This window comes from Nocardia puris (assembly GCF_003315035.1).
Taxonomy (GTDB): domain Bacteria; phylum Actinomycetota; class Actinomycetes; order Mycobacteriales; family Mycobacteriaceae; genus Nocardia; species Nocardia puris.
The window spans coordinates 167,273-282,615 of sequence record NZ_QNRE01000002.1 but is presented as its reverse complement, the minus strand read 5'-3'; the positions used below and the strand labels follow the sequence as shown (position 1 = coordinate 282,615).

Annotated in this window: 97 protein-coding genes, 1 pseudogene and 1 riboswitch (2 of these 99 running past the window's edge); of the genes and pseudogenes, 58 read left to right on the top strand and 40 right to left on the bottom strand. The window is 71.1% G+C overall.

Annotated features, from left to right (window positions below; genetic code table 11):
- Positions 1 to 891, top strand: the 3' portion of a protein-coding gene (locus DFR74_RS06840; RefSeq protein WP_067502017.1) for an SDR family oxidoreductase. It extends 540 nt beyond the left edge of the window; 891 of the gene's 1,431 nt are visible here — the last part of the coding sequence; its start codon lies off the left edge, out of view; the stop codon is at positions 889 to 891.
- Between the two features lie 238 nt (positions 892 to 1,129).
- Here DFR74_RS06840 and DFR74_RS06835 read toward each other — a convergent pair whose 3' ends face one another.
- Positions 1,130 to 1,906, bottom strand: coding sequence for a thioesterase II family protein (locus DFR74_RS06835; RefSeq protein WP_067502188.1), 777 nt, complete (start codon positions 1,904 to 1,906; stop codon positions 1,130 to 1,132).
- A 40-nt stretch (positions 1,907 to 1,946) separates the two neighbouring features.
- Here DFR74_RS06835 and DFR74_RS06830 point away from each other — a divergent pair, with 40 nt between their 5' ends.
- Entirely contained in the window at positions 1,947 to 3,293 is a 1,347-nt protein-coding gene (locus DFR74_RS06830) for a CoA transferase (RefSeq protein ID WP_084537233.1), read from the top strand.
- A 366-nt stretch (positions 3,294 to 3,659) separates the two neighbouring features.
- On the opposite strand, the gene DFR74_RS06825 is transcribed toward DFR74_RS06830, so the two are convergent.
- Both DFR74_RS06825 and DFR74_RS06820 read right to left on the bottom strand, forming a co-directional pair.
- Positions 3,660 to 4,628 (bottom strand): arsenic resistance protein, encoded by a 969-nt coding sequence (locus DFR74_RS06825; RefSeq protein ID WP_067502020.1) that lies wholly within the window; start codon positions 4,626 to 4,628, stop codon positions 3,660 to 3,662.
- A 374-nt stretch (positions 4,629 to 5,002) separates the two neighbouring features.
- Positions 5,003 to 6,592, bottom strand: coding sequence for a TROVE domain-containing protein (locus tag DFR74_RS06820; protein ID WP_067502023.1), 1,590 nt, complete (start codon positions 6,590 to 6,592; stop codon positions 5,003 to 5,005).
- A 598-nt stretch (positions 6,593 to 7,190) separates the two neighbouring features.
- Between DFR74_RS06820 and DFR74_RS06810 the strand changes: the two genes are divergently transcribed.
- The 4 genes from DFR74_RS06810 (at position 7,191) to DFR74_RS06795 (ending at position 11,582) form a co-directional block, all read left to right on the top strand.
- Positions 7,191 to 8,768, top strand: coding sequence for an MFS transporter (locus DFR74_RS06810; protein WP_067502192.1), 1,578 nt, complete (start codon positions 7,191 to 7,193; stop codon positions 8,766 to 8,768).
- Positions 8,769 to 9,276: 508 nt separating this feature from the next.
- Complete coding sequence (locus tag DFR74_RS06805; protein ID WP_067502194.1) at positions 9,277 to 10,314, top strand: nucleoside hydrolase; 1,038 nt, start codon at positions 9,277 to 9,279, stop codon at positions 10,312 to 10,314.
- Positions 10,315 to 10,336: 22 nt separating this feature from the next.
- Complete coding sequence (locus DFR74_RS06800) at positions 10,337 to 11,218, top strand: amidohydrolase family protein (RefSeq protein WP_067502024.1); 882 nt, start codon at positions 10,337 to 10,339, stop codon at positions 11,216 to 11,218.
- 142 nt (positions 11,219 to 11,360) lie between these two features.
- The gene (locus DFR74_RS06795; protein WP_067502026.1) at positions 11,361 to 11,582 is read left to right on the top strand and encodes a hypothetical protein; all 222 of its coding nucleotides are present in this window, start codon (positions 11,361 to 11,363) and stop codon (positions 11,580 to 11,582) included.
- A 3-nt stretch (positions 11,583 to 11,585) separates the two neighbouring features.
- Here the strand turns inward: DFR74_RS06795 and recD are convergent, their stop codons facing one another.
- The 3 genes from recD to recC are packed head-to-tail and all read right to left on the bottom strand — an operon-like array spanning position 11,586 to position 20,294.
- Positions 11,586 to 13,478 carry an exodeoxyribonuclease V subunit alpha gene (recD, locus tag DFR74_RS06790; RefSeq protein WP_067502028.1) on the bottom strand — a complete coding sequence of 631 codons (1,893 nt, stop codon included), beginning with the start codon at positions 13,476 to 13,478 and terminating at the stop codon, positions 11,586 to 11,588.
- Positions 13,478 to 16,834, bottom strand: coding sequence for a UvrD-helicase domain-containing protein (locus DFR74_RS06785; RefSeq protein ID WP_067502030.1), 3,357 nt, complete (start codon positions 16,832 to 16,834; stop codon positions 13,478 to 13,480). The genes recD and DFR74_RS06785 overlap by 1 nt, the downstream gene beginning before the upstream one ends.
- Positions 16,835 to 16,871: 37 nt before the next feature.
- On the bottom strand, positions 16,872 to 20,294 hold the full coding sequence (gene recC / locus DFR74_RS06780) for an exodeoxyribonuclease V subunit gamma (RefSeq protein WP_113974994.1): 3,423 nt from the start codon (positions 20,292 to 20,294) through the stop codon (positions 16,872 to 16,874).
- Between the two features lie 177 nt (positions 20,295 to 20,471).
- Here recC and DFR74_RS06775 point away from each other — a divergent pair, with 177 nt between their 5' ends.
- The 5 genes from DFR74_RS06775 to DFR74_RS06755 all read left to right on the top strand — a co-directional run bounded on the left by DFR74_RS06775 (position 20,472) and on the right by DFR74_RS06755 (position 25,270).
- On the top strand, positions 20,472 to 20,675 hold the full coding sequence (locus tag DFR74_RS06775; protein WP_067502197.1) for a hypothetical protein: 204 nt from the start codon (positions 20,472 to 20,474) through the stop codon (positions 20,673 to 20,675).
- Positions 20,676 to 20,994: 319 nt separating this feature from the next.
- Entirely contained in the window at positions 20,995 to 21,840 is an 846-nt protein-coding gene (locus tag DFR74_RS06770; protein WP_233444433.1) for a class A beta-lactamase-related serine hydrolase, read from the top strand.
- A 192-nt stretch (positions 21,841 to 22,032) separates the two neighbouring features.
- Positions 22,033 to 23,466: an NAD(P)/FAD-dependent oxidoreductase gene (locus tag DFR74_RS06765; protein ID WP_067502200.1), complete on the top strand. Its 1,434-nt coding sequence runs from the start codon at positions 22,033 to 22,035 to the stop codon at positions 23,464 to 23,466.
- A 160-nt stretch (positions 23,467 to 23,626) separates the two neighbouring features.
- Positions 23,627 to 24,346 carry a hypothetical protein gene (locus DFR74_RS06760; protein ID WP_084537253.1) on the top strand — a complete coding sequence of 240 codons (720 nt, stop codon included), beginning with the start codon at positions 23,627 to 23,629 and terminating at the stop codon, positions 24,344 to 24,346.
- Positions 24,347 to 24,538: 192 nt separating this feature from the next.
- Positions 24,539 to 25,270 (top strand): hypothetical protein, encoded by a 732-nt coding sequence (locus tag DFR74_RS06755; protein ID WP_067502208.1) that lies wholly within the window; start codon positions 24,539 to 24,541, stop codon positions 25,268 to 25,270.
- 9 nt (positions 25,271 to 25,279) lie between these two features.
- Here DFR74_RS06755 and DFR74_RS06750 read toward each other — a convergent pair whose 3' ends face one another.
- Positions 25,280 to 26,785 (bottom strand): MFS transporter, encoded by a 1,506-nt coding sequence (locus DFR74_RS06750; RefSeq protein ID WP_067502211.1) that lies wholly within the window; start codon positions 26,783 to 26,785, stop codon positions 25,280 to 25,282.
- A gap of 98 nt (positions 26,786 to 26,883) precedes the next feature.
- Between DFR74_RS06750 and DFR74_RS06745 the strand changes: the two genes are divergently transcribed.
- Together DFR74_RS06745 and DFR74_RS06740 are read left to right on the top strand one after the other, a co-directional pair.
- Positions 26,884 to 27,558 (top strand): TetR/AcrR family transcriptional regulator, encoded by a 675-nt coding sequence (locus tag DFR74_RS06745; protein WP_067502218.1) that lies wholly within the window; start codon positions 26,884 to 26,886, stop codon positions 27,556 to 27,558.
- Positions 27,559 to 27,610: 52 nt separating this feature from the next.
- The gene (locus tag DFR74_RS06740; protein ID WP_067502220.1) at positions 27,611 to 28,189 is read left to right on the top strand and encodes a 3'-5' exonuclease; all 579 of its coding nucleotides are present in this window, start codon (positions 27,611 to 27,613) and stop codon (positions 28,187 to 28,189) included.
- Here the strand turns inward: DFR74_RS06740 and DFR74_RS06735 are convergent.
- From DFR74_RS06735 to DFR74_RS06700, 8 genes are all read right to left on the bottom strand, one after another.
- Positions 28,186 to 28,851, bottom strand: coding sequence for an O-methyltransferase (locus DFR74_RS06735; RefSeq protein ID WP_067502223.1), 666 nt, complete (start codon positions 28,849 to 28,851; stop codon positions 28,186 to 28,188). The two genes, DFR74_RS06740 and DFR74_RS06735, sit on opposite strands and share 4 nt — an antisense overlap.
- Positions 28,852 to 28,890: 39 nt before the next feature.
- A complete protein-coding gene (locus DFR74_RS06730; protein WP_067502228.1) occupies positions 28,891 to 29,838 on the bottom strand; it encodes a WXG100 family type VII secretion target in 948 nt (315 codons plus the stop codon).
- Entirely contained in the window at positions 29,835 to 30,161 is a 327-nt protein-coding gene (locus DFR74_RS06725; protein ID WP_113974993.1) for a type VII secretion target, read from the bottom strand. The genes DFR74_RS06730 and DFR74_RS06725 overlap by 4 nt, the downstream gene beginning before the upstream one ends.
- A 119-nt stretch (positions 30,162 to 30,280) precedes the next feature.
- On the bottom strand, positions 30,281 to 30,835 hold the full coding sequence (locus tag DFR74_RS06720) for a YbaB/EbfC family nucleoid-associated protein (RefSeq protein ID WP_067502236.1): 555 nt from the start codon (positions 30,833 to 30,835) through the stop codon (positions 30,281 to 30,283).
- Between the two features lie 108 nt (positions 30,836 to 30,943).
- Positions 30,944 to 31,390 (bottom strand): PaaI family thioesterase, encoded by a 447-nt coding sequence (locus DFR74_RS06715; RefSeq protein WP_228788440.1) that lies wholly within the window; start codon positions 31,388 to 31,390, stop codon positions 30,944 to 30,946.
- 615 nt (positions 31,391 to 32,005) lie between these two features.
- Positions 32,006 to 33,040, bottom strand: a complete 1,035-nt coding sequence (locus DFR74_RS06710; RefSeq protein ID WP_067502239.1) for a sensor histidine kinase — start codon at positions 33,038 to 33,040, stop codon at positions 32,006 to 32,008.
- Entirely contained in the window at positions 33,037 to 33,741 is a 705-nt protein-coding gene (locus DFR74_RS06705) for a response regulator transcription factor (protein ID WP_067502242.1), read from the bottom strand. Before DFR74_RS06705 ends, DFR74_RS06710 begins: the two co-directional genes overlap by 4 nt.
- An 83-nt stretch (positions 33,742 to 33,824) precedes the next feature.
- Positions 33,825 to 34,580 (bottom strand): hypothetical protein, encoded by a 756-nt coding sequence (locus DFR74_RS06700; RefSeq protein ID WP_067502244.1) that lies wholly within the window; start codon positions 34,578 to 34,580, stop codon positions 33,825 to 33,827.
- Between the two features lie 92 nt (positions 34,581 to 34,672).
- Between DFR74_RS06700 and DFR74_RS06695 the strand changes: the two genes are divergently transcribed.
- The 10 genes from DFR74_RS06695 (at position 34,673) to DFR74_RS06650 (ending at position 47,069) form a co-directional block, all read left to right on the top strand.
- Complete coding sequence (locus DFR74_RS06695) at positions 34,673 to 35,719, top strand: FecCD family ABC transporter permease (RefSeq protein ID WP_067502250.1); 1,047 nt, start codon at positions 34,673 to 34,675, stop codon at positions 35,717 to 35,719.
- Positions 35,720 to 35,759: 40 nt separating this feature from the next.
- Complete coding sequence (locus DFR74_RS06690; protein ID WP_407675032.1) at positions 35,760 to 36,875, top strand: FecCD family ABC transporter permease; 1,116 nt, start codon at positions 35,760 to 35,762, stop codon at positions 36,873 to 36,875.
- The gene (locus DFR74_RS06685) at positions 36,872 to 37,768 is read left to right on the top strand and encodes an ABC transporter ATP-binding protein (RefSeq protein WP_067502253.1); all 897 of its coding nucleotides are present in this window, start codon (positions 36,872 to 36,874) and stop codon (positions 37,766 to 37,768) included. The genes DFR74_RS06690 and DFR74_RS06685 overlap by 4 nt, the downstream gene beginning before the upstream one ends.
- Before the next feature lie 36 nt (positions 37,769 to 37,804).
- The gene (locus tag DFR74_RS06680) at positions 37,805 to 38,197 is read left to right on the top strand and encodes a BlaI/MecI/CopY family transcriptional regulator (RefSeq protein ID WP_067502256.1); all 393 of its coding nucleotides are present in this window, start codon (positions 37,805 to 37,807) and stop codon (positions 38,195 to 38,197) included.
- Between the two features lie 79 nt (positions 38,198 to 38,276).
- Positions 38,277 to 39,218, top strand: coding sequence for a M56 family metallopeptidase (locus DFR74_RS06675; RefSeq protein WP_067502259.1), 942 nt, complete (start codon positions 38,277 to 38,279; stop codon positions 39,216 to 39,218).
- A 99-nt stretch (positions 39,219 to 39,317) separates the two neighbouring features.
- Entirely contained in the window at positions 39,318 to 40,847 is a 1,530-nt protein-coding gene (locus DFR74_RS06670; protein WP_067502261.1) for a DEAD/DEAH box helicase, read from the top strand.
- A 774-nt stretch (positions 40,848 to 41,621) separates the two neighbouring features.
- Entirely contained in the window at positions 41,622 to 42,467 is an 846-nt protein-coding gene (locus DFR74_RS06665) for a DMT family transporter (protein WP_067502326.1), read from the top strand.
- A 501-nt stretch (positions 42,468 to 42,968) separates the two neighbouring features.
- The gene (locus DFR74_RS06660; RefSeq protein WP_067502263.1) at positions 42,969 to 44,405 is read left to right on the top strand and encodes a GuaB1 family IMP dehydrogenase-related protein; all 1,437 of its coding nucleotides are present in this window, start codon (positions 42,969 to 42,971) and stop codon (positions 44,403 to 44,405) included.
- Between the two features lie 230 nt (positions 44,406 to 44,635).
- Positions 44,636 to 46,012: a hemolysin family protein gene (locus tag DFR74_RS06655; protein WP_067502329.1), complete on the top strand. Its 1,377-nt coding sequence runs from the start codon at positions 44,636 to 44,638 to the stop codon at positions 46,010 to 46,012.
- Positions 46,005 to 47,069: a hemolysin family protein gene (locus tag DFR74_RS06650; protein WP_067502265.1), complete on the top strand. Its 1,065-nt coding sequence runs from the start codon at positions 46,005 to 46,007 to the stop codon at positions 47,067 to 47,069. Before DFR74_RS06655 ends, DFR74_RS06650 begins: the two co-directional genes overlap by 8 nt.
- 31 nt (positions 47,070 to 47,100) lie before the next feature.
- On the opposite strand, the gene DFR74_RS06645 is transcribed toward DFR74_RS06650, so the two are convergent.
- Positions 47,101 to 47,505, bottom strand: coding sequence for a MarR family winged helix-turn-helix transcriptional regulator (locus DFR74_RS06645; RefSeq protein ID WP_232331593.1), 405 nt, complete (start codon positions 47,503 to 47,505; stop codon positions 47,101 to 47,103).
- 79 nt (positions 47,506 to 47,584) lie between these two features.
- On the opposite strand from DFR74_RS06645, the gene DFR74_RS06640 reads away from it, so the two are divergent.
- The gene (locus DFR74_RS06640) at positions 47,585 to 49,405 is read left to right on the top strand and encodes an ABC transporter ATP-binding protein (protein WP_067502274.1); all 1,821 of its coding nucleotides are present in this window, start codon (positions 47,585 to 47,587) and stop codon (positions 49,403 to 49,405) included.
- Positions 49,406 to 49,564: 159 nt separating this feature from the next.
- Positions 49,565 to 50,470: a 3-methyladenine DNA glycosylase gene (locus DFR74_RS06635; RefSeq protein ID WP_067502340.1), complete on the top strand. Its 906-nt coding sequence runs from the start codon at positions 49,565 to 49,567 to the stop codon at positions 50,468 to 50,470.
- A gap of 119 nt (positions 50,471 to 50,589) precedes the next feature.
- Here DFR74_RS06635 and DFR74_RS06630 read toward each other — a convergent pair whose 3' ends face one another.
- The 3 genes from DFR74_RS06630 to DFR74_RS06620 all read right to left on the bottom strand — a co-directional run bounded on the left by DFR74_RS06630 (position 50,590) and on the right by DFR74_RS06620 (position 52,580).
- Positions 50,590 to 51,156 carry a dihydrofolate reductase family protein gene (locus DFR74_RS06630; protein ID WP_067502342.1) on the bottom strand — a complete coding sequence of 189 codons (567 nt, stop codon included), beginning with the start codon at positions 51,154 to 51,156 and terminating at the stop codon, positions 50,590 to 50,592.
- Between the two features lie 289 nt (positions 51,157 to 51,445).
- Positions 51,446 to 52,078, bottom strand: a complete 633-nt coding sequence (locus DFR74_RS06625) for a TetR/AcrR family transcriptional regulator (RefSeq protein ID WP_067502277.1) — start codon at positions 52,076 to 52,078, stop codon at positions 51,446 to 51,448.
- A gap of 34 nt (positions 52,079 to 52,112) precedes the next feature.
- The gene (locus tag DFR74_RS06620; protein WP_067502283.1) at positions 52,113 to 52,580 is read right to left on the bottom strand and encodes an ester cyclase; all 468 of its coding nucleotides are present in this window, start codon (positions 52,578 to 52,580) and stop codon (positions 52,113 to 52,115) included.
- Positions 52,581 to 52,747: 167 nt separating this feature from the next.
- Between DFR74_RS06620 and DFR74_RS06615 the strand changes: the two genes are divergently transcribed.
- The 6 genes from DFR74_RS06615 (at position 52,748) to DFR74_RS35860 (ending at position 59,036) form a co-directional block, all read left to right on the top strand.
- Entirely contained in the window at positions 52,748 to 53,728 is a 981-nt protein-coding gene (locus DFR74_RS06615) for an NADP-dependent oxidoreductase (protein WP_067502286.1), read from the top strand.
- 6 nt (positions 53,729 to 53,734) lie between these two features.
- On the top strand, positions 53,735 to 54,682 hold the full coding sequence (locus DFR74_RS06610; protein WP_067502289.1) for an LLM class flavin-dependent oxidoreductase: 948 nt from the start codon (positions 53,735 to 53,737) through the stop codon (positions 54,680 to 54,682).
- Positions 54,679 to 55,374 (top strand): alpha/beta fold hydrolase, encoded by a 696-nt coding sequence (locus tag DFR74_RS06605; protein ID WP_067502291.1) that lies wholly within the window; start codon positions 54,679 to 54,681, stop codon positions 55,372 to 55,374. The genes DFR74_RS06610 and DFR74_RS06605 overlap by 4 nt, the downstream gene beginning before the upstream one ends.
- A 515-nt stretch (positions 55,375 to 55,889) precedes the next feature.
- Complete coding sequence (locus DFR74_RS06600; RefSeq protein WP_067502295.1) at positions 55,890 to 57,467, top strand: LVIVD repeat-containing protein; 1,578 nt, start codon at positions 55,890 to 55,892, stop codon at positions 57,465 to 57,467.
- Positions 57,464 to 58,225, top strand: a complete 762-nt coding sequence (locus DFR74_RS06595; protein ID WP_084537252.1) for a DUF305 domain-containing protein — start codon at positions 57,464 to 57,466, stop codon at positions 58,223 to 58,225. Before DFR74_RS06600 ends, DFR74_RS06595 begins: the two co-directional genes overlap by 4 nt.
- Before the next feature lie 4 nt (positions 58,226 to 58,229).
- Entirely contained in the window at positions 58,230 to 59,036 is an 807-nt protein-coding gene (locus DFR74_RS35860; protein ID WP_157115786.1) for a PaaI family thioesterase, read from the top strand.
- A 235-nt stretch (positions 59,037 to 59,271) separates the two neighbouring features.
- Here the strand turns inward: DFR74_RS35860 and DFR74_RS06585 are convergent, their stop codons facing one another.
- Positions 59,272 to 64,728, bottom strand: coding sequence for an ATP-binding protein (locus DFR74_RS06585; RefSeq protein WP_067502298.1), 5,457 nt, complete (start codon positions 64,726 to 64,728; stop codon positions 59,272 to 59,274).
- Positions 64,729 to 65,422: 694 nt separating this feature from the next.
- The gene (locus tag DFR74_RS06580) at positions 65,423 to 67,603 is read right to left on the bottom strand and encodes a malate synthase G (protein ID WP_067502301.1); all 2,181 of its coding nucleotides are present in this window, start codon (positions 67,601 to 67,603) and stop codon (positions 65,423 to 65,425) included.
- A gap of 252 nt (positions 67,604 to 67,855) precedes the next feature.
- Here DFR74_RS06580 and DFR74_RS06575 point away from each other — a divergent pair, with 252 nt between their 5' ends.
- The 6 genes from DFR74_RS06575 to DFR74_RS06550 all read left to right on the top strand — a co-directional run bounded on the left by DFR74_RS06575 (position 67,856) and on the right by DFR74_RS06550 (position 72,616).
- On the top strand, positions 67,856 to 68,611 hold the full coding sequence (locus tag DFR74_RS06575) for an SDR family NAD(P)-dependent oxidoreductase (protein WP_067502304.1): 756 nt from the start codon (positions 67,856 to 67,858) through the stop codon (positions 68,609 to 68,611).
- Positions 68,612 to 68,651: 40 nt separating this feature from the next.
- Complete coding sequence (locus tag DFR74_RS06570; protein WP_067502307.1) at positions 68,652 to 68,987, top strand: hypothetical protein; 336 nt, start codon at positions 68,652 to 68,654, stop codon at positions 68,985 to 68,987.
- A gap of 166 nt (positions 68,988 to 69,153) precedes the next feature.
- Positions 69,154 to 69,792, top strand: a complete 639-nt coding sequence (locus tag DFR74_RS06565; protein ID WP_067502311.1) for a TetR/AcrR family transcriptional regulator — start codon at positions 69,154 to 69,156, stop codon at positions 69,790 to 69,792.
- Between the two features lie 2 nt (positions 69,793 to 69,794).
- Positions 69,795 to 71,084: an acyl-CoA dehydrogenase family protein gene (locus tag DFR74_RS06560; protein WP_067502315.1), complete on the top strand. Its 1,290-nt coding sequence runs from the start codon at positions 69,795 to 69,797 to the stop codon at positions 71,082 to 71,084.
- A 300-nt stretch (positions 71,085 to 71,384) separates the two neighbouring features.
- Positions 71,385 to 71,735 carry a hypothetical protein gene (locus tag DFR74_RS06555; RefSeq protein ID WP_113974991.1) on the top strand — a complete coding sequence of 117 codons (351 nt, stop codon included), beginning with the start codon at positions 71,385 to 71,387 and terminating at the stop codon, positions 71,733 to 71,735.
- Positions 71,732 to 72,616, top strand: coding sequence for a hypothetical protein (locus tag DFR74_RS06550; protein ID WP_113974990.1), 885 nt, complete (start codon positions 71,732 to 71,734; stop codon positions 72,614 to 72,616). Before DFR74_RS06555 ends, DFR74_RS06550 begins: the two co-directional genes overlap by 4 nt.
- Positions 72,617 to 72,661: 45 nt before the next feature.
- Here DFR74_RS06550 and DFR74_RS06545 read toward each other — a convergent pair whose 3' ends face one another.
- On the bottom strand, positions 72,662 to 73,342 hold the full coding sequence (locus DFR74_RS06545; protein ID WP_067502351.1) for a winged helix-turn-helix transcriptional regulator: 681 nt from the start codon (positions 73,340 to 73,342) through the stop codon (positions 72,662 to 72,664).
- Between the two features lie 93 nt (positions 73,343 to 73,435).
- Between DFR74_RS06545 and DFR74_RS06540 the strand changes: the two genes are divergently transcribed.
- From DFR74_RS06540 to DFR74_RS06520, 5 genes are all read left to right on the top strand, one after another.
- Positions 73,436 to 74,569, top strand: coding sequence for an acyl-CoA dehydrogenase family protein (locus DFR74_RS06540; RefSeq protein WP_067502354.1), 1,134 nt, complete (start codon positions 73,436 to 73,438; stop codon positions 74,567 to 74,569).
- 66 nt (positions 74,570 to 74,635) lie between these two features.
- Complete coding sequence (locus DFR74_RS06535; RefSeq protein WP_067502357.1) at positions 74,636 to 75,163, top strand: DM13 domain-containing protein; 528 nt, start codon at positions 74,636 to 74,638, stop codon at positions 75,161 to 75,163.
- A 456-nt stretch (positions 75,164 to 75,619) separates the two neighbouring features.
- The gene (locus DFR74_RS06530; RefSeq protein WP_067502360.1) at positions 75,620 to 76,165 is read left to right on the top strand and encodes an HNH endonuclease; all 546 of its coding nucleotides are present in this window, start codon (positions 75,620 to 75,622) and stop codon (positions 76,163 to 76,165) included.
- 21 nt (positions 76,166 to 76,186) lie between these two features.
- The gene (locus DFR74_RS06525; protein WP_067502363.1) at positions 76,187 to 76,459 is read left to right on the top strand and encodes a WhiB family transcriptional regulator; all 273 of its coding nucleotides are present in this window, start codon (positions 76,187 to 76,189) and stop codon (positions 76,457 to 76,459) included.
- 156 nt (positions 76,460 to 76,615) lie between these two features.
- Positions 76,616 to 78,232 carry a VWA domain-containing protein gene (locus tag DFR74_RS06520; RefSeq protein WP_067502366.1) on the top strand — a complete coding sequence of 539 codons (1,617 nt, stop codon included), beginning with the start codon at positions 76,616 to 76,618 and terminating at the stop codon, positions 78,230 to 78,232.
- A gap of 60 nt (positions 78,233 to 78,292) precedes the next feature.
- Here the strand turns inward: DFR74_RS06520 and DFR74_RS06515 are convergent, their stop codons facing one another.
- The 9 genes and pseudogenes from DFR74_RS06515 to DFR74_RS06475 form a co-directional block, all read right to left on the bottom strand.
- Complete coding sequence (locus tag DFR74_RS06515; protein WP_067502367.1) at positions 78,293 to 79,141, bottom strand: Vgb family protein; 849 nt, start codon at positions 79,139 to 79,141, stop codon at positions 78,293 to 78,295.
- Positions 79,134 to 80,522 (bottom strand): annotated as a pseudogene (locus DFR74_RS38205) (ABC-F family ATP-binding cassette domain-containing protein); the annotation flags it as partial. The gene DFR74_RS06515 and the pseudogene DFR74_RS38205, both read right to left, overlap by 8 nt.
- A gap of 39 nt (positions 80,523 to 80,561) precedes the next feature.
- Entirely contained in the window at positions 80,562 to 83,378 is a 2,817-nt protein-coding gene (gene gcvP, locus DFR74_RS06505) for an aminomethyl-transferring glycine dehydrogenase (RefSeq protein ID WP_067502369.1), read from the bottom strand.
- A 146-nt stretch (positions 83,379 to 83,524) separates the two neighbouring features.
- A riboswitch (glycine riboswitch) is annotated at positions 83,525 to 83,622 on the bottom strand.
- Positions 83,623 to 83,712: 90 nt separating this feature from the next.
- Positions 83,713 to 84,306 carry a MerR family transcriptional regulator gene (locus tag DFR74_RS06500; RefSeq protein WP_067502374.1) on the bottom strand — a complete coding sequence of 198 codons (594 nt, stop codon included), beginning with the start codon at positions 84,304 to 84,306 and terminating at the stop codon, positions 83,713 to 83,715.
- A 200-nt stretch (positions 84,307 to 84,506) separates the two neighbouring features.
- Positions 84,507 to 84,980 (bottom strand): bifunctional nuclease family protein, encoded by a 474-nt coding sequence (locus DFR74_RS06495; protein WP_067502377.1) that lies wholly within the window; start codon positions 84,978 to 84,980, stop codon positions 84,507 to 84,509.
- 147 nt (positions 84,981 to 85,127) lie between these two features.
- Entirely contained in the window at positions 85,128 to 85,925 is a 798-nt protein-coding gene (gene ftsR, locus DFR74_RS06490) for a transcriptional regulator FtsR (protein WP_113975034.1), read from the bottom strand.
- Positions 85,926 to 85,995: 70 nt separating this feature from the next.
- Entirely contained in the window at positions 85,996 to 86,481 is a 486-nt protein-coding gene (garA, locus tag DFR74_RS06485; protein WP_067502383.1) for a glycogen accumulation regulator GarA, read from the bottom strand.
- A gap of 165 nt (positions 86,482 to 86,646) precedes the next feature.
- Complete coding sequence (gcvH, locus tag DFR74_RS06480; RefSeq protein WP_067502386.1) at positions 86,647 to 87,045, bottom strand: glycine cleavage system protein GcvH; 399 nt, start codon at positions 87,043 to 87,045, stop codon at positions 86,647 to 86,649.
- A 42-nt stretch (positions 87,046 to 87,087) separates the two neighbouring features.
- Entirely contained in the window at positions 87,088 to 87,720 is a 633-nt protein-coding gene (locus tag DFR74_RS06475) for a CDP-alcohol phosphatidyltransferase family protein (RefSeq protein WP_067502388.1), read from the bottom strand.
- A gap of 133 nt (positions 87,721 to 87,853) precedes the next feature.
- Here DFR74_RS06475 and DFR74_RS06470 point away from each other — a divergent pair, with 133 nt between their 5' ends.
- The 3 genes from DFR74_RS06470 to DFR74_RS06460 all read left to right on the top strand — a co-directional run bounded on the left by DFR74_RS06470 (position 87,854) and on the right by DFR74_RS06460 (position 90,772).
- On the top strand, positions 87,854 to 89,230 hold the full coding sequence (locus tag DFR74_RS06470; protein ID WP_067502398.1) for a DUF2252 domain-containing protein: 1,377 nt from the start codon (positions 87,854 to 87,856) through the stop codon (positions 89,228 to 89,230).
- Between the two features lie 111 nt (positions 89,231 to 89,341).
- A complete protein-coding gene (locus DFR74_RS06465; RefSeq protein ID WP_232331598.1) occupies positions 89,342 to 90,226 on the top strand; it encodes a nuclease-related domain-containing protein in 885 nt (294 codons plus the stop codon).
- 192 nt (positions 90,227 to 90,418) lie between these two features.
- Complete coding sequence (locus DFR74_RS06460; protein ID WP_067502405.1) at positions 90,419 to 90,772, top strand: hypothetical protein; 354 nt, start codon at positions 90,419 to 90,421, stop codon at positions 90,770 to 90,772.
- Positions 90,773 to 90,899: 127 nt separating this feature from the next.
- Here DFR74_RS06460 and DFR74_RS06455 read toward each other — a convergent pair whose 3' ends face one another.
- A complete protein-coding gene (locus DFR74_RS06455) occupies positions 90,900 to 92,831 on the bottom strand; it encodes an acyl-CoA dehydrogenase family protein (protein WP_067502591.1) in 1,932 nt (643 codons plus the stop codon).
- Between the two features lie 109 nt (positions 92,832 to 92,940).
- Here DFR74_RS06455 and DFR74_RS06450 point away from each other — a divergent pair, with 109 nt between their 5' ends.
- The 3 genes from DFR74_RS06450 to DFR74_RS06440 are packed head-to-tail and all read left to right on the top strand — an operon-like array spanning position 92,941 to position 96,148.
- Positions 92,941 to 93,576 carry a TetR/AcrR family transcriptional regulator gene (locus DFR74_RS06450; protein WP_067502408.1) on the top strand — a complete coding sequence of 212 codons (636 nt, stop codon included), beginning with the start codon at positions 92,941 to 92,943 and terminating at the stop codon, positions 93,574 to 93,576.
- Positions 93,576 to 94,502, top strand: a complete 927-nt coding sequence (locus tag DFR74_RS06445; RefSeq protein ID WP_067502412.1) for an ABC transporter ATP-binding protein — start codon at positions 93,576 to 93,578, stop codon at positions 94,500 to 94,502. Before DFR74_RS06450 ends, DFR74_RS06445 begins: the two co-directional genes overlap by 1 nt.
- Positions 94,499 to 96,148, top strand: coding sequence for an ABC transporter permease (locus DFR74_RS06440; protein WP_067502415.1), 1,650 nt, complete (start codon positions 94,499 to 94,501; stop codon positions 96,146 to 96,148). The genes DFR74_RS06445 and DFR74_RS06440 overlap by 4 nt, the downstream gene beginning before the upstream one ends.
- 136 nt (positions 96,149 to 96,284) lie before the next feature.
- Here the strand turns inward: DFR74_RS06440 and DFR74_RS06435 are convergent, their stop codons facing one another.
- Positions 96,285 to 97,130, bottom strand: coding sequence for an LLM class F420-dependent oxidoreductase (locus DFR74_RS06435; RefSeq protein WP_067502594.1), 846 nt, complete (start codon positions 97,128 to 97,130; stop codon positions 96,285 to 96,287).
- A 247-nt stretch (positions 97,131 to 97,377) separates the two neighbouring features.
- Between DFR74_RS06435 and DFR74_RS06430 the strand changes: the two genes are divergently transcribed.
- Both DFR74_RS06430 and DFR74_RS06425 read left to right on the top strand, forming a co-directional pair.
- Positions 97,378 to 98,826 (top strand): threonine/serine exporter family protein, encoded by a 1,449-nt coding sequence (locus DFR74_RS06430; RefSeq protein ID WP_067502597.1) that lies wholly within the window; start codon positions 97,378 to 97,380, stop codon positions 98,824 to 98,826.
- A gap of 233 nt (positions 98,827 to 99,059) precedes the next feature.
- The gene (locus DFR74_RS06425) at positions 99,060 to 99,722 is read left to right on the top strand and encodes a biliverdin-producing heme oxygenase (RefSeq protein WP_067502418.1); all 663 of its coding nucleotides are present in this window, start codon (positions 99,060 to 99,062) and stop codon (positions 99,720 to 99,722) included.
- Positions 99,723 to 99,727: 5 nt separating this feature from the next.
- Here the strand turns inward: DFR74_RS06425 and DFR74_RS06420 are convergent, their stop codons facing one another.
- A complete protein-coding gene (locus tag DFR74_RS06420) occupies positions 99,728 to 101,206 on the bottom strand; it encodes a sugar transferase (RefSeq protein ID WP_067502599.1) in 1,479 nt (492 codons plus the stop codon).
- Between the two features lie 978 nt (positions 101,207 to 102,184).
- Between DFR74_RS06420 and DFR74_RS06415 the strand changes: the two genes are divergently transcribed.
- Positions 102,185 to 104,212, top strand: a complete 2,028-nt coding sequence (locus DFR74_RS06415; RefSeq protein WP_067502421.1) for an SDR family oxidoreductase — start codon at positions 102,185 to 102,187, stop codon at positions 104,210 to 104,212.
- Positions 104,213 to 104,281: 69 nt separating this feature from the next.
- Here DFR74_RS06415 and DFR74_RS06410 read toward each other — a convergent pair whose 3' ends face one another.
- The 5 genes from DFR74_RS06410 to DFR74_RS06390 form a co-directional block, all read right to left on the bottom strand.
- A complete protein-coding gene (locus DFR74_RS06410; RefSeq protein WP_113975032.1) occupies positions 104,282 to 104,944 on the bottom strand; it encodes a cutinase family protein in 663 nt (220 codons plus the stop codon).
- Between the two features lie 425 nt (positions 104,945 to 105,369).
- Positions 105,370 to 106,197, bottom strand: a complete 828-nt coding sequence (locus DFR74_RS06405; RefSeq protein WP_170160712.1) for an expansin EXLX1 family cellulose-binding protein — start codon at positions 106,195 to 106,197, stop codon at positions 105,370 to 105,372.
- A 257-nt stretch (positions 106,198 to 106,454) separates the two neighbouring features.
- Entirely contained in the window at positions 106,455 to 107,696 is a 1,242-nt protein-coding gene (locus DFR74_RS06400; protein ID WP_067502426.1) for a bifunctional 3,4-dihydroxy-2-butanone-4-phosphate synthase/GTP cyclohydrolase II, read from the bottom strand.
- A 63-nt stretch (positions 107,697 to 107,759) separates the two neighbouring features.
- Positions 107,760 to 108,419: a PadR family transcriptional regulator gene (locus DFR74_RS06395; protein ID WP_067502429.1), complete on the bottom strand. Its 660-nt coding sequence runs from the start codon at positions 108,417 to 108,419 to the stop codon at positions 107,760 to 107,762.
- A gap of 21 nt (positions 108,420 to 108,440) precedes the next feature.
- Positions 108,441 to 109,280: an IclR family transcriptional regulator gene (locus tag DFR74_RS06390; RefSeq protein WP_067502431.1), complete on the bottom strand. Its 840-nt coding sequence runs from the start codon at positions 109,278 to 109,280 to the stop codon at positions 108,441 to 108,443.
- A 242-nt stretch (positions 109,281 to 109,522) separates the two neighbouring features.
- Here DFR74_RS06390 and DFR74_RS06385 point away from each other — a divergent pair, with 242 nt between their 5' ends.
- From DFR74_RS06385 to DFR74_RS06365, 5 genes are all read left to right on the top strand, one after another.
- Positions 109,523 to 109,999 carry a flavin reductase family protein gene (locus DFR74_RS06385; RefSeq protein WP_067502433.1) on the top strand — a complete coding sequence of 159 codons (477 nt, stop codon included), beginning with the start codon at positions 109,523 to 109,525 and terminating at the stop codon, positions 109,997 to 109,999.
- A gap of 112 nt (positions 110,000 to 110,111) precedes the next feature.
- Positions 110,112 to 111,257, top strand: coding sequence for a Rieske 2Fe-2S domain-containing protein (locus DFR74_RS06380; protein WP_067502434.1), 1,146 nt, complete (start codon positions 110,112 to 110,114; stop codon positions 111,255 to 111,257).
- A 7-nt stretch (positions 111,258 to 111,264) separates the two neighbouring features.
- Positions 111,265 to 111,483 carry a hypothetical protein gene (locus tag DFR74_RS06375; protein ID WP_067502436.1) on the top strand — a complete coding sequence of 73 codons (219 nt, stop codon included), beginning with the start codon at positions 111,265 to 111,267 and terminating at the stop codon, positions 111,481 to 111,483.
- 67 nt (positions 111,484 to 111,550) lie between these two features.
- Complete coding sequence (locus DFR74_RS06370) at positions 111,551 to 112,543, top strand: ferredoxin--NADP reductase (RefSeq protein WP_067502439.1); 993 nt, start codon at positions 111,551 to 111,553, stop codon at positions 112,541 to 112,543.
- A 12-nt stretch (positions 112,544 to 112,555) separates the two neighbouring features.
- Complete coding sequence (locus tag DFR74_RS06365) at positions 112,556 to 113,434, top strand: VOC family protein (RefSeq protein WP_067502442.1); 879 nt, start codon at positions 112,556 to 112,558, stop codon at positions 113,432 to 113,434.
- A 10-nt stretch (positions 113,435 to 113,444) separates the two neighbouring features.
- Here the strand turns inward: DFR74_RS06365 and DFR74_RS06360 are convergent, their stop codons facing one another.
- Positions 113,445 to 113,759: a hypothetical protein gene (locus tag DFR74_RS06360; protein WP_147265751.1), complete on the bottom strand. Its 315-nt coding sequence runs from the start codon at positions 113,757 to 113,759 to the stop codon at positions 113,445 to 113,447.
- Between the two features lie 209 nt (positions 113,760 to 113,968).
- On the opposite strand from DFR74_RS06360, the gene DFR74_RS06355 reads away from it, so the two are divergent.
- Complete coding sequence (locus DFR74_RS06355; protein WP_067502446.1) at positions 113,969 to 114,445, top strand: nuclear transport factor 2 family protein; 477 nt, start codon at positions 113,969 to 113,971, stop codon at positions 114,443 to 114,445.
- 132 nt (positions 114,446 to 114,577) lie between these two features.
- Positions 114,578 to 115,343, top strand: partial view of a YncE family protein gene (locus DFR74_RS06350; RefSeq protein WP_067502448.1) — the 5' portion only. The gene runs 326 nt beyond the window's last position; the window shows 766 of its 1,092 coding nt (coding positions 1-766); the start codon lies at positions 114,578 to 114,580; its stop codon lies off the right edge, out of view.

Genomic DNA, 115,343 nt, shown 5'->3' with positions numbered 1-115,343 from the left:
TTCAGCGCGATGGAGGACAGCGCCGACTGGCTGCATCGGCTGCGTATCGTCGGCATCGATCTGCGCGATCCGGCCCAGGTGGTGGCGCTGGCCGACGACGTCGCCGCCCACGGCCCGCTCGACATCCTCATCAATAACGCCGCGCAGACCGTCCGCCGCTCGGCGGGCGCCTACAGCGCGCTGGTGGAGGCGGAGTCCGCGCCGCTGCCCGCGGGCGCGCTGCCCGATGTGGTGACGTTCGGCAAGACCATGCAGCAGCACCCCACCGCGCTCACCGCCTCGCTGACGCCCTCGCTCACCGCGGCCGATGTCGCGGAGCTGGCATTGGTCGCGGGATCGGCCACACCCGAACGCATTTCGCGCGGTGTCGCGATCGACGCGGGCGGTCTGGTGCCCGATCTGGCGCACACCAACAGCTGGGTGCAGACGGTCGGCGAGGTCGATCCGACCGAGCTGCTCGAGGTGCAGCTGTGCAATTCGGTGGCGCCGTTCATCCTGGTGTCGCGGTTGCGCCCGGCCATGGCGGCCGCGCAGGCCCGGCGCAAGTACATCGTCAACGTGTCGGCGATGGAGGGACAGTTCAGCCGCGCCTACAAGGGGGCGGGCCACCCGCACACCAATATGGCCAAGGCCGCGCTGAACATGCTCACCCGCACCTCCGCCAAGGAGATGTTCGACACCGACGGCATCCTCATGACCGCCGTGGACACCGGGTGGATCACCGACGAACGCCCGCACTACACGAAAGTCCGCCTGGCCGAAGAGGGTTTCCACGCCCCGCTGGACCTGGTCGACGGCGCCGCCCGCGTCTACGACCCGATCGTGCAAGGCGAGGACGGCAACGATCTCTACGGCGTCTTCCTGAAGGACTACCGCCCGTCCCCCTGGTAGGGGTTCCCTCGCGCCCGCCGGGGGCGCAGAACGCACGCCATCGGCGGACGCGGATCCCGGAGGGCGCATGGCGGACAGCGGTGACAGGCGACGACTCGGCGCGCGCGCGACAAGGCGCCGCTCCTGCGATGGTCGACGATCCGGTTCGTGCTCGGCGCGCCCAGCCTGAACCGCACCGGGCGGGTCGGGGACGGTCGCGAGGCGGCGCTGCGCGCGTTCGTGCTGCACGGTCGAGTTGTCAGCTCCCGGAAAGCTTTCCGACGCCGTTCCAGCGGGCCGTGACGAAGGCCGCGACCTCCTCGACGTGATCGTCCAGGTAGAAGTGCCCGCCCGGGAACGTCGCGCGCTCGAACGCGCCGCGCGTGAACTCGCCCCACCTGTCGGCCTGCTCGGGGGTCGTGGTGGGGTCCTCGGTGGAGACGAGGGCGGCGATATCGCAGGGCAGCGGGTCGTCCGAGCGGTGGGTGTAGGTCTCCACGGCCTGGTAATCGGCGCGGACGGCGGGGAGCACCAGGTCGGCCAGGGACGGGTCGGCGCGCAGGATCGCCACCGACGACGGGTCCGTGGCGAGGCGTTCCAGCTCGGTGATGAGCGCGTCGTCCGGGCCCAGGTGCAGGCGGCCCGGTTCGGCGTAATCCGGTGTGGGACGGCCGGAGACGAACAGTGCCGCGACGGGCTGCCCGCCACGCGTCAGCCGCTGCGCCGTCTCGTAGGCCAGGGTGGCGCCCATGCTGTGCCCGAACAGCGCGAGCGGGGTGCGGCGGCGCGTCAGCAACTCCGCGGCGATCGCGTCGGCCATGCGGTGCAGATCGGGTACCTGCGGCTCGCCCAAACGATCTTGTCGACCCGGATACTGCACGGCGAGCACCTCGGCGCCCGGTCCGATCGCCCGCACGAGAGCCCGGTAGGCACCGGCCGAACCGCCGCCGGGCGGGAAACAGACCAGGTAGTGCCGTGGGTCCGGGTCGGTGCGCAGGGTGCGCAGCCAGCCGCCGCCGTCGATCGGTCCCGCCACGTGATCCTCCACTCTCTCCGGTGCCGCTAGTCTCGATCTGGTGAATGCGCACGCACCGCTGGTCCACGACTACGAAGCCGGAATCGGAGTACCCGCTTCCTCCATTACGCACTCGCCCGATCCCGGCAGCAATCTCGCCGCGACGTTGCCGGTCTGGTCGCTGGCCGCCGGGTCGGTGGCCGCCGTGGCCGCGGCGGCGAATCGGTTGCGTGACGCGCATCATCTTGCCCCCGTGCCGCACCGGATCGACCCCGCGCGCGTCACGGCGGCCTTCTCCAGCGACCGCCTGCTGCGCGTGGACGGACGTACCGTACCGACCTTCTCCGACCTGTCCGGATTCTTCCCCACTTTCGACGGCTGGGTGCGCACCCACGCGAACTATCAGCACCACCGGATCCGCCTCTACCAGGCGCTGGGTCTGCCCGACGACGCGCCGCTGGATCTGGCGGTCGCCCAGATCGCCATGAGCCGCGCTTCCGATATCGAGGACAACGCCGCCGCGACCGGCGCGATCGCCGTGCGCGTGCGCACCGAGGAGGAATGGGCCGAGACGCCGCAGGCCGTGGCCGCCGCGTCGGGCCCGCTGGTGGCCGTGGAGCAGCGTGAGGATCGCGCCGGGGTGCAGTTCCGTTCCGATGCGACGCCTTTCCAGCCACTGCGCGGTGTGCGGGTGCTCGACCTCACCCGGGTGATCGCCGGACCGGTCGCCACCAGGACGCTGGCCCTGCTCGGCGCCGAGGTGCTGCGCGTGGATCCGCCGTGGCTACCGGAGATCCCCTGGCAGTACGCCGACACCTGCCAGGGCAAGCACTCCACGCTGCTCGACATCCGGGAGCACTCCCCCGCCTTCCACGAGCTACTGTCCTCCGCCGACGTGCTCGTCACCGGGTACCGGCCCCGCTCGCTCGAATACGCGGGTCTCACCACGGCGGTGCGACCCGGGTTGGTGCACGCGCGGGTGAGCGCGTGGGGCGAGACCGGGCCGTGGGGTTCCCGGCGCGGTTTCGACAGCATCGTTCAAGCGGCGACCGGCATCTCCATCCTGGAGGGCGCGCCCTCGGTGCCGGGCGCGCTGCCCGCCCAGGCGCTCGACCACGCCTCCGGCTACCTCATGGCGGCGGGTGTGATCGACGCCCTCGCGGCCCGCACCGCCGACGGGATCGGCCGCGACGTGCGAGTCTCATTGGCTCGCACCGCGTCCTGGTTGCTCACAGCGCCCGGCCGCACGGCCAAGCACGCCAATCCCACGATTCCCGTCGCCGACGTGACGGTCGCGCACGGCCCGCTGGTGACCGCCGTCCCCGCGCTGGCCGAGTATCCCGACTACGCGTGGCCGGCTCCTCGGCAGGGTTCCGGCGCACCCGCCTGGCCCGTCCGCACCCGCTGACCGGCTCCCGCCGCCCGGTCGGCTGTGGGCAGCGGAAGCCCGGCGCTGGTCGCCGTGCCTCAGCGCTGATCGGCGCGCACTCGGAGCTGCTGGACTCCGGATGCCAGGCGCGGGTCGCTGAGTGCGCTCATCCTTGGGCGAGGTCGGCCGGGTCCGGTATCGAGGTGGACTCCCACCACGGGCGGGGCCTTCGGGGCGAGACTGCAACGCGCGATCGGAGCGCGGCCGTGGTGACCGGAGCTGAATTCGGCCGGGCGCGCGATGAATCCCGTGATCAATCGGACGGTGCGGGGGCAGGCGCTCCTGTCTCGCGTTCCCGGCCCAGCTGCGCTGCGGCGGCCCGCTCTCCGATCGGCTCCGCGCCGGTCAGGGATTCGCCGGTAGCGCGGCGCGGGTGAGGCCGGGGACGACTCGGACGTAGATGACCATCCCGACCAGTTCGACCAAGGTCTGGGTGAGGACGATGACGGGGGTGAGGGCGTAGCCGTCGGGCAGGGCGAGCGCCAGGGGCAGCACGACGAGGGAGTTGCGGGTGGCGCCGGAGAAGAGCAACGCGATACCGGGGCCGGTGCCGAGCCGGGCCAGGCGGGCGACGGCCAGGCCGAGCACCGGCATGACGATCAGGAACGCGGCGTAGATCGGGACGACGCGGGCGACCTGATCGAACTCCCCGGTGATCTTCGGGAACTGGCTCGCCACGACGACCAGGAGCGTCGCCGCCATCAGCGGAACCATCGCGGTGCTCATGGCTCCGGTGAGCACCTCGCCCGCGCGGTGGCGCCGGGCCAGTAGCTGGGTGCCCCAGGCCAGCGCCAAGGGCAGCGCGATCAGCAGGAGGAACGCCTCGAGGAACGGGCCCGCCTCCACGACGTCGGCGAGGTCGGCGCCGACGAACAACCACAGGCACACCGGCAGCAGCAGCATCTGGGCCAGCATCAGCAGCGGCGCGGCGGCCAGCAGGCGCTGACTATCACCGCCCGCCAATCCGCTGAAGACAATGACGTAGTCGATGCACGGCGTCAGCAACGTGAGCAGCACACCGAGCAGCACCGCCTGCGGCAGCGACAGGAACATCGTCAGCACCGCCACCACCGGCGGCACCACGACGAAGTTGACGACGAGCACCGTCGCCAGGAACCGCACATCCCGGAATGCCGCGCCGAACGCGGTGAACGGCACCTGGAGGAACGTCGCGTAGAGCAGGGTGCCGAGCACCGGATAGATGCTCACCTCCAGACCGTGCCCGGCCCCGGGCCACACGAAACCGACGAGCGCTCCGACTGCGAGGGCGGCCGAGTACACCGGAATCTGGTGGCGCTCCAGCCACGCCGTCATCGATGTGCGCACCGGTCCCTCTCCCCGAACGTGCGCTGCCGGTCGGCAACGCCCACGGCGGGCGACCCCGCCGAACACACCTCCGTGCTCCGCCCACGAAGGTCCGCCGCCCAGTCTCACATCGCGAGCCGGCAGCGTGGCGGCGAGGGCGGTGAACGCGGACCCACACCCTGACGTCTCCCGCCGCACTTGCGATGGCGAACCGACAGCGCCCCATGCACGCACCGCGACGCATTCGGAGCCGGATGAAACCGACGGCTTCCCGCCTTGAGCGTGCTCCGACTCGACGGACAGCGAAACCGACTGCGCCCGTGCCCGCACCACTGTGGCACGAACACGGACGCACCCGTTGTCCCGGAGGGCGTTCCCCCCGCCTACTCCCCGCGCGCGAAGTCCGCGATCACCCCGGGCACGGCGGCGTCGAACCCGGCGACGTCGAGCATGCCCGCGTCGGACGGGTCGGCGATGCTGAACCCGGTGGAGGTCATGCCGACCACCACCAGCTTCGCCTCCGGGTTCACCTCGCGGCGGTAGCGGGCCAGAGCCTGGTGCGGGTGCACCGAACCTGCCCACGTCTCGCTGTCGGTGTACACCGAGAACACGTCCACCTCGAGGCCCTTCTCCAGCGCGTACAGCATCGGCAGCGCGCAGTCGGTGCCGCCGAACGGCAGGTGCTCGATCGTGCGCAGCACGTCGTCGAGCCGCTGCCGCGGGCTGATCGCGAGCGGGGACACGGCGGCGCCCCACCCGCTCCCACCGGTGAAGCCGAGGAGGTGGGGCGAGTCCTCCGTGCTCGCGGTGACCAGCGCCAGCGCCGCGCTCGCCTCCCGCGCCGAGAGCGGCAGACCGGAGATCCGGACGGTCATCGAACCCGACACGTCCAGCGCCAGCAGGTGCCGCTTGCCGGTCGGGTCCACCGCCTCGAACGCCGCGTAGAACGCGGCGTCCAGCGCGTCCACGATCGGCCCCGACGGCGTCCAGGTGCCGTCGCCGCGCACCGACCGCCCCGACGCGTAGGTCCGCAGCGCCAGCAGCACGCTCACCGGGTGCACGCGCGCCTTGCGCAGCCGCGTCCGGTCACCGAGCTGCGCGGTGACCGCGCCGGTGCGCGCGCTCCCCGGCCCGAGCAGACCCAGCCGGGTCAGGCGCGGCAGCTGCCGCAGTAGTGCCGTCTGCGGAAGTCCGTTGTCCAGCAACGCCTCCCACACCGCGGGCGAGTCGACCGCGGCGTCGGGCAGCATCTCCCAGGACAGCCGGTACTCGCGCACCAGCTCCGGGATCCGCGCGAGCGGGGCGCGCTGGGCGCGCTCGTAGCCCTCGACCATCCGCAGCCCGTCGTGGGCGACCTCGCGACCGCAGATCCAGTCGAACAGTCGCTTGCGGTCGGGCTCGACGGTGCCCGGGTGCGCCAGGCGCAGCAGGTCGCGGTGGGTCCAGCCCTCCCGCTGCCGGTACTTCACGGCCTGATACGCCAAGTCGTCGACCGGGGTGCGCAGGTACCAGTCGCCGACCGCGCGCCGCAGCCCGCGACCCCAGCCGCGGAACTGCTCGACGTAACCGGCGAACAGGAACAGGTGCGTCCCCGTGCGCGCCACCAGCGGCAGCGCCGCCAGCGCGGTGCGCCGGCCCTCGACGTCGCCGAGGGAGGCGGCCGCGGCCAGCGCGAACAGCGCGGGGTTCTGCTTCGGCGCGCGGCCCGCCGTGGACACGGCGACGATCTCGGCCACCAGCTCGGCCGTGCGGTGCCGCGCGAAATCCAGGACCACCTCGGCGTTCTCGCGCGTCAGCGCCTGGGCGCGCACGTAGAAGGTGCCGCCCTCGGTGCCGAGGGTGAGAAAGCGGCGCAGCCGCACCAGCGGGGTGACCTCGAAAGTGAATCCCCCGGCATTGTTGCGGACCTGACGCGAGTCGGCGGCGAACCGCTGCGGAGTCGCGCGCGTACCGATGCCCTGCAATGCGTCCATGTCTACCTCGTTTCCGGCCCCCCACCCGGGGCATTCGATGTCCTGGACGCGACCGGCGGGCGATCCTCCTCGTCGGAGAATGCGCCCGCCGCGTGCGTCCGGGTCCGGCGTGCGGGACGGTCGTGGTGTGCCGACCGGAGACACCCCGAAGGGTGTTCAGGAGTCGAACCTGTGGGATACCGATAACCGATCGGCTCCGGCCCGCCCATACGCCGGGCACATCGTGGGAGCGGTCGTGGTGTGCCGACCGATGTAATAGCGCTCTGACCCCTGAGCTACACCGGCTCGCGCCGGTGGCGGGATTCGAACCCGCGACCTCTCCATTAGGAAGTGGATAACCGACCGACTCCGGCCCGCTCCGTTGATGTGCTGTGAAAGACAGTAGCGAGCCGAATCCGGTGTGCGCCACCGAATTAATTCGCGGCGCGACGCGACATCCGAAAGCCGCTCTGCCGACACGGGTTCCCGGCGTCGGTCTCGGAAAGTCGTGAGCCGACGGCCCGCGCGCCCGAAAAATCCTTTGCGTCCGTCCCCGGCCGAGCGATGAAATGGGGCCTCTCAGGGCGTCAGCACTCGTATGACTGCCATCGACATGGGTATGCCGGAAGGAACTCGCACCGTGGACATCGTCGACGAGGACGCGGGGATCGAGAGCGCGCGGCGGGCCGGGCGCGCCGAATGGGTGGGCCTCGCCGTGCTCGCGCTGGCGTGCCTGGTGTACGCGATGGACCTCACCGTGCTGCACCTCGCGGTGCCGATGATCAGCGCCGATCTGGCGCCGACCGGCGCGCAACTGCTCTGGATCATCGACGTCTACGGGTTCATGGTGGCGGGCCTGCTCATCACCATGGGCACGCTCGGCGACCGGATCGGGCGGCGGCGGATGCTGATGACCGGCGCGGCGCTGTTCGCGCTGGTCTCGGTGCTCGCGGCGTTCGCGCCCACCGCCGAGACGCTGATCCTGTGCCGCGCGCTGCTGGGAATCGCGGGCGCGACCCTGGCCCCGGCCACATTGTCGTTGATCTTCAATATGTTCCGCGACGCGCGGCAACGCTCGCTGGCGGTGGCGGTGTGGGTCGGTGCGTTCTCGGCGGGCGGCGCGATCGGGCCGGTGATCGGCGGTGTGCTGCTGGAGCACTTCTGGTGGGGGTCGGTGTTCCTGCTGGCGGTGCCGGTCATGGTGCTGCTGCTGGTGCTCGGTCCGCGGGTGCTGCCGGAGTTCCGCGATCCCGAGGCGGGCCGGCTCGATCCGGTGAGCGCGGCGCTGTGCGTGGCGACCATGATCACGGTGGTCTTCGGCATGAAGAAGATCGCCCAGGACGGGGTGGGCGGCGCGGCGCTGGCCGGGCTGGCGCTGGGCGCGTTGCTCGGCACGCTGTTCGTGCGCCGCCAGCTCACCGCCGACGATCCGATGCTGGACCTGCGGTTGTTCCGGCTGGGGACCTTCCGCATCGCGCTGCTGGTCAATATCGTCGGCATCTTCGTCGCGTTCGGGTACTTCCTGTTCGTCGCGCAGTACTTCCAGCTGGTGCTGGGCATGTCGCCGCTGATGTCGGGACTGGTGATGGCACCGACGGGCATCGGGTTCATCGTGGGCTCGCAGGCCGCGCCGCGCCTGGTGCGCTACGTCCGGCCCGCCTACCTCATCGGCGGCGGTCTCGGGGTCGCCGGCGTGGGGTTGCTGATGATGACCCAGCTCGAGGCGGGCGGCGGATACGGGCTGGCGCTGGTGGCGTCGCTGATCATCTCGCTGGGACTGGCGCCGGTCTTCGGCATCACCACCGAGATCGTCGTCGGTTCGGCCCCGCCCGAACAGGCGGGCGCGGCCTCCGGCGTCTCGGAGACCGGCGCGGAACTGGGTGGCGCGCTGGGCATCTCGATCCTGGGCAGCATCAGCATCGCCCTGTATCGCGGCGACCTCACCACCACCCTGCCCGACGGCCTGAGCGACGCCGACGCAGTCTCGGTGCGCGACACCCTGGGCGGCGCCGTGCACGTCGCGGGCCAATTGCCCACGGCCACCGGCGAAGCCGTGCTCGAGGCGGCACGCGCCGCGTTCCTGCACGGCGTGCACGTCACGGCCGGGATCGCGGGCGTCGCCGCCCTGCTCATCGCCGTGGTCGCCACCCGCAGGTTGCACCGCATCCCGGCGGGGCCGCTGTCCAGCGACCACTGAGTGGGTGGATTCCACAGTGCTGGAGGATGATTCGACCTCCGTATGACATCCGATGCACTGCCGCATCGGATGCGGTCAGCCGGCCGCGAAGGGGATGCGCGGCCCGCCGGCGCGATTCTCCGATCGGGCAGATGACCGGCCGAATGGACCGGCGATCGGACGCCGCGCGATTGCCGACGGCCCGCCGCGGCAATGGCGGCGGGCGCGCTTGGGCTGTCCGCGTCGGGTCTGTTCGTGGCGCTCCCCGGGCACGGCGTCGTTCTTCCGCTGCGTCTTCACGCTTCCCCCTGCTCCGGGTCGAGGTGGGCTCGGCGCTGCTGCTGACGCCCGTCGGCGCGCTCGCGCTCGGCGCGGCGGTCCACACCCTCGGCTGGGCAAGCGCTCGGCTGCGCGCTGATCCTCGGCAGCGCCTATCCGATCACCGTGGGCCGGGCGCGCTCCGCCTGAGGGGCCACCGGGCCGAGAATGGATGCCGGGTGGTCGCTAGGCTCGGGGCGTGCGGCAGAAGATGATCGTGGATGTCGATACCGGGATCGACGATTCGCTGGCGCTGCTGTATCTGCTCGCCTCGCCGGAGGCCGAGATCCTGGGGATCGCGGCGACGGCGGGGAATGTGGGGGCGGCGCAGGTCGCGGCGAACAATCTCGCGTGGCTGGACGTGTGCCGGGTGCCGGAGATCGAAGTGGCGCTGGGGGCGGCGCAACCGTTGGCGATCCCGCTGCGCACCACCGAGGACACGCACGGGCCGCAGGGCATCGGCTACGCGGAGCTGCCCGTCTCGGCGCGGGCGCTCTCCCCGCGCACGGCCGCCCGCCTGTGGGTGGATCTCGCGCGGGAGCATCCCGGTGAGATCGTCGGACTCTGCACCGGTCCCCTCACCAATCTCGCGCTGGCGCTGCGCGCGGAACCCGCGCTGCCGCGTCTACTGCGCCGCCTGGTGATCATGGGTGGCGCGTTCAACCACCCCGGCAACACCACACCCACCAACGAGTGGAACGTGCACGTCGACCCCGAGGCCGCCAAGGAGGTGTTCGACGCGTTCTCCGCCGCCCCGCCCGACCGCAGGCCGCTGGTGTGCGCACTCGACATCACCGAGACGATCGAGATGCGCCCCGGCCACTTGGCGCTGCTCGCCGACCGGGCGGGCAGCGTGCCCGCCGAGGCGGTCGCCGCCGACGATCCGCGCGGGAAGCGTTCGACGGCCTCGAATCCGATCGTGCGGCACCTGTCCGACGCGGTGCGCTTCTACTTCGAGTTCCATCAGGACTACGACCAGGGTTTCCTCGCGCACATGCACGACCCGTTCGCGGCGGCGGTGGCGCTGGATCCCACGCTGGCCCGCACCCGGCCCGCGACGGTGGACGTGGAACTCACCGGCACCCTCACCCGCGCCACCACGGTCGCCGACTGGGCGGGCATGTGGGGCCGGGAACCCAACGCGGACATCGTGATCGGCACCGATCCCGCCCTGTTCTTCGACCGGTTGATCGCGCGGGTGGCCGATTTCGCCGCCGCCCGCTACCCGTCACCCGCGCCCGCGACGTGACGGCCGAGGACAGGAGCCGCCGTTGATCGACGACGACAACGCCTATCTCACGGAGTTCCGCACCCGCCTGGGACTGCCCGGAATCATCGACGTGCACACCCACTTCATGCCGCACCAGGTGCTGCGCAAGGTGTGGGCGTACTTCGACTCGGCCGGGCCGCTGGTCGGACGGGAGTGGCCGATCACCTACCGTGCGGACGAGCAGGTCCGGCTCGAGACGTTGCGCGACTTCGGGGTTCGCGCGTTCACCTCCCTCGTCTACCCGCACAAGCCGGGGATGGGGGCGTGGCTGAACGAGTGGACCGCCGAGTTCGCCGCCCGCACACCGGATTGCCTGCACACAGCCACCTTCTACCCGGAACCGGAGGCCCCCGGCTACGTGGCCGACGCGGTGGCGGCGGGAGCGCGAGTGTTCAAGGTGCACATCCAAGTCGGTGACTTTCCGCCCGGCGACCCGCTGCTCGATCCGGTGTGGGGCCTGCTCGAGGACGCGGGCGTGCCCGTGCTCATCCACTGCGGATCCGGGCCCGCCACCGGCCGTTTCACCGGCCCCGGCCCCATGGACGAAGTGCTGCGACGGTTTCCGCGCCTGCGCGTGATCATCGCCCACATGGGCACCCCCGAGTATTCGCAGTTCCTCGACCTCGCCGAGAAGTACGAGGGCGTCGTGCTCGACACCACGATGGTGTGGACCGACTTCAGCGAGGCGGACGCGCCCTTCCCGAAACACGAGTGCCCGCGCGTGCGCGACCTGGGCGACAAGATCCTGTTCGGCAGCGACTTCCCCAACATCCCCTACACCTACGGCCACGCCATCGAGGCCCTGGAACGCCTCGATCTCGGCGACGACTGGTTGCGCGCCGTCACCTACGACAACGCCGCCGGGTACTTCGGACTGCGCTGACGCACGATTGTGTCCTCTCACCGAGAACAGCACGAAAACCCTTGGCGAGCATCCCGATTCGGCCCGCGCAACCCTGTGCTTCCTGGGCTTGCCCGCTGCGGCGCGGCACCGAAACGATGTGGGGCGAGAGAAAGGTACGCCCATGAACATCTCCACCCGGGCGCGACGCGCCGCCGTCGTCTGCCTCACCGCGACCGCCCTCGTAGCCGCACCGGCGGCGGCCTCGCCCGCGGGCCCGGTCGCCCCGACCCCGGCCTCCGGATCGTTCAGCGGATCGGCTCAGCAAGCCGAACTGATCTTCGACCTGCTCGCGTGCTGGGCCAGGATCATCATCACCCAGCCGCCCCACCCGTACTGCCACTGAGCCTCACCGGTGCGCGCCGCGGGACAATCCGCTGGCGCGCAGGACGCGGCGGGAGATGGCGGCGCGGATGGATTCGTCGGTGCCGATGATGCGGACGTGGCCGCGCGCCCTGGTGATCGCGGTGTAGAGCAGTTCCCTGGTGAGCAGCGTGGATTCGGGTTCGGGCAGGACCACCGACACCGTGTCGTACTGGCTGCCCTGGCTGCGGTGGATGGTCATCGCGAAAACCGTGACCACGGCGGGGAATTGGGTCGGATGCACGAGATACGGTTCGCTGCCGCGCTGGAGTGCGGCGCGCAATGAACCGTCCTCCTGGCGGACGATCACGCCGGTGTCGCCGTTGTAGATCCGCGCCTCGTGATCGTTCGCGGTGACGAGCAGGGGTTGGCCGGGATACCAAGGGGCGGAGTAACTCTCGGGCCCCGCTCCCCCGGCGGCCGCCCACTCCGCCGCCATGCGGTCCCAGCGCTCCACGCCGAACGGGCCCTGGCGGTGGGCGCAGAGCAGGCGATGCGATTCCAGCGCGGTGAGCGCGCGGGCCGCCTCGCCCGCCTCCGCCGCCTCGGTCACCGCCAGGGCCGCGCGCACCACGTCGACGCGGACGGCGGCGTTGTCCTCGGGCGCGCACAGGGACAGTTCCGGCCCGCCCGCGCGCAACAGGTCCAGCGCCGCCTCGGCGTCGCCCGCGCGGACCGCGACGGCGAGATCGGCGATCCGGCCACCGAAACGGCGGCCCCGGGTGAGCCGGACGATGCCGCCCCGCAAGCGCTTTCGCTCCAGCGGCGTGAGCGCGTTCACGCCCGTCTCGGCGAATTCGGGGCCGAGGATGTCGTCCAGCACGGGGTTGGGGGTGCTCGCCACGGGGCCGGCCACCAGGTCGGCGAGCACCGCGCCCGCGTCGACGGACGCGAGCTGGTCCGGGTCGCCGACCAGCACCAGGCGGGTGTCGGGGCGCAGTGCGGCGAGCAGGCTGCTCATCATCGTGAGCGAGACCATGGAAGTCTCGTCCACGACGATCACGTCGTAGGGCAACCGGTTGAATTCGTGGTGGCGGAACCGCGTGCCGCGCCCCCGCTGCCAGCCGAGCAGGCGGTGCAGAGTCGCGGCGGTGAGGTCGGGCAACCCGAGCGCGGCGGCCTGTTCGCGCACGGCCTCCTGGAGCCGGGCGGCGGCCTTGCCGGTGGGCGCGGCCAGCGCGATGCGCAGCGCGGCGGCCTTCGGGTCCGCGCGGCGGTGCGCCTCGAGCAGGGCGATGATGCGGGCGATGGTGTGGGTCTTGCCCGTGCCGGGGCCGCCGGCGACGACGGTCGTCCAATGCGTCGCGGCCAGCGCAGCCGCCAGACGCTGACGGTCGGGGCCCGCGCCCAGCGGGTTGTCGAAGAGGCGGTCCAGTTCGGTGCGCACCACCTGCGCGTTCACCTTCGGGTGGTGCTGCGCGCGGTCGGTGAGCACCCGCCGAATGGTCTGTTCCTGCTGGTAGTAGCGGTCGAGGTAGAGCAGCGGGCCGCCGTCGTCGCCGTCGGGCGGGTCGACCAGCCGCAGCGGGCGCAGCGGTCCGGCTGGTCCGCCGCACACCAGCGGGCTCACCCGCAGCGCCGCCACCACGGAGTGGATCTCGGGCCACGGCAGGGTCGCCGGATCGATGCCCTCGCCCGCGTCCCAGTCCTCGTCGGCGTCGATGCCGATCTCGCGCATCCGGAACAGCTCCAGGCACACCGAGCCCGACCGCACCGCGCGCACCGCCAGCGCCGCCGCGAACAGCACGTCCTCGGACTCCTCCCGCCCGAGCCGCCCCAGCCGCAGGGCCACGTGCACGTCGGCGGCGCTCAGCACACCGGCTTCGTTGAAGGTGCGCAGCAACCCGGTTCCCCGCTGCGCCACTTGGATCGAGGTCATCACACTTCACCCGCCAGCAGGTCCGACAGGGCGACCACGAGCCCCGCCGGCGGCTGCCAGTCGAAAACCCCTCGCCCCGAGGGAGTTCCGGGCCCGATCATGCCGCGTACGAACAGGTAGCGGCAGCCGCCGAGGTGCCGGGCGGGGTCGTACCCGGGCAGCCGCCAGCGCAGGTAGCGGTGCAGGGCCACCGAATAGAGCAGGGCTTGGAGCGGATAATGAGAGCGCATCATCTCGGCGGTCATGCGGTCGCGGGTGTAGTGCTCGACGGTGAGTTCGCCGGTGCCGAGGCTGTTGGTCTTGTAGTCCACCACCACGAAACGCGGTGTCCCCCTGGGATCGGTGACGCGCAGGACGGCGTCGATGCTGCCGGTCAGGTAGCCGCGTAGATGCACGTCGTCGAGGGCGGCCAGCTGGTCGGCGTAGGGCGCTAGGTCGTCGGTGGCGGGCAGGTGGGCGCGCACCAGCTCCGCGATGGCCCGCAGCGTCGCCGCGCGACCGGAGGGTGTGTCACCGCCCGCGAGCGGCAGCTCGAATTCCAGCTCGCACAGGCGATCCCGAGTGGCGATATCGGCCAGCGCGCCGAACCCGAGCGGTGTCCGCAGCACCGCGAGCAGCGCGACGCCCAGCACGGCCGGGTCCATCTCGGACATGACCTCCTCGACGGCCTCGCGGCAGCGCGTGTGCACCTCGGTCTCGAGATCGGCCGCGTCGGTGTCGATGCGCTCCAGCACCCCGTGCACGAGGGTGCCGAACTCCGCGCCGTAGGGCAGGCCGTTCATGAGCGACGGCGCGGCGGCTTCGACAGGGTCGGCCGTGTCCACCGGCGGAGCGGCGGGTTCGTCGCCGGGCCCGCGTTCGTCCTCCGGCTCTGTCTCCGTGGGCATCTCGTGCGCGCCCGCCGTGAGCGCCGAGTAGGAGGTGCGCCGCCACTGGTGGTCCAGCACGCGGTCGAATCGCGCGGCCGCCAGCGCACCGCCGAACGGTTCGGGGCGTGCCCGCTTCGCCCGCACGTCGTCGGCCGCACTCACCGCCGTCACCGAAATCGCTTCCGCCGCACCCGAAGCCCACGTGGTCAAGGTGTCGACCACGGCCTTGTCGGCGGGAACCTGCGCCCTGGCAGGCACCTGCGTCCCGCCCTCGCGCCTGCCGAAGATCATCCGGTGCAACGGCGCCGCCGGGGTACTCGCGGACGGGGCCCACCACGCCACCACCTGGCACATGGCGCGGGTCAGCGCGACGTAGAGCAGGCGCAGCTCCTCCCCCGCCTCCTCTGCCTCGCAGCGGTTCTTGCGCTGCTGGTAGCCGGGCGCCTCCGGCCCGCCGACGTCGAGCACGCGGGCGCCGTCGTCGTCGTGGAACAGCAGGGTCGCCGGATACGGGTTCTTCGCGTTGTCCCACGCGAAAGGCAGGTAGACGAGCGGGAATTCGAGCCCCTTGCTGGCGTGGACGGTGGCGATCTGCACCGCCGCCGCGTCGCGATCCAACCGGCGCGAGCGGTCGCCCGCCGTGCCCGCCGCCGGGTCCCGGATCTGGTCGCCGAGCCAGCGGGTGAGCGCGGTCAGCCCGAGCCCTTCGGCCGCCGCCACCTGATCGAGCAGCTGCGCGACGTGGCGCAGATCGGTGAGTTCGCGCTCCCCGTTCTCCACCGACAGCAGGCGGCGGGCGAGATCGGCTTCCGCGGAGAGCTTTTCGAAGACGGCCGCGAAGCCCGCGCGCGCGAACAACCGGGCCGCGTCACGCAGCTGGGCGCTGACCCGGCCGACGAGATCGGCGCCGCCACTGTCGATCTCGGCCGCCGTCCGCCCCAGGATCGGGGTGCACGCGGCGAGCCGCACGCGGTCGGAGCGATGCGGCTGCTCCAGCGCGCGCAGTACCCACAGCCAGTCGGTTGCGGCGGGAGTCCCGAAGACGCTCACGCCGCCCGCCAGCACCGAGGCGATGCCCGCGCGGTCCAGCGCGGCCCGCACGACGTCGATCTGGGTGCGGGTGCGCACCAGCACCGCGATGTCGCCCGGATCGACCGGACGGTGCACCGACTCCCCCGCGCCCGCCTTGGCCGACGAGACATCCAGGCGCACATCGGATTCCAGGACGCGCACGATATCGGCGGCGAGATCGTCGGCGACCCTGGCGCGTTGCCTGCCGACGGTCGGGAAGCCCGACCGGTTGAGCGGGCCCGCCCCCGAGCGCGGCAGACACCGCAGGCGCAGCGGCGTGGTGAGGTCGGCCGGTCCCGACAGCCGCGACCAGCCGCGTGTCGCGGCGACCGGATAGACCGTGATCTCCGGGTGGCCCAGGGCCGCACCACCCTGCACGTGGTCCAGTGCGGCGAGCAGTCCCGCGTCGCTGCGCCAGTTGACCGTGAGTTCCCGGCGCCGGTCGGCGTGCGCGACGGCGTCGAGATAGCTGAGCACCTCCGCGCCCCGGAACGCGTAGATGGCCTGTTTCGGGTCGCCGACCAGCACCAACGTGGCGTGGCCGTGAAAGGCGTGGCGCAGGATGTTCCACTGCAACGGGTCGGTGTCCTGGAACTCGTCCACCAGCGCCACCCGGTAGCGCTCGCGGATGCGGGCACGGGCGCGCGGGCCGTGCTCGGGATCGGCGAGGACGTCGTGCAGCAGCACGAGCAGGTCGTCGAAATCGCGCAGACCGACGAGGCGTTTGCGGCGCTCGGTCTCGGCGCGCGCGGCGGTGGCGAAGGCGACGCGCTCGCCGGCTTCGCCGCCGTCGTCGGGGACCAAGCGCGCGTGGCGGTCCTGCACGGCGGCCAGCGCCAGCGCGTGGGCGTCCTTGGTGCGGAACGGCGGTTCGCCCCGCGCGTAGCGGCGCAGGTAGAGATCGTCGGCGACGGTGCGCACCACCTCGTCCACGGATTCCACCAGCCGGGCCGCCGGATCGTGCTCCCCGGCCAGGCCGAGTTCGTCCAGCATGCGCTGGCAGAAGCTGTGCGTGGTGGCGATGGTGCCCGCGTCGAAATCGGCCAGCGCCGCCACCAGGCGCGCCCGCCGCAGCCCCACCTCGTCCGCCTCGGCGCGCGCCAGGTGCCGCACGAGGTCGTCGGCGTGCCCGGCCGCCGCCTCCGGATCGGCCAGCGCCGCCGCCACCGCGACGAACCGGTCGCGGGCCCGTTCCCGCAGTTCCTGGGTCGCGGCGCGGCTGAACGTCACGAGCAGCAGTTCGTCGATCCCGACCCCGGCTTCGGCTACGTAGCGCACGGCGAGTCCGACGATCGCGTGCGTCTTGCCGGTGCCCGCGCTCGCCTCGAGCACCGTGGTCCCGGTGGGCAGCGGACCGTAGGGGTCGAACCGGTCGCCGGTGTCGGAGGTGAAGGCGAGCGCGTTGTCGACGGTCATGCGGCCCAACCCTTTCCGCGCTGCACAGGACCGGGGCTCATGGCTGCCCCAGGTTCTCGGCGGCCAGCAGCGGCGCCCACAGGCGGCGGGCCAGGGCGCCGAAACGGGTGGTCTCGCCCGGTTCGCCGTCGGGTGCGGGGGCCGCGAGCAAGTCGTCCAGGCGCGGTGCCGGTCCCCAGATGTAGCGGAGGTGGCGGTCGGTGTGGTCGCCGAATTTGTTGGCACCCGCTGTGTCGCCGCCGAATTCGTGCTCGGCCGCCGCGATCGCGTCGTCGATGCCGCCGCCGCGGAAGCGCCGATCGGCGTAGGCGGCGGTGGCCGTCGGCGCGACGGGGAGGGGTTCGGTGCGGCCGAGATCGCGCAGGCGCACCAGTTCGCGCAGGATCGCCACGGCCGCCGGGGCGTCGGGCGCGGTGAGCGTGGAACGCCAAGCGGGACGGTGGAATTGGCCGCGCCCGGTGGTCACGGCGCGCCACGGGCGGTCCTCGGTGGCCGCCAGCGCCAACAGCGAAACCCACGCCGCCATGCGATGTTTCGGCGCGAGCCGGGAGAACGTGGTGCGCACCAGCGTGTCGGCGCGGACCTCGGGCACGGTGCCGGTGAGCATGCGTCCGCCGCCGAGGTCGATCGCGATGTCCACCGCCCGCGCTTCACCCTCGTAGTCGGGTTGCGAGGCGCGGACCAGCCGGTCCACCGTGTGCTCGACCTCGTCCAGCACCGCCGCGCCGAGCGCGAACGGCGGCAGCGTGCCGCGCCGCCATTCCGCCGCCCGCAGCACCGCCGGATCGGCACCGGTGAGCCGCGCCGCCAGCAGGCGTTCGCCCAGCTCCCATTTCGCGAGGCCGTCCAGTTCGATGGGCAGCCGGTCGGCGATGTCCTCCTCGTGGTCGGGCACGCGCAATCCCAGCCGCTGCCAGAGGAATCCACGCACGGGATGTTCGGCGAAGGCGATCAGATCAGCCAGGGCGACATCGCCCTGATCCGGCATCGGCAGCGGTTCGGCGAGGAACGGCGGACGCGGCGCGGGCGCAGCGCCGGCGGCCACCGCGCCCGCGAGGGCGACCTCGTCGAAGCTGAACGGGTTGTCCGCCAGGAAGTTCCGCCGATCGAACCCTTGCAGGGGATGACGGGTCACGATCTCGCGCATGCCCGCCGCGCCCACGTGCGCCCGCACCGCGTCGAGGACCTCGGCGACCGGGATGGCGGGCGGGCGGTGCGCGCCGGTGATCGGGTCCGCGCCGGTGTGGAAGATCAGCAGCTTCTCCCGCGCCGCGAGCACCGCGTCCAGCAGCAGCTGGCGGTCTTCCGCGCGCGGATCGCGTTCGCCCAGCAGCGGATCGCGGGCCAGCACGTCGTCGCCGTCCACGCCGCCGGTGCGCGGGAAGACGTCGTCGTCCATGCCCAGCAGCACCACCACGCGATGCGGCACCGAGCGCATCGGCACCAGCGTGCACACGGTCAGCTCGCCGGTGCGGAAGTTCGCGCGGGTGGGCCGCGCCGCCAGCCTGCTCGACAGCAGCACCGTCACGTCGGCCAGCCGCAGCGGCGTGTCCCCCGCGTGCTCGGTGGCGGCGGCGATCTCGCGGCGCGCCTCCGTGCGCATCCAGGACTGGCTGTCGGGCACGTCGGTCAGCAGGTCCAGCGCGCGGGCGAGCACGGCCGCCCACTCGTGCGCGGGTCGCGGGCCGCGCAGATCGCGCAGGCACACCGCGAGGCGGTCCACGAATTCGGCGAAGCGGCCGGCCAGGTCCACGTCGTTGCTGTCCACGTCGTCCAGCGGCAGCGCGAGATCGAGCCAGTCCTCGGCGGATTCGTCGGCCGTGACGCCCAGCAGGATACGGTCCACCGCGCCGTTGAGGGTGTTCTGCCCGAAGTCGGCGAGCCCGAACGCCTGGCGCTGGCGCTGCCCGATCCCCCAGCGCGCCCCCGATTCGGCCGCCCACTCGCGCAGCCGCTCGATCGCGTCCTCGTCGAAACCACAACGGCGGCGCACGGTTTCGGCCGCGGCCAGATCCAGCACCTGGGTCACGGTGACCCGCCCGTCGGCCAGTTCGAGCAGCACGGCGATCACGGCCAGCAGCGGATTGGTGACCGACCGATCCCGGTCCGCCAGCCGCACGCGCAGCTGGTGCGCGGGATGCGTTGCCTCCTGCGGACTCTCACCCCCGGAGCGCGCGCCGAACGCCGCGCGCACGAGCGGGGCGTAGGTCTCCACGTCGGGGCACATGATCAGCACGTCGCGTGGTTCGAGGGCGGTGTCGGCGGCGAAGAGCCCGAGCAGGCACTCCCGCAGCACCTCCACCTGTCGCGACGGACCGTGGCAGACGTGCACGCGCACACTGTCGTCGGCGGGGATCGCGGGCGGCGGCCAGGCGTCGTCCCGGATTCCGGCCTGCAACGCCGACAGCAGGGTCGAATGATCTGGTGGCGCAGGGTGATTCGCGTGCTCCACGCTGTCATCCTCGGCAGCCGCCGGGGACGCATTCGAATACCACTCCGGCCCAGCCAGGTTCGCTGCCGACGGGATGTGTTCGTCCGTCGACACCGCCGTCAGGGAGGCGAGGCGCTGCTGGGTCTCTCGAACGTCGCGCGCCAGACCCGACAGTAGGGGGTGCTGGACCAGCGCCGCGGTCTCGTCGTCGGCGCGGGCGATCGCGGGGCGCGCGCCCGACAGGGCCGACCACATGACCGGGCTCGGGTGGGCGAGCCACAGGTGGACGTCGCGGGTGGCGGCGAGCGCGTCCAGCACGGCCAGCTGATCGGTGGGCAGCCGCGTCACGCCGAACAGCGAAAGCCGTTGCGGCAGTTCGACCAGATCGGGTTCGGCGCGCAGCCGGGCGCAGGCCGCGTCGAGCCGCTCGGCCGGGCTGGGCGCGTCGAGCTCGCCGCGCAGCCGCCGCCACAGCTGCGGCTGCCAGGCCAGGTCGCCGGGGATCGGATGGCCCGCGCCGTCGGTGTCGGCCCCGGACGCCCATTCGGTGATCAGCCGGGGCCGCTGCGCGCCGTAGCCCTCGAACAGGCCCGCCAGGTGCGCGGCGGTGGCGTAGCGCCTGCCGAGCCGGTGCTCCCCGCGCGGCGGATCGCCCGCGCCGAGGTGCCGGGCCAGCACCGCGGCCCACGGTTCGGCGGCGGCCGCGTCGACGACCCGCAGCAGCGCCCACACCGCGCGTTCGTGCGCCCACGGATCATCCTGTGCCGCCACGCCGGAACTCGCCGCCAGCACCTCCGCGACCAGCGCGGCAGGCGGGGGGAAACGGATGTTCGCGGCGATGCCGTCGCGGCCGCCGCCCGAGACGCCGAGCACCGCCGACAGATGCTGGGTGAGCCACCGTTCGATGCCCTTCGCGGGCACCGCCACCACCTCCGCCGCGAACGGATCGGGCGGCGGCACGGCCAGCAGCGCCGCGAGCGCGTCCGCCAGGGCGTCGGCGCGCTCGGCCCGGTGGATGTGCAGCGGCATGGCACGTTTATACGCCAGCGACCGGCGCGCAACCCCGCCGCCCCGCCGCCCGAGGCGTGAGCTGGACCACACACCCGCGCGGCGCACGGCCGTGTCGCCGCGATTCTGTCGGACCCCTGTGCCAGAGTGCTCCGCGGGGAGGAAAGGCTGAGCTGCACCGAAAGGCTGGTTCGCGTCATGGATGCGAAGGTGATCCCCCTCGTCCCCACCGGCGGGTTCACGGTCCGCCGCGTAGGCGACCGCTGGGAGTTGGTGAACACGCGTCACTACGGCACCGCCGTCCTGCACACCTGGCCGCGCGAGGAGCACGCCGAAGCCTTCGCCCACTGCTACCGCCTCAACGGCCGCACCGTCGAAGACCTCCGCGCCGCCTTCCGCTGACCGGGGCGCCCTGGGCCCTGTCGCCCATCCAACCGCGTCGACGTCCCCCGCGGGGGGCGCACCAGAGGCCGTTTCCGCCGCCCACACCGAGTCCCACGCCCACGAATTGTCCTGGGACCCACGCCAACGGTGCCCAGGCCTTGCCCAGCCGGCGAGCCGTAGAACTTCCGCCGTACGCGGCGAAACCCCCTGTGGTGCAAGCACGTATCGACCTGGCAATTCGCGGCCATAGGGACTCGAGACGTGCGTCGCGCGCGGCGATGTGCGATCGTCTTCCCTCGTGCGTTACCCCATGGCCGCCACCCGCACCGTTCCGCGCGTGGCCGCATCCGCCTGTGTCCTGGCCGCCGCGGCGATTCTGATCCCGAGCGCGCCCCTCCTGCTGCCCCCCGCCGCGGCCCCCCACGCGCACGCCGCGCCGGGCTGCCGCGACGGTTTCGACTGCGATCTGAGCAACCGGATCGCCAAGGCCGACGCCTACCTGAACTCGCGGCCCGGCGTCACCGGCTACGTGCTGCGCGACCGGGTGACCGGCGGTGTCTACGCCAACCAGCACGCCGAGAATTCGGTGTGGACGGCCTCCACCATCAAGCTGGCCATCGCCGCCGACCTGCTCAACCGGGCGCGCGTCGGCGCCGTCGTGCTCGGCCCCGAGGATCGCGAGCGGATCGAGGCCATGCTGGCCACGTCCAACGACGCCGCCGCCGACCTGCTGTGGAACAAGTACGCGGGCTTCGACCGGATGGCGTTCAACAACGCCTTCCGCGCCAACGGCATGGTCTCGCTCATCCCGCAGCCCACCACCACCGCGATGTTCCCGGACTGGTCCTTCCAGAAGTGCACGGCCGCCGATCTGGACCGGCTGATGGACCACGTCCTCTCCGTCATGCACCCCGACGACCGCAACTACCTGCTGGACCGGATGCGCAACGTCGACTCCAACCAGCACTGGGGCGTCTGGGGCGCGGGCGCGCGGCTGCGCCCGGGCCTCAAGAACGGCTGGTCCGCCGAACAGGGCGGCTGGGTGGTGAACTCGGTCGGCTTCGCGGGCCCCGGCGAGCGCTATACCCTGGCGATCATGACCTCCCTCGGCGGCGAGGGCGGCTACACCGAGGGCGCCGACACCGACACCCGCCTGGCCGAGATCCTGCTCGCGGGCCGCTGACGGACGGACCCGCCCCGGTCACCGCGCGACCGGGGCGGCTCACTCCGCCGCCGGGCCCGCGGTGAGCGACGACCGCGCAACACACCGCCGACACCGATCTCGTCGTGACGCTGCGGGAACGGCAGACTACGGTTGAGGCTTGTCGGTAACCGTTCACGGGGGACGCACCCCGGACCTTCGAGGAGCAGGGCGATGAGCACTCAGTCTGTCGAGAACCGTCGTCACAAGGTGGTGGTGATCGGTTCGGGCTTCGGCGGCCTGTTCGGCACCAAGCATCTCAAGCGCGCCGACGTGGACGTCACCCTCATCTCCAAGACCTCCACCCACCTGTTCCAGCCGCTGCTGTACCAGGTCGCCACCGGCATCCTCTCGGTCGGCGAGATCGCCCCCGCGACCCGCCTGGTGCTGCGCAAACAGAAGAACGCCCAGGTGCTCATGGGCGAGGTCGTCGACATCGACCTGGAGCACAACACGGTCACCTCACGGTTGCTGAACCAGGACACCGTCACCCCGTTCGACAGCCTCATCGTCGCCACCGGCGCCCAGCAGTCCTACTTCGGCAACGACCACTTCGCCACCTACGCGCCGGGCATGAAGACCATCGACGACGCGCTCGAGCTGCGCGGCCGCATCCTCGGCGCGTTCGAGAGCGCCGAGCTGGCCACCACCCAGGAGATGCGCGACCGGCTGCTCACCTTCGTGGTGGTCGGCGCGGGCCCCACCGGCGTGGAGCTGGCGGGGCAGATCGCCGAGCTGTCCGACCGCACGCTGGAGGGGACCTTCCACAACATCGATCCGCGCGACGCGCGGGTCATCCTCATCGAGGGCGCGGGCGCGGTGCTCGGCCCGATGGGCCCGAAGCTGGGCGGCAAGGCGCAGCGCAGGCTGGAGAAGATGGGCGTGGAGATCCAGCTCAACGCGATGGTCACCGATATCGACGCGCACGGCGTGACGGTGAAGGACGCCGACGGCACCCTGCGGCGCATCGAGTCCTCCTGCAAGGTGTGGTCGGCGGGCGTGCAGGCCAGCCCGCTGGGCAAGATGCTGGCCGAGCGTTCCGAGGGCACCGAGGTGGACCGCGCCGGGCGCGTGATCGTCGAACCCGACCTCACCATCAAGGGTCACCCGAACGTCTTCGTGGTCGGCGATCTGATGTCGGTGCCCGACGTGCCGGGTCAGGCGCAGGGCGCGATCCAGGGCGCCACCTACGCCGCCAAGCAGATCAAGGCCGGGCTCAAGGGCCAGACGCCCGAGCAGCGCAAGCCGTTCAAGTACTTCAACAAGGGCAGCATGGCCACGGTGTCGCGGTTCAGCGCCGTGTGCCAGGTGGGCAAGCTGGAGTTCGGCGGGTTCATCGCCTGGCTGGCCTGGCTGGCGCTGCACCTGTACTACCTGGTGGGCTACCGCAGCCGGATCATCACGGTGATCCAGTGGTTCGTCACCTTCCTCGGGCGCACCCGCGGCCAGATGGCCGCCACCGAGCAGTGGGTGTTCGCGCGCCTGGCGCTGGAACAGGTCGCCGAGGACCAGGAGGACGCCGACGAACTCGCCGCCGCCCTCGGCGCGCCGCCCGCGGGCAACGGGCGCGCCCCCGGCAAGGCCGCACCCGATCGCGCCGTCTCCTGATTTAGCTATCTACCAGCAATTATTCCTCTCGCCCACGCCACCAATCCGGGTGCGGCTCGGGTCCGAATGTCGGACGTCGAGCAAGTCCCCCGGAAGAAAGGTGAGTATGGGCACCGGTAAGCACAGAGCTCCCAGCGCACAGCGCCAAAAGGTGGGCTCGATGGTGGCGGTGGGCGCGGTCCCGCTGGTGCTGGCGTTGGTCGGCACCGGCACCGCGAACGCCGAGCCCGCCCGGTCGGCCACCGTCAACCAGCCCGAACGGGAAGCCTCCTGGCCGCCGGCCGAGGCCCCCAACGTCCGGCCGTACGAAGGACTGCGGATCCCGGACAACACGCACAGCTCGCTCCAGTGGTCGCGACCCGCCCCGGACAAGAGCTACCTGGCTCCGGTCGGCGTGCTGCACCCGCCGGTGCCGGTGGCCCCGGTGCCGCCGATCGCGCCGCCGCCGGGACAGTTCCGGTTCGGCGACGTCACGCTGCCCGCGCCGGATTGGATCGACCGCGAGCAGGCCATCCAGATCAACGACAACGCCGCGATGGCCGAGGCCAACCTGGCGACGTTCCTGGACTCCATCGGGATGGAGCGCAGCCGGTCCGACCGCATAGCGGGACAGACCATCGGCACCGCGGCCCAGGGTGCCGTCGTGGGTGCGGCGGCCGCCGCGCCGCTCGCGCTCACCGGCGCCATGGTGGGCGGCGTGGCCGGACTCGTGGCGGGGTTGCCGCTGCTGCCCGTCGGCCTGGTCGCGGGCCCGATGCTGGGTGCCGCGGTGGGCGCCGCCGTCGTCACGGTTCCGGCCGCCGCGGTCGGGGCGGCGGCCGGAGCGGCCGTCGGCGCGGTCTCCGCGTTCAACGCACCTTCGCGGGTTGTCGACGCCTGAGCGCTGGATTCCGGTGCTCAGCGGTGACCTCCGGGACGCGGGCGGGTGGCCGGCGATCACGCCGGGCGCCCGCCCGCGTTCTCGAAGCAGGGCAATCGGCCGGCTACCCGAGCGGGCCGGTAGGTAGTTCTACCCGCGCCGCCGCGTAGAAGCACAGCGGCGCAGGACTTTTCGATACGGCACGATAGGGCGATGGCAACACCCCCGACCCGGCCGGTCTCCCCCGTCGAATGGATCGCGCGGATCGTCGCGCTCGTCGTCCTCGTGCCCTTGCGCGTGCTCTGGGAAGGGCTGCGGTTGGTCGGCCGCGGCGCGGCCGCCGCCGTCGTCTACTTCGTCGCGGAGCTGTTGATCCCGGTCGCGCGGTTCTTCTGGTACTGGATGATCCGCCCGCTCTGGTTGTTCCTCAAGGATTTCGTGTGGGGGTGGCTGCTACAGCAGGTGCTGTGGGGGTTGGTGCTGACGCCCCTGATCGCCCTGCTGCTCGACTTCGTCCTGCGGCCTCTGCGCCGCGCCGTCGAGGAATGGCTGTGGCGGCGCGTGCTGCGTCCCGCGCTCACCTGGGTGTGGACGACGGTGCTGTGGCCCACGCTGAAGGTGCTCGCCTTGGTCGCGGCGTGGTTGGCCGACCAGCTGATCGTCCGGCCGCTCACCGCGTTGTGGCGCTGGGTGATTCAGCCGCTGTGGCGACTGCTGCGCACCGTGCTGACCTACGCGTGGGAGGTCGCGACCGTCATCGTCGGGATCCTCGTCGTCACGCCGTGCCGGGCGCTCTACCGGTATGTGTTGCGCCCGGTGCTGGCGGCGTTCGCGGCCGTGTGGGTCGCGGTGGTGGTGCGCCCGCTGCGCTGGGTCCACGCGCATGTCCTGTCGCCCGTGAACAAATGGGCGGCCGAGATCCTCAACACCGTCTTCGCGCGCTGAGGACCCGCCTCAGTCCGCGGCCGCCGAAACCTTCTGCGCCCCTTCGACCTCGGCAGACTCCACGACACCGGGCGCGCGGCGGGTCGACACCCACGCGGCCGCGGCCATGAGCAGGAGCAGGCCCGCGCCCACCGTGGTCGCGACGTGCATGCCGTCGACGAACGACTGCCGCGCGCTGTGCACCAGAACCTCGTCGCCGCTCGCGCGCTGCAAGGTCTCGCCCAGCGTCGGCGCGTAGTCGCCGCCGGAGCGGAAGATCAGGGCGGCCAGCGAGCCGAGCAGCGCCAGGCCGAGCGCGTTGCCCAGTTCGAAACTCGTCTCGGAGATGCTCACCGCCGACCCGGCGCGCGCGGGCGGCACCGAGGACACGGCGACCTCCGAGACCAGGGTGAACACCACGCCGTAGCCGATGCCGGCGATGGTCGAGCCGGCCACGTACCAGCCGATGCCGCCGTCCACGCCCACGCCGAGCAGCAGCATGTTGCCCAGCGCGGCCGCCAGCAGGGCCAGCACGAACGTCGCGCGGGTGCCCAGCGCCGCGGCCACCCGCGCGCCGCCCATGGAGAACACGAACACCGCCACGGCCATCGGGATCCCGAGCAGCGCCGCGGCCAGCGGGTCGCGCCCGGTGACCGACTGCAAGTAGACGCTGGTGAGGTAGCTCAGCGCGGCCAGCGAGATCATGCCGACGAGGCTGGACCCGATGGCGACGCGGAACTGCGGGCGGGCGAACAGCTTCAGATCCAGCAGCGGATCGTCGAGCACGCGCTGCCTGCGCACGAACGCCACCAGCACCGCGACGCCGAGCGCGCCGACGACGATGCCCTCGGCGTCCAGGCCGACCGACGCGGCGTGCTTCACCGCGTACACCACCGGCAGGATGCCGCCGATCGACAGGGCGACGCTGGGCAGGTCGAGCGGGCCGCGCGCCCCCGCGCGGTGCTCGGGCAGCAGCAGCGGGCCGAACACGAGCAGGATCAGCAGTACCGGCAGGTTGATGAGAAACACCGAGCCCCACCAGAAGTGGTGCAGCAGGAACCCACCGAGGATCGGGCCCACGGCCGAACCGCCCGCGAAGAACGCCGTCCACACGCCGATCGCCGCGGCGCGCTGGCGGGTGTCGGTGAAAAGGTTGGAGATGAGGGCGAGGCTGGAGGGCAGCAGGGTCGCACCGCCCACGCCCATCAGGGCGCGCGCGGCGATCAGCACGGGCGCGCTCGGCGCGAACGCGGCCAGCACCGACGCGATGCCGAACAGCGTGGCGCCCGCCAGCAGGATATTGCGCCTGCCGATGCGGTCGCCCAGGTTGCCCATGGTGATGAGCAAGCCCGCGATGAGGAAGCCGTAGATGTCGAGAATCCAGAGTTGTTGCGCGGCCGAGGGATCCAGGTCGACGGTGAGCGTCGGCATGGCCAGGAACAGCACCGACATGTCCATCGAGACCAGCAACACCGGCAGCACCAGCACCGCGAGTCCCAGCCAGGCCCGCCGCGAGCCCGCCTCCACTGCGTTCATCTGTGTTCCGAATCCTCTCCCGTGTCCCGCGTACGGCGTACGCATGCGCCGGGGTACAGTGTACGCATCCGGGCCCGGAATCGAAAGTGAGTCATGGGATGACCGAGCCGAAGCTGCACCGCGCGGCGATCGTGGACACCGCGATCGCCCTCGCCGACACCGAGGGGCTGGACGCGCTGTCCATGCGCCGCATCGCCGACCGCCTGGGCGTGGGCGCCATGTCGCTGTACCGCCACCTGGCCAACAAGGACGAGCTCATCGCCGCGATGACCGACGAGATCACGCGCAGGCACCCCTACCCCGATCCGGCCGGCACCGGCTGGACCTGGCGCGACCGGGTGCGCATCGCCGCCGAGGTGGACTGGGCGCTGTACCGCGAACACCCGTGGGTGCTGCTCACGTTCGCCATGCCCCGCTACAGCTTCGGCCCCTACTCCATGGACGCGCTGGCCTGGCTGGTCGAGGGTTTCCGCGAGTTGGACGTGTCCCCGCGCGAGGCCATGCAGATGGCGTTCACCGTGTGGAACTACATCTCCGGCGCCACGCTGCCGTACGTCAGCTCGTCGCTGGTCACCAGCAAAGGCATCCAGCCCGACGGGCACAACGGGCTGCGCGCGCTGCTCGACGGCACCCCGCTCAACCCGGTGCCGCCCGCGCTGGCCGAACTCGAGGGCGCGGGGGTGAGCGATCTCACCTCCGAGGACCTGCTGTTCTCCGGGCTGGAGGCGCTGTGCGACGGGTTCGCCGCGCGGGTTGCCGCGCGCACCCGCTGATCGGCCGAAATTCGGTGGAGCGCGGTCGTCGCGGCCGCCTACGCTGCGCCCCATGACCGAACACACCGGACTGCTGAACGTGGTCGACGTCGAGGCCACGTGCTGGGACGGGCCGGTGCCCGCGGGCGCCGCGCACGAGATCATCGAAATCGGGCTCACCGTGGTCGATCTCGGCGCGGGCGCGCGAATCGCCAAGCACCGCATCCTGGTTCGGCCCGAACGCAGCGCGGTGAGCGAGTTCTGCACCGAGCTCACGGGACTCACGCAGGACGAGGTCGACGGCGGGGTGCCCTTCGCCGAGGCCTGCCGAATTCTCGCCGCCGACCACGACGCCGGCGCGCGGCCCTGGGCCAGCTGGGGCGATTACGACCGCAAGCAGTTCACGGCGCAGTGCGCCACGACCGGCACCGCCTACCCGTTCGGCGCCCGGCACACCAACGCCAAACTCGTGTTCACCGAGGCGCACGGGCTGCGCCGCCGCCCGGGGATGGCGCAAGCGCTCGAGATCGCCGGGCTGCCGCTGGAGGGCCGCCACCACCGCGGCGAGGACGACGCGTGGAACATCGCCGCGCTCGTGCTGCGGCTGCGCGAGCGCGGCGCGTGGCGGGTGACTTCCGACGGCGTGCGCTAGCCGGACACCACCGCGAAAGCGAAACCGTCCCAGCCCTTCTGGCCGACGGTCTGCACCACCGTCGCGTCCAGCCGCGGTTCGGCGGCGAGCAGTTCCACGAGCTCCCGGCTGGCTCGCACGGCCGGGTCCGCCGAGGCCGGATCGGCCACCGCGCCGCCGCGCACCACGTTGTCCACCACGATCACCGCGCCGGGACGGGTGAGCCGCAGCGCCCAGTTCACGTAGTTGGAGTTGTTGACCTTGTCGGCGTCGATGAACACCAGGTCGAACGGTTCACCGCCCTCGGCCTCCAGCACGGGCAGGCTGTCCAGCGCCGCGCCGACCCGGATGTCGACCCGCTCGCCCACGCCGGCGCGGTCCAGGTTCTCGCGCGCGACTTTCGCGTGCTCGGGTTGGAATTCGAGCGTCACCACCCGGCCGGACGGGCCGACCGCCCGCGCCAGCCAGAGGGTGCTGAATCCGCCGAGGGTGCCGATCTCGAGCACCCGGCGCGCACCGGTCGAGCGCGCCAGCAGCGACAGGAACTTGCCCTGTGCCGCGGACACATCGATCGCGGGCAGGCCCGCGGCGGCATTGGCCGCCAGCGCGGCGGCGGTGTCGGGATCGCGCACCAGGTGGTCCACCAGGTAGCTGTCCACGTCGGCCCAGTCAGGTGTCGTCATACTCCGCAGTCTGCCACCGGTGGCGCGGCCCGGCCCCGATCACGCGGTCGCCGAGACCTGCTCGATCTGCACGATCGCCGCGATGGCCTGCGTGGCAGCCGAAGCCAGCGATTTCAGATCGAAGATCGCCGAAAACAGCTTGCGCAACAGATTCGACACCTGGAGGCTGGCCGCGCTGATGCCGAAGGTCGCCCGCGCCGCCGCCGCGAAGGATCCGGTGCCGACCGTCGCCAGGATGATGATGGTGACCTCCACCAGCAGCCCGGCCAGCGCCGAGAGGATGTCGACGATCGCGCCGCGCACCGCCTCGACCAGCTTGCCCATCTTCTCGTTCAGCGTCCCCAGCACCGCGGCGAGCGCGGCCAGGCCGCCGATCGAGTTCATGTACTCGCCCGCGCGGGTGCGGTAGGCCAGCGCGGTCTCCCCCGTCCAGCCCGCGGTGCCCGACGCGACCTCGGCGTCCCAGGCGCTCGCCACCTCCTTCAGGCGCTCGGCGATGTTCTCCCAGGACTTCGAATACGCCTCGACCATGCCGGGATTGCCCGCCAGCGAGTCCAGCGCCTTGCGCATCGGCTCCACGTGCTCGAGCATCCAGCCCATCAGCTGGCCGCCCAGGAAGTTGAAGGGATCCAGGTACTTGCCGCCTGCGATCGATTCAGCCAGGCTCACCGCCGAGGACGCGACCGAGAACGCCTTGAACACACCGTCGAGCTGCTCGCCGCTGGTGAACAGATGGAACGCCTCGAAACTGTCGCCGAGGACGGTGCCGGACAGGATGCCCGCGTTCGCGTCGTCCTCGCCCTGGGCGCCGGTGGGCTTGCCCAGGTTGCTGTGCAGGAACGCCCGCTCCTGGTAGTACTCCTCGCGGAAGTCGGTGCTCTCCTCCAGCAACTCGTTGTCGGGGCGTTCGGCGTCGTCGAACAGCAGATTGGGCACGCTGATCGGCGCCTCGTTGAGGAACCGGCCGACGGGGGTCTGCTCGCTCACGCCGCACCGCCGATCTGAGCGCGCTGCTTGTCCAGGGCGCCCTTGCGCGCCGCGTCCTGCTCCTCGAACACGTCGGCGGCCTGGCGCAGCTTCTGCGGCAGCGCCGCGACCGCGGCGCTGTAGTGGCGCAGGCCCGCGACGATGTCCTCGTGCTTCGGGTTCAGGATCGACTGCGCGTAGGGGCGGACGAGCAGGCCGTACCCGTCGTCGGCCTGTGCCAGATAGGCGGCGGCCTCCAGCGCCTGCGCCAACCCCTCGCTGATGGTCTCCACCCGTTTCGCGTGCTCGCGCGCCCGCTCGGGGTCGACGTTCACCTCGGCCATCGCCACGGACGATCACCCTCCTCGTTCCCGGAACGCCGCCGCGGCGGCGCGGTCGCCGACGACGACCTATGAACTTGGACGCCGCCGAGTCGAATCCGGTTCCCTCGAATTCGAGGCGATCACTCCAGCCAGGATTTGCGGCGGTAGTAGAGGTCGTCGTCGTCCGGCTCGTCCGGGGTGACGGTGTGGTCCCGGTCGGGCTTGCGGGTGCCGGGGGCCGGCGCGGCCGGGGGCGGCGGCGTGAACGCGGCGGGCGGGGTGTATTCCGGTTCGGGCGGGGTGGGCGGCGCGGCCGGGGCCTCCGGTGCCACATCGGGGAACCGCTCGGCGTACTGGCCGACGATGCTCTGGCCCGCGGCGTCGTCGCCGACCGCCGCGTGCACCATATCGGTCACCTGGACGCGCAACTTGGCCTGCGCGCGCTTGGTGCACGCCATGAGTTCGCTCGCCACCGCCGCCGGGTCCATCCCGCGGGTCGCGGGGGCCAGCGAGATGGCGGTGGTCACGCCGTTGGCGTCCACCGTGACACTGATCCGGTTGTCGGCGGAGGTCTCGGTGACCGACACGGCCGCCATCCGGCCGTGCAGTTCCTGGTACTTCTCGGCCGTGCGCTGCAGATTCTCGGCCCACCGGGCCAGATCGTCGGCGGCCTGGGCCGGATCGTTGCTCAGCATTCGCGTCCCCTTCCACGCTTGCGACAGCGGTGTCGTCCCGGAAAGCGATGCGCCGCCCCCGAGTTCGCCGGAACTTTACCGGCCGCGCGGCTCGCCGGGACGCACGGGTCAGTCCCGCTCGGGCAGGTTCTGCAACCGCACCTGGCCGCGCGCCACGACGCGCTGCTGCTCGTCGGTGATCACGACCTGCCACAGCTGCTGGGTGCGGCCCTGGTGCACCGGGACGGCCTCGCCGGTGAGGGTGCCCTCGCGCACGGCGCGCAGGAAGTCGGTGTTGTTGTTGACGCCGACGACGGTGCCGCGCTCGCCGTACCAGATGCCGCCGCCGATGCTGGCCAGCGTCTCGATGACGGTGCAGTAGACGCCGCCGTTCTGGATGCCCGCGGGCTGGTAGAGATGCGGCTTCACGACCCATTCACCGCGCACCCGGTCCGGTGCGAGTTCGGTGTAGCGCAGTCCGATCAGATCGGCGAAGGTGCCCTCGCTGACCTTGTTCATGAGCTCCGGGGTGAGGTCGGCCATCGAGCGCACGTCGCCGTTGTCGTGTTCCGTCATGGGTCCAGCTTTACACCCGACGAACCGGATCGCCGCGCCGACCCTGGCGTGGGCGGCCGAACCGGTGACCCACGGTCGGGAAACACCGCGTGCATGTCTCCGATCCCGTTGGTGAACAAGGGTTTCCGGTGTGGCATCCGCGTGCCACGGCGCCGCACGCACGGCCCGACACGCCGTCCGATCCGACCTGTTGTCAACTTAGGTAAGCCTGACCTATACTCAGAACCGGCGTCAGGATCGAGCGAGGTCCCGAGGGCTGCGGCGACCCCGGTCCACTGCCGCGGAGGGCTCCACCACGGTGGGGCCCTCCGCTTTCTTTTCTCCCTCCGCTCCCTCTCGATCGGCTGATGGCGACCGCTCCGCGCACGCCGGCACCTTCGCGCCGATGCCGAACGGCGAGCGCATCGGCCCCGGCGCCACCATCTCGCGGAACGGTGGGCACGCGATCATCTCACGCGCGCCGGCCCGCCGAGGGAGCCGAACGTGTCGCGTAGGCCTCCGGCACCGTCGCCTCGGGCGTCAGACGCCCGAGGGCCAAGCTCCCCGACAACGGGTCCCCGGCGGCAACGCGTTCGCCGGAGCGCGTCGACCGCCGCTCCGCACCCGACCGGCGCTTCATGCCCCAGCTATGAGGGGCAGCCGCAGCACGAACCGCGCGCCGCCGCCGGTACGCCCCCGGCACTCGATCCTCCCCCGATGCGCCGCAACGGTTTCCGCGACGAGCGCGAGTCCGATGCCGGTGCCCGACGCGGTCCCGCGTCCGGTGCGCACGGTCGCGAAACGCTCGAAGATCCGGGTGCGGTCGGCCGCGGGCACGCCCGGACCGGCGTCGTCCACGGTGATCACCGCGTGCTCGCCGTCGCGCGCGGCGTACACGGCCACCACGCCCGCCCCGTGGCGCACCGCGTTGTCGACCAGATTGCCCACGGCGCGTTCCAGTTCCAGTTTCCGGCCCTCGACCACCACCTCGTCGATCACGTGCAGCAGCGTGGCGTCCAGGCCCCGCACGGCGAGGGTGTGGGTGAGCAGCTCGCGCAGCGCGAGCGGTTCCACATCGGAGCGGTGGATGCCCGCCTCGGCGCGCGCCAGCGCGAGCAGATCCTCCAGCAACTGCCGCAGGTGGTCCACCTCGGCGGTGACGAGATCCAGTGCCCGGCGGGGACGTTCGGGCAGATCGTCCGCGTGGCGGGCGAGCACCGCCACGCTCGCGGTCAACGTCGTGAGCGGCGTGCGCAATTCGTGGCCGATGTCGGAGACCAGCCTGCGCTCGCGCCGGATCCGGTCCTGCAGGTCGTCCACCATGGCGTTGAACGCGTCCACGGTGACCGACAGGTCCCGGTCGTCGGTGGCGGGCAGCCGGATCTCGTGCTCACCCGAGGAGATGCGCGCGGCCGTGCGCGCCACCTGGCGCAGCGGGTCCAGCGCGTGCCTGCTGACCCACATGCCCAGCGCCGCACCGATTCCCGCCGCCACCAGACCGCAGATCAGCAGGTAGTCGCGCCCGGCCAGCAGCATGGTGACCACCAGCACCAGCGCCACCAGGCACGCGCTCAGCGCGAACGCGAACACCACCCGCCCGCGCAGACTGCGCGGCCGCCAGACCGGGCGTGCCCGCCCGACCTCACCGCCGCCCGATTCCGGCGCGTTCACGCCTGGACATCGAGCCGGTAGCCGAGCCCGCGCACGGTGACGACCAGCCGTGGATCCGAGGGGTCCTGTTCGATCTTGGTGCGCAGGCGGCGCAGGTGCACGTCGACGATGCGCTCGTCGCCGAAGAAGCCGCGATCCCACACTCGTTCCAGCAGCACCGGGCGGCTCAGCACGAAGCCGGGGTTCTCGGCGAGTTCGGACAGCAGCCGGAACTCCGTCAGAGTCAGGTGCAGATCCTCGCCCGCCAGCTGGACGGCACCGCGCTGCGGCGAGAGCACCAGGTGCCGCGCGGCGTCCAGCACGACATCCTGCGAGGCCTCCCGCTCGGCGGTCAGGCCGGCGCGCCTGCGCAGGGCCCGCATGCGCGCGGTGATCTCCTTGACCTCGAACGGCTTGGTGACGAAGTCGTCGGCACCCGCCTCCAGGGCGGCCACCACGTCGTGGGTGTCGTCGCGCGCGCTGACCACGATGATCGGCACCTCGTGGTCGCGGCGGATCTCCCGGATGCAGGTGAAGCCGTCCATCCCGTCGAGCACCAGGTCGATGATCATCAGATCGGGCGCCCCGTGGTCACGCACGTGATCCAGGGCGCTCTCCGCGGCCTCGGCCTCGGTCACGTCGTAGCCTTCGTCCTCCATGGCCAGCCGCAGCGCGGCCCGCACCCGGTCGTCGTCCTCCACGATCAGCAACCGCGTGGTCATCGCCCTCCTCGCTCGCACGCCGAGCACCCGCGGCCACCCTCGCGGTGGCCCGGGCTCGGCGCCGGGCGCCGGGCTCGGCCGTTTCAGCCAGCGCGCAGGGTACCCGGCCGGGGTGAACGGGACACGTCCAGCGACACCACGTTCGCGGCGCGGCGCACGGGCAGACCGCGCTCCTCCATCGCGAGCAGCAGGCCTTGGCCGCGGCGGGCGCCGTCCTCGCGGTCGGTGCGCGCGAGCTCGGGCACGTAGGTGGCGGCACCGACGAGGGATTCGCCGACCAGCGACCAGAACCGGCGCGCGCTCAGCCCCGAGCACCGGCTCAGGCCGTGCTGGATGAGCGAGAGCGAAGGCTCGCAGCGGTGTGCCAGCCACACGAACATCGCGCGCTCGCAGGGCAGGGTCACCACACCGGGTTCACCGGCGAGGTGGTCGCCGTCGATCACGCGGATCGCGGTGTCCTCCAGGCCCGCCCAGTCGATGCCGCCGTCGTTGTCGTTGTGGATCCAGAGATTCTCCAGGCCCGGATCCCAGGCCTTGCCCTCCGCGACCAGCAGCGCCGCGACGCGGCCGACCACGGCGTGGATCAGCGCGGTCGCCACCACCTCGGCGGCCGTGTCGGCCCGGATCATCTCGGCGGCGTGCCTGCGGTACATCAATTCGATGCGACCCTCGCGCAGCCCTTCGGACAGCTTCCACCAGCGGCGTTTGCCCTGCTCGTTCATCGGCGCGACGGCGTAGACCCGGGGGTGGTCGGGTTGCAGCGCGCGCAGCCGGTTACCGGCGCGCGTGAACGCCACATCGGTCGTGCGGACCGAACGGGTGGGTAGTGGCTCGAGCATCGAACCTCCTCGGGTGCGCTCATGGGGTCCGTTCGCAAGATAGGTTAGCCTTACCCAACCTAGCAACCCGAGCCGGGAGTAACTTCGTCGCCGTGAATTCGATTGGCACCGTGCGGCGGCGACGTCTGACCGGCCTCCTGCTGCTGTTCGCCTTCCTGGCGGTGGCGACCGTGGCAAGCATCGCGCTCGGCACCCGCGCGATCTCCCCCGCCGTGGTGTTCGAATCGCTGGACCACGCCCTGAGCTGCTCCGACGGGATGTTCACCTGTCCGGCGGTGACGACCGAGGAACAGATCGTGCGCTCGCTGCGCCTGCCGCGCACCGTCCTCGCGCTGGTCACGGGCGTGGCGCTGGGCATCACCGGCGCGCTCATCCAGGGCTACACCCGCAATCCGCTGGCCGACGCGGGCCTGCTCGGCCTCAACTCCGGCGCGGCGTTCCTGGCGGCGCTGAGCATGTACCTGTTCGCGTTCACCTCGCCCGAGCAGTACATCTGGTTCGCCTTCGCGGGCGCGCTGCTGGCCGGGCTCGCGGTGTTCGCGGCGTCGAGTATCGGCGGCGGTAAGGCGAGTCCGCTGAGCCTGGTGCTGGCGGGCGCCGCCATGACGGCGTTTCTGCAGGCCTTGACGAACGCCATCATCATCACCGACGCGACCGCGCTGGACACCTACCGCTTCTGGGTGGTCGGCAGCGTCGCCGGACGCGACGCGCAGGTGTTCTGGCAGGTGCTGCCCTTCCTCGGACTCGGCCTGCTGCTCGCCGTCGCCGCCGCGCCCGGCCTGAACCTGCTCAGCCTCGGCGACGACGTGGCCCGCGGGCTCGGCGTCAATATCGGCCGCAGCCGCGCGCTGGGCTTCACGGCCGTGGTGCTGCTGTGCGGGGCGGCCACCGCCGCGGTCGGGCCCATCGCCTTCCTCGGCCTGATCGTGCCGCACATCGCCCGGATGATCACCGGGCCCGATTTCCGCTGGCTGGTCCCGTATTCCGGGCTCATCGGCGGGTTGCTGCTGATCCTGGCCGATACGCTGGGGCGGTTGGTCGCCCGCCCGGGCGAACTCCAGGTCGGCGTGATGCTCGCCGCCCTCGGCGCGCCTTTCTTCCTCGCGCTCGTGCGCCGTCGAAAGCTGGTGAACCTGTGAGATTCCGAACACACGGCCGCGCCGGGGAGCGAGGCGCGCGGTGAGCATTCTGGTGAAGACCGGGCCCGAGGATTCGGCCGCCGTGCGACGAGTGCGCCCCGCCCTGCGCATCGGTCCGGTGTCGCTGGTGCTGCGGCCGACCATGTTTTCGATCACACTCGCGCTCGTCGGGGTGGTGTTCCTGCTGTTCTGCGTGGACATCGCCGTCGGCGAGACGCACATCCCGCTCGGGCGCGTGCTGGACGTGCTCGGTGGCGGCGGCTCGCGCGCGCAGCGGTTCATCATCGTGGAGTCGCGGCTGCCCCGCGCGCTCACCGCCGTCGTCGTCGGCGCGGCGCTCGGGCTCGCGGGCGCGATCACCCAGTCGATCCTGCACAACCCGCTGGCCAGCCCCGACATGCTCGGCATCACCTCCGGCGCCAGCCTGGGCGCGGTCGCGGTGCTGGTGCTCAGCGGCGGCGCCACCACCGGTTTCGCCGCGAGCATCGGCGCACCGCTGGCCGCGCTGCTTGGCGGCCTGCTCACCGCCGCGCTGATCTACGTCCTGGCGTGGGGGCGCACCGTGTCCGGCGCGCGGGGCACCACCGGACTGCGGCTGATCCTCATCGGCGTCGGCGTGAACGCCCTCGCCCTGGCCGGCATCAACTGGGTCCTCACCCGCGCCACCTGGCAGGACGCCGCCCGCGCCCAGCTCTGGCTGAACGGGTCGCTGAATTCGGCGGGCGCGACGCAGCTGGTGCCCGCCGCGATCGCGCTGGCGGTCGTGGCCGCCGTCGCCATCGGCTCGGCCCGCCAGCTCGCCGCGCTGCGCCTCGGCGACGAGACCACCCGCGTGCTGGGCGTGCGCATCCAGACCCAGCAGGGCATCCTCATCGGCTCGTCGGTGATCGCGGCCTCGGTGGCGACGGCGGCCGCCGGGCCCATCGCGTTCGTCGCGCTGGCCGCGCCGCAGATCGCGCGCCGCGTACTGCGCACCCCGGGCGAACCGCTGATCGGCTCGGCGCTGATCGGCGCCATCCTGGTGGTCGGGGCCGATGCCGCCGCGCGCACCCTCTTCCCGGCGGCGCTGCCCGTCGGCATCGTCACCGCCGTGATGGGCGGACCGTTCCTGCTGTATCTGCTCGTGCGTCTGAACCGGAAGGCGACCCTGTCATGACCGTCACCACCCCCGCCGCCGCGCATCAGCTCACCGCGCAGAACGTCACCCTCGGCTACGGCGAGCGCGTCATCGTCGACGGGCTCAGCGTCGACATCACCCCGGGCGTGATCACCACCGTCATCGGGCCCAACGGCTGCGGCAAATCCACCATGCTGCGCTCGCTCGGCCGGCTGCTGCGCCCCAGGGAGGGCTCGGTCGTGCTGGACGGCAAGGCGATCTCGTCGATGAAGACCAAAGAGGTGGCGCGCGTCATCGGCATGCTGCCGCAGACCCCGGCGGCCCCCGAAGGTCTCACCGTCGCCGACCTGGTGGCGCGCGGGCGCCACCCGCACCAGTCGTGGTTGCGGCAATGGTCGGACTCCGACGAGTCCGAGGTCACCGAGGCGCTCACCCAGACCGGCATCGCCGACCTGGCCGACCGCGCGCTGGACGAACTGTCCGGCGGGCAGCGCCAGCGCGCCTGGATCTCCATGGCGCTGGCCCAGGGCACCGACATCCTGCTGCTGGACGAGCCGACCACCTATTTGGACCTGGCGCATTCGCTCGAGGTGCTCGACCTGGTCGACCGGCTGCACGCGGATCTCGGCCGCACCGTCGTGATGGTGCTGCACGATCTGAACCTCGCCATCCGCTACAGCGACGAGCTCATCGTCATGCGCGACGGTCGGATCGTCGCCAAGGGCGGCCCGGCCGCCATCGTCAGCGCCGAACTGCTGCTGGAGGTGTTCGGGCTGGAGGCCACCGTGCTCGAGGACCCGATGTCCGGGCGGCCCATGATCGTGCCCATCGGCGCACGGCATGTGCGCGACCGGCCGGGCGGGCCCGATACCGCCGCGACCCCGGGTATGACGAACGCCACACAGCTACCGGACAGTTACGACAAGGTGTAGTACGCATTTGTGTCGTTGGGTCCGTAAGCTTGAGGGATGGCAGGACTCGGTGAACTCGAGAAAGCGGTCATGGACCAGTTGTGGTCGAGCGACGAACCGCAGACCGTCCGGCAGGTGCACGAAGCACTCGCCGCACGCCGCGAACTCGCGTACACCACGGTGATGACCGTGTTGCAACGGCTGGCCAAGAAGAACCTCGTGGTCCAGCGGCGCGACGACCGCGCGCATCGCTACGCGCCCGTGCACACCCGCGACGAGCTGGTGGCCTCGCTCATGTTCGACGCGCTGCAACAGGCGGAGGAGAAGGGCAGCCGCGCCGCGGCCCTGGTGCATTTCGTGGAGCAGGTCGGACCCGACGAAGCGGACGCGCTACGCGAGGCACTCGCCAAGCTCGAGGCGTCCGACGGCGACCAGCCGCCGCCCAAGTAGTATCGGGGGCGGCCAGGACGGCCCCCGGGGTCTCACAGAGCCGTGAGGCACCGGTCCCACAACGCAGTGAGCTGAGTCGATGAACGCAACAGCGCCGGTCTTCGCCGGTCTCGCGCTGCTTCTCGCGGGGCCCGCACCCGCGTTGCTCAGCCGTGCCGAATGGCCGTACCGGACCCCCCGCGCCGCCCTCGTGCTGTGGCAGGCCATCGCGCTCGCCGCCGTGCTGAGCGCCTTCGGTTCCGGATTGGCCATCGCCTCGCTGCTGCTGGTCCCCGGCCCCGACGGACGGCCGACCACCTCCCCCACCAGCGAGATCGACGCACTCGGTCTCCCGCTCTGGATCGCCTACGTCACGGTCTTCGCGCTCACCCTGTTCATCGGCGCGCGCCTGATCTTCTCGGTGATCCGCGTCGGCGTGCACACCCGCCGCCGCCGCGCCCGCCACCGCATGCTGGTCGACCTGCTGGACCAGAGCGGCCCGCGCAGGCGCGCCAACGACATCCGCGTGCTGGCGGCCACCGAACCCATCGCCTACTGCCTGCCCGGGCTGCGCCAGCGCGTCGTGCTCAGCGAGGGCACGCTCACCAATCTGGACGACGCCGAGATCACCGCCATCGTCAGCCACGAGCGCTCGCATCTGCGCGCCCGCCACGACCTCGTGCTCGAGGCGTTCACCGCCGTGCACGAGGCGTTCCCGCGCGTGGTCCGCAGCAAGGCGGCGCTCGGTTCGGTGAAATTGCTCATAGAACTGCTCGCCGACGATTCGGCCGTCAAGGTCACCGGACCCAAGCCGCTGGCCCGCGCCCTGGTAGCGTGTGCCAAGTCGACAGCGCCGCAGGGTGCGCTCGCCGCGGGCGGGCCGACCACCCTGATCCGTATCCAGCGTCTCAGCGGACGCGTCGGTGATATCCGCATCGCGGCGGCCGCGTATCTCGGTTCGGTCGCCATCCTGGTGGTTCCGACCCTCGCTGTCGCGGTACCCTGGCTGGTCGAACTCAGTCGGCTGTTCCGCCACTACTGACCCGGCGTCGCCGCCGGGCACCCGTTCGGGCGCTTCTTCGCTCGACCCCGCCTCGGGGTTGCCGCGCAGGGATGCGCGCACCTCGTCGAAAGGCACCACTTGACCTCCTCGCCCACCGTCACCTTCGCGGATCTGGGTCTGCCCGTCCCCCTCGTCCAGGCCTTGCGCAACGCCGGCATCGACGCCCCGTTCCCGATCCAGGCCGCGACCGTGCCGGACGCCCTCGCGGGCAAGGACGTGCTCGGCCGCGGTCCGACCGGGTCCGGGAAGACCCTCGCTTTCGGGCTGCCCATGCTGGTGCGCCTCGCGGGCAATCCCGCCAAGCCGCGGCGCCCCCGCGGGCTGGTGCTCGTGCCCACCCGCGAACTGGCCACCCAGATCGAGCGCGCGCTCGACGAGCCCGCGCTGGCCCTCGGGCTGCGCGTGGCCTCGGTGGTGGGCGGTGCGCCGATCAAGCGCCAGGCCGACCGCCTGGCGCGCGGCGTCGACCTGCTCATCGCCACCCCGGGCCGCCTCCAGGACCTGATCCTGCAAGGCAGCGCCGACCTCAGCGACGTGCGGATCACCGCCCTCGACGAGGCCGATCACATGGCCGATATGGGCTTCCTGCCCCAGGTCGTCAAACTGCTCGACCGCACGCCCAAAGACGGTCAGCGCCTGCTGTTCTCGGCCACGCTGGACGGCGAGGTCGACAAGCTCGTCAAGCGCTACCTGCGTTCGCCGGTCACCCACTCCACCGCGCCGCCCTCGGCCTCGGTGTCGACCATGACCCACCACCTGCTGTTCGTCCGCAAGGCCGACAAGCGGGCCGTGCTGGAGCGGATCGCGGCGCGCGACGGGCTGACGATCCTGTTCGTGCGCACCAAGCACGGCGCCGACCGGCTCGCGAAGCAGTTGCGCGCCTCCGGTGTGGCCGCGGGCGCGCTGCACGGCGGCAAGGCGCAGAACAACCGCACCCGCACGCTGGCCGCGTTCGCCGACGGCTCGGTCCCCGTGCTGGTCACCACCGACGTCGCGGCGCGCGGGATCCACGTCGACGGCATCTCCCTCGTGGTGCACGCCGACCCGCCCGCCGAATCCAAGGCCTACCTGCACCGCGCCGGTCGCACCGCGCGCGCCGGTGAGGACGGCGTGGTCGTCACTCTGGTCACCGAGGACGAGCGCGCCGACGTGGAGAAGATGACGCGCAAGGCGGGCGTCGACATCTCCGGTGTCGACATCCGGCCCGGCGATCCCCGGCTCGCCGCGATCACCGGCGCGCGGGAACCGTCCGGCGTCGCGGTCCCGGCCCCCACCGCACCCGCGCCCACCGCGCCGTCGCGCACCCAGACCCCCGGCCGCAGCGGTGGTCGCGGGCGTGGTCCGCGTTCGGCGCAGCGCGCCGCCGAATCCACCCGTCACGCAACGGATTCCCCGCGCAGGCGCGAATCCGGCCGGCGCACCGAGGGCGCGGCGGGAACCCGCACCCGCTCCGAGACGGCCACGTCCCGCGACGGCGCGCACGCCGCGTCTCCCGCCCGTCGCTCCGCTCGCCGGGCCGAGGGTGCGCCGGGCGCCTCGCGTGTGGCGTCGCGCGATGGGGGCGGTAGGCGCCACACCGCCTCGGCGTCCCGCCGTCGCGCGAGCTGAGTTCGGGCAGCAGCTGGGTCCCAACTGTGCGGGCCGTGTCCGGGCCACGCGATCTGGGCCAGCCGCTCGAGCTGAGTCCGGGCAGCACGAGCTGAGCTGGGGCCCAGCCTCCCGGGCTGGGTCCCCACCGCGCGGGCCGGGGCCGTGCAGTCCGGGTCCGCGCCGCGCGAGCCGAGTCCAGCCACTCGGGCTGAGTCCAGGCCGCACGAGCTGAGCTCGGCACAACCTCGCGGGCCCAGTCCAAGCCACACGAACTGAGCTGGAGGCCAACCGCTCGGGGCCCGGTCCAGCCGCAGGAGCTGACCCGCGATCGATATGCGCCCGCCGGCAGCGAGTTGGAATCGACGTGTGGGGCCTGGCCGGTGTCGTTCCGAGGCCGAGACGAACACCTGGACCACGGCGCTGCGGGGCTCCGGGTCGTATCCGACCGGGGCAAGTGGACCACCGAGGCGAGTCCGCGAGGCTCCGGACGCGGACCACCGCGGCGCGCGAAACGGGGCACCTTTGCGCGGACCGTTCGGCGCATTGGGTGTCCGAATCAGCACCGGCTCTCCGTGGTCTGCGGGTATCACGGTGGGTACTCCGCGGCGCGGCCGACAATGGGCGGCCACCTCCTCCGCACTCCCCCGCAGCGTGATCCGGCGCTCGTGCGGGGCCGTGCCGCACTCCAGGTGCGCCCCGCCGCCTTCGCGACACGCCCGGGATGCACGGTAGGAGTCCGTGTTCGGCGCGCGGCGTGTCGCGGGGGCGCTATCCGGTAGCAAACTGGTGCACGTGCCGCACGATCCCGCTCTCGCCGTCGTGTTCGCCCTGCTGGCCGCGGCGCTGTTCGCGGTCGCGTCGGTGACGCAGCAGCGGGCGGCTGCGGCCGTGCCGGGCGAGGCGTCGCTGGTGCGGGGGCTGCTGCGCAGTCCGCGGTGGTGGGCGGGCATCGTCGGGGACGCCGGCGGCTACGGCATGCAGGTCGCGGCGCTCGCCTTCGGAACCGTGCTGCTCGTGCAGCCGATCCTGGTGAGCGCCTTGGTTTTCGCGCTGCCGCTCGCCGCCTGGCTCAACGGCACCCGCATCGACGCGCGCACCTGGGCCGCCGCGCTGGCGCTGGTCGCGGCGCTGGTGTGCTTCCTCGTGGTGGGCAACCCGTCGGCGGGTGAGACCACGGCGGCGGCCGCGCACTGGATCGTTCCCTTCACCGTGCTGCTGGCGCTGGTCGCGGCGGCGACAGTCCTGGCCCGCACGTCCGCCGCGCCGGGCCGCAAGGCGCTGCTGCTCGGCGCGGCGAGCGGTGCGCTCTTCGGCATCGCCGCCGCCCTCACCACCCACGTCACCGACCTGTTCACCGAGGGCATCGGCACCGTCGTCACCAGCTGGCAGACCTGGGCGCTGGTGCTCGCCGGCGCCGTCGGCCTCTACCTCAGCCAGCGCGCCTACCAGGCGGGCCCCCTCGCCTCCTCCCTGCCGGCCGCCACCATCGCCGAACCCATGGCCGCCGCCTTCCTCGGCCTCACCGTCCTCGGCGAACACCTCCGCACCGACACCCTCGGGCTCGCGATCACCGTCAGCGCCGTAATCATCATGTGCGCCACCACAATCCGCCTCTCCCGCGCCCAAGCCGAGGAGTGAGCGCACCCGCCCTCACCGCTGGACCGCCGCCAGGAGTGCCGAGCCGGCGAGGGGCAGTAGCGTCCGGCGCCGGGATCTGGTTGGAAGGCCATGCCAGCCAAGTCGACGATAGATGCGGACGGCCACCCGGTGGCGCAGGTCTGGTCCACGACAGGCGGCATTCACCCAGGGGTTCTTGCCGCGCGGCGACACCGCCCGATCGCCACGGTCGACAGGCAGCCGTCTAGGACCCACCTCGTCCCCACGCCCGCTCGGACGCCGCGCCCCCGACAAGCTGCACCGCGCCGACCGGGCCGCACTCACCTGCCGCCAGGCCGGCGCCGACGGCGGGCGTGCCGATCTGGACCGACCCGTCGGCCGCTCGTCCGCGGAGATGTCTCGATCGCCACACCGCCGACTGCTCGGCACACGGTTGTCCCATGCCCCGCACCGCACGGCTCGACTGCCTCGCCCCCACCCGGAATCCCACACCACTCCCACCGACCGGTTAGCATGGGTCAAGTGCAGTTTCTCCCCGGACATCAGCCGCCGTACGACCTGACCTACGACGACCTCTTCCTCGTCCCGAATCGGACGGATGTGGCGTCGCGGTTCGACGTCGATCTGTCGACCGTCGATGGTTCCGGCACCACCATTCCGATCGTCGTGGCCAATATGACCGCCGTCGCGGGCCGGCGCATGGCCGAGACCGTGGCGCGTCGCGGCGGCATCGTGGTGCTCCCCCAGGATCTGCCGATCAGCGCGGCCGCCGACACCATCGCCTTCGTCAAGAGCCGCTCGCTCACCGCCGACACCCCCGTCACGCTGGACCCGGAGCGTTCGGTGTCCGAGGCCGTCGCGCTCATGCACAAGCGCGCGCACGGCGCGGTGGTCGTGGTGGAGGCGGGTAAGCCGGTCGGTGTGGTCACCGAGGCCGCCTGCGCCGACGTCGACCGCTTCGCCCGTCTGCGCGACGTGGCCGCCGCCGATTTCGTCACCGCACCCGCCACCACCTCGCCGCGCGAGCTGTTCGACCTGCTCGAGGCCGCGCACGCGCACCTGGCCGTGCTCACCGACGCCGACGGTGCGCTGGCCGGCGTGATGACCCGCACCGGCGCCATCCGCGCGGGCATCTACCAGCCCAACGTCGACGCGGGCGGCAAGCTGCGCGTCGCCACCGCCGTCGGCATCAACGGCGACGTGGCCGCCAAGGCCAAGTCCCTGGTCGACGCGGGCGCCGACCTGCTCGTCATCGACACCGCGCACGGCCACCAGGCGAAGATGCTGGAGGCCCTGCGCGCCGTCGCCGATCTCGGCTTGGGCGTGCCGCTCGCGGCGGGCAACGTGGTGTCCGCGCAGGGCACCCGCGACCTGGTGGCGGCGGGCGCCGACATCATCAAGGTCGGCGTGGGCCCCGGCGCCATGTGCACCACCCGCATGATGACCGGCGTGGGCCGCCCCCAGTTCTCCGCGGTGGCCGAATGCTCCGCCGCCGCAAAGGAACTCGGCAAACACGTGTGGGCCGACGGCGGCGTGCGCCACCCCCGCGACGTGGCGCTGGCGCTGGCGGCGGGCGCGTCCAACGTGATGATCGGCTCCTGGTTCGCCGGCACCTACGAATCGCCCGGCGACCTGCGCGTCGACCGCGACGGCAACGCCTACAAGGAGAGCTTCGGCATGGCGTCCAAGCGCGCCGTCGCCGCCCGCACCGCCTCCGACAGCGGTTTCGACCGCGCCCGCAAGGCGCTGTTCGAGGAGGGCATCTCCAGCTCGCGGATGCGGCTGGACCCCGAACGCCCCGGCGTCGAGGACCTCATCGACCACATCTGCTCCGGCGTCCGCAGCGCGTGCACCTACGCGGGCGCGCGCACGCTCACCGAGTTCCATGACAAGGCCGTGCTGGGCGTGCAGTCCGCAGCCGGATTCGCCGAAGGGCGCCCGCTGCCCGGCGGGTGGTGAGCGCGCCACCGGCCCGCGCGAGCGAGTGCGCGGGCCGGTAACATGACGGTTGCCGGCGGTGTCCGGCAACCGTTCCCGCACGCCGAAAGGACCCCGTTGTCACCCGCGTCCGAGGGCGCCGCTCAGGAGGGCTCCTCTACCGAGCCGGGTGACCGACCCGGCGCCTTCCTTCTCGCCGCGCGCCGCCGCCGTTGTGGCTCTCCCTGTGCGATTCAGGGGCGGTGACCGGCGTGTCCACCGTCCTCACCGTGCTCAGCCTGGTCGGCTTCGTCGCGCTCACTGCGGGCACCGCGCTGTTCGTGGCGGCCGAATTCTCGCTCACCGCACTGGAACGCAGCACCGTCGAGGCGCACGCCCGCGAGGGCGACGTGCGCGCCCGCATGGTGCGCCGCGCGCACCGCACGCTCTCGTTCCAGCTCTCCGGCGCCCAACTCGGCATCACCATCACCACGCTGATCACCGGCTATATCGCCGAACCCGTGCTCGCGCGCCTGTTCACCCCGCCGCTGGCGGCCGTCGGGCTGGGCACGGGCGCCGCCACCGGCGTGGCGCTGGCGCTGGCGCTCGTACTGGCCACCTCGCTGTCGATGATCTACGGCGAACTGGTGCCCAAGAACATCGCGATCGCCGAGCCGATGGCGACCGCACGCACCACGGCGGGCCCGATGGTCGCGTTCTCGGTGGTGTTCAAAGGGATGATCCACTTCCTCAACGGCACCGCGAACTGGGCGGTGCGCCGACTGGGCGTGGAACCCACCGAGGAGCTGCGTTCGGCGCGCTCCCCGCAGGAACTCGGCTCGCTGGTGCGCACCTCCGCGCAGCGCGGCGCGCTCGACCAGCGCACCGCGCTGATCGTGGACCGGTCCTTGCAGTTCGGCGAGCGCACCGCCGAGGAGCTCATGACACCGCGGGTGAAGATCGAAGCCCTCGACCGGTCCGACACCATCGGCGACCTGCTCGCCGCCGCGAGTCGCACCGGTTTCTCCCGGTTCCCCGTTATCGACGGCGATCTGGACAACACGCTCGGCGTGGTGCACGTCAAACAGGCATTCACCCATCCGGCGGCGGTGCGCCGGCGCGTGCCCCTGCATTTTCTGGCCAAACCGGTGCCGATCGTGCCGGCCAGCCTGGACGGCGACGCGGTGCTCGAGCGCGTGCGCGCCGACGGCATGCAGGTCGCGCTGGTGGTGGACGAATACGGCGGCACCGCCGGGATGCTCACCATGGAGGACATCATCGAGGAGATCCTCGGCGACGTACGCGACGAGCACGACGAGGAGGAGCGGGACGTGCGCCGCGTCGCCGACGGCTGGGACTGCTCCGGCCTGCTGCGCGTCGACGAGGTGTCGCGCGCCACCGGCTACGACGCGCCCGAGGGCGAGTACGAGACGCTCGGCGGCCTGGTGCTCACCCAGCTCGGCCGCATCCCCGGCCTCGGCGACGAGGTGCTGCTGCCCGAGCCCGCCCACCACGAGGGCGACGGCGCGGGCGGGTGGATCGCGCGGGTCGAACGCATGGACGGCCGCCGCATCGACCGCGTGCGGCTGATCCCGGTCTCGCCCGCGGAGCTGGCCGTGCGCACCGGCGGGGAGCCCCGCCATGGGTGATCTGTTCGGCGTGCTGCTCACGGTGGTGTTGCTGGCGGGCAACGCGTTCTTCGTCGGCGCGGAGTTCGCGCTCATCTCCGCGCGCCGCGACCGCCTGGAAGCGCTTGCGGCACAAGGCAAACGCAACGCGACCACGGTGATCAAGGCGGGCGAGAACCTGTCGATGATGCTGGCGGCCGCGCAGCTCGGCATCACCATCTGCTCGATCCTGCTGGGCCGGGTCGGCGAGCCCGCGGTCGCGCACCTGCTGGAGCAGCCGTTCGCCCTGGTCGGACTGCCCGATCAGCTGCTGCATCCGGTGTCGTTCGCGATCGCGCTGACCATCGTGGTGATCCTGCACATCCTGCTCGGCGAGATGATCCCGAAGAACATCGCGCTGGCCGGTCCGGAGCGCACCGCGCTGCTGCTGGTGCCGGCGCACCTGGTGTGGTTGCGGCTGGCGCGCCCGCTGATCGCGTTCTACAACCTGGCGGCGAACCTGACCTTGCGGATGCTGCGCATCGAGCCCAAGGACGAGCTCGAGGCCACGGTCTCCAGCGTGGAACTGGCGGAGATGATCGGCGAATCCCGGTCGGAGGGACTGCTGGACGAGGAGGAGCACCGCCGCCTCACCCAGGCGCTGGGCACCTCCGATCGCGTGGTCGCCGACGTGATGGTGCCGCTGGCCGTCACCCGCTCGGTGCCGCTGCGCGGCGACGGCACCACCCTCGGCGATATCGAGACCGCCGTCTCCGAGACCGGCTTCTCCCGGTACCCGGTGCGCGCGAGCGACGGCTCACTGGTCGGCTACCTGCATGTGAAAGACGTGCTCGACAAGGTCGCCGACGAATCCGCCGGGCCGCGAACCCCCGTCCCCCGCACCGACATCCGCCCCTTGCCCACGCTCAGCGCGAGCGCCGAGCTGTTCGAGGCGCTCGCCCGGTTGCGCCGCACCAGCAGCCATCTCGGGCGGGTCGTGGACCCGCGCGGCACGACGATCGGGATCGTCGCTTTGGAGGACCTGGTCGAGGAGTTCGTCGGCACGGTGCGCGACACCACCCACCGCAACGCGGAGTAGTCGAAACCGCCTCCGCGCGGTCGCGCGCAACTCAGCCGGCGAGCTTGCCGAGGATGTCGCGCAACACCGCCCGCTCACGACCGCTGAGCTGCCCGAAGAACTCATCGGCTTCCTTCGCCCTGGCCTCGGACAAGGTGCCCAGTGTCCGCCCACCCCTCTCGGTCACCGCGACGAGCGTCGCGCGACGGTCCGTCGGATCGGGCCTGCGCGTGACCAATCCGGCCACCTCCAGCGCGTCCACCACCTCCGTCGCCGACCGAGGGCTGATGCGCAACGCCTCGGCGATCGCGGACAGCCGCACCCCGTCGTGCTCACCGATCACCCGCATCGCGCGGGCCTGGTGCGGGGTCAACCCCAGCGGCGCGTATGCCGCCGCCCAGCGCCGGCGCAGCGTCCTGGCCACCTGCATCAGGAGCTCGCTCTCGGTGTCGGGCACAAATCCGCCTCTCCGTTTGTTTACCTAACCGGATAGTGAGGTAACCTCAGCATAACGCACAACCCGAGGGGGTTTGCCTGTGAACGACAACGAATCTCCCCGCGGCGGCCGTGCCCGCCGCCTCGACCCGGCCGACCGCGCGCAGCTGCGCGAGTCGCCCGTCTCCCTGCGCCGGATCGCCGCGCTCTTCGCGCCCTACACACTTCAGCTCACGGTGCTGACCGTCCTGATCGTCGCGGCGTCGACGATCAGCCTGGCCTCACCGTTCCTGCTGCGCTTGGTGATCGACGACGCGCTGCCCCACCAGAACGTCACGCTGCTGCTCTGGGCGGTGGGCGGCATCCTCGCCGTCACCGTGATCACCGCGGTGCTCGGCGTCGTCCAGACGTTGATCTCCACCACCGTCGGCCAGCAGGTCATGCACACCTTGCGCACCGACGTGTTCCGCCACCTGCAGCGGCAGTCGACGGCGTTCTTCACCCGTACCCGCGGCGGCGAAGTCCAATCGCGCCTGATCAACGACGTGGGCGGCATGCAGTCGGTGGTCACCACCACCGCGACCACCTTCGCCGGCAATATCACCACCGTCGCGGGCACCGCCGTGGCGATGGCCGTCCTGTCCTGGCGGCTGTCGCTGCTGTCGCTCGTCGTGCTGCCGCCGGCGATCTGGCTGACCCGGCGCGTGGCCGTACTGCGCCGCGACCTCACCGCCGCACGCCAGCGCCGCCTCGCCGACCTGCACGGCCAGGTCGAGGAGGGACTGTCGGTGAGCGGCGTGCTGCTGGGCAAGACACTCGGCACCGGCCCGCTCACCGGCGCCCACTTCGAGAAGACCTCGCGCGACCTGGTCGGCCTCGAGGTGCGCTCGCGCCTCGCGGGCCGCTGGCGGATGGCCACCATGAACATCGTCTTCGCGGCGATCCCCGCCCTCATCTACCTCGCCGCCGGATTCCCCGCGACCAGCGGCGGCATGACGATCGGCACCCTGGTCGCCTTCACCACCCTGCAATCCGCGCTGTTCCGGCCGCTGATGGGCCTGCTCGACGTGGGTGTCGAGGTCACCAGCTCGATGGCGCTGTTCAGCCGGATCTTCGGCTACCTCGACCTCCCGGTCGAGATCGACGAGCCCGCCCGGCCGGTCCACCTCGACCCGCGCGACGTCACGGGCGAAGTCCAGTTCGAGGACGTCAGCTTCCGCTACGACCCCACCGGCCCCGATGTGCTCGACGGCGTATCGCTCGTCGTCCCTCCCGGTTCGACGCTGGCACTGGTCGGCGAGACCGGGTCGGGCAAGACCACCCTCGCCTCACTGGTCGCGCGGCTGCACGACACCACCGGCGGCCGGGTGACCATCGACGGCGTCGACGTCCGCGACCTGCCGTCGGCCACCCTCGCCCGCATCGTCGGCGTGGTCTCGCAGGAGTCCTATCTGCTGCACACCACCATCCGCGAGAACCTCCGCTACGCCGAGCCCGGCGCCACCGACGCCGAGATCGAACGCGCGGCCCGCGCCGCCCAGATCCACGACCTGATCACCGCCCTCCCCCAGGGCTACGACACCGTGGTCGGCGCCTGCGGCCACCGATTCTCCGGCGGCGAGAAGCAACGCATCGCCCTGGCCCGCACCCTCTTACGCGACCCGCGCGTCCTGGTCCTCGACGAGGCCACCAGCGCCCTCGACAACGAGACCGAGCGCGCGGTGCAGGCCGCCATCGACGTGGTGGCGCGGGGCCGCACGGTCATCACGATCGCCCACCGGCTCAGCACCATCCGCGACGCCGACCAGATCGCCGTCCTGCACGGTGGGCGCGTGGTCGAACGCGGCGACCACGCGTCGCTGATCGCCGAAGGAGGACGGTACGCCCGGCTCGAGGGGGCGGCCGAGGCCGTGGCGGCCTGAGTACCGATGCCACCGGACCAGCTCGACCCCGGCACACGCCTTCGTTGTGCCCGGCCCCTGCGATACGAATTCGCCAGTGCGTCGGGCAGTTCCGCCGGGCCGAACACCGAGGTCCGGGGGCAGAGCGGCCACCCGAGGCCGGTGCGGGAGAATGGTCCGGTGAGCACGCACGACGATCCCGGACACGACCCGCGAGTACTCTCGCCGGTCGAGTGGCGGGCCGCGGCGGCCGCGTACCGGGAGCGGTTCGATCGGCTCGCCGGGCCGTATCTCGAGCGGCGGGCGGCGGGGACCACCCACCCGGTGATCGACTTCCTGTTCACCTACTACGGCCACAAGCCCGCGCAGCTGCGGCGCTGGCATCCGGGTATCGGGAACGCGCTCGCGGAGGCGCGGGAGTACGACGGCACGCGCGGGTACCACCGAGTGGGCGAGCCCGATGTGTTCGCGCCCGACCCGGAGTACCTGGAACGCCGCGCGGGCACTCTCGAATTCATCGCGAAACTGTTGCGCGCCACCGCATCCCGCCCACCCCGGTTGTCCTGCTTCGGACTCCACGAGTGGGCGATGGTCTACCACACCGACGAGGTCCGCCACCGCACAGTGCCGCTGCGCCTCGGCCGCGCGGGCACCGACGCGGTAGTCGAATCAATGGCGTTGCGCTGCACCCACTTCGACGCCTACCGCTTCTTCACCCCCGACGCCGTCGGCCGCAACGCCACCCCCCTCACCCGCGAAAACCAGGTCGCCACCGAACAACCCGGCTGCCTCCACGCCAACATGGACTTGTACAAGTGGACCTTCAAACTGGTCCCCCTGATCCCCTCGAACTTCCTCCTCGACTGCTTCGACCTAGCCTGCGCCGCTCGCGAACTCGACATGCGCGCCAGCCCCTACGACCTCACCGCCTACGGCTACACCCCGGTCCCCATCGAAACCCCCACCGGCCGAGCCGAATACGTCCGCACGCAATCCGAGCTCGCCGACCGCGCGGCGGAATTGCGCGCGCAGCTGCTCGCTCACTGCGAACACCTCCTCACCCACCTCCCAGCCCACTCGCGCTGAGCGCCAGCGCACACCCACGTACACCGAACCGATCGCGCGCGAGCGTCCCGAATCGACAGGAGCGACGGGTGCCGGTCGCGCCTGTGGCTATCGCGGCCGGCGTGAGCCCGCGTGTCCGCTCATTCGCGTATCGCCTCGTAACGCAGGAGAACTGTCCCGCCGGGGAAGGTGCGGTTCTCCAGCAGTCGCAGGGGGATCCACGACGGCAGGGTCGGAAGGAACGGTATGCCGCCGCCCACCGCCGTGGGTGCGATCACGATCCGGAACTCGTCCACCAGTCCGGCCCGCACGATCGGTGCGGCCAGCGTCGCACCCGCCACCTCCAATTGGCCGTCGGTCTCGGCTTTCAGCCTCCGCACCACCTCCACCGGGTCGCCGCGTTCCAGGCGGGAGTTCCAGTCGACCGACTCCAAGGTGCGTGAGAACACGACCTTGGGCATGTCGCGCCAGATTCGGGCGAAGTCGACGATCAGCGGCGTGGCGTCCGGAGCTTGGTCGGCGGTCGGCCAGTACGCGGACATCAGGTCGTAGAGCCGCCGCCCGTAGAACGACAGCGCGGTCTCCCGCTCGAAGTCGTTCCAGTACTGGTGGAGCTCGTCGCTCGGATCGGACCAGTCGATACTGCCCCGCGCGTCCGCGATGTACCCGTCGACCGAGACGGTGAAGCCATAGATGAGTCTGCCCATATAGACCAGACTGCGCCCGAGCGCGGAATTCATCGCGACGCCACGCGAACTACGGCCGGCCGGGGGTGACACCTTCGTCGAATACTCCGTACCTGGCCGACCCCGTCACCCGCGCCACCGGCAATCTCCCGTGACAACGCGGCCCGCTGCCGGCCACTCCCACCGCACGGGCACGCCACCCATGGTCGGGGAAGCATCGCGGGCCGGTCATACGATTGGGCCAGCGGTTCCCATCGCCGGCTCCCGATCGTGGCTGCGGGGCATCACCCCGGCTTCCTTGGCCCGGTTGTCAGTGCAGGTCGCGGTCGAGTGCCGCTGGATCGGTCGCCGCCGCGCGCAGGCGGTTCGCGATGATCCGCCGGGCTCGGTCGTATCGCGGGTAGTCGTCGAGCAAAGCGGCGTCCTCGGCGGCGATACGGGCGATCGCGTCGAGTTCGAAGGCCAGGTCGGCCGCCTCGATGCCGGGGTGTATCTCGCTCAGTTGCTGGGCCTCGGTGACAGTGGTCGTGTAGAGGGTGTGCCAGTCGCGGCGGGCCGCGGCCAGAGCGTCGCGGACTCGTCCGGGGCGGGTGTCGAATTCGGGCGCCACCGAGATGAAGAAGCAGCCGCCTTCGAATACAGGCTGTCGCGCGTAGTCCATCCATGATTCGGACAGCGCCCTGACCCGCCGGATCCCGGCGGGCACCCTCATGGCCGGGCGGATCACCCGGGCGGAGAACACATCGATCGCGGCCCGCACCGTCGCCAGTTGCAGCTCCTCCTTGGACCCGAACTGCGCGAAGACACCACTCTTGCTGATCTCGAGTTCAGTGGCCAGGCGCCGCACGGACAGGCTTTCCAGTCCTTCCACCGAGGCGATGTTCATCGCCCGGTCCAGAATGATCTGTCGCGATCGAAGTCCGCGCTGCACCCTCTTGTCCATGCGGACAGGCTACTAGGACAGCTGTCCGGGGATTTCAGGCTCGGCGCGACCGGGCGGTGTCGCGCCAGGCGGCGAACCGCGCCGCCGCCGCATCGGTCGACAGGCCGAGTTGTTCGCACATCTGGTGGAAGTCGAAGAAGAACCGCTCCCGCGCGATCAGGCCGTCGCGGACACGCCAGTGACAGGCGAACGGCAGCGCGAAGCGGCGGTCGGTCGGTTCGATACCGGCCAGCGGGCCGACCATGGTGGCGTGGATGGTCCCGGCACCGACCACGAGATCACCGGTTTCGTGCAGGTATTCGAGCTTGACCGAGTAGTCGGGGAAGGCGCGGAAGAATCCGTTCAGATGCCCGGTCGCCTCGGTCCTGCTACGGCTGACGACCCGGAACGGAACGGTTTCCAGCATCGCGTCGTCGTGGCAGGTCGACAGTGCGGCCTCGACATCGGCGCGCGACTTGGCTTTCGCGTAGATCCGCACCGTCTCGATTGGGGTTCTCGTCATGGCAGCTCTCCGGTTTCCTCGAGGAAGTAGTTGGACAGTCGGACAGTCGATCCGTGGGCGATGATCGCTCCTGACAGTAAAACCTGCTGTACAGAGTGGGTCAACTAATAGTACGGTCGTCCATGTACATTCCCTGTACTTTTCTGAGTGATCGTGGAGGATTCGTCGTGCTGGCAGTGCTGCAGGAACAATGGGGAAGCCTGGACAACATGCGGGTGGCCGAGATCGACCGGCCGACACCCGTATTCGGTGAGGTCCTTGTGGAAGTGGTTGCGGCCGGAGTGAATCCGGTCGATGCCTATACCGCCCAGGGCTCCGCCTACAACCGGATCCTCGAACTGCCGTTCATCCACGGCTGGGACCTTGCCGGTGTAGTCGCCGAGGTCGGATACGGCACCACCCGGTTCCAGCCCGGCGATCGGGTATTCGGGATGCCGTGGTTCCCCCGGCAGGCGGGTGCCTACGCGGAGTATGTCACCGCGCCCGCCCGTCACTTCGCGCCGATGCCGCGCAAGTCGACCTTCGCGGAGGCGGCCGCGCTACCGCTGGCCGGACTCACCGCATGGCAGATGCTGGTCGATGTGGCCCAAGTAGGTCCCGGGCAGCGGGTACTGGTCACAGCGGCCGCCGGCGGAGTCGGGCATCTGGCGGTGCAGATCGCCAAGTCGTTGGGGGCCTATGTGATCGGCACCGCGAGCGCCGCCAAACATTCCTTCGTCCAGGGACTGGGGGCCGACGAGGTGGTGGACTACACCACCACCGATGTCGCCACCGCGGTCGGCGATATCGATGCGGTGATCCAGATGTTCGGCGGTGATGGCGCCCTCGGCGCGCTGCGGTGCCTGCGCCCCGGCGGAATCATGGTCAACGCGCAGAGTGCGTGGACTCCCGGAATGACCGCTCGGGCGGCCGAACTGGGGGTGCGCGCCGCCGGATTCCTGGTCGAACCCGACCATGCGGGTTTGGCCGCGCTGGCACGGCTCGTGGACGAGGACCGGCTGAGCGTGCATATCGACAGCGAGTTGCCGCTGGCGCGCGCGGCGGAGGCCAATCAGCTGGTCGGGCGCGGGCACACCACCGGCAAGATCGTACTGACCGTCGCCGGTCCCGGTCGTTTCGATACGACGGCACCGCGCAGCGCCCGGTAGTCGCTCGTGGGAAGCACAGTGAAGATCGGCTATCTGCTGCCGACACGGGATCAGGCCGTGCTGGGCGCGCACGACATGACGGCCTTCGTCGACCTGGCCCGATGCGCTGAGAGATGCGGATTCGACTCGGTATGGGCAGGCGACAGCCCGGTCACCAGACCACGCGCGGATCCGCTCATGGTGCTGGCCGCGGTCGCCCAGGCCACCACCCGTCCGACGCTCGGCACGGCCGTGTTGCTGCCCGCGCTACGTCATCCGATCCTGCTGGCCCATCAGCTGGCAACCCTCGACCGGTTGTCGGAGGGGCGGCTGATCGCGGGTATGGGCATCGGGTTCCCGACCCCCGGCACCCGTGCCCAATACGCTGCCATGGGAATCGATTTCCGAACCCGCGCCGACCGCCTGGCGGAAACGATCGACATTCTGCGGCACCTGTGGTCCAGCACGGAGGTCACGCACGAAGGAGCGCACTTCGCCTTCCAGGACGTGCGGCTCCTGCCTCCACCCACGCGGCCGGCGGGTCCGCCGATCTGGCTGGCCGGAAGCGGCGGACCCGCGCTGCGGCGCGTCGCCCACCTCGCCGACGGTTGGCTCCCCTACCCGGTGACGGCCGGTGACTACACGAGCGAATACAAGATCATCGAGCACACCGCGACCCGGCCGGTCCTGCCCGCGCTCTACGCGACGTTGTGCATCGACGATGACCCCGAGCTGGCGCGACAACGCCTGCGGCACAGCATCGAACGCTACTACCGCGCTCCCCTCGAGGCGATCGCTTCCCTACAGGCACTGTTCTCCGGCACACCCGCCGCGGCCGCCGCGTGGCTGAACGACTACCTGTCCGCCGGTGCCCAGCACCTGGTGATCCGCCTTGTCGCCGACGACCCCGGCACCGAGCTCACCGAATTCGCCGATCGCGTACTGCCCCTGCTTCCGAGACGGACCCGCGCATGACCACATACGTTCTCGTCCACGGTGCCTGGCACGACCCTCGGGCCTGGGGGGCGGTGGCGCCGATCCTGCACGCAGCGGGAGCGCACACCCGTATCCCCGACCTCGGCACCGACCCCCGCCATGGACTGCACGACCAGGTCGCGGCAGTCGTCGCAACCCTCGACGCGGTACCCCGCACAGAGGCGCTGGTGCTGGTCGGGCACAGCTACGCGGGGCTGGTGGTCCGCGAAGCCGCCGACCTGCGGCCCGATCACGTGGACCACATCGTATTGGTCGACGGATGGGCCGGTGGCGACAGAGCCAGCATGTTCACCCTGGCTCCCCCCGCATTCGTCCAAGCGGTTCGTACCGCTGCTGTGGGACAACAGATTCCGGCCCCGCCTCCCGCTGCGTTCGGCATCACCGATGCTGCCGTCGCAGCCCGTCTCAGGACGCAGCTGCGACCGCAACCTCTGCGAACTTTCACCGAGCCGACTCACTTGACCGGCGCCGTCGACCGAATTCCCGGAACCGCCATCTACTGCCGGCCTCAGACCTACGCTTTCGACCACTTCGGCGCGGCCCTCGGATATCGCACCCAGGCCGTCGACGGCCCGCACGACATCATGCTCACGGATCCAGAACAGCTGTCGCATCTGCTTCTGACGGTCCGGCCTCGGCAACGCGGAGCGCACGGTAGCCGTTGGCGCTGAGCTATCGGTGCCGCATCGCCGCCCGTGCCGCCCGGTCCGGCTCGTCAGCGATGGCTTCGACGTTTCTGATGATGGCATGCCGAAGGTCGTGCGGCCGGCATGGCGAATCGGAGATCATCGAACGGGCCCTCCGGGCGACCACCGCGCGGATCCGGGAATCGTGGACGACTCGTGACGGCATCGAGTCCTGCGCCGCGCGGCCATCCCCTGGCAACCGTTCCGAGCTCAGCGACGCTGGGGCGGGTTCACCTGTCCCAGTCGATTCGCCCAGTAACCGCGTTCTCCTGCATCAGCTCACCCTGACCGACCGCCAACCACGAAACAAGTACCTACCTGAACCGATGCGCCGTGCGCTCCCGCACCCCCGAATCGGCACTACTTACCAGATCAATCCCCCGTAGATTCCCTCGAATCGCTTCCGTAAGTTACTCACGGTTACTACCATGCAGTCAGCTGCGTCACTGTCTCGGTAGGTGACGCGTCACCGCGATCGAGAAAGCCGAGGGACCGCGACGATGCGCTCTCATCCGCCACTGCGCCACCCCAGATCCTGGGCGGCACTGCTCACCGTCGGCGCGCTCGTCGCGCTGATGCTGCCGGGCAGTGCCTCCGCCGATCTGCAGTCCGATATCGAGACTGCCGTCCAGGAATTCTTCGACGTGGGCCGGGAGTCGGTGCCGCGGGCGGACTGCGGGCCGGGCGCGATGCCCGAACCCGGCCTCCAGGGCGACGTGCCCGCCGCCGACCGGGACAGCGGCCGCAGCACCCAGGGCTACCGCTGCAACATATCGATGGTGGGCCAGTTCGCCGGGCGCGGCGCGGGCATCACCTCCACCAGCTTCGAGCACTGCGCCTATATGGCTTCGTTCTTCCCGGGCAATCTGCTGGGCGAGGGCCGGGGCGTGCAGGTGCTCGACGTGTCGGATCCGGCGAATCCGCGTCCCACCACCACCCTCACCGAACCCGCCATGCTGGCGGGCACCTGGGAGAGCCTGAAGGTCAACGCCGAACGCAAGCTGCTCGTGGGCACCGGCGTGCCGGTCGGCACCGGCGTCGGCTACCTGTCGGTCTACGACATCTCCGACTGCGCCCACCCGCGCCTGCTCAACCCAGGCCCGGGCACGAATCTGCTGATGCCGCTGCCGATCACGACGCACGAGGGCGGCTTCTCCCCCGACGGGCGCACCTATTGGGCCTCCGGAATCGCGCCGGGCTTCGTGAGCGCGGTCGACCTGACCGATCCCGCCAACCCGCGGGTGGTGTGGCAGGGACTCACCGGCATCGAGGCGCACGGCTTCGGGATCAGTCCCGACGGCAACCGCATGTATCTGTCCGCGCTGGGCGGGTTCACCGTGCTCGACATCAGCGCCGTGCAGCGCCGCGACCCGAACCCGCAGGTGCACCACATCGGCCGCACCTTCTGGACCGACGGCTGGGCCACCCAGCACAGCGTGCCGGTCACCTACGGCGACAAGGACTTTCTGTTCACCGTGGACGAAGGTGGTTCGGGCGGTGTGAAACTCGTCGACGTCTCCGACGACACGCGGCCGAAGGTGGTGAACAAGCTCAAGCTGGAGATCAACCTGCCCCAGCACATCGACGCGAATATCGGTTCGTCCATGGGTGGTTCGGCGTTCGCCTACGAATCGCACTACTGCGCGGCCGACCGGCAGCACAACCCGACGGCGCTGGCGTGCGGCTGGATCTCCTCGGGCATCCGGGTGTTCGATGTGCGCGACCCGTTCGCGGTGCGCGAGATCGCGTACTTCAACCCGCCCGCCCGCACCGGACGCAATCTGGAACTGTGGAATTCACCGCACGCGCTGGCGTCGATCATCGGCGTGCCGCTCATGAGCGCCCCGCCGGCGGTGCGCGCGGTGCTGGAAGGGCAGTTCAACCCGGCCGACGCGCTCACCCCGCGCACCGGCAAGCTCGCGTTCGGCGACGTGTCGACCGACTGGTGCTTCTCGCCGCCGGAGTGGCGCGGCAACGAACTGTATGTCGCCTGTTCCGACAACGGATTCATGGTGCTGCGCTTGGAGAACGGGGTGTATACGCCGCCCGCCGATCAGCGGTCCGTGGTCGGATCATGAGCGACATCCCGGCATCCGAAGCCCCTGGGCATAGCGGCGCGGAACACCCACCCGCGCGAGTTCACCGCGACGTACCGGCGAGCGCGGAGCAGGCAGACCGGGACGGTGAATCACGAAACACCAAGAGCCCCAACTGGATCGCGTCACGCCCGCTGCGCCTGGCCGCGTACGCGTCGCTGGCACTCACGCTGCTGGTTCTCGGCGCGGCGCTGCGCCCGCTGTTTCTGCCCGAGAAGCATTCGGCCGCACCGGTTCTCACTGCCGTCGAGACCGGCTTCGCCCAGGACATGACAGCGCACCACCAGCAGGCGCTGTTCATGACCCAGCGCCTCGACCCGGCCGCGAACCCCACGGTCCGCCGCTTGGCCGATCAGCTCGCCGACACCCAGCGCCTGGAGATCGGCACCATGCTCGGCTGGTTGCGCCTGGCAGGGGCATCACCACTCTCGCCCAACCCGATGGCGTGGATGGGCGCGGCGCACCATCACGCGGAGGCGCCCCAGGCCGCCATGCCCGGCATGGCGACGCAGGCCGAACTGGACGAGCTGGCGGCGGCGCGCGGCCGCGACGCCGAGGTGCTGTTCCTGCGCCTGATGATCCGTCACCACCAGGGCGGCGTCGAGATGGCGCGGGCCGTGGACGCGATGCTCGAGGGCGGCCCGGTGAAGGAACTGGCCCGATCCATGGTGCAGACGCAGGGCCAGGAGATCGGGGTGATGATCGTCCTGCTCACCGAACTCGGCGGCGCACCACTGTGAGGGCGTGTCCGTAACCGCCGGTATGGTCGGGGACGGTATGGCGGTGGCGGGAGAGGTGTTGCGCCGGATGATCGAGGTCGATGAACTGACCGTGCCCGACCACGTGCACGGGTATCCGCAGGTGGCGTTCGGCGGGTACGTCGCCGGGGTGCTCGCGGCGCGGTGCACCGCTGCGACCGTGCGCGTCGATTTCCGGGCGAAGGTCCCGGTGGGCGAGCCGCTGAACCTCTCCGCCACCGAATCGGGCGGCGCGGCGATGCGCCTCCCGTCGGGCACTCTGCTGGCGGAGGCCAACCCCGCGACCTTGTCCGTGGACGTCCCGCCCACCCCGTCCTGGGACGACGCGCTGGCGGTGACCGAAGCGGCCCTCGCCTCCGGGAAGCGTCCCGTCACGGACTGCTACGGCTGCGGCGAGTCCTGCGCGACCGGCAAGGGTCTGCGCCTGTTCCCGTGGGTGCTGCCCGAGAGCGAGCTGATCACGGGCGGCTGGGTGCCCGACGAGACCCTGGCCGGCCTGGACGGCATCTTGGCCCCGCACGACGTGTGGTCCGCCCTCGACTGCCCCGGCGGCCTCGCGGGCTTCGTCCGCCTCGGCATGCGGCGCGGCGCCGTGACCGCCGCGCTCACCGCCACCGTGCTGCGCCCGGTTCGCGCCGGCGAACCGCACATCACCCACGCCTGGCCGATCGCCGCGCAGGGCCGCAAATACACGGTGGGCGTGGCACTTTCGACCGCCGCGGGCGAACTGTGCGCGGTGGCCGAAGCGCTGTGGATCGAACCGCGCGACCTGGCCTTAGACCTCCCCGGATAGCAGAAACCCCCGGTCGCGAGACCGGGGGTTCATATCGGCATTACCTCACAGCGGAGGAAAGCCCGCCGATCCGGTGGCCATCCAGTTCCAGAAGGCCGCGGCGCGGTTGGTGACCAGGGCGACGATGTCGAGAACAGTACTTCCCATACTTCCTAACCTCTCACGATCCTCAGTGCGGGCACCAGCGTAACGGATTGATATAGGGCCCGGCGGCACGCACCCCGGCCCGCCCGGATCACCCCAGCGCCGCCGCGATCCGGGGCCGCAGCCGCTGCGCCGACACGATCTCGTCGACCGAGCCGACCTCGACCGCGCGGCGGATGCTGTGGACGCGGTCGAACTCGGCGCCGAGTTCGGAGAGCTTCTCGGCGCGCACGGCGGTGCGCAGGTCGGCCAGTTCGGTCAGCAGTTCGACCCGCTTGGCCGGGTCGGCGGTGGCGGCGACGCGTTCGCCGAGCAGTCGCACGCGGGGGTCGGCGGCGGTGCGGTCGGCGACCGTGCGGGCGAAGACCACGGCGGCGGCCGGTGCGCCGCCGATCACCGAGGCGAACGAGCCGTCGACGGCCAGCACGGTCATCTCCGGGTTGAGCGCCTTGGAGAACACCACGAACGCGCCGCCGTGGTAGCGGGAGATGACGCAGAAGACGAACCGGCCCTCGAAATTCACCACGGCGCGGCCGATTTCGGCGCCGTACTCCAATTGCAGCCGCCGCATGGACTCCGGCGAGCCGTCGAAGCCCGAGAGGTTGGCCAGCACGACCACCGGGCGGTTGCCGCTCGCGGCGTTGATGGCCCGCGCCACCTTCTTCGACGACAGCGGGAAAAGTGTGCCCGCCGTGAAGGATTCGGGTCCGTCGGCGGGCGGGAACCCGTGCCGGGGCACCGGGACGGATTCGATGCCGATCAGGCAGACGGAGGTCCCGGCGATGCGGGCGTCGGTGACGACGGCCGTCTCGGCTTCGGCCATATCGGCCCAGCGCTCCAGAAGCAGGTGGTCGGTGTCCGACACCGCGCGCAGCACGGCCCGGATCGAGAACGGCTTCTTGCGGTCGGGGTTGGTGTCCGCGCCGAAGATCTCACCGACCGTAATGAATTCGCTGCCGGGATGGCTGTGCGGGAACGCGGTCACGTCGCGATCCACCGGATCGGCGGTGACGGCGCGGCGGGGCGCCGTTTCCCCGCGCGCGATGTAGGTGTGGCCGTAGTGCGACATCAGGATGTCTTGCGCCGCAGCCAGATCCGGCGCGAAGTACTGGGCCTGACCGTTGGGGCCCATCACGCGGGCGTAGCCGCCGATGCCGAAGTTGTCCTCGGCCGACACGCCGCCGGAGAAGTCCAGCGACTGCTTGCCGGTGAGCACCATCGCGCTCGCGGGCGTCATCACGAGGATGCCCTTGGTGTGCATGAGCATGGTGGCCTCGGCGTTCCAGTACGGCTGCGCGCCGACGTTGATGCCCGCCACCACGATATTGATCTCGCCGCCCGCCTGGGTGAAGCGCACGATCCGGCGCAGCACCCGCGCCACCCAGTCCATGTTCTCGGTGCCAGAGTCCATCGCGATCCGCGCACCGGCGGACAGGGCGAACCACTCCACCGGAATGCCTTCGCGCTCCGCGAGATCCAGGGCGGCGTCGATGCGCGCGCATTCGGCCTCGCCCAGTGCGCCGAGTTCGCGCAGCGGATCGCCGAACAGCACGACGCGGCGGATGCCCTCCGGATGCAGCGGGGTCGGCGTGGACACCGAGCCCACGACGATGCCGCAGGTGTTCTCACCGCGCGGCCGGTCCACCTCAACCAGACCGTGGCCATCGGCGTCCAGGTCGAGTTCGGTGAACGCGCCGTCGCGGCCGCGCACGGTGTCGATCAGTTCGTACGGGTACACCGCGCCGCGACGACGGGCCCGCAGCACCTTCTGGTCGTAGTCGCGCAGCGGCGCGATCGGCGCGGTCGGCGCGGGGTCCACTTCCACGCCGCCGCCCGCCGCCGCGTGATGCTCGAGGCGCACCGTGCGCACCTCATACGCACCGCCCGAGCCGCGAAAACGCCCGTGCACGTATACTTCTCGGATTCCGGAGAGCAGCACCCGCCGCGACGCGGTCCGCAACCACTCGGCCAGTGCCGTGGGGTCGGCGTCGATCACGGGCCGCACGTCGAGCCACACGTGGTTGAGGTCCGGTCCGCCGGCGCCGAGATCGCGGCGCGCTCGCGCCACCACCTCCGCGCAGGCGTCCAGCGCCGCGTCGGCGCCGCGCACGGTGACGATCGCGCCGTCCTCGCGGCGCACCGGTTCGAAGGTGCGCACCTGGGCGAGCGCGACCAGGCGCTGGTCGGCCGAATTCTCCTTCGCCACCGCGCGATAGGCCACCACGTCGACGGGCGCGCGCAGCCGGTGCAGGTCGAAGTTGCGCAGCCGCCACAGGTGCAGGCGGCGGCCCATGAGCGGGTGCACGCCGCGCACCACCGTGTCTTCGACCAGTTCGCCGCCGCGCACCCGGAAGGTGAAGTGCTCGAGGTGCGACCCGTCGGGCGGCGCCACCGCGACGGTCACGCGCCGCACGTGCGCCGCCAGCCCCGTGCCGCGCAGCGCGTCCAGCAGCGCCGCCGCCCGCGCGTCCACCGTGTCGGGAGCGTCGGCCCAGCGCAACAGCAGATCCACCACCGGCACCCGTCCGGGTTCGGTCGCGTCGAGTTGTCCGGCGAGCGCCGCGACGACGGGACTGCCGGACCGCAGCTCGCCCATCGCCGCCACTACCGCGACGCAGGTGGTCGGCACCGCTTCGTCGGGGCGCAGCTCGAGTTCGTAGTCGCAGGCCGCGAAGACGAACCCGGCGCGCGCGACGGTCCGCACCTCGCGCAGCCGCTGCTCGCGATAACGCCTGCGGCACAACACTTCCAGCAGCGGCGTGTCCAGTGCGCCCGCCTCGGCGCGCAGCCGGGCCCCGATCACACCGTCGAGCGATTCGGCGAGCTCGGCGAGAGCGTCGAGGCGGCGGTCGCGGTCCGGCCCCGCGGTCTCGGCGGCGATCAGGGCCAGTTCCGCGGGCACCCCGGCCAGCGCGGCCGCCTGCGCGGCGTCGGCCGACGGCGCCACGAACCAGTGGAATCCGACGCTGCGCGCCAGCTCCGCCAAGACGGGGTCGCGCACCTCGGTTGCCCGGCTCAGTCGTTCCAGCGTGGCGCGGATGCCGTCGTCCTCGTCCGGGCGCGGCCCGGCCAGCCAGCTCTTCACCAGCTCGCCGGCGACCTTGGCGAGCGGATCGAACCGCTTGCCCGCTAAGACGATTCGGTAGAGGGCCGCTTCGAGTTCCGGTGTGCGCTCGGTCCCCGGCACGCCGTAGTGGGCCAGCGCGGCGGTGAGCGCCGCCTCGAAGTCCGCGGACAGGCCGCCCCGCCGCACATCGAGGCTGTGCAGGTAGACGTGCAGTTGTTCGCGGTGGCTGCGATGGGATTCGCGCGCGGGCGCCGGGTCGAACAGGTCGGCCAGATCGCAGAACGCGTCCAGCAGCGCCGCTTCGGCGACGGGCGGCGCGCCCAGGGCCGCCACCACGGGCTCGCGCTCGCGCAGATGACGGGCGAGCGCGTCGTCGGCGCCTTCGATCGAGTCGTAGCCCAGCAGCAGGGCGTGCAGTTCGGCCAGGGCGGGCAGCGCGTCCGGGACGTCGGCCGCGACATCGGGCGGCAGCCTCAGGTCCACGAGCTCGGCCGCTTCCGGCGCGGCCTCCTCCCCCACCGGGTCCAGCTGCGCGAGCAGCGTTCCGGTGACGACCTGGCTGCCCACGGAGACGGCGAGATTGCGGATCCGGCCGTCGAACGGCGCGGGCAGCACCGTCTCCATCTTCATGCTCTCCAGCACGATCACCGGGTCGCCCGCCGCCACCTCGCCACCCACCGGCACCGGGGTCGCGACCACCAGGGCCGGAGCCGGCGCGCGCACCGCGCCGCCTTCGGCCCGGCTCACCCGGTGCGCGACGCCGTCCACCTCGATCACGTGCACGGTGCCCTGCACGGCGGTGACGGTGTCGTAGGCGCGGCCGCGCACGGTGAGCGTGGCGAGGTACCGGCCGCGCCGCTCGATCGCGGCGTCGAAGGTCTCGTCCTCGATCCGGATGCGGTAGCGGTCCGCGTCGACGCGGGCCGTCACGACGCGGAACACCCGCCCCGACAGTTCCACCTCGGCGGTCGCGACGGTGTCGTCGAGCACCTGCGGCCGACCGCCGCGCCCGTTCTCCCACAGGCGGATCCGCCGAGCGCGCTCGCCCTCTTCGTAGCTCTCGATCGCGGCGGCGGCCAGCGCGATCCCGGGGCGCTGCGGCGGCGTGACGCGGCCTGCCGCGGCCATCCGGTCCACCCAGCGGGTGTCGGCGGACGCGTCGATCACGTCCGGTGCGGCCAGCAGCCACAGCAGCAGGCTCTTGTTGGTGACGCCGCCGTCGATCACCACCGTGGTCTCGGCCACCGCGCGCCGCAGCCGGGCCAGCGCCTCGTCGCGATCGCGGCCGTAGGCGATGACCTTGGCGATCATCGAATCGAAGTCCGGCGGGATCTCGTCGCCTTCCACGATCCCGGTGTCGATGCGCACGCCCGGTCCCACCGGCCAGCGGGTGAACGCGATGCGGCCCGGTGCGGGCGCGAAGTCACGTTCGGCGTCCTCGGCATTGAGGCGCACCTCGATCGCGTGGCCACGCTCCACGGGGCGGTCGTCACCGAGCGGCAGCCCGGAGGCCACCGCCAATTGCGCCTTCACCAGGTCGAATCCGGTGGTGAGTTCGGTGACCGGGTGCTCCACCTGCAAGCGGGTGTTCACCTCGAGGAACGCGAACACCCGCTCACGCGGCTCGTAGAGGAATTCCACGGTGGCGGCGCCGCAGTAGCCCACGGCCGCGACCAGCCGTTCCGCCGATGCTTTGATCAACGCGATCTGGTCGGCGTCGAGCACGGGCGAGGCCGACTCCTCGACGATCTTCTGATTGCGCCGCTGCACCGAGCAGTCGCGCACGCCCAGCGCCCACGCGGTGCCCGCGCTGTCGGCGATCACCTGCACCTCGATGTGGCGGGCGCCGGAGATCAACCGTTCCAGGAAGACCGAGTCGTCGCCGAACGCGCGCAGTGCCTCCGCGCGGGTGCGATCGTAGGCGTCCTCGAGCTCCGCCCGCGAGGTGAGCATCCGGATGCCGCGCCCGCCGCCGCCCGCGGCCGCCTTCAGCATCAGCGGGTAGCCGATGCGCTCGGCCTGCGCGGCCGCGTCCGCGAGCGAGGTCACCGGTCCGCGACTCCAGTCCGCCACCGGCACGCCGACCTGTTCAGCCAGCCGTTTGGCGCCGATCTTGTCGCCGAGCGCGCGCATCGCCGCCCCGCTCGGCCCCACGAAACGCACGCCGATCCGGTCGCAGAGGTCCACGAACGCCGGGTCCTCGGCGACGAAACCCCATCCGGCCCAGGCCGCGTCGGCCCCGGTCGCCAGCAGCGCCCGTTCCAGCACGGCGTGGTCCAGGTACGGGCGGGCCGACGCGGGCCCCAGCGCGTACGCCTCGTCGGCGGCGCGGACGAATCCGGCGTGCCGCTCGCCGTCGGTGTGGAGCGCGATGGTCCGGATCGGGGGCAGGCCGGGGCGGCCCGCGTTGAGTTCCCGGACGGCGTGGATCAGGCGACGGGCCGCCTCACCTCGGTTGACGATCGCGATGCGGGTGAACATGGCAACTCCTCCAGGGCGGATCTCTGTCCGGAGACGAACGCGCGCGTCCGGCCCGGCCCGATCGCGCGGGGACTGCCGTCGCTGCGCCGAGAGGGCGACCACCGCGATACCTCGACCCTACGATTTCCGGGTCGCTGCCGGGAAGCGCGACGAAGGACGTAGGCCGTGTGTCTTCCGATACATTGAGCGCGGCGAAACATCGTGCGGCGCAATAGTGTTCATTGTGTGTTCGGGGGTATGACGCCCGCGTGAACGCGAGGTTCCAAGTGGCGGTCGACGACCTCAGCCATACGCAGGCTCGAACTCGCGGCCGCCCGGAACCCCGCGCGCACGCTGACCGTCACGGAGGCCGTCGCGGTGCTGGCCGACCTCGCGGAGGTCGCCTCCGATCCGCGCACCGACCGCCGCGTCGGCATCCTGCCGTGACGCGCTCGCCGAGTTCGAGCCCCGGCGGCGCCGGGCGCGCCGCGCTCAGCTGGATCCTCGACCGCGAGCGCGATATCGACGTGGTACGCGAGGCACCTGCGCAACACCTTGGACGAACTCGGCGCGACCTCGCGGTGGGCCATGGTCGCCCGCGCGGCCGCCGCGACCCCCTCTCGCCCTACCGGCAGTCCTGAAACCCGCCGGGAGAACGGGGAATCCCCCGGCGGGCCAGTGCCCAACCGGGGGATTCGATTGCCGCTCAGTACATTCAGACTCGAGTCAGGGCCTTGGCCTCGCGACGGCGGCGGTGCAGGATGGGCTCGGTGTAGCCGTTGGGCTGCTTGGTGCCCTCCAGGATGAGTTCCTTGGCGGCCTGGAAGGCGATGCTGCCCGCGAAGTCCGGCGCCAGCGGCCGGTAGTTCGGGTCGCCCGCGTTCTGGCGGTCCACCACGGGCGCCATCCGCTCCAGGCTGGCCACCACCTCGTCGGCGGTGACGATGCCGTGGCGCAGCCAGTTGGCCATGAGCTGGCTGGAGATGCGCAGGGTCGCGCGGTCCTCCATCAGGCCGACGTCCTTGATGTCGGGCACCTTGGAGCAGCCCACGCCCTGGTCGATCCAGCGCACCACGTAGCCCAGGATGGACTGCGAGTTGTTGTCCAGCTCCTGCTGCTTGTCCTCGGCGGTCCAGTTCGGGTCCGCGGCCAGCGGGATCTCGAGGATCTGGTCGACGGTGGCGCGACGGCCGCCCTTGGCGATCTCGGCCTGCCGCTTGAACACGTCCACCAGGTGGTAGTGGGTGGCGTGCAGGGTGGCGGCGGTCGGCGAGGGCACCCACGCGGTGTTGGCGCCTGCCTTCGGGTGACCGACCTTCTGCACCAGCATGTCGGCCATCAGGTCCGGCATGGCCCACATGCCCTTGCCGATCTGCGCCTTGCCGGGCAGGCCCGCGGCCAGACCGGTGTCGACGTTCCAGTCCTCGTAGGACAGGATCCACTGCTGGGCCTTCATATCGGCCTTGCGGACCATCGGCCCGGCCTCCATGGAGGTGTGGATCTCATCGCCCGTGCGGTCCAGGAAGCCGGTGTTGATGAACACCACCCGCTCCTTGGCGGCGGCGATGGACGCCTTCAGGTTCACCGTGGTGCGGCGCTCCTCGTCCATGATGCCGACCTTGAGGGTGTTGCGCTCCAGGCCGATCACGTCCTCGACGCGGCCGAACAGCTCGTTGGTGAACGCGACCTCGTCGGGGCCGTGCATCTTCGGCTTCACGATGTAGACCGAGCCGGTGCGGCTGTTCTTCAGCTTCGTATCACCGTTCAGCGAATGCTTGGCGATCAGCGAGGTGATCAGGCCGTCGAGAATGCCCTCGGGCACCTCGTTGCCGTCCTTGTCGAGGATGGCGTCGGAGGTCATCAGGTGACCCACGTTGCGCACGAACAGCAGCGAACGGCCGTGCAGCACCAGCTCCGACCCGTCCAGCGCGGTGTAGACGCGGTCCGGGTTCATGGTGCGGGTGAATGTCTTGCCGCCCTTGCTCACCTCTTCGGCCAGGTCGCCCTTCATCAGGCCCAGCCAGTTGTGGTAGCAGAGGACCTTGTCCTCGGCGTCGACGGCGGCGACCGAGTCCTCGAAGTCCATGATCGTGGTGACCGCGGACTCCAGCACCACGTCCTTCACACCGGCGGTGTCGGTGCTGCCGATCGGCGAGGACGGGTCGATCTGGATCTCGATGTGCAGGCCGTTGTGCTTCAGCAGCACCGAACTCGGCGACGCCGGATCACCGATGTAGCCGACCAGTTGACCCGGATCGGCCAGGCCGATCTCGGTGCCGTCCTCCAGGCCGACCTCGAGCTCACCGTCGACGATCTTGTAGGAGGTGGAGCCGATGTGCGAGCCGGTGATCAGCGTGACGGCGTCGTCGAGGAAGTTGCGCGCCCACTCGATGACCTTGTCACCGCGCACCTTGTTGTAGCCCGAACCCTTCTCCGCGCCACCGGTCTCCGGAATCGCATCCGTGCCGTACAGCGCGTCGTAGAGCGACCCCCAGCGCGCGTTGGCGGCGTTGATCGCGAAGCGCGCGTTCATCACCGGCACCACCAGCTGCGGACCCGCGGTCGAGGCGATCTCGGCGTCGACGTTCTGGGTCTCGATCTGGAAATCGGCCGGCTCCTCGCGCAGGTAGCCGATATCGGTGAGGAACTTCTTGTAGGCGGCCTTGTCGTAGTTCGCGCCGGGGTTCTCGGCGTGCCAGGCGTCGAGCTTGCCCTGGATCTCGTCGCGTTCGGCCAGCAAGGCGCGGTTGCGCGGAGCCAGATCGTTGATCACCTGCTCGGCACCGGCCCAGAACGCGGCGGAATCTACGCCGGTACCGGGAAGCGCCTCGTTCTCGACGAACTCGTGGAGAACGCTGGCCACCTGGAGCCCGCCGACCTGAATCCGCTCTGTCATCTACTGCCTCACTTCTGAGAAAGCCTGGTGGGAAAAGACGGTCATATGTTACCCGCCGGTAAAGCCCTCACCTGCGCGAGGGCCGTGCGCGTCGAGTGCGTCGGGTCAAACGCCTCGGCTGCCGAATCTGTTCCGCCGCGCCCGCGAAGCCTGGTCGGTCGCACAGCGCGTCACCCGCTGCCGGCGGTCGGCCGGACAACCCCTTGATCGTAACCGCCCGCGCAATTAATGTACTGACCGGAACATTTCCCTATGGAGGGAGCCCCGGTGACGCTCGACGGCAAGGTGGCGCTGGTCACAGGCGGTAGCCGCGGCCTCGGCAGGCGGATGGTGCTGGCGTTCGCGGAGGCGGGCGCCGACGTCGTGATCGCGAGCAGGCAGTTCGACGGGTGCGCCGCCCTGGCGCGCGAGGTGCGCGAGACCTACGGCAGGCGCGCCCTGCCGGTCTCCTGCAATGTGAGCGACTGGGATCGCTGCGACGAGCTGGTGGCGACGGCCTACGCCGAATTCGGGCGGGTCGACGTGCTGGTCAACAACGCGGGAATGTCGCTGCTGTACCCGAGCCTGGATCTGGTCGGCGAGGCGATGTTCGACAAGGTGATCGCCGTCAACCTCAAGGGGCCGTTCCGGCTGTCGGCTCTCGTCGCGCCCCGGATGGCGGCGGCCGGGGGCGGCAGCATCCTCAACATCTCCTCCATCGAGGCCGCCCGGCCCGAGCCGATGGCCATTCCCTACGCCGCCGCGAAGGCCGGGCTCAACGCCCTCACCGCGGGCATGGCGCAGGCCTACGGGCCGTCGGTGCGCGTCAACGCCATCCAGTGCGGCGCGTTCGCCACCGACATCTCCAAGGCCTGGCCCGAGGAGCTGTGCAGCCACCTCACCTCCGCCAACGCCCTCGGCCGTGTCGGCGAGCCCGACGAGATCGTCGGCGCGGCACTGTATTTCGCCACCGACGCGTCGGCATTCTGCACCGGTGCGACACTGGCGCTGGACGGCGGCTGGAAGTGAACACCTCCGGCGGCCACGACACGACGAGCGAAGGACGGCGATGAAAGCGCTGGTGTACGCGGGCCCGGGGCAGATCGAGTTCGCCGAGTGCACGGCACTGCCCGGCCCCGACGGCGCGATCGTGCGCGTCACGGCGGCGGGCGTCTGCGGCAGCGATCTGCCCCTGGCGCAGGTAAACGAGTTGGAGTTCCACATCGGCCTGTGCTCGATCCAGTGCGAGCTGCCCGCCCTGCTGCGCCTCACCGCGGCGAACCGTCTGCGCCCCGAAGCGGTTGTCTCCCATACGCTTCCGCTGTCCGACCGTGCGCGATCTTACCGCATGTTCGCCGACCGCGCGGACAACGTATGCAAGACCGTGCTGGACGCGTCGCGATGAGAACGCTCGACGACACGGCGAGCTCGCTCGAACATCGTTGCCGGGCAAGCAGACTTCGTCGTACTCGGGCCGCGAGCGCTACCCGCGTTCTCGGCACCTGTCGCGTTCGCGATCACCGAGAAGCCGTTGCCGCTGGACACTGGCACGTTCCGAGCGGAGCGCGGCGGTGAGCGGCCCCGCGCCCGTCCGGCGCCGGGGACGGCCACCCGGCTCGGCGGCCGGTGCGGGCGACACCAGGGCGCGCATCCTCGACGCGGCCCTGGAACTGTTCGCGGAGCGGGGTTTCCACGGCACCGGCGTCGCCGAGATCGGCGACCGCGCCGACGTCCAGCGCGGCGCGCTCTACTACCACATCGGCTCCAAAGAGGAACTGCTCTGGCAGATCCTGCGCGACTACACGGTCCTGGTGCTCGATGACGCCGAGCGCATCGCGGACGGCCCCGGCGACCCGGTCGACAAGCTGCGTGCGCTGATCCGCAGCCACGTGCGCCTCATCATCAGGCACCGGCGCGAAGTGGCTGTCCAACTGCGCGATGTGGGCGCGCTCACCGGGGAACGCGCCGCCGAACTCCAGGACCTGCGCGACCGGGTGCAGCGCGCCTGGCAGCGCGTCCTCGACGCGGGCCACGCGGCGGGCGTGCTGCGCACCGCCGACCACGTCGTCACCAACAGCCTGCTCGGCATGCTGAATTCGGTGACCCTCTGGTATCGGCCGCACGGGGGCCGCACCCCCGACGAGATCGCCGACATCCTCCTCGCCACCGTCCTCGACGGTGTCGCGACCGACCGCACGACGAAAGGCTGACCATGGCTTGGGATTTCGAGACCGACCCGGAGTTCCAGTCCAAGCTGGACTGGGCCGCGGAGTTCGTCCGCACCGAGGTCGAACCCCTCGACCTGCTCTACCCGAATCCCTACGACCGCACCGACTCCGAGGCCATGGCGCTGATGCGCCCGCTCAAGGAGAAGGTGAAGGAGCAGGGGCTGTGGGCCTGCCATCTGGGCCCCGAACTCGGCGGCCCCGGCTACGGGCAGATGAAGCTGGCGCTGCTCAACGAGGTGCTCGGCACGTCGATCTGGGCGCCGTCCGTCTTCGGTTGCCAGGCACCGGATTCCGGTAACGCCGAGATCCTCGCCCATTACGGCACGCAGGCACAGAAGGACGAGTATCTGGCGCCGCTGCTGGCCGGGGAGATCGGCTCCTGTTACGTGATGACCGAACCCACGGGCGGCTCCGATCCCACCTTGTTCCGCACCCGTGCGGTCCGCGACGGCGACCACTGGGTGATCAACGGCGAGAAGTGGTTCAACTCCAACGCGCAGTTCGCCGCCTTCCACATCGTCATGGTGGTGACGAACCCCGAAGTGAGCCCGTACCAGGGCATGTCGATGTTCATCGTGCCCGCCGGCACCCCCGGCCTCGAGATCGTGAAGAACTTCCACGTGCGCGGGTTCAGCGAACACGAGGGCCACCTGCGATTCACCGACGTCCGGGTGCCCGCCGACCACCTGCTGGGCGAGGAGGGGCAGGGCTTCCTCGTCGCGCAGACCCGCCTCGGCGGCGGGCGCGTGCACCACGCCATGCGCACGGTCGCGTTGGTGCGCAAGGCATTCGACATGATGTGCGAGCGCGCGGTGTCGCGTCAGATGCGCAAAGGCCCGCTGGGCGGGCTCCAGATGACCCAGGAGCGCATCGCCGACAGCTGGATCGAGATGGAGCAGTTCCGGCTGCTGGTCCTGCGCACCGCCTGGCGCATCGACAAGGAACAGGACTACCTGAAGGTGCGCAAGGACATCGCCGCCATCAAGGTGGCCATGCCCAAGGTCATGCACGACATCGCCCAGCGCGCCCTGCACCTGCACGGCGCGATCGGCGTCAGCGACGACCTGCCGTTCGTCGACATGATGAACTACGCCGAGGTGATGGGCCTGGCCGACGGGCCCACCGAGGTCCACAAGATCACCCTCGCCAAGGAGGTGCTGAAGACCTACGCCCCCGCAGATCCCGTGTATCCCAGCGGATATCGCCCCGCCCTGCGCGAGCAGGCCCGGGCCCTGGTCGCCGAACGCCTGGAACACATCGTCGGCAACCTCTGACCGTCACGCGGGCGGTTGAGCATTCGAACGTGAGTCGGGGTCGCGGCGGGCTCGAGCACGTCGTCGGCAACCCGTGACCGTCACCCGGGGCGGATGAGTGGGCGTTCGAACGCGGGTCGGGTGTCGCGCCGGGGCGGTGTCGCAGGGAAATCCCCACTGGCAGCGGCCTTTCCGCGACTCCGGCCCGAGCATCCGGTCGGCCACGAGTTTGTCAGTGGCCCTCGACAACGCCGCCCGCGGCCTCGTTCGCGTGCCACAATTCTCTTCTCGCACAGATCGATCCGGACGAGGGGAACGCTCGTGAGGCGTGGCACGCTGTCTCTCGCGGGTGCTGCCGTCGCGGGCGCGCTCGTCGCGGCCGGGTGCACCGGAGACGCCGACCCGCCCGCCACACCGACCACTGTCGCGAGCACCACCGCAACCTTGGCGACCACCGCGCCGACGGCGGTTCCCTATACGGGAATTCTGCCGAGCACGGCGCCCACGTTGCGGCGCACCACGACCGGTGTCAGCACCATCGGCCCACCCTCCACGACGCCCACGGCCAACGGCACGCCGGTCTTCCCGACGACGACCGACACCGATCCGACCACCATCGACCCGACCACCACCGCGGTGATCCCGCCGCCGGACACCACACCGACGCCGTGACCGGTTCCGCCGAGCACGGCACGCCCGCCGCCGTGCTCGGGCTGCTCGGCGCCCTCGCCTCACAGGTCGCGTTCGTGACGGCCGTGCTCTACTACTTCGGCTGGGCCCACCACCGCGCCTTCTACGGCCACTTCGGCGTGCCCGCCGCGATGCTCGGTTTCACCACCCAGGACTACGTGCTCGCCAGCCTCTCGTCGATGTTCGTCCCGGTCCTGGTCACGCTGCTGACCGCGCTGGCGCTGCTGCCCCTGCACCGCGCGCCCGCCGCGCACGCGCGCCGGACCGCGCGGCCGCGCCGCACGCTGCGCGGCTGGATTCTCGGGCTCGCGGTGATGGGCGGGAGCCTCACGATGCTCGTCGCCGTCGCCGCCTTGGTGCCCACCCCGCTGGCCGCGCCGCTCGCTACGCCGGGCCCGGTGCTGCTGGTGGCGGGCGCGGCGCTTTCGGCCTGCGCGCTCGGATTGCGCTGGCGCCACCGGTTCCTGATCGGCAGCGCCCACGCGAGCCGGGTGGCGACGCGGGCGGGCGTCCTCGCGCTGGTGTCGGTCGCCGTGATCGGCTACATCTGGGCTGTCGCCGCCTACGGCGAACGCAAGGGCGCCCGCGAAGCCGCGCACGCCGAGGCCGCGCACTTCATCGACCGCCCGACCGTACTGGTGTTCAGCACCGAGCGCCTGGCCCTCGAAGGAGCGGGCACGCAGGTCGGTGAGATCACCGCGCCCGGCGAGAAGTACCGCTACGTCTACAGCGGCCTGTGGCTGCTGGCCCGCGCGGACGACCGCTGGTATCTGCTGCCGCAACAGTGGCAGCGCGGCCGCGACCGCGTCTTCCTGCTCGACGACGACGAATCCGTGCGCGTCGACCTCGGCCGGAATCCGTGAAAGAGGCTCGCGCGCAATCGCTCTCGGTGCGTGGCGCCGCGCCCGCTACGCCGAGCGCACGGTCGGTCCCGCCATGGAGGCGACGGGGCTGAGGCGCAGGACCTCGCTCATCCGTCGGGTGAGCGCGGGCGGGCCCGCGAACTCGACGCGCCCGGTGCGCTGGGCGTGGGCGAGGGTGATGCGGCCGAGCCAGACCTGGTAGAGGGCGGCGACCTCGGCGCGGATGGTCACGTCGACCGGGAAGCCCGGATCGGCCGAGCACACCGACGGCGTCCCGTGTTCCACCACGATCCAATACCGGCGCGGATCGTCGTGGAACAGCAGGTTCAGCACGTGCCGGGCGCCGGGGAACGACGAGGTGTCCAGGCGGGTGTGCATCCACCACACCAGCAGATCGGCGTCCAGTTCGTGCGGATCGGGCTCGCCGAACGTCCACCGCGCACCCCATTCCCCCAGGCCGAACAGGATCGGCTCGAGCTCGCGTCCCGAATCGGTGAGCAGGTAGCGACCGCCGGTCCTGTGCACCAGCCCGGCCCGTTCGAACTGGCGCAGCCGCTTCGTGAGCAGACTGCGCGACAGCCCCGGCAGCCCGCGCGCCAGGTCGTTGAACCGGGTGCTCCCGACCAGCAGATCGCGCAGGATCAGCAGCGACCACCGGTCGCCGAGCACGTCGAGCGCCCGCGAGATCGGGCAGTACTGGCCGTAGCTCACCGTGTCTGTCGTCACGCCACACCTCGCGGATCGCCGGTCCACATCCAGGACCGGGAGGGTTCACTTTCTGGACTATTCGGTTATCGCGGCCGTTCGTAGCTTCGAAACATGAACACCACAGCAACCCTCCCCGGCACCGCCGACCTGGCCGCCACAGCCCGTGAGATCGGCGAATCCCTGCGCGACGGAGTCGCCGAGCGCGACCGCACCGGCGAGATCTCCCTCGCCGCCTTCGACCGGTTGCGCGAGGCGGGTCTCGCCGCCGCCCTGGTGCCCGCCGAGTTCGGCGGCGGCGGGGCGACCCACCGCGAGCTGGGTGCGGTGCTGCGCGCACTCGGCAGGCACGACCCGTCAACCGCCGTCACCTTCGCCATGCACACGCACCTGGTCGCCACCCAGGTGTGGCGGCACCGCCACGGCGCGGACGCGAGCGCCGTCTTCGGCAAGGTGGTGGGCGGCGCGCTGCTCGTCAGCACCGGCGCCGCCGACTGGGTGGCCTCCTCGGGCCGCGCCGAACGCGTCGACGGCGGCTACCGGGTGCACGCCCGCAAAGCGCCCGCCAGCGGCTGCGAAGCCGGCACCGTCCTGGTCACCAGCGTCCGCCACGACGGCGACCCCGCCGGCCCCCAGGTGCTGCACTGCGCGATCCCGCTCTCCGCGCCCGGGGTGCGGATCGAAAAGACCTGGGACACCATGGGTTTGCGCGCCACCGGCTCACACACCGTGCTACTCGAGGACGTGTTCGTCCCCGACGCCGCGGTGTCGCTCGTGCGCCCCGCCGACCGGTGGCCGCCGCTGCTGAACGCGGTGATCGGCGCCGCCATCCCCCTGATCCTCTCGGCCTACCTCGGCATCGCCGACGGCGCGGTCGACGCGGCGCTCGCGCTGGTCGCCGGCCGTCCCGATCCGCACCTCCCGGGGCAGGTGGGCGAACTCGCCAACGCGCACACCACCGCCGACGACCTGATCGAGGCCATGTTCGCCGCCTCCGACGACCTCGGTTTCGACGCCACCGACGCCCACGCCGCCCGCATCCTGAGCCGCAAGACGGTCGCCGCCGAAGCCCTCATCGGCACCGTCCGCCGCGCGGCCGAACTCGCCGGCGGAGCGGGCTACTCCCGCACGCACGACCTCGAAATGCGCCTGCGCGACATCCACGGCTGCGTCTACCACCCGCTCCCGCGCGCCAAGCAGACCGCGTTCACCGGCCACGTCCTGCTCGGCCACGGCCCGCTCGGCTGAACCCTGGGGCCTCGCGGGTCGTGTTATATGGGAACGCATGCCCCCGTGCCGAAAGGACCGCACCCGATGATCGCGCGCCTCGCCCGTTCCCCGATCACCTGGCTCGCCGTCGCGGTTCTCGTCGCCGCGACGGCGATCGGGGCGGTGTGGTTCCAGCCGTGGCGGCTGTTCACCGATGTCACGGTGTCCGAGGCGCCGCCCACCGCGGCCGCCGATCCGGCCGCTCCCGAGCCCGCCGCGCCCCGGGTGCTCGCGCGCGGGACGTTCCTCTCCCACGAGCACGCCACGTCGGGCACCGTGGCCGTGCTGGCGCTCCCGGACGGGAGCCGCGTGCTCCGGATCGAGGATCTGGACACGTCCGACGGCCCCGATCTGCACGTGTGGCTCAGCGATGCGCCGGTCATCGACGGGGTGTCCGGCTGGGGCGTTTTCGATGACGGGCGCTACGCCGATCTCGGCGGATTGAAGGGCAACAAGGGCGACCAGAACTACCCGGTACCCGCCACCGTGGATCTGTCGGTCCTCACCAGCGTCTCGATCTGGTGCGACCGGTTCAATGTTTCGTTCGGAGCCGCCGAACTGCACCCCGTCTGATCGGCCCGAGGTCCGGTAGACCCGAGCGCGGTCCAACGGCATGCCCGGGATGAACGCCGACGCCAGCCGGGCGAAATACCTTGCCGGACAACGCATCGTGCGGCAATCCCCCGCCGTAGCGGGCACGATGTGCCCCTCGGGGCGGCGATCGGCGCACACCCGCGAAAATGGGCCGACAACGCCGGGTTCGGTGTGCCACCATGTGTTTCCACGAGGACCGCGCCGACCGGCGGTGCGGTCCGCCGACATCCAGGAAGGAGGAAGTGGCCCGTGCGCGATCCGTATCTGGACTCCAAGCCTCACGAAGCCGGGCGGCGACAGCCGAACCCGAGCGCGCCCGGTCGACAGTCGCTCGGCGACGTCACCGCGATCGGCCACTTCCCCGCCGATCGCTGATCCGGCGCCCGCCGCATCCCTCGCATCCCTTTCCGCGTCGTCTCGAACATGGTGAGCCCCATGATATTCCGCCGTGCCGCGAACTCCGCGGCGTTGACCGTCGACAACTGGATACACAGCGGCGTTCTCGTGCTCAACGCCTCCTACGAGGCACTGGACGAGATCGCCGCCGACCGCGCCGTCGTGCTGGTGCTCAGCGGGGCCGCCGAGTCGGTCGCGGATCGGGAGCCGTACTTCCCCATCCGTTCCCGGCACGTCGAGATAGCGCTGCCCGAGACCATCCGCCTGCTGCGCTACGTCTACATCGAGCACACCGCGCTGGTGCACGACGAGAGCCGCGCCACGCTCGCGGGCGTGCTGCGGCGCGACGCGCACCGCTGCGGCTACTGCGCCGGGTGGGCGCGCACCGTCGACCACATCCGCCCCCGCAGCCGGGGCGGGCCGAACACCTGGAGCAACCTCGTCGCGGCCTGCGCACCGTGCAACACGCGCAAGGCCGACCGCACCCCGGAGGAGGCCGGGATGCGGTTGCTGTGGGAGCCGAAGGCGCCCAACCACCTGGCCAAGCGGCAACGCCGGATCTGGAAGCACCTGGCCACCACCTGAACACCGGGAGAGGAGTGAATCATGACCGCCCGTACCACCTCGACAGCCGTCGAGCCGCTGCTGACCGATCTGCTGCCGCTCTCGGACGCGCGCGGCTGGCACCGCGCCGCGTGCCGGGGCGACCCGAACCACGAGGCGTGGTTCCCGTACCCGTCGCAGGACTTCGCGTACGCCCGCACCGTGTGCGGTGGCTGCCCCATCCGGGCGGAGTGCGCCGACTTCGCCGCCGCCACCGGACAGTCCGGGGTGTGGGGCGGGCACGAGTTCGATCGGGGACGCGTGATCCGCGAGTAGGACCGGGCGCGGACCGCCGGACACGGCGGTCCGCGCCGTTCGGCGCAAGTGGACGCGCCCGGCGTGCCCCGGCGGCGGGACCATACACTGATCGCCGTGGGCACTCATCGCAGCGGAACCCGGTCCCGGGGCATCAGCAAAGGTCCGGTTATCGCAGTGGTCGCGATCCTGCTGCTGGGAGCCGCGATCTTCGGCTGGTTCCAGTTGCGCGACCGGGCCGCCGACCGCGACAGCGCCGCGGCCGCCGACTGCGTGGAGGGCGAGGTCACGCTCTTCGTCACCGTCGACCCCGGACTGGAGGGCCCGGTCCGCGCGATCGCCGACAAGTACAACGCCACCGCGCCGGTGGTGCGCGACCACTGCGCGCAGGTGACCGTCACCGGCCGTCCCTCGGCCGATATCGCCGCGGGGTTCCGGGACAGCGGTGTGTGGAACGGCACCCTCGGCCCGCAGCCCGCGCTGTGGATTCCCGATTCCTCGCGCGCCGTCGAGTCGATGCGGGTGCCCGGACTCATCGCCGGCGACCCACTTCCGTTGGCGGGCACGCCGATCGCGCTCGGCGTGCCGGAGGCGCTCCGCGCCGCGCTCACCGAGGCCCAGGTCGCGTGGGGCGATCTGCCGCGCCTGCAACAGGGTTCGCTCGCCGAGATCGGCCTGCCGGGGTGGGGTGGGCTGCGGCTCGCGCTGCCGCCGGGCGACGCGACGCTGGGCGTGGCCGTCGCGACCGGTGCGGCGATCGCGGGTGAGGAACCGCTCTCCGAGGCGGGCGCCGCGACGGGCCAGGTGGTGACCGCCGTGTCCGGGCTCGCGGCGGGCGCGCCCGAGGCCGCCGACACCGCCGCCGCGCTGGCCGCGATCGCCGACGCGGCACACGGACCGGACTCGACCATTCACGCCGTTGCCGCAACCGAACAGCAAATCGCGCGGCAGCCGGGTGTGGCGGTGTATCGCCCGGTGGGCACGGCGCCGACCTCGGACCATCCCGTCGCGATCATGTCGGGACCGTGGGTCGATCAGACGCAGAACCTGGTCGCGGGGATCTTCGCCGACTACCTGCGAGACAGCGCCAACGCCGGCTTCTTCACCGCCGAAGGCTTCACCGCCGTGCCGCCGCCGACCGGTCCCGGCGCGACACGCGCCGCGCTGGAGAAGGTTTCGGCCACCCTCGCCGACCCGGTGCTGGGCGTGCGGGCCACGGCGCTGGTGGACGTGTCGGCGTCCATGTCGACTCCGGAGGGCGTGAGCACCCGCCTCGGCACCGTCACCGGCGCGCTGCTGTCGACCATGAACGTGATGCCGCCCGATTACGCGCTCGGCATCTGGGCATTCGGCAAGAACCTCGAGGGCACCACGCCCTACCGGGTCGAGACGCCGACCGGTCCGCTCACCGACAGCCAGCGCTCGACGCTCACCAGCACCCTGAACAGCTTGCGCGCCACCGATATTCGCGCCGACCAGGCCTACCCCTCGCTGATCGCCGCCTACGCGGCCGCGATCGAGGACTACACGCCGGGCCGCACCAACTCGGTCCTGCTCATCACCGACGGCCCCGACGACGACTCCTCGGTGACCGGCGCGCAACTGCTGGCCGACCTCGCCGCGGCCGCCGACCCCGACCGCCCGGTGCGCATCGACGTCATCGTCATCGGCGGCACGGGCACCGAAACCCTCCAGGCCGCCGCCGAGAACACCGGCGGCACCTACACCCGATTGCCGACCACCAACGACATCAGCTTCGGCACCGCCGTGGTGGAGGCGCTGACCACCACCTGACCGGTCGCGGGGAGATACGCTCGCCCGCAACCGACCTCGGGAGGTCCACACTCGGGCAACTCAGTGGGCCGGAGCGACGTTCACCAGCGCGCCGGATTCCATTGCCACCCAGAGTGTTCCATCCGGCGCGGCGGCGATTCCGTGCGGTTCCGCACCGGGCAGGTCGGTCACCGTGATGTCGCCCTCCACCGTGCAGCGACCCAGACGCGATGTTCCCCACTCCGTGAACCACAGCGCCCCATGACTTCCCGTGACGATCGCGTGCGGACGCGCCGCGCGGTCCGGTAGCGGGAATTCGATGATCGCGCCGTCCGTCGTGATCCGGCCGAGCTGCCCCGCCCCGATCTCCACGAACCACAGCGCACCGTCGGGTCCCGCCGTGATGCCGATCGGCCCCGCCTGCTCGGTGGGCAAGGCGAAGGTGGTGAGCGCCCCGTCCACGGTGAGCCTGCCGATCGCGTTGCCCTGGTTGAGCGTGCACCACAGCGCCCCATCGGATCCCGGGACGATCATCGACGGCATTCCCGGCGCGGCGAACCGCGTGAGGGCACCGTCCGCGTCGAGCCGACCGATGTGACCGGTCCCCGGCTCCGTGAACCACAGCGCCCCGTCGGGTCCGACGCACAGCCCGTACGGACCGTCGGCCTTCACGAACGACAGCTCCCCGTCGTGGTCGATACGACCGAGGCGGTTCCCGCGAAACTCGGTGAACCACAATGCATCCCCCGGCCCCGCGACGATCACCGTGGGCTGCCCGTCCGCCGGATCGAGCGGAAAGACCTCCACCTGATCACCCGTCAGCCGCCCGATCGCCCCCTTGTCCACCATGGTGAACCACACGCCGCCGTGCGCGTCCACGGTTACCCCGTAGGGCGAGCCGGGCGTCTCGACCGTACGAATATCAGCCAATCTCGTTCACCTCCAAGTGTTCACCCGCGAACCGCCGACGCAGCGCGCGGTCGTGGGATACGACGACGACCGCGCCCGGGTACTCGGTGAGCGCTTCCTCCAGCTCCTCCACCAGCGTCAGCGACAGGTGGTTGGTCGGCTCGTCCAGCAGCAGCAGGTCGTGCGGCTCGCTCAGCAACCGCGCCAGCGCCAGCCGCCGCCGCTGCCCTTCCGACAGCGCGCCCACGGGCAGGTCCAACGCCGAGCGCTTGAACAACCCGGTCCCCATGAGCCGGTCGCGCCCGAAACCATAGGTCTGCACGACGGTCGGCTCCGGATCGAACGCCACCTCCTGTCGCAGATAGCCGATCCGCCCGGACGACTCGGCGTAGATCCGTTCCAGCAGTGTCGTTTTCCCTGAGCCGTTCGGCCCGTGGATGAGCAGCCGGTCCTGCGGGCCCAAGGTCACCGAGCCGAGGCGGAACGACTTTTCGTCCGCCGCAGTGAATCCCCCGCGGAACCGCAGCGGCTTCGGCGGCTCCGGCACCGGGTCGTCGGTGAGCCGGCGGATCCGTTCGGCCGTCCGCCGCACCCGCGACGACACCGAACTCTGCACGCGGCCCGCGTTACGGTCGTAGGCCATCTTGTTCTTGTCCTTGCGTTCCCGGCCCGGCGCGACGCTATGCGCGGTGCTCGCCGCGAACTGCTCCAGCTCGCGGATCTCGGCGCGCCAGTCCGCGAACGCCTGCTCCCAGCGCTGCCGCGCCGCGGCCTTCTCGGCGAGGAAACCCGAGTAGCCGCCACCGAACCGGGTGAGTCCGCCGTGGTCGACCTCCACGATCGCGGTGGCGACGCGGTCCAGGAACACCCGGTCGTGCGACACCACCACGACGGTGCCGCGATGCGCCCGCAGCCGGTCCTCCAGCCACGAAAGTGCCGCCTCGTCCAGATGATTCGTCGGCTCGTCCAGCAGTAGGATCTCCGGTGAGGCGGCCAGCAGGCAGGCCAGCGCCAGCCGAGCCCGTTCGCCACCCGACAGCGACGGCAGCGGCCGTTCCCGGCCGACGCCCGCCAGACCGAGTCCGTGCATCGCCTTGTCGACCCGGCTGTCGGCTTCGTACCCGTCGCGCGCCTCGAAGGCCGTGAGCAGTTCACCGTAAGCGTCCATGTCCTGCGCCTCGGCGGCGCGCTCCATGGCGTCCCGGAGTGCGCGCAGCTCGGCCAGGGCCAGATCGATCGCCTCCCCGACGGTCGCGCCCGCCACGGTCTGGGCGAGATGACCGGCACCGCCCGCCGCCGTCACGGTGACCGCGCCGTCGTCGACGGGCTCGAGCCCGGCCAGCACGCGCAGCAACGTCGATTTGCCCGAACCGTTCTCGCCCGCGCCGCCGACGCGGCCGCCACCCTGGCCCGCGCGGGCTTCTGAACTCCGGCAGCAACCCTATTCCGCGTACGCCTCCAGCGGCGGGCAGGAGCACACCAGGTTCCGGTCGCCGAACGCGCCGTCGATGCGCCGCACCGGCGGCCACACCTTGGCCCGCGCGTGCGCGAGACCCCTTGGGTAGACCGCGATCTCGCGGCCGTACGGGTGGTTCCAGTCGCCCACCAGGCTGGCCGCGGTGTGGGGCGCGCCGCGCAGCGGGTTGTCCTCCACCGGCCACTCCCCCGCGCCGACGCGGTCGATCTCGGCGCGGATGGCGATCATGGCCTCCACGAAATCGTCCAGCTCGGCCAGGTTCTCGCTCTCGGTGGGCTCCACCATCAGCGTGCCCGCCACCGGGAAACTCATGGTCGGCGCATGGAAACCGTAGTCCGCCAGGCGTTTCGCGACATCGTCCACGGTGACGCCGGTGCGCTTGGTGATCTCGCGCAGATCGAGGATGCACTCGTGGGCGACCATTCCGTTCTCACCGGTGTAGAGCACCGGGAAGTACTCGTCGAGGCGGCGCGCCAGGTAGTTGGCCGACGCGATCGCCGACAGCGTCGCCCGGCGCAACCCGGCGGCGCCCATCATCCGGATGTAGGCCCAGGTGATCGGCAGGATCGACGCGGAACCGTACTTCGCCGCCGACACCGCGTGCGACCCGCGCTCCAGCGGGTCACCGGGCAGGTACTTCGCCAGGTGCTCGCGCACCGCGACCGGACCCACGCCGGGACCGCCGCCGCCGTGCGGGATGCAGAACGTCTTGTGCAGGTTCAGGTGACTCACGTCGCCGCCGAACCGCCCCGGCCGCGCCAGTCCGACCAGCGCGTTCAGATTCGCGCCGTCCACGTACACCTGGCCGCCCGCGTCGTGCACCAGCGCGCACAGCTCGGCCACCTCGTGCTCGTACACCCCGTGCGTGGACGGGTAGGTGATCATGATGCAGGCCAGCCGGTCGGCGTGGTCGGCGATCTTGGCGCGCAGATCGTCCAGGTCCACGTCGCCGTTCTCGCGGCACTTCACCACCTCGACGCGCAAGCCCACCATGGCCGCCGACGCCGCGTTGGTGCCGTGCGCGCTGGACGGGATCAGGCAGGTGTCGCGGTGCGTGTCGCCCCGGTCCAGGTGGTAGCGGCGGATGGCCAGTAGCCCGGCGTACTCGCCCTGGCTGCCCGCGTTCGGTTGCAGGCTCACCCGGTCGTACCCGGTGATCTCCGACAGCCAGCCCTCCAGGTCGGCGATCAGCCGCAGCAGTCCGGGCGCGTCCTCCACCGGCGCGTACGGGTGCACCCGGGCGAATCCGGGCCAGGTGATCGGCTCCATCTCGGCGGTCGCGTTCAGCTTCATCGTGCAGGAGCCGAGCGGAATCATGCTGCGGTCCAAGGCGATGTCCTTGTCGGACAGCCGGCGCAGGTAGCGCAGCATGGCGGTCTCGGTGTGGTAGCTGGTGAACGCCGGATGCGTCAGGTACGCCGAGGTGCGGGTCTCGATCGGCGCGGCCACGGTGGCCGTGTTCTCGGAAGACAATGCGGTGCCGAAGGATTCGAGCACGGCCGCGACGTGCGCGTCGGTGGTCGCCTCGTCGCAGGCGATGGCCACGTGGTCGGCGTCCACCGGCCGCAGGTTGATGCCGCGCGACTTCGCCTTGGCCACAACGGCTTCCGCGCCGCCCGGCACGTGCGCGAGCACGGTGTCGAAGAAGGTGTCGTGCACGACGGCGCCGTCCAGTCCCGCCGCGAGCGCCGCCGCGTGCCCGTGCACGCGCCGCGCGATGGCGCGCAGGCCGTCGGCGCCGTGGTAGCTCGCGTACATGGCGGCCACGATCGCCAGCAGCACCTGCGCGGTACAGATGTTGGAGGTGGCCTTCTCGCGGCGGATGTGCTGTTCGCGGGTCTGCAACGCCAGGCGGTAGGCGCGGTCGCCGTCGGCGTCGACCGAGACGCCCACCAGCCGGCCCGGCAGCTGCCGCGCGTGCGCGGTGCGCACCGCCAGGTAGCCGGCGTGCGGACCGCCGAACCCGAGCGGCACCCCGAAACGCTGTGTGGTGCCGAAGCACACGTCGGCGCCCTGCTCCCCGGGCGGCGTCACCAGCGTGAGCGCGAGCAGATCCGCGCCCGCGGCCACCAGCGCGCCGCGCTCGTGCGCGGCGGTGATCACCGGGGTCCAGTCCACGATCCGGCCCGACGCGCCCGGCGTCTGCACCAGCACGCCGAAGAAGTCGCCCTCGGGCAGCTCACCGCCGGACAGGTCCGCTTCGACGATCTCGATGCCGAGCGGCTCGGCGCGGGTCTCGAGGACGGTCCTGGTCTGCGGGAACAGATCGGCGTCGACCAGCAGGCGCGACGAGGAGGACCGGCCCGCGCGGCGCAGCAGCGTCATCGCCTCGGCCGCGGCGGTGGCCTCGTCCAGCATGGACGCGTTCGCCACGTCCATGCCGGTGAGGTCGGAGACCATGGTCTGGAAGTTGAGCAGCGCCTCGAGCCTGCCCTGGCTGATCTCGGGCTGGTAGGGCGTGTAGGCGGTGTACCAGGCGGGGTTCTCGAGCAGGTTGCGCACCAGCACCGGCGGGGTGAGGGTGTCGTAGTACCCGAGGCCGATCATGGACGTGGCGACCGTGTTGCTGTGTGCGAGGGCGGCCAGCTCGGTCAGCGCCTCGTGTTCGGAGAGGGCGGGCGGCAGGGCGGCGAGCGCGCCCTCGGCGGAGTCGTCGAGGATGCTCGCGGGCAGGGCCGCGGTGGCCAGGTCGTCGAGCGAGCCGACGCCCACGACGGCCAGCATGCGGTCGAGTTCGCTCCGGTCGGGTCCGATGTGGCGGTCGGCGAAGGATCGAGTCACGGCAACTCCAAGGTCGGGCGGGTCGACCGGAGTCGACGGCGGGCCCTCCCCCTCTGTCGTGGTGCCTGAGAGATTCGGGGACCGCGATGGCGGGCTCCCTTTCCCCATGGGCGGGCGGCTCGGAGCCACCGCTTTCCAGAGGCGTCGATGCCCGCACGGTCCCTGTTGCCTGAGAGATTGACGGGGAGGTGCTGCTCCTTCGGCGCCCGGGCGGATGTGCCCGGGACTCTCCCGCACGGCGGCGACGCACCGCCAGTTTATGCCGCGCTCGCGCGGATCGCCGTCTCGGGCGGAGTGTCGCGCTCGTCACTCCGCCCCGGCGCGGTCGTGCGCGCTAGCCGGTGGCCCGGTTCATCCGCGCCTTGCGGCGGTAGGCCAGCTCGTCCTCCGGGCGCTCGGTGGCGCTGGTGGCGCGCTCGGCCGGGAAGTTGGCGATGACACCCGTGAGCTCGCGCATCGCGCCGCTGACCGCGATGCCGAAGACGCCCTGGCCGCCCTGCAGTAAATCCACCACTTCCTCGGGCGAGGTGCACTCGTACACCGACGTGCCGTCGGAGAACAGCGTGATGCCGGCCAGATCCTGCACGCCGCGGCTGCGCAGATGGTCGACCGCGATGCGGATGTTCTGCAGCGAGATGCCCGCGTCCAGCAGCCGCTTCACGATCTTGAGGACCAGGATGTCCTTGAACGAGTACAGCCGCTGGCTGCCCGACCCCGCCGCGCCCCGGATGGACGGCACGACCAGACCGGTCCTGGCCCAGTAGTCCAGTTGCCGATAAGTGATGCCCGCTACTTGGCACGCGCTCGGGACGCGGTAGCCGACCAGATCATCGGGGACGGAATCGTCCGGGAAGAGGCCTGGCTGCACCTCGGAGTCCCCGGTCGGACTCACGCCCGGCCGCCGCACATCCTGCGATTGCTCTGCCACTGACCGCTCCCTTGCTCCGCCGACGCCTAGCCTCATCGATGACCCGGCTCCGTGTATGACCGACAACCCGTCATTCCGGACGTGGTCCAACTATCGAGATTACTCCCGTCGATTGTCTCGGGAGCGGCATCGTGAGACCAAACGCGACGCGCGGTAAAAGTCTCCAGCTGTACTTCAGGTCTAGAAGTTTCTCGCCGTTCTCAGCTGTCGGTGGCCTTGAAATCGTCCGGGGAGACCGATTCCAGGAACTCCTTGAACTTCTCGACCTCGTCCTCGCGCTCGTCGGGCATCACCAGACCGGCCTCCTCGAGCACCGCCTCCTCGGCGTAGATCGGGCAGCCGACGCGCAGGGCGATGGCCACCGAGTCCGACGGCCGCGCCGAGATCTTCAGCTCGTTGTCGAACACCAGATCCGCGTAGAAGGTGCCCTCCTGCAGATCCACGATCCGGACCTCTTTGAGGGTGTGCCCGAGCTCGGTGATCAGGATCTTGATCAGATCGTGGGTCAACGGCCGGATCGGGGTCACCCCCTCCTGCTCGAGCACGATGGCGGTGGCCTCGGCCTGGCCGATCCAGATCGGCAGATACCGATCCCCCGACACCTCGCGGAGCAACAGCACGGGCTGATTCTGTGGCTGCTCGACACGGATGCCGATCACGCGCATTTCACTCATGCCTCCGCCTCCCACTGTCTTCCGGCCGCCCGGCTGGACCTCCGCAGAGCTCGCCGTATCACGAGTCTATGCGAACTTCCGGCGGCGCAGCGATCGGTGCGCACAGCCGAAATCGGTGTGTTGCCGGTGTGGAACCCGCGCGCGGAATCAGTTGCCGAGCGCGCCGCGCACCGCGGACTTCACCAGGCTGGTGTGCAGGGTCAGCGAGAGCGCCGCCAGTTCGCGGACGGTCTCCTCGGCCCTGGCCCGCGCGCCGGCGTCGCGGCTCTTGGCGATGGGCGCCGCGATCTGGGCCAGCAGCGCCGCCTCGCGGTCGGCGGCCAGTTTGAACGCGCGCAGATGCCGTGCTTCCAAGCCGAATTCGGCCATCGCGCGCGCGGTGCGCGCCACCGTGACGGCCTCGGCGTCGAAATAGCCCCCCGCGCCCGGTGTGATCAGATTCGCCCGGATCAGATCGGTGAGGAACTTCTCATCGATCTCGGCCTTGGCGAGCAGATCCCCTCGGGTGAGGCGGATTTCGTGATCGAAGCGCAACTCGTCGGGCGACACCTCGCCCGGCACCACGCCCAGGCGGCGGGGTGCCGCGGGCGGTGTGGCGCGCCCGTCGCGAGCCGCCGAGTCGCCGTCGGACGCGGAGGCAGGCCCTGCCTGCGCACCACCCCGCGCGGAGTGCGCCCGCGCGCGGGCCTCCCGCACGCCGAGGGTCGCCGCACCGCTGTCGATCGCTTCCAGTTGCTCCTTGATCACCTTCAACGGCAGGTACTGGTCGCGCTGCGCGGTGAGCACGAAACGCAGCCGCTCGCAGTCGGCGACCGAGAACCTGCGGTAGCCGGACGGCGTGCGCTCCGGCCGGATCAGCCCCTCGGATTCGAGGAAGCGGATCTTGGAAATGGTGACATCGGGAAAATCAGGGCGCAGCAGGTCCAGCACGGAGCCGATCGACATCCCTCCGCGCGCCCACTGCGCCGCACCCGTCACAGCACCGAGCCTTTCGATCTCGCCGGCGCCGGCGCGCTCATAGGCTGCCCGCACCCGCTGACGACTCGTTCACCGACGCCCGCGGCCCGGTCAGGAACACGAGCCGGAACTTGCCGATCTGGACCTCGTCCCCGTTCTGCAACTCCGAGGAGTCCACGGGCTCCCGGTTCACGTAGGTGCCGTTCAGGCTGCCCACGTCGACCACCTGGTAGGTGTCGTCGTCCTGCCGGAACTCGGCGTGACGACGGCTGACGGTGACATCGTCCAGGAAGATGTCACTGTCGGGATGGCGACCCGCCGACGTGGTCGGCTGGTCCAGGAGGAATCGCGATCCGGCGTTCGGACCGCGCTTGACGACCAGAAGGGCCGCGCCCGCGGGCAGGCCCTCCACCCCTTGCACCGGCTGTTCGCCGGTCGGCTCACCGGAGCGCGACGCGTCGACCTCGTTCAGGAAGTCCGCGCGGAAGACCGACGTCGTCTCGGCCGCGGTCTCCTGGTAACCCGGGTCTTTGTTCTCGCTCACCGTTTCTCTCCTCCTCGAACCTGATTATCCATGCAAGCAGGTGATGCTTCGTCGACACAACCGATCGTGTCGTCAGAACACCGGCATTCGGTTGCCGGCACATCCGTTGGCTCTGACCGTACCCTGCCGGGGCGTGCCCGTGCAGGGAGAACCGGTAAGGCCGGGTCAGCCTCCGATAACTCCTTGATAACCTGCCGCATCCAGCAGTTCACCGAGGGTGACGTCCAGTCCCGCGGGGTCGGCGACCTCGAGTTCGAACAGCCATCCGTCACCGTAGGGATCGCTGTTGAGCAGTTCGGGCTGTGCGTCCAGTTCCCCGTTCACCGCAACGACTTTCGCGGCCAGCGGAGCGTAGATGTCGGACACGCTCTTGGTCGACTCCACCTCCGCGATGCTCTCCCCCGCGGTCGCCTCCCGGTCCACGTCGGGCAACTGCACGAACACGACGTCGCCGAGCTGGGTCTGCGCGTAGTCGGTGATGCCGACCCGCACCCGATTGGGGCCGATCCGGTTCACCCATTCGTGCTCTTCGGTGTAGCGCAGTTCCTCGGGGGTATGGGCCACTGGGCGTCCTTTCGTCGTGAACGGTGCACGCAACCTTATCGGTTATGGGTGACGATGCCCCACAGCCGGTATCGCTCGCGCCACGGCGATCGCGCGCCCCGCATAGAGCGCGCCCGTCCAGAGATACACCGCGGTGCCCCAGATGAGGAAGGCCCAGCCGAAGGCACGGCCGAAACCGTCCAGCGCCCAATCCATCTGCCCGGCCAGCAGCCACGGCAGCGCCGACATGAGCGCGAAGGTGGCGGCTTTGCCCAGGTAGATCACCTCGGGCGGGTCCATCTCGCGACGCCGGTACACCGAGAGGGTGAGGGTCAGCACCAGATCGCGCCCGACCAGCAGCACCGCGATCCACCAGGGCAGCAACCCGCGGATCACGAAGGCCAGCAAGGTCGTCACCAGGAAGAGCCGGTCCACGAACGGATCCAGCAGCGCACCCAGGCGCGAGCTCTGGTCCAGCAGCCGGGCGAGTTTGCCGTCCAGGAAGTCGGTCACCCCGCTGGCGACCAGCAGGGCGAAGGCCCAGCCGTCGGCCCGTTCGACCAGCAACAGCCACAGGAACAGCGGCACGCCGATCAGCCGCAGCACGCTCAGGACGTTGGGCACCGTGAGGATGCGGTCGTCCAGGATGCCGCGCAGGCCGGGGCGGCCGTCGGGTTCGGTGGTTCCCGGTTCCATAGTCACACGCCGTGCATACCGCACCGGCCCCCGGCACCGCCATCCGGGCACCTCCCGGCGAGCGGCGACACGGGCGGAACGCGCGAGAACCGGAGCGGGCGCGCTAGCGTGATCCGTTGTGTCGGACAGTGGTATGGATCTGCGCTCCTATGTTCCCGCCGAGGAGGTCAGGGCCAGGGGGCGGGCCCTGCGCGAGACCACCCCGGTGACGGTGCGCGATCGCCAGGCGCGCGGCGAGCGGCGCCCCGAGGTGCTCGACTACATCGAGGCGACCCACCGCGACCGCCTGCCGCACCTGGTGCCATTGCGGGTGGGCCGCATGATGTCGGACCCGTTCACGTTCTATCGCGGCGCGGCCGGGCTGATGGCGGCGGATCTGGCGGGCGGACCGGTCAGCGGGCTCGACGCCCAGCTCTGCGGCGACGCGCACGCCGCCAACTTCGGCCTCTACGGCACCGCGCGCGGCGAAATCGTCATGGACATCAACGATTTCGACGAAACCATCACCGGGCCGTGGGAGTGGGATCTGGAGCGCCTGGCCGCCAGCCTGGTGTTGGCCGGGCGCGTCTCGGGCGCGAGCGAGGACGACTGCCGCCGCGCCGCGCGCGACGCCGCCCGCTCCTACCGCGTGGCCGTGGACCAGCTGGCGGATCTGCCGTTCATGCAATCCTGGAGCGCGCTGCCCGACGAGTCGGTGCTCGACCGTGCCCAGGCGCACGACCTGATCGACGACTTCGACAAGGCGGCCAAGAAGGCGCGCAAGAACACCAGCGCCAAGGTGGCCGCCAAGTGGACCCGCCACCTCGACGATCACGAAACCGACGTGCGCAAGCACGAATTCGTGAGCGACCCGCCGGTGCTGACCCCGGTGGCCGAGGACATCGAGTCCGAGGTCGTCGACGGGCTCGAGCGCTACGCCGACACGCTGCGCGAGTCGCGGCGCAATCTGCTGGCGCGATTCGCAGTGTCCGACATCGCTTTTCGCATCGTCGGCACCGGCAGCGTCGGCCTGCACAGCTATGTGGCGCTGCTGCACGGCAACGAGGGCGAGGTGCTGGTGCTGCAACTCAAGCAGTCCATCCCCTCGGCGCTCGCGCCGTATCTGCCCGCGCCACCCGTGCGCCACGAGGGCGAGCGAATCGTGCGGGGCGCCAGGCTCGTTCAGGCCGACACCGACATTCTGCTCGGCTGGACGACGTTGCGGCTGGGCGGACGCGAACTGCCGTTCATCGTGCGCCAGTTCCGCAATCTGAAGGGCAGCATCGACCCGGCCGGGCTGTCGGCCGACGATCTCGACGACTACGGCAGGCTCGCGGGCGCGCTGCTCGCGCGGGCGCATTCGCGCTCCCTGGACCCGCGCCTGCTCGCCGGCTACCTGGACGGGGACGAGCGTTTCGACGACGCCGTCACCGCGTTCGCGGTGCGCTACGCCGACCGCACCGAGGCCGACCACGAGGAGCTGGTGCGGGCCGTGCGCGCGGGCCGCCTGGCCGCCGAGATCCCCGAGTGAGGCGACCGACACGCCGTAGGTCGGCCCGAGCCGCGCGAGCCACGCGCGCGGGCTCGTATCCTGTCCCCTGTCGAGTGACGACGTGAAGGGCGGTCGCGAATGCTCGTACGAGTGCAGAACCCGGCAGGCACCAATGCCGAACGGGCGCTGATCGACTGGCTGCGCACCTGGAAGGATCCGGCCAGCCCGCACGGCGTCGCCACCATCAACTGCAGCCTCTTCCACGAGAACCGGCTGCACCAGTTCGACGCCGTCGTGTGGACGCCCACCAGCTGCGTGGTGATCGAGGCCGAGGCGCTCACTGCCCGCCAGGACGGCGTGCTCGACATCCCGCTCAACGGGCCGTGGGTGATCGACGGTGAGCCCGTGGTGCTGGAAGGGCGCGACCGCCGCACGCCGCTGGAGCGGTCGCGCGAGCACACGCACGCATTGCAGGACTGGCTCGCGGCGCGCGGTCTCGGCCAGCGCGCCGTGCACGGCGTCGCGCTCGTCGTCCCGCTGCGCGGCACCGAGCTGAGCATCGAACAGGCCTGGAGCGACCCGAGTTTCGACGTCATCCTGGGCAACGACCCGGCCCGGCTGCGGCACTACTTCGACACGCTGGCGCAGAGCGAGAAACACCTGTGGACGGTGAACGACATCGCCATCGCCTTCCGCGGCCTGGGCATCCTGCCCTATCTGCCCGCCCCGCAGGAACTGCTCAACGAGGGCTTCCTCGGCCCGGTGGAGATCTCGCTGTGGCACGGCGGCCCGAACCAGGCCCAGGCCGAGGCGTACGCCGAGGAGCTGGCGCAGGCCGAAAAAGAGGCGCACCGACCGGTTTTCGCCGTCGAAGCGCCCTGGTACAGCCCGTGGAAGCTGTACCCGCCCGAACGCGGTGACATCGATATGGGCCGGGCCCTCAGGCGCGCCGTGCTCACGGTCGGCATGCTCGTCGCGTTCGCGTGGGCGCTGTGGTTCGTCATCACGGCGATCCTCACCTACGGCCCGGGGTAAGCCAACGGAAGCCAACGCCTTCGGCGAATTGCTCGGCATCCAGTGCCGTTGCAACAGGTGTGGGCCTTGGTCGCGAAGTCCCAGAAGGTTGCTTTGTGGACCGGGCCGGTGTCCGATGGTGGTGGGGCTGGCTCAGGCTTGATAGACCGGGCAGGGTTTGTTGAGCTGGGCTCGGGTTCGAGGAGGAGCATTATGGTCGAGGTGGAGGTCACCCGCCGTACCGTCACCTTCCGGGTGGTCGGCAGTCACCGGTTGTGGGCGCTGCGGCGCACGATCACGGTGCCCTCCGACGCCATCGGCGAGGTCGCTCGCGCCGAGCCCGAGTTGCGCCCGCCCTGGTTGCGGGCGCCCGGCACTTACCTGCCCAAGGTGATCGCGGCCGGTACCTATCGGGATGGCAAGGGCCGCAAGGAGTTCTGGGACACCACCTTCCGCGGCAAGGCGATCCGCGTCGACCTGGCGTCCGGGCCGTTCACCCGCCTCGTCGTGGACGTCGACAACCCCGACGCCACCATCCGCAAACTCATCCGCGGCCGCGAAAGCTAACGCCTTCGGCGTATTGCTCGGCATCCAGTGCCGTTGCAACAGGTGTAGGCCTTGGTCGCGAGGTTCGAATAGGTTGCCTTGTGGACGGGGCCGGTACGCGATGGCACCGGCCCCGCGGGGAGAAGTGCTAGGCGCGTTCGTAAACGCTGGCGTCGTCCAGCATTGCCGCGCGCAGCATGTTTTCCGGCACGCCCAGCCCTTCCACCAGCGTCAGCGCCTGGGGGCGCAGGCGGTCCACGAGCTGGTTCACGCCGCGCCGCACCGCCTTGGCGCGTTCCACCGACATGAATCGGTGCATGATGAACCAGGCGGAGTTCTCCTCCAGCAGCGAGTACACGAACAGGTCGCAGACGTCGTCGGCCAGCGCCTTGGCCTCCGGGTCCTGGATGTCGGCGATGCCCTCGATGAACGCCTCCAGCACCAGGCGGTCGATGTGGGCGGTGCCGGCGGCGAGGATGTGGTCCTGGGCGTTATTGAACGCCTCGAACGGCCCGGTGTCCTTGGCCCGGGCGCGCAGCCGGTGGGCGGCGGTGCGCACCAGGTAGTCCTCGCGGTCGGCCAGCAGCTGCAGCTGCACCGCCCGGCGGGACAGGTCGCCCTCGTCGACGTTCTCGTCGCTGCGGTCGCGCAACGTCTGGATCAGCTGGCGCACGCCGGTCTGCTTGCGCACCACGTCGCCGGCCATGGTGGCGGCGAAGCGCACCCAGCCCAGCGCGTCGAGGTCGCGCACCTCGTCGGAGTAAGCGGTCAGCAGTTCCTTGGCGACCAGCTGGGTGAGCACCACGTTGTCGCCCTCGAACGTGGTGAACACGTCGGTGTCGCCCTTCAGCGTCACCAGGCGGTTCTCGGTGAGATAGCCCGCGCCGCCGCACGCCTCGCGGCACTCCTGGATGGCGCGGGTGGCGTGCCTGGTCTGGGCGACCTTGAGGCCCGCGGCGCGCTTCTCCAGCGCCCGCTGCGCGCCCGGCGCCAGATCCTGGCCGGTCTGCACCAGGTGCATGCGGCGCACCAGATCGTTCTGTGCGAAGGCGTAGGCGTAGGACTTCGCGACCAGCGGCAGCAGCCTGCGCTGGTGGCTGCGGTAGTCCAGCAGCACCGTCTCCGCGCCGGTGTCCGGATCGGAGAACTGGCGCCGCTTCAGCGCGTAGCGCACCGCGATGCTCAACGCCACCCGGGCGCCCGCCGCGGCCGCGCCGCCCACGCTGACCCGCCCGCGCACCAGCGTGCCCAGGGTGGTGAAGAAGCGGCGGCTGGGGTTGTCGATCTCCGAGGAGTAGGTGCCGTCCTCGGCCACGTCGGCGTAGCGGTTGAGCAGGTTCTCGCGCGGCACGCGCACGTTGTCGAAGACGATGCGCCCGTTGTCGACACCGAGCAGGCCGCCCTTGAGCCCGTCGTCGGAGGTGGTGACGCCGGGCAGATCCGCGCCGTGCTCGTCGCGGATCGGCACCAGCAGGCAGTGCACGCCGCGGTTCTCGCCGCCGGTGATCAGCTGCGCGAACACCGCCGCCATGGTGGCGTGCTCGGCCGCGCCGCCGATGTAATCCTTGCGTGCGGACGGGGTCGGCGAATGGATCACGAACTCTCGGGTGTCCGGATCGTAGGTGGCCGTGGTCTCGAGGCTGGCCACGTCGCTGCCGTGCCCGGATTCGGTCATCGCGAAACAGCCGAGCAGGTCCAGGCTGATGAGCCGCTCGATGTAGGGGCGGTGCCGTTCGGTGCCCAGGTTCTCCACCGCGCCGCCGAACAGTCCCCATTGCACGCCGGACTTCACCCACAGCGAGAGATCGGCGTAGGCGAGCATCTCCAGACCGGTCACCGCCGCACCGGGCTCGCCGGTGCCGCCGTTCTCCCGGCGGAATCCACGTTCGGCCAGACCGAGTTTCGTGATGGCGCGCATCTGGTCGAGCACGCGGGCGCGCGCCGCCTTGTAGTCGAGATACGGGTCTCCGGTGAATTCCTCCCCTGCCAGTTGGATCCTGGCCTCCTCGCGAACCGCGCCCCACGGTCCGTCGAGTGCCGCGCGTAGGTGATCTGCCGTCGTCGAGCTACCGGTAGCCATGTACCCGACCATAGCCGCCGCCGGTGTCGGGTGGTCGACGCAAAACCCTTGCCGATCCGATTGAACGAGTGTTTAATTTATTGAACACGCGTTCAACGAGAGGGGACCCATGACGAAGGCGGCCGGCGCGGACCTCACCACCGCGGCCCGCATCCGGGACACGGCGATCGAGGTGTTCGGCGCGCGGGGATTCCAGGTCGGAGTCCGCGCCATCGCCGCCGCCGCGGGCGTCTCCCCCGGTCTGGTCAATCACCACTTCGGGTCCAAGGAGGGGCTGCGCACCGCTTGTGACAACCGCGTGCTCGAGCTGGTCCGCAGCCAGAAGCTGCGAACCCTCACCTCATCGGACACGGCCAAGGGCATCCTCGCCGCCATGGCCGAGATCGACGCCTACGGTCCGCTGCTCGCCTATCTGGTGCGCAGCTTGCAGGCCGGCGGCCCGGTCGCCGAATCGCTGTTCGAGCGCATGGTCGACGACGCCTACGACTACATCGAGCGCGGAGTCGAGGCGGGCGTGATCAAACCCAGCCGCGACCCCATGGCGCGGGCGCGCCTGATCGTGACCCTCAATACCGGCGCCGTGATGCTCTGGGTCCAGCTCCACCACGCCGACGGCGAGGAGGTGGACTTCGCGCAGGTCATGCGGGCGGTCGCCGAGGAGTTCACCCCGCCCGTGCTCGAGATCTACACCCAGGGTCTGCTCGCGGACCCGTCCCTGCTCGACATCCTCACCAAGGAGAAGTGATGACCGACGTCATCGATATCCGCGGCCTGCGCAAGACGTTCGGCCACGTCACCGCCCTCGACGGCCTCGACCTCACGGTGCGCGACGGCGAGATCCACGGATTCCTGGGCCCGAACGGCGCGGGCAAGTCCACCACCATCCGCGTGCTGCTGGGCATCCTGCGCGCCACGTCCGGACGGGCCGCGGTGCTCGGCCGCGATCCGTGGACCGACGCGGTCTCACTGCATCGCGAATTGGCCTATGTGCCGGGCGATGTCACGCTGTGGTCCGCGCTCAGCGGCGGTGAGACCATCGATCTGCTGGCGCGCATGCGGGGCACCCTGGACCCGAAGCGCCGCGACGAACTGGTCGAACGCTTCGACCTCGACCCGACCAAGAAGGCGCGCACCTACTCCAAGGGCAACCGGCAGAAGGTGGCGCTGATCTCGGCGCTGGCCTCCGACGTGCCGCTGCTGCTGCTCGACGAACCGACCTCCGGCCTGGACCCGCTGATGGAGCAGGTGTTCCGCGACTGCGTGCGCGAGGCCAACGACCGCGGCACGACGGTGCTGCTGTCGAGCCACATCCTCTCGGAGGTGGAGGCGCTGTGCGACCGGGTGACCATCATCCGGGCCGGGCGCACCGTCGAGAGCGGCACCCTCGCGGACCTGCGGCACCTCTCGCGCACCGCCATCACGGCCGAATTGCTCGGTGACCCCGGCGATCTCGGCCGCATCCCGGGCGTGGCCGACATCGAACTGGACGGCACGACCCTGCGGTGCCAGGTCGACAGCGAACACCTCGGCGAACTGATCCGCGTGCTCGGTGACGTCGGGGTGCGCAGCCTCACCAGCGCGCCGCCGACGCTGGAGGAACTGTTCCTGCGCCATTACCACGTGGACGGGCAGTCCGCCGACACCGCGACCGAGAGCGCGGTGGCGTCATGACCGCCACGCTCACGGCGGGAGGTGCGCATCGCGCTCCCGCCACCACCACCGTGCGGGGCGTCGTGGCCGACTTCACGGGCACCGGCCACCTGCTGCGCCTGGCGCTGCGCCGGGACCGAAGCGTGTTGCCGGTCTGGGCGATTCTCATCGGCCTCATGCCGGTGTTCCAGTTCCTCAGCATCCGCGACCTGTACACCACGCAGGCGCAGCTGGACACCTTGGCGCAGACCACCGCCGCCAATCCGGCGCTGCGCGCCATGTACGGGCCGGTGTTCAGCTCGGAGCTCGGGTCGATCGGCACCTGGGAGGGCGGGGCGATGTACTCCGTCATCGCGATCGCGGCCGTCCTCACGGTCATCCGGCACACCCGCGTCGAAGAGGAGTCCGGGCGTGCGGAGCTGATGGCCTCCACCGCCGTCGGGCGCTTCGCCGGGCTCACCTCGGCGCTGCTGCTGACCTGGGGTGGCGCGCTGCTCGCCGGAATCGTCTGCGGCGCATCGCTGTACGCGTCCGATCTGCCCGCCGCCGGGTCGGTGGCGTTCGGCGCGGCGCTGGCCGGGTCGGGTGCGCTGTGGGCGGGTGTGTCGGCCGTGGCCGCCCAGGCGAGTGCGGGCGCCCGGGTCGCGCGCGGTGTGGCGTTCTCGGCACTCGGCGCGGCGTTCGGCCTGCGCGCCGCCGGTGACGCGGGAAACGGTGTGCTGTCGTGGTTCTCACCGCTGGGGTGGAGCGCGCAGATCCGTCCGTTCGCCGACGAGCGCTGGTGGGTGCTGATCCTGTTGTCCGGCGGCACCGCGCTCACCGTCACGGCGGCGTATTCGCTGCTGCGGCACCGTGATACGGGCTCGGGCATGCTGGCCGAACGGCCCGGCCCCGCCCGCGCGGCCCCGACGCTGAACGGGCCGTGGGGATTGGCGACGCGCTTGCAGCGCGGCACCCTGCTGGGTTGGACGTTCGGGTTCGTGCTCTACGGCCTGCTGATCGGCGGCACCGTCGGCAGCATCGGCGACATGCTCGCCGAGAGCGAGGAGCTCGCCGAACTCGTCACCCGCATGGGCGGTTCGGAGAGCCTGGAGGACTCCTTCATCGCCTACGCCGTCACCGTGCTGGCCGCCGCGGCCGCCGCCTATTCGGTGTCGGCGGCGCTGCGCCTGCACGAGGAGGAGACCGGCACCCGCACCGAGTTGGTGCTGGCCTGCTCGGTCGGCCGGATCCGCTACGCCGCGAGCCACCTCGGCTACGCCCTGCTCGGCCCGGCGGTGGCCCTGCTGGCCGCGGCGCTCGCCATCGGCGGCATCCACGGCGCCACCACCGACGACCTCGGCGGGCAGTTGTCCGGCACGCTGGGCGCGGCCCTGGTCCAGCTCCCCGCGGTCTGGGTCGTCACGGGACTCACGGTCGCGCTGCTCGGCTTCCTCCCCCGCTACGCGCCGCTGGCCTGGGGCGTCCTGTCCACCCTGATCGCCGTCTACTTCATCGGTTCCTTCGACCTGCTCCCCGACTGGACGATGAACCTCGTCCCGTTCAACCACCCGCCCAAACTCCCCGGCGCCGAATTCACCGCCACCCCGATCCTGTGGCTCCTGGCGATCGCCGCCGCCCTCCTCACGGCGGGGTTGTTCGCCTACCGGCGCCGCGACATCGGCTGAGAGAGCTCGACAAAAAGGTGACCCCGTCCGGGCCTGAACCGGGCGGGGTCACCTCGCGCGCCGGGCGATCGGGGCCGCGGCGCGCATCCCGGACGGCAGGAAGCACGCCGCACCGGAACATCTTTCGAGTCGGGCGTCAGGTCAGGCCGAGCTTGCCGGCGAGGCGTTCCAGATAGGCGCGGACCTCGTCGGCGGAGCGGTCGGGGACGCCGAAGACGGCCTCGGTCACGCCCCGCTCGGCCCAGTGGGCCAGTTGGGTGGCATCCGGGCGGCCGGCCAGGGCGATGATCTCCGGAGCGCCCTCGCGCCCTTTCTCGCGCCAGACCCGGTGCAGGAGTGCGATCTTGTCGTCGATGCCGCCTTCGGTGGGAGTGGTGATCCAGCCGTCGGCGTTGTCGGCGAGCCAGCCGAAGGTCTTCTCGGTACCGGCCGCGCCGAGCAGGACGGGGATGTGCTTCTGCACCGGCTTGGGCCACGACCAGCTGGCCCCGAACCGCACGAAATCCCCGCTGTAGGAGGCCTCTTCGTCGGTCCAGAGGGCGCGCATCGCCTCGAGGTGCTCGCGCAGCACGGTGCGGCGCTTGTTCGGCGGCACCCCGTGGTGGGCGAGTTCGTCGGTGTTCCAACCGAATCCGACACCCAGGCTGACCCGGCCGCCGGACAGATGGTCCAGCGACGCGATGGTCTTGGCCAGCGTGATGGGGTGGTGTTCGGCGGGCAGCGCCACCGCCGTGGACAGCGTGATCCGCTCGGTCACCGCGGCCGCCGTGCCCAGCGCCACCCACGGATCGAGGGTGCGCAGGTAGCGATCGTCGGGCAGGCTCGCGTCCCCCGTCTGCGGATGCGCCGCCGCGCGCACCACCGGGATGTGGGTGTGCTCGGGAACGTAGAACGAGGAGAACCCCGCCTGTTCGGCCGCCGCCGCGGCCTCGGCGGGCGTAATGCCCCTGTCACTGGTGAACAACACGATTCCGTACCGCACCGTCCGCACTCCCATCGCCGGAAACTAGAACAAGTTCTACCATCCTCGACGGCCGTGTCCAAGGGTTCGGCCTCGATCGATACGCGGCGGGCGCGCGGCGTGTGCCAGGGCACGATGCCGGACCCCACCCCGGGCGACTACGTTCGCGGGCATGGATGTGGACGCGCTACCGGGAGGAGACAATGTCGATCCGCGAGCCGATCCCATCGGCCGGCGGCACCGGCGGTGGCCACCGAAGGCAGTGAAACTGCCGGTGGTCACGCAGGCCATCAGCCTGCTCGTCGCCGACCGCCAAGCCACGGCCGACACCATCGTCGCCGCGCCCGCGCCGCTGCAACCGATCGATCTCACCGACGACGCCGCGGTGGCCGAAGTGCTCGGCCTCGCCATCCGCGTCGGCGAGGTGGTGCTCGCCTCGGGCACCGGCGTGGTGGACACCGCCACCCAGGTCCGCTTCATCGCCGCCACCTACGGACTGGCCCGCTGCGACGTCGACGTCACCTACGACTCCATCCGCATCTGGGCCGACCGCGGCCCCCAGCTCCCCCCGGCCAGCACCATGCGGGTCGTGCACTACCGCTCGCTGGACTTCACCCGCCTGGCCGCCGTCGACCGGCTGACCCGCCGCATCCGCACCCAGGTGGTGCCGCCCGACGAAGCCCGCGCGGCCCTGGACGCCATCGTCACCGCGCCCCACCCCTACCCGAGGTGGTCGGCGACGTTCGGCTGGTCGCTGCTCGCCGCCGCCATCGCGGTGCTGCTCGGCGGCGGCGCGCTCGTCGCCGCGGTCAGCTTCGCCACCACCGCCGCCATCGATCGGGTGAACCGGCTGCTGAACCGCTTCGGCCTGCCGTTCTTCTTCCAGCACATGATGGGCGGCCTGATCGCGGTCACCCCCGCCATCGTGCTCACCGCGCTCGCCGAACCGCTGCAACTCGAGGTGGACTCCACCCTGATCGTCGCCGCGGGCATCACGGTGCTGCTCAGCGGTCTGCAACTGGTCGGATCGGTGCAGGACGCGATCACCGGCGCACCCATCACGGCGACCGCCCGCATGCTCGAGGTGGTGATGATGACGGGCGGTATCGTCGCGGGTATCGCGCTGGCGCTGCGCTTGGCGCAGGTGGCGGGACTGCCGGTGCCCTCGATCGAGATGACCTCCGGCCGCGACATCACCGATCTGCCCGTCAAGATCGCGGCGGGCGCGGTGGCGGCCGTGGCGTTCGCGCTCGCCTGCTACGCGGAGCGGCGCGCGCTGGCCGCCGCGGCGTTCGGCGGCGCGGCGGGCACCATCTGCTACTTCCTGGTGCAGCAGGCGGGCTTCGGGCCGGTCATCTCCTCGGGGGTCGCGGCCACCGCGATCGGCATGGCCGGCGGTCTGATGGCGCGGCGCGCGCTCACCCCGCCGCTGGTCGTCGCGGTCGCGGGCATCACGCCGCTGCTGCCCGGACTCGCGGTCTACCGCGGGCTGTACTCGTTGCTCGACGACGATCCGCTGCTCGGCCTGAACCAACTGCTCGGCGCCTTCGGCATCGGCTGCGCGCTGGCCGCGGGCGTCACCCTCGGCGAATGGTGCGACCGCACGCTGCGCCAACCCCAGATCCTCAGCCGCTTCGGCTCCCTGCGCCGCCCCATCATCGTGCGCCGACGCCGACGCCCAGGACCCCCGACCTCCCGTCCCAAACCCATGCGCTGAGCACGCCGGGCGGGCCTGTGCCGGGACCGGCGATGCGGGTTGCGGGGGCCGCTCCCCCGCGACCGCTCGGGCGGCGCACGCCCCCGGACCCACCCACCGAGCGCGGGCGTCCGGCACACTGGGACTGTCGTGGGAACACCGGTGCGCGAGAAGATCGAAAACGGTATCGTCGGACCGGTTGGTTAGGGTAGCCATACTTCGCGGGTCGCCGCAGAGGAACGAGGTGGAGAACCATGTCGGAGACGGTGCCGTTCTCGGCGCGCATCCAGTCCGCCACCGCACGTCAGCACGAGCAGGCCGAGAACTCGAGCTTCATCGGTGACATGCTGGGCGGCGCGCTGGGGATCGATTCCTACCACCGCTACACCGGCCAGTTGTGGTTCGTCTACCGCGCCCTGGAATCCCGCTGGGAGGAGCTGGCGGCCGATCCGGTGGCGGGTCCGTTCATCAAGCCCGAGCTGGCCAGGACCGCCGAACTGGAACGTGATCTCGCGGCGCTGCTCGGCACGAACTGGCGCGCGGAGGTCACGCCGCTGCCGGCCACCCGCACCTACGCCGAGCGCATCGAGGAGTGCGCCCGCGACTGGCCCGCGGGCTACGTGGCGCACCACTACACCCGCTACCTCGGCGACCTGTCGGGCGGCCAGGTCATCCGCGGCACCGCGGAGAAGCTGTGGGATCTGCCGCGCCGCGGCGACGGCGTGCGGTTCTACGTCTTCGACGGCATCGCCAACCCGGCGGCGTTCAAACGCGAATACCGGGCACTGCTCGACGATCTCAACGTCGACGAGCTCGAGCGCAGGCGGGTGCTGGAGGAGAGCCAGCGCGCCTTCGACTACAACACCGCGCTCTTCGCGGAGCTGGCGGCGGAGTTCCCGGCCCGCCGCCCGTCCTGAGCCGGTCAGTACGCGCCCTCGCCGCGGGCGACCGCGCCGAGGGTCTTGGCGATCAGCAGCAGATCCAGCACCATGGACCAGTTCTCCACGTAGGACAGGTCCAGGCGCACCGAATCCTCCGGTGACAGATCGGATCTGCCGCTGACCTGCCACAGTCCCGTGACGCCCGGTTTCACCAGCAACCGCCTGCGCGTCTCGCCGTCGTAGCAGTCCACCTCGCGCCGCACCTGCGGGCGCGGGCCGACCACGCTCATCTCCCCGCGCAGCACGTTGAGGAACTGCGGCAGCTCGTCCAGGCTGAATTTGCGGATCACGCGCCCGACCGGCGTCACCCGCGGATCGTCCTTCAGTTTGAAGAACACCGGATTCCCGCCGTCCGCCTCGATCAGCGCCGCCACCTCGCGATCGGCGTCGGCGTACATACTGCGGAACTTGATCATCCGGAACGGCAGCCCGCCGCGCCCGATCCGCTCGGAGAGGTAGAAGACCGGCCCGGGGCTGGTGAGTTTCACCGCCACGGCGATCGCGACGAGGACGGGCGCGATGGCGAGCAGCACGATCCCCGCGAAGCACAGGTCGAACACCGCCTTGCCGGTCGACTTGGCGCGGTCGTACTGGGGTTTGGCGATGTGCTGCATGGGCATTCCCGCCACCAGCCGATTGGTCAGACGGGTGCCCGCCACGTCGACCACGCCGGGCGCGACGATGAGTTCCACCCCGAGCGGGTCCAATTCCCAAGCCATGCGGCGCAATTCGGCCGGGCCGAGATGTTCGGTGGCCGTCACCGCGACGGTGTCGGCGCCGCTGCGGCGCACCGCGTCCAGAACCGTGCGATCGTCACCCACCACCGAGACCATCCGCCCCGACGCCTCGAAACCGCCGTGCGCACCGCGCGGAACGCACACACCCACCACGCGATACCCGGAATCCGGGTCCTGGGAGAACGCGTCCGCCATGGCCCGCGCCGCCTCGGGGACGCCGACCACCAGCACCGAGGTGAGGTATTCGGCGTACCCGCGCCTGCGACTCCTGGCGTGCACGCGCCAGCCCAGCCTGCTCAGCATCAACCCGAGCAGGCCGAGCGGGAACGCGATGGCCAGATACCCACGCGCCACATCGATCCGGAACAGCAGCGACACGATCGCCAGCGCGCCGAACAGGCGCAGCGTGGCCGCGACCAGCCGCCGGTACTCCTCGGTGCCGCTACCCACCACCTGGGGCGAGCGGGTGTGACAGACGGCGAGGAATCCCGCCCAGGTGAGGGCCAGCGACAGCGACACCGCCGTGTACCCCACGTCGTAGGGCAGATTCCACGCCAGCGGCGGCGCGACGGGTCCGCCGAAGCGGATCAGCTGCGCCAGCCCCACCGCCGCCGCGACCACGACCGAGTCGGTCACCACCAGCCTGCGAATGTAGGTGGCCTGCCAGCGTTCTCGCGCGGAGCGCGGCGCCGCGAGGCCGTCGCCACCGATCTCGTAGGTCATGGAACTCATACCTCCCCCTGGGAGTGATTCGTCGCCCCGATCCCCGTCGATCGGGCCCGCCGCCCCGCACCGGACCGCCGGCGGGATGCTCGCTCTGTCGACGGCCAACAGACGATTGTTACAGAACAAATTGCGTTTCGGGAATCGGATCGCAAGGCGCGCAAGGTATTCCGACAATTAGCTGAAGACTCGCGCACGGGGAATTCACCGCGGATATCTCGAACCCCGCCACGGGAATCTCACGAAGAACCCTCGACGGACGATTGCCACCAGGTGTCCGACCGGCATGCCGCACACGGCGTGTCACCGGTAGCGAGACGCGAACTCGGTCCTTTTCAGCCGATTCACCCACCGCCTGCGCGCCGGTGTGAGAAATGCCTCCCCGTGCGGATTTCCGCATTGATCGGCCGGCACTGTTCACGGTTCCCGCGTATTCCGATGCGTATTGGGAGAATTGAGTTCGGCGCGCCGAGAGGTTCGCATCCACGGATTCATCGCGCCGTCCGCGCGACCGGATCATTCCCCACCCACAAGCGCCCGGCGCGACGGCGGTCCCCCGAGGATGCCGACCTCGGCGGCGGGCGGTACCGGGTCGCGACGGACGACTGGCCGCACGCCCCACAGACCGCGACGCCGGGAGCACCGATACGCGAACCACGAGGGGCGCCCTGAACAGTCACAGTGATAGCTGAAGATTAGCGACGCCCGGTACCCGCACTCGAAGTAACTGGAAAAGCTTGTCACACATACCGTTTGACCTGGTGCGATGGGTGAGGATTCCCACACCGTCGCGGAGCCGCCCCCGCTTGCCCCGGCGACGCCGCACCCATTACTGTTCCCTATCAGTCAGGACGAAGGTGTTCCTACTTTCGGCCCGGCCGCAGTTCTGGGGGGCCGAATCGTCGATGCCCGCATTCACCGCCGCATGCCGGATCACATTGTGCGACAACAGGTTCGAGTGAACAGCAGGAGGAAACGATGGTCTCCTACATCGTGACGGGCGGAACCGGATTTCTCGGGCGGCGGGTGGTGCAGGGCCTGCTCGACGCCGACCCCGACGCCATCGTCCACGTGCTGGTCCGCCCCGCGTCGGCGGCGAAGTTCGCCGAGCTGGCCGAGAACTGGCACGGCGGCGAGCGCGCGTTCGCGCTGCCCGGCGACCTCACGGCCGAGCACCTCGGCCTGCGCCGCGAGGCGCCGCAGGCCGACCACATCGTGCACCTGGGCGCGGTCTACGACATGACCGCCGACGAGCACACCTCGCACGCCGCCAACGTCACCGGCACCAAGTCGGTGATCGCCCTGGCGCGCGAGCTGGGCGCGGTGCTGCACCACGTCTCCTCGGTCGCCGTCGCGGGCGACCACAAGGGCAAGTTCTTCGAGGAGGATTTCGACCTCGGCCAGAACCTCACCTCGCCCTACCATCGCACCAAGTTCACCGCCGAGAAGCTGGTCCGCGAGTCGCGTGACCTGCGCTGGCGGGTGTACCGGCCCGCGATCGTGGTCGGTGACTCGCGCACCGGCGAAATGGACAAGGTGGACGGCCCGTACTACTTCTTCCCCGCCATCGCGAAACTGGCGAGCCTGCCCGCGGAACTGCCGGTGCCGCTGCCCGACCTGGGCGCCACCAATATCGTGCCGGTCGACTTCGTCGCCGACGCCATGGTGGAGCTGGTGCGCAGGCCCGGCCTCGACGGACGCACCTTCCACCTGGTGAATCCGGAGCCGCAGCCCTTCGACGCCGTCTACGGCGCGCTGGCCGCCGCGGCCGGCGGACCCACCGGGATCGGCCCGGTGCCCGGCAGCGGCCGCGTCCTCGAGGGGCTCGCGCAGCTGCCCGGCGTGCCCGCGGTCCGCGATTTCCTGTTGGGGCAGGTGGGGATTCCGGCGGAGGTCGCGCCGCACACCTCGTTCGCCTCCGAGTTCGTCTCCGATTTCACCCAGGCGCAGCTGCGCCCGAGCGGCATCACGGTGCCGCCCTTCGAGTCCTACGCCGAACGGCTGTGGACCTTCTGGCGCGAGAACATGAACCCCGACCGCGACCGGCCCGTCGCGACCGGCGATCAGCTCGCCGGCCGCACGGTCCTGATCACCGGCGCGTCCTCGGGGATCGGCCTGGCCACCGCGCACGCCGTCGCCAAGCGGGGCGCGATCGTGCTGATGGTGGCGCGCCGCCGCGACGATCTGGCCGCCGCGGCGGAGTCGGTGCGCGCCGAAGGCGGTGTCGCGCATGTCTATCCGTGCGACATCACCGATCCGGCTGGCGTCGACGAGCTGGTGCGCACCGTGCTCGACGAGCACGGCCACGTCGACTACCTGGTGAACAACGCGGGCCGCTCGATCCGCCGCGCGGTGGTGAACTCCACCGACCGCATGCACGATTTCGAGCGCACCATGGCGGTCAACTACTTCGGCGCGGTCCGCCTCATCCTCGGCCTGCTGCCGTCGATGCGGGCCCGGCGCTTCGGCCACGTCGTGAACATCTCCTCGATCGCGGTGCAGACCAAGGTCCCCCGGTTCGCCGCGTACGTGGCGAGCAAGTCGGCGCTGGACAATTTCAGCGAGATCGCGGCGGTCGAGAATCGCGATGCGGGCATCACGTTCACCTCGGTGCGGATGCCGCTGGTGCGCACGCCGATGATCGCGCCCACCGACCTGTACCGGTCGCTGCCGGTGCCCGATCCCGACCGGGCCGCCGCCATCGTGGTGCGCGCGCTGGAGGATCGCCCGGACCGCATCGACACCCCGGTCGGCACATTCGCCCAGGCCGTGGAGTTGCTGTTCCCCTCGGTGAAGCGCACCATCCTGCACCAGGGGTTCCGGATGTTCGGGGAGTCCACCGCCGCCCAGGGCACCAAGGTTCCCGCGCAGGTGTCGCCGGGCGCGTCCGCGGACAGCCCGTCGCGCGGCCCGCTCACCCTCCTCGCGCCGGTGATCCTGCCGCTGATGGCGTTGCCCAACCCTGCGGCGCGGGTCGCCCGGGTGGTGCCGGGTCTCCAGTGGTGAGCCCCTGCTGAGCACAGACGGTGGGGCCGGATCGCGAAATCCGGCCCCACCGTTCGTCTTTCGACGGGTTCAGATCCGGCTCACCGCGAAGTGCGCGGCGGGCCGGATCGCCCATCCGTACAGGGTGTGCGCCCCGGTGTCGATTCCGCTACTGCACACGGGATCGCCTCCGGCACAGTAGTTCCCGGTGCGTTCCGCGTAGTGCCCCGGCACGCCCCACCCGGCGAGCCGCAGCGGATCACCGAACAACAGCACCGCCGCGATCCTCGGCGCCAAGGCAGGTGGCGCCGGATGGACACCGGGCACCGTCGTGACGAAACCCGTACCGAGTACGCCGTGCGTCACGACCGCACCCTGCGAATACCCCACCAGGAGGAAGCGCTGATGCGGGCAGCGCGCGGACTGCTCCACGAGATGCCGTGTCATATCGCGTGTTCCGTCGCTCAGCGAGGACGGCGCCAGCAGGTCGGCCGGGTAGCGCACCGCGTACGCCGACGCACCCGCGGGCAGCACCTGCCGCAAGGTGCCGAACAGTGGATCGCCGACGACGGCGCCCAGCCACCCGGGTTCCCCGGTGCCGCGCGCCACGACCACATCGACGGGAGCGCAGGCGTCCGCGGACGCCCTGGTACCCAGCCCTGTCGCCGCCCCGATCCCGACCACCAGCAAGAGCACCGCGAATACCCGTGCCAGTCGCCGGTTTCCGTGCAGAGTTCCCTTCCGATTCGCCATGTCGACCACCCACTCACGCCGTTGTGAGACTCACCGAGTGACGATTGTCACTGACAATTACTCGGTATCCGCGAGGGTACGAACGGCGGGGTATCGCGTCGAGCGATGCGATCCAACCGACACCGGTTCAGTGCACAATCGTTGTGCGCGTGGCCGATTCGCGCGAACAGGCGGCTGCGCCCGGCCGTGCGGCGACGCCGCGCGAGACGAGTCCCGCGCGGCGGCAACCTCATCCGGTGAGTACCCCGTCCACACCTCGGTTATCCACCCGGTGACGACGAATTCGGCGTGGCCGCAGCCACTCTCAGCATCCTTCCGGCAAATGCCTGCGGCAAGGACACGAGGGTGCCCCTGGCGCGAATGCTGTCGCCGGGCGCAGGCAGGTGCAGGGCGCGCGCAGCGCGCGGAGGAAGGTCCGGTGTCGATCACGGCTCATAGCGCACGGCGTCCACGTCCACCGGCGGCGCGGCGGTCGCGGGCGGGGCCGGGTCCGGTACGGCGACCGGCGAGCCGTACAGCGACGCGTCGACCGGAACCACCCCCGAATCCGGCGATACACCCTCGATCTCCACTTCCCGCCCGAACGCGTCGGTGATGCGCAGGGCGAACGGCCCCGCCCCGGCACCGGAGACGGTCCAGTAGTTGTCCATGCCCCGGTACAGTTCGCGCCAGTGGCCGTCGGAGCCGCGTAACGCCACCTGCCGCAGCGGATTTCCCGCCCCGGTCACGAGCACCGCGAACCACGCGGGCGACGAGTCCGGCTTCACCACCACGCTCAGCCGCGGCGCGGGCTCGGGGTCGCGCACCAGGTTGTAGCCGACCGTCGCGACGCCCTGCGCGCGATCGGCGATGCGGTCGAAGGCGGCGGCGCTCAGATCCACCTGTCCCGGAGCACATCCCGGGCAGCGGTCCGCCACCAGCACCCGCACCTCGCCGCGCGGCCCGTGCACATCCAGGTACGCGCCGCACAGATCGGCCTGCCCGTACTCGGTTCCCGACAGCCCGACGTACAGGCCGTCGGGCGGCAGATCACCGAACGAACACGCCACAGCCTGCGACGACGCGTAATACCTGGCCTCACCCGGCACCTGCGGCCCGGCGTGCGTCGGCCGCGCCGCCACACCGGATCCGCCGAACGGGAAGGTCTTCGTAGCTACCACCCGCTCGCCCTCCGGCGGCACAGACTCACAACCCGCCGCGCCCGGCCGGGCAACCCATACGCCGACCGCGACCGCGACCAGCGCGGCACCCACCGCCGACCACCAGAACCCACTCCGAAAACCGCGCTGCTCCATCGGTGTTCGATGCACCGCTGACTCAGACCTCCGACTCGCACCCCGCACACGGACTGTCCATCCCGACCGGTACAGCAAACCATCCCGCGGCGGCGGGCGGTAGTCGAACGAAAATTCTCCACCGGGCGCGTGTCGCGTGCTGGCAATTTCTCGGCAAACGCGAGGCGGGGTGCCGGGGACACGCCCGGACCGTCGGAAAAGCTCCGGTTCGGCCGCTACGACCCCACGCGCTCGAGCTCCGCGCCGATCTCCGGCAATCGGTGGTCCATGCGATCGCGTTTGGCACGCAGGTACCGGATGTTGTGTTCGGTCGGGGCCGTCCGCAGCGGCACGGCGCGCGTCACCGCGATCCCGTGCGCCTCGAGCCCGCCGCGCTTGGCCGGATTGTTGGTCAGCAGACGCACGGATCGGATGCCGAGATCGGCCAGCACCTCGGCGCCCGCCCCGTAGTCACGCGCGTCCACGGGCAGGCCGAGCGCCAGATTGGCCTCGACGGTGTCGGCGCCAAGGTCCTGTAACTCGTAGGCGCGCAACTTGTTCAGCAACCCGATGCCGCGCCCCTCCTGCCCGCGCAGGTAGACGACCACACCGCTGCCCTCGGCCGCCACGGCGCGCAGGGCGGCGTCCAGTTGGTCACCGCAGTCGCAGCGCAGCGACCCGAACGCGTCGCCGGTGAGGCATTCGGAATGCAGCCGCACCAAGGCGTCCTCCGGGCCGGGCTGTCCGAGCACGAGCGCCAGCGTTTCGACGCCGGTGGCCGCGTCGAGATAGCCGAGGGCGCGAAAATCCCCGTGCGCGGTGGGCATTCGCGTCTCGGCGACCCGCGCGAGCGTCCGCTCCGCGCGGCGGCGGTGCTCGATCAGATCGGCGATGGAGATGATCGGAAGACCGTGCGCGCGAGCGAATGCCAGCAGTTCGGGCAGGCGCGCGACCTCGCCGTCGTCGCGCACGACCTCCGCGATCACACCGGCGGGCGGGAGTCCGGCCAGCCGGGTGAGATCCACGGCCGCCTCGGTGTGTCCGGGCCTGCCCAGCACGCCGTCCGGGTGGGCGCGCAGCGGGAATACATGGCCCGGCCTGGTCAGATCGGCGGGTGTGGTGGCGGGGTCGGCCAGCGCGCGCAGGGTCCGGGCCCGATCGGCCGCCGAGATGCCCGTGGAGACGCCGCGCGCCGCGTCGACCGACACGGCGTAGGCGGTGCCCTTCGGGTCCTCGTTCACCGCCGTCATCGGCGGCAGCGCCAGCCGGTCCAGCGCCTCGCCCGGCATCGGCGCGCACAGCACGCCGCTGGTGTGCCGCACCAGGAACGCGATCGCGGCCGGGGTCGCCGCCGCGGCGGCCAGCACGAGATCGCCTTCGTTCTCGCGGTCCTCGTCGTCCACCACCACGACCATGCCGCCCGCCGCGATCGCGGCGACTGCCGCCGGGATCGGGTCCAAGGTCCGTTCGTGTGCCATGACCACACCTCCTATATGACTATTAGAAATAGATCTAGTAGTCATAGGAAGGCGGTGTCCCGCTCAGCGGGCCGCGCCGCGCGCCTTGCCCTTGGCCGCCCGCTTCGGCTTGCGCTGCGCGGTCAGCTTCTCCACGTCGGCCAGCAGTTCCCGGGCGAGATCGCGCTCGGCCTCGTAGTGCCGCACGCACCAGCGCAGCACCGCTCCGGGATAGGCCCACTGCGGATTCTCTTCCGCGCCTTCGGCATCCACCTCGGCGAAGTGGCGCATGCGTTCCACGTTGGCGATGTGCTCGGTGAGGATCTCGCGCAGGCGTTCGGGCTCGGCGAGGTGGCCGAGCCAGGCGCGCAGCATCACCGTGTGCTTGAGCACGGGCGGTTCCACCGGCGCGTGGTTGACCCAGTGCGCCACGGCGTCGCGGCCGGTCTCGGTGATGGCGTAGACCCGCTTGCCGCGCACGCCGTCGTCCTGGAGGACGGTGCGCGAGCGCGCGTAGCCGTGTTTCTCCAGCCGTTTGAGTTCGGCGTAGATCTGGCTGAACGACGGACTCCAGTAGAAGAACTGGAGGCTCCAGTCGGCCCACTTCTTCAGGTCGTAGCCGGACAACTCGTCGGCGTGCGAGAGCATCCCGAGCACGGCCCAGCTCGTGGCGGGCAACTCGGGGATCGCGCCCACCGCGTCACGCTTGGCTTCGGTCACCACCGGACTATATCGCTCAGGCATATGCCGGACGGTAACTTGCTGTCAACGCCAGCGCGCGTGGCGCGGGAACAGCGCACGGCCGGCTTCGTGCGAGACCTCGACGAGCACGCGGGCCAGGCGCGCGGTGTCCAGCGCCGGGCGTTCGGCGGTGACCCGCCCCGAGAGCGAGAGCGCCGCGATGGCCGCGCCCCGCCCGCGGATCGGCACGGCGACGCAGGAGACACCCGCCAGCGACTCCTCGTTGTCCACCGCGACACCCTGGCGGTTGCGCACCCGGTGCAGTTCGCGGTGCAGTTCGGCGCGGTCGCACACCGTGCGGGAGGTCAACTGGGGCAACCGATCCCGCAGCGACGCCTCCACGATGCTCGGCTCCAGCGTGGCCAGCAGCGCCTTGCCCAGCGCGGTGCTGTGCGCGGGCATCCGCCCGCCGAGGCGGGTCGGAATGGTGGCGGCCAGGCGCCCGCCCGCCTTGTCGAGATACAGCACCTCGCGCCCGTCCAGCACGCCGAGGTGGCCGACCATGCCGGTGCGCTGGCACAGATCGTGCAGCAGCGGGCTCACCACATCGCGAATCTCGTTGTGGTCGGCCACGAGTCCGCCCAGTTCGAGCGACCGCATACCCAGCCGGTACCCGCCGGGCGCGTGCGCGAGCCAGCGCAGGCGGATCATCTGGTCCAGGATGCGGTGCACCGTGGAGCGCGGCAGGCCGGTGCGCTCGGCCAGTCCGAGCAGGGTCAGGGTCGGCGTCGCGCCGTCGAAGGCGTCTAGGATCAGCGTCATCCGCTCGATCATCGACACCGGCGGCGGCGCCGTCCTGGCGGTCGCACGACCCGCTCCCGTCCACTCACCGGACTCGGGATGGGTCAACATCTCGACCGTCATGGGGCACCTCCATCATCTAGCGGGTCCAGCATAGAAGTATTTCGATTAGGAATGTGTGGTTTCGGCACACATTCCTGTGTCACCCATCACAGTGCCGTCCGCCCGGCCGGGGCGAATCCCGGAAACTACGGAGATCGGTACGGAACTCTCCCGGCAGCCGGAATCCGCGCTTGACAGCATCCGCGCGCCACCGCCTACCGTCATGGCGAAACGACATATTCCGAATCGAAATCTGGAGCACCATGACCGCCGCACCCGACTACAAGGCCGTCCTGGGCCGGTTCTGCACCGGTGTCACCGCGATCACCGCGCACAGCGACGGGCAACCGGTCGGCTTCGCCTGCCAGTCCTTCTCGGCGCTTTCGCTGGACCCGCCGGCCGTCGCGCTCTTCCCCGCCCGCACCTCCACCACCTGGCCGCGCATCCGGTCGGCCGGACAGTTCTGCGTCAACATCCTGGCCGACGACCAGCGCGAGGTGTGCCGCAGGCTCGGGCGCAGCGGCGCGGACAAGTTCGACGGCCTGGGCTGGCGGCCCTCGCCGAACGGCTCACCGCTGCTGGACGATTCGCTGGCCTGGATCGACTGCGTGCTCGAGCGCGAGGTGGACGGCGGCGATCACACCATCGCCATCGCGCGCGTCACCGGCCTCGCCGAACTGCGCGAGGCCGCTCCCCTGCTGTTCTACCGGTCCGCCTACGAGCGGCTGGCCGCCGTCTGACACCTCCCGATCAGTGGGACCGCGCCTACCGCGCGTCCCCGTGCGGACCGCAGCATCGAAAGGGTCCGGATCGGCATAGTCCTGAGCGAAACACCGTGGAGGAAGCGACATCATGAGCACGGCGAACACCGACGACCAGGTGCGCGTGATCGACACCGGCGCGCCCCCGGCCCGCTACGCGCGCGGCTGGCACTGCCTGGGACTGGCGCGCGAGTTCCGGGACGGCAAGCCGCACACGGTCGCCGTCTTCGGCACCGAACTGGTGGTGTTCGCCGCGTCGGACGGCGGCCTGCACGTGCTCGACGCCTACTGCCGGCACATGGGCGGCAACCTCGGCGACGGGACCGTGAAGGGCGACGCGCTGGCCTGCCCGTTCCACGACTGGCGCTGGAAGGGCAACGGACGCTGTTCCGGCATCCCGTACGCGCGGCGGGTGCCGCCGCTGGCGCGCACCCGCGCGTGGCCGACGCTGGAACGCAACGGGCAGCTGTTCGTGTGGCACGACCCCGAGGGCAATCCGCCGCCGGAGCACATCACCATTCCGGAGATCGAGGGCGCGGGCAGCGCGGGGTGGAGCGACTGGACGTGGAACCGCATCGTCATCGACGGCGCCAACTGCCGCGAGGTGATCGACAACGTGGTCGACATGGCGCATTTCTTCTACGTGCACTTCGCTTTTCCGACGTACTTCAAGAACGTCTTCGAGGGCCACGTCGCCAGCCAGTACATGACCTCGATCGGCCGCGCCGACGTACAGGGCGAGCTGGCCAAGGAGGCGGGCGGCGAGAACGTGCTGCACTCCGAGGCGCACTACTACGGCCCCTCTTACATGATCGACAACCTGGTCAACGAGTCCGGCGGGCAGCGCACCCGCGCGGTGCTGATCAACTGCCACTATCCCGTGACGCGCACGAAATTCGTCCTCCAGTACGGCGCGATCGTGGAGAAGTCGCCCGGTCTCACGCCCGAGGAGGCCGACGCGATGGCCCAGCGGTACGCGAGCAGCCTGGGGCGCGGGTTCGAGCAGGATGTGGCCATCTGGCGGCGCAAGACCCGCATCGACAATCCGCTGCTGTGCGAGGAGGACGGGCCGGTCTACCAGCTGCGCCGCTGGTACGAGCAGTTCTACCGCGATGTGGCCGAGGTGGACGAGAAGATGACGGCCCGTTTCGAATTCGAGGTCGACACCTCGCGCGCCGTCACCGCGTGGGAGGCCGAGGTGGCCGAGAACCTGGCCGCGCGGGCCGCGGGGGCGTGAGCGCGCCGTGGCCGCCGTCGACTGCCTGCGCTGCGGAAACCGCGTCGCCGTCGTGAAATTCAGCCCCGCGCACACCAGCGTGCAGTGGAGCGCCGCCGCCGCACGCTCGTGCGCCGAACTCGGTGACGGGCCGTCGCCGGGGTGCGCGGCGCTGCGGCGCAGCATCGACGGCGCGGTGACGGCGGGGGCGCTGGGGTTGAGTATGCGGGAGCAGGATCTGCTGTGAACGAGCGCGAGGAGCGAAACCGGCGCCGCCGCACCGTACAAAGGCCGCATCCCGGCGAGGAGCGGGTATGAGTCTGTCGCTGCGCATCGTGGAGGTCGTGCCCGAGACCGCCGACGCCGTGTCGATCCGGTTCGAACCGGTGTCGGGCGAGCTGCCGCCGTACCGCGCCGGGCAATTCCTGACGTTGCGTCTGCCGTGTGCGGAAGGCGCGGTGGCCCGGTCGTATTCGCTGTCCAGCGCGCCGCACGAGGGAGGTCCGTGGCAGGTCACCGTGAAGCGGGTGGCGGGCGGGCGCGGTTCGAACTGGTTGTGCGACAACGCCGCCGAGGGTCTGGTACTGGAGTCGCTGCCGCCGGGTGGCGTGTTCACGCCCGAATCCGATGCCGAGGATCTGCTGTTGCTGGCGGCGGGGAGCGGGATCACGCCGGTGCTGTCGATCCTGAAGTCCGTGCTGGCCAACGGAACCGGGCGCTGCGCCCTGGTGTACGCCAACCGCGACGAACGGTCCGTGATCTTCGCGCGGGAGCTAGCCGCGCTCACGCAGGCCCACGCCGACCGGTTCACGGTGGTGCACTGGCTGGAGTCCGGGCAAGGACTGCCGACACCCGAGCGGTTGACCGCGCTGATGGCGCCGTGGTCGCGGCGGCCCGTGTTCGTCTGCGGCCCAGAACCTTTCATGGACGCGGTCGGGGTGGCCGCCGGCGCCCTCGGCATCGAGCGCGTGTGTTCCGAACGGTTCGTCTCGATGTCGGCGGATCCGTTCGCCGCGCTGTCCACGTCGGCCGACTCCGCCGCCGCTTCCGTCGAGATCGACGGCATCACACACGAATTCGCCTGGCCGCGCGAGCGCGTCCTGCTCGACGCCCTGCTCGCGCGCGGCGTCGACGCGCCCTACTCGTGCCGGGAGGGCGCGTGCAGCGCCTGTGTGTGCCGGGTGCGCGACGGTGAGGTGAAGCTGCTGCGCAACGACGTCCTCGAACAGGAGGACCTGGCCGACGGCTACGTGCTGGCCTGCCAGGCGGTTCCGGTCACCGACACGGTCCGGATCAGCTACGACTAGGAGAAACAATCCATGGGTGTGATCAGTTCACTCGGCTACGTGCGGGTCTCGGTGCGCGAGGCGGCGGCGTGGCGGGAGTTCGCGTTCGACGTGCTCGGCTTCGCCGACGGCGGCGGCACCGACACCCTCCGGCTGCGGATGGACGAGCGCAGCGCGCGGCTGGAACTCGTCCCCGGCGCGACCGACAGCGTGCTCGCCGTCGGGTGGGAAGTGCGGGACGGGCGGGCCCTGTGGGAGGCGCGAAACGCCCTGCGCGACGCCGGTATCGAGGTGAAGACGCTGTCGGTCGCCGAGACCGACGCGCTGCGCGTGGAGGAGGCGCTCGCGTTCACCGATCCGGCGGGCACGCCGGTGGAGATCTTCCACGGGCCGGTGCTCGACCATAGTCCCGTCGTCCCCAAGTACGGCAGCCGTTTCGTCACCGGGGGTCTCGGGCTGGGCCACGTGGTGCTTCCGGTGCCCGACCTGGACGAGGCGTTCCGCTTCTACACCGACGTGCTGGGTTTCCTGCCGCGCGGGGCGTTCCGGCTCCCCGCGCCGCCGGAGGCCGGGCCGATGCGGCTGCGCTTCCTCGGTGTCAACCCGCGCCACCACAGCCTCGCCCTCATCCCGGCCGGCGGGGCGGACGGGCCCGGTCTCGTGCACGTGATGGTGGAGGTGGACTCCCTCGACGATGTGGGCCGCGCGCTGGACCGCGTCACCGCCGCCGGCTACCACCTGTCCTCCACGCTCGGCCGCCACACCAACGACAAGATGGTCTCCTTCTACGTCCGCACCCCCGGCGGCTGGGATCTGGAGTACGGCACCGACGGCCTGCTGGTTGACGAAACCGCTTACACCGCAGAGGAAATCACCGCCGACAGCTATTGGGGGCACGCTTGGGCCCGGTGACCGGCCCCGATCACCCCGACACCCGCAGGGCGTCGTATAACCACCGATGCGCGGGTCCCGCGGTCTCGACCATCCCCGCCTCGGCGGTCAACGCCCAGTACCGGTCGAAACACGGGTCGTCGTGGGCCGAGGCGGCGAGCAATCGCCCGCGCAACGCGGGGAGGTCGGGGACGCCCCTCGCCGCGGCGTGCGCCGCGACGAACCGGTCCAGCTCCGCGCCGGGCCGCGGCGCGACGCCGGCGGCCACCAGCGGCAGCACCTCGCCGTAGCAGGGCCAGCCGATCCCCTGCCCGGCCGGGCCACCGCACCGTCGAGCAGCGCGCACCGCCATTCCAGTGCGCCGATCTCGCGTTCGATCTCGTGCCGCCGCCCGGCGAGGGCCCTCCACCCAACTGGAGTTTCTACGGCGACCGGGCGCCCGGTCGCGCTGGACTTCGTCGACGGTCCCGGGGTGGCGTCGCTGCGCGGCCGGTTCGACTGAACAAACTGGAACACGTTCTTGTCCGGACCGGTGGGCTGTGGGAGGGTGGACCCGTGGATCTCGCGGCCGTAGAAGCCATCCGGCAGCTGAAGTACCGGTACTTCCGGACTTTGGACCTCAAGGCGTGGACCGAGTTCGCGGACACGCTCACCGAGGACGCGATCGGGCGATACGGGACCCGGGCCCTCGGCGAGCCGCTCGTCCTCGACGGGCGCGCGGCCATCACCGCATTCCTACGCGAGAACCTCGGCCCCGACGTGATCACCGTTCATATCGCGAACCATCCCGAGATCACCGTCGACGGCGACACCGCCACCGGGTCCTGGGCCTTCGAGGACACCGTCCTCGCGACCGCCTATGGCGTGGAGATCCGCGGGGCGGGCTACTACACCGACCGCTACCGGCGCGAGGACGACGGCGTGTGGCGGATCGCCGAGACCGGGTACCGGCGAATTTATGAGGCCAGCCGCTCGCTCGCCGACACCCCGAGCCACCGGCTCCTGTCGAACATGTGGGCCGCTACCGACTGATCGGGCCCGCGCGACTCCCCCGTATCACCGTGCCCCGCATCGCAATCCGGGCGAAGTTACTCACGCGACAGCTTGCGAGCGCGACGAGAACACGCAATAGTCCCTTCGACACCCGACACGAAAGGTCACACGATGCCGATCCGGTTCCGTGGATTGCCGTCGCGCGCGTTCGCGCTCACCGCGGCCGCCCTGGCGCTGCTCGCGCCGACCGCCGCGGCCGACGAGGGGAACCCGCGCGCGTACGTGCCCGTCGCGGGCGACGGCTCCGTCGTGGTGGTCGACACCGTCTCCGACCGGATCGTGGGGCGCGTCGAGGGCGTCGGCCCGCACACGGCGTCGGTGGCCGCCGCCCGCGACGGGCGGCACGTGTACGTGCAGGCGTTCAACCCGCCGTTCCTCGGCGCCGACGACGTCGCGGTGGTCGACACCGCCACCGGCGAGGTCAGCGCCCGCGTGCCGATCTCCGGCACCGACGGCTTCACCGCTCCCCTCGCCGACCCGGTCCGCGACCTCGTGTACGTGGTGACCGCGTACCCGGCGATCGACGTGATCGACACGACCACCCACACGCTGGTGCGCTCGATGCCGCTGCCCGGTCTGCCGCTGGCCGCCGAGATCGCGCCCGACGGCAGCCGTCTCTACGCGGTGTTCGCCGACAGCACCGCCGCCGTCTTCGATCCGGAGACGGGATTCCAACTGGGCGAACGCATTCAGATCGACGGCTCCGCGCCGTCGGGCGCCGCCGTGTCCCCCGACGGCGGCACGCTCTACGTGATGAACGCGATCGGCGACAACGTGTCGGTGATCGACACCGCGTCCTGGTCCCGGGTCGGCGCCATCATGCTGCCTTCCGGTAGCGCGCCGGTGTCGGGCGCGTTCAGCCCGGGCGGCGACCGCC

Excerpts from the sequence above, each read along its gene's own strand:
- DFR74_RS06825 (WP_067502020.1), bottom strand. The coding sequence starts at position 4,628 with ATGACGGCGTGGCTGGAGCGCCACCAGATTCCGGTGTACTCGGCCGCC.
- DFR74_RS06820 (WP_067502023.1), bottom strand. The coding sequence starts at position 6,592 with ATGGACGCATTGCAGGGCATCGGTACGCGCGCGACTCCGCAGCGGTTC.
- DFR74_RS06810 (WP_067502192.1), top strand. The coding sequence starts at position 7,191 with ATGCCGGAAGGAACTCGCACCGTGGACATCGTCGACGAGGACGCGGGG.
- DFR74_RS06805 (WP_067502194.1), top strand. The coding sequence starts at position 9,277 with ATGATCGTGGATGTCGATACCGGGATCGACGATTCGCTGGCGCTGCTG.
- DFR74_RS06795 (WP_067502026.1), top strand. The coding sequence starts at position 11,361 with ATGAACATCTCCACCCGGGCGCGACGCGCCGCCGTCGTCTGCCTCACC.
- recD (WP_067502028.1), bottom strand. The coding sequence starts at position 13,478 with ATGACCTCGATCCAAGTGGCGCAGCGGGGAACCGGGTTGCTGCGCACC.
- DFR74_RS06785 (WP_067502030.1), bottom strand. The coding sequence starts at position 16,834 with ATGACCGTCGACAACGCGCTCGCCTTCACCTCCGACACCGGCGACCGG.
- recC (WP_113974994.1), bottom strand. The coding sequence starts at position 20,294 with ATGCCGCTGCACATCCACCGGGCCGAGCGCGCCGACGCCCTGGCGGAC.
- DFR74_RS06775 (WP_067502197.1), top strand. The coding sequence starts at position 20,472 with ATGGATGCGAAGGTGATCCCCCTCGTCCCCACCGGCGGGTTCACGGTC.
- DFR74_RS06765 (WP_067502200.1), top strand. The coding sequence starts at position 22,033 with ATGAGCACTCAGTCTGTCGAGAACCGTCGTCACAAGGTGGTGGTGATC.
- DFR74_RS06760 (WP_084537253.1), top strand. The coding sequence starts at position 23,627 with ATGGTGGCGGTGGGCGCGGTCCCGCTGGTGCTGGCGTTGGTCGGCACC.
- DFR74_RS06755 (WP_067502208.1), top strand. The coding sequence starts at position 24,539 with ATGGCAACACCCCCGACCCGGCCGGTCTCCCCCGTCGAATGGATCGCG.
- DFR74_RS06750 (WP_067502211.1), bottom strand. The coding sequence starts at position 26,785 with ATGAACGCAGTGGAGGCGGGCTCGCGGCGGGCCTGGCTGGGACTCGCG.
- DFR74_RS06745 (WP_067502218.1), top strand. The coding sequence starts at position 26,884 with ATGACCGAGCCGAAGCTGCACCGCGCGGCGATCGTGGACACCGCGATC.
- DFR74_RS06740 (WP_067502220.1), top strand. The coding sequence starts at position 27,611 with ATGACCGAACACACCGGACTGCTGAACGTGGTCGACGTCGAGGCCACG.
- DFR74_RS06735 (WP_067502223.1), bottom strand. The coding sequence starts at position 28,851 with ATGACGACACCTGACTGGGCCGACGTGGACAGCTACCTGGTGGACCAC.
- DFR74_RS06725 (WP_113974993.1), bottom strand. The coding sequence starts at position 30,161 with ATGGCCGAGGTGAACGTCGACCCCGAGCGGGCGCGCGAGCACGCGAAA.
- DFR74_RS06720 (WP_067502236.1), bottom strand. The coding sequence starts at position 30,835 with ATGCTGAGCAACGATCCGGCCCAGGCCGCCGACGATCTGGCCCGGTGG.
- DFR74_RS06715 (WP_228788440.1), bottom strand. The coding sequence starts at position 31,390 with ATGACGGAACACGACAACGGCGACGTGCGCTCGATGGCCGACCTCACC.
- DFR74_RS06705 (WP_067502242.1), bottom strand. The coding sequence starts at position 33,741 with ATGACCACGCGGTTGCTGATCGTGGAGGACGACGACCGGGTGCGGGCC.
- DFR74_RS06700 (WP_067502244.1), bottom strand. The coding sequence starts at position 34,580 with ATGCTCGAGCCACTACCCACCCGTTCGGTCCGCACGACCGATGTGGCG.
- DFR74_RS06685 (WP_067502253.1), top strand. The coding sequence starts at position 36,872 with ATGACCGTCACCACCCCCGCCGCCGCGCATCAGCTCACCGCGCAGAAC.
- DFR74_RS06680 (WP_067502256.1), top strand. The coding sequence starts at position 37,805 with ATGGCAGGACTCGGTGAACTCGAGAAAGCGGTCATGGACCAGTTGTGG.
- DFR74_RS06675 (WP_067502259.1), top strand. The coding sequence starts at position 38,277 with ATGAACGCAACAGCGCCGGTCTTCGCCGGTCTCGCGCTGCTTCTCGCG.
- DFR74_RS06650 (WP_067502265.1), top strand. The coding sequence starts at position 46,005 with ATGGGTGATCTGTTCGGCGTGCTGCTCACGGTGGTGTTGCTGGCGGGC.
- DFR74_RS06630 (WP_067502342.1), bottom strand. The coding sequence starts at position 51,156 with ATGGGCAGACTCATCTATGGCTTCACCGTCTCGGTCGACGGGTACATC.
- DFR74_RS06625 (WP_067502277.1), bottom strand. The coding sequence starts at position 52,078 with ATGGACAAGAGGGTGCAGCGCGGACTTCGATCGCGACAGATCATTCTG.
- DFR74_RS06620 (WP_067502283.1), bottom strand. The coding sequence starts at position 52,580 with ATGACGAGAACCCCAATCGAGACGGTGCGGATCTACGCGAAAGCCAAG.
- DFR74_RS06605 (WP_067502291.1), top strand. The coding sequence starts at position 54,679 with ATGACCACATACGTTCTCGTCCACGGTGCCTGGCACGACCCTCGGGCC.
- DFR74_RS06600 (WP_067502295.1), top strand. The coding sequence starts at position 55,890 with ATGCGCTCTCATCCGCCACTGCGCCACCCCAGATCCTGGGCGGCACTG.
- DFR74_RS06595 (WP_084537252.1), top strand. The coding sequence starts at position 57,464 with ATGAGCGACATCCCGGCATCCGAAGCCCCTGGGCATAGCGGCGCGGAA.
- DFR74_RS06585 (WP_067502298.1), bottom strand. The coding sequence starts at position 64,728 with ATGTTCACCCGCATCGCGATCGTCAACCGAGGTGAGGCGGCCCGTCGC.
- DFR74_RS06580 (WP_067502301.1), bottom strand. The coding sequence starts at position 67,603 with ATGACAGAGCGGATTCAGGTCGGCGGGCTCCAGGTGGCCAGCGTTCTC.
- DFR74_RS06575 (WP_067502304.1), top strand. The coding sequence starts at position 67,856 with ATGGAGGGAGCCCCGGTGACGCTCGACGGCAAGGTGGCGCTGGTCACA.
- DFR74_RS06570 (WP_067502307.1), top strand. The coding sequence starts at position 68,652 with ATGAAAGCGCTGGTGTACGCGGGCCCGGGGCAGATCGAGTTCGCCGAG.
- DFR74_RS06560 (WP_067502315.1), top strand. The coding sequence starts at position 69,795 with ATGGCTTGGGATTTCGAGACCGACCCGGAGTTCCAGTCCAAGCTGGAC.
- DFR74_RS06540 (WP_067502354.1), top strand. The coding sequence starts at position 73,436 with ATGAACACCACAGCAACCCTCCCCGGCACCGCCGACCTGGCCGCCACA.
- DFR74_RS06535 (WP_067502357.1), top strand. The coding sequence starts at position 74,636 with ATGATCGCGCGCCTCGCCCGTTCCCCGATCACCTGGCTCGCCGTCGCG.
- DFR74_RS06530 (WP_067502360.1), top strand. The coding sequence starts at position 75,620 with ATGATATTCCGCCGTGCCGCGAACTCCGCGGCGTTGACCGTCGACAAC.
- DFR74_RS06525 (WP_067502363.1), top strand. The coding sequence starts at position 76,187 with ATGACCGCCCGTACCACCTCGACAGCCGTCGAGCCGCTGCTGACCGAT.
- DFR74_RS06495 (WP_067502377.1), bottom strand. The coding sequence starts at position 84,980 with ATGAGTGAAATGCGCGTGATCGGCATCCGTGTCGAGCAGCCACAGAAT.
- ftsR (WP_113975034.1), bottom strand. The coding sequence starts at position 85,925 with ATGTCGATCGGCTCCGTGCTGGACCTGCTGCGCCCTGATTTTCCCGAT.
- DFR74_RS06475 (WP_067502388.1), bottom strand. The coding sequence starts at position 87,720 with ATGGAACCGGGAACCACCGAACCCGACGGCCGCCCCGGCCTGCGCGGC.
- DFR74_RS06470 (WP_067502398.1), top strand. The coding sequence starts at position 87,854 with ATGGATCTGCGCTCCTATGTTCCCGCCGAGGAGGTCAGGGCCAGGGGG.
- DFR74_RS06460 (WP_067502405.1), top strand. The coding sequence starts at position 90,419 with ATGGTCGAGGTGGAGGTCACCCGCCGTACCGTCACCTTCCGGGTGGTC.
- DFR74_RS06455 (WP_067502591.1), bottom strand. The coding sequence starts at position 92,831 with ATGGCTACCGGTAGCTCGACGACGGCAGATCACCTACGCGCGGCACTC.
- DFR74_RS06450 (WP_067502408.1), top strand. The coding sequence starts at position 92,941 with ATGACGAAGGCGGCCGGCGCGGACCTCACCACCGCGGCCCGCATCCGG.
- DFR74_RS06445 (WP_067502412.1), top strand. The coding sequence starts at position 93,576 with ATGACCGACGTCATCGATATCCGCGGCCTGCGCAAGACGTTCGGCCAC.
- DFR74_RS06440 (WP_067502415.1), top strand. The coding sequence starts at position 94,499 with ATGACCGCCACGCTCACGGCGGGAGGTGCGCATCGCGCTCCCGCCACC.
- DFR74_RS06425 (WP_067502418.1), top strand. The coding sequence starts at position 99,060 with ATGTCGGAGACGGTGCCGTTCTCGGCGCGCATCCAGTCCGCCACCGCA.
- DFR74_RS06420 (WP_067502599.1), bottom strand. The coding sequence starts at position 101,206 with ATGACCTACGAGATCGGTGGCGACGGCCTCGCGGCGCCGCGCTCCGCG.
- DFR74_RS06415 (WP_067502421.1), top strand. The coding sequence starts at position 102,185 with ATGGTCTCCTACATCGTGACGGGCGGAACCGGATTTCTCGGGCGGCGG.
- DFR74_RS06410 (WP_113975032.1), bottom strand. The coding sequence starts at position 104,944 with ATGGCGAATCGGAAGGGAACTCTGCACGGAAACCGGCGACTGGCACGG.
- DFR74_RS06400 (WP_067502426.1), bottom strand. The coding sequence starts at position 107,696 with ATGGCACACGAACGGACCTTGGACCCGATCCCGGCGGCAGTCGCCGCG.
- DFR74_RS06395 (WP_067502429.1), bottom strand. The coding sequence starts at position 108,419 with ATGCCTGAGCGATATAGTCCGGTGGTGACCGAAGCCAAGCGTGACGCG.
- DFR74_RS06390 (WP_067502431.1), bottom strand. The coding sequence starts at position 109,280 with ATGACGGTCGAGATGTTGACCCATCCCGAGTCCGGTGAGTGGACGGGA.
- DFR74_RS06385 (WP_067502433.1), top strand. The coding sequence starts at position 109,523 with ATGACCGCCGCACCCGACTACAAGGCCGTCCTGGGCCGGTTCTGCACC.
- DFR74_RS06380 (WP_067502434.1), top strand. The coding sequence starts at position 110,112 with ATGAGCACGGCGAACACCGACGACCAGGTGCGCGTGATCGACACCGGC.
- DFR74_RS06370 (WP_067502439.1), top strand. The coding sequence starts at position 111,551 with ATGAGTCTGTCGCTGCGCATCGTGGAGGTCGTGCCCGAGACCGCCGAC.
- DFR74_RS06365 (WP_067502442.1), top strand. The coding sequence starts at position 112,556 with ATGGGTGTGATCAGTTCACTCGGCTACGTGCGGGTCTCGGTGCGCGAG.